Here is a 107,332-nt window from a genome sequence, read left to right as displayed (position 1 = left end):
TTGAGTTGACTTGTACCGCCTGCATTGGTGGTGACACTGGCAGAGTTGACGGCATTAAAGGTAGTTGTACCTGTACTATTGGCGGTGATATTTCCTAATGCTGTTGTAGTGCCGATCGCGCCTGTAAATGTAACGTTACCTGCACCTGCATTTATTAATAAACTTTCAGTGTTTGCTGTAGTGCCGTTGAGGGTTCTATTAAAGGCGACATTACCGCTGCTGGTGGTTCCTGATGTTGTTAAGGTAATACTTGATTGAGTGAGGATAACGGGTGATGGGAAAGTAATATTGCCACCGCTACCTGCTGTGGCTGAGGCATCAATATCGCCGCTAATTGTCGTATTGTTTGTACCAGGATTGAAGGTGATCTGGCCAGCAGTGCTGCTGCTAGAAGTTGAAGTGGTATTAGACTCAAGAAAGCCTGTTGTAATTCCTCCTGGCGCAGTTAAGGCGATCGCTCCTCCATTTCCTGAAGTGGAAGTGGCATCCACATTATTTCCAGGAGTAGTGTCGATCGCGCCTGTTCCTCCGGCAGTGAGGGTGATGTTACCTCCCGTACCTGCACCTGATGAAGAATTCATACGACCAGTAGTAATATTACCACCAGCAGTTGAAATGGCGATCGCTCCTCCATTTCCTGAAGTGGAAAAAGATCGCAGATCTCCAGCAGTGGTGTCAATCGCACTTGTTCCTCCGGCAGTGATGTTAATATTCCCTCCCGTACCTGCAGAAAAGGAATGGGAAGACAGACTACGAGTGGAAATGTTACCGCCAGAAGTTGAAAGTGCGATCGCTCCTGCATTTCCTGAAGCAAAAGTACCTAAATCTCCAGCAGTAGTGTTTATTGCGCCTGTTCCTCCGGCGACAGAAAGGGTGATATTCCCTCCTGTAACTGCACCTCCTAAAGGATTGACAGAATAAACATCGCTAGTGGAAATGTTACCACCGACGGTTGAAAGGTTGATATCTCCCCCTTTTCCTAAAATATTATAGGACGTGAGATATCCAGCGGTGGTGTTGATGGAACCTGTACCTCCGGTGACAGAGAGGGTAATATTTCCTCCATTAACTGCAACTGCACCACCCGAAACAGTGGAAATTAGATTACCAGTAGTAATGTTGCCACCAGAAGTGGAAAGAGCGATCGCTCCTCCATTTCCCGAAGTGGAACGGGAAGATAAATCTCCACCAGTGGTGTTGATCGCGCCGATTCCTCCGGTAGTGAGGGTGATGTTACCTCCCGTACCTGCACCTGATGAAAAAGAACTTAGGGAACCAGTAGTAATATTACCACCAGTAGTTGAGAAGGCGATCGCTCCTCCATTTCCTGAAGGCGAACTTGCATCTCCACCACCGTTGATCGAGCCTGTTCCTCCAGTTATAGAAATGGTAATGTTACCTCCCGTACCTGCACCAATAGAACTGGAATCAGGATAAGCAGTAATGTTTCCACCCGCAGTTGAGAGAGTGATATTACCTCCATTACCTCCAGTGGAAGCCAGAGTGCCAGCAGTAATGTTGCCACCAGCAGTGGAGAGGGCGATCGCTCCTGCATTCGTACCCGGAGCTATTATTGAAGCCGTCAATATGTATCCAGCACTGGTGTTTATATCATTGGTACTGGTGAGAGAAAGATTTCCGCCGCTAGTGTGCAGGAAGGCATTGACTGATATTGCATTACTAGCATTCAATGTGATCGCCCCATTTCCATCAGTGCCAATAAGATCATTGATAGTAATATTGTTATCGGCAGTCAGCGTCAGAGAGTTGTTACTATTATTCCAGACAACAGGAGCATTAACTGTAATGTCTCCTGCACTGGTAGAACCCGATGCAGTAGAAATCGTAACATTGCTTGCTGCCAGTTGCGTTTGCAGCGTTCCGTTATTAATCGTAGAAGTGGGGCCGGCGGGTGCAAATACTCCGAGTGTGAAAGTGCCACCGGCATCAGGGTTGCCATCGATAGTGATGTCTGTTGGATCTAGCAATAGCGTCCCTGCAATCCCAAAAGGCGATCGCAAATCAACTAATCCTTGAAAATCCAGCGATTGCTTTCCAGACACTTCCGCAAAGCCGCCATTACCAGAAAACAAGCCACCTCTCGCCGTAATATTGCCATTAAAACGAGTAGTTTCATCAGCCCAAACTATAACTCGCCCGCCATTCCCATTACTAACAGCATCAGCATTAATCGTCGAGTCGCTGCTGACAAAAGTCCGCAAAGCATTGGGCACAGTCCCCAAACCCTGATAATCTCCGCCAATCAGTACATTACCGCCGCCGTTAATCCCAGAAGCATCTATCTTGCCTGCAATAACTCCTACTTTGTCGCCTAAAATATTTACAGTACCGCCAGTGTTGCCAGAGACGTTGAGACTGCCGGATGCGATCGCAGTTCCCGCAGTTACCGGCACAGCAGCATTCCCTGTTAACACAACTTCCCCATTGGGATTTACCGTCAAACCCGTTGCCTGTGCCACACCTTTTCCAGTCAGCAACTCCGGCAAAGATAACACTGGTTGCGTCCAAGTGTTTGGCAGCGAACTTTGATTTGCTGTGGGCTGAATATCCAAGCTCAATAAATTTCCAGCTTGACTGATCCGCACCAAATTGTTACCCGGTACGGCGCTGATGAGAATATTGCCGCTAGGCGCATTTAGCTGACCAGTATTGACAACCGTACCTCCTACCAAACTTAAACTTTGACCTGGTGTCACCGTCAGATTGCCTGCATTAACAATGCTTCCCCCTGGCACATTTGTAAACGCAAAACTATTGGGCATCCCAATTAAAGTGGCCCAATTGTTATTGCCGATCGCACTAAACCACTGATTGTTTCCAAAACCAATCCCTGTCGCCGTAGTAGCATTAAAAGATCCAGGCACGTTCAGACTGGCATTCGGTCCGAAAATCATGCCGGCAGGATTCATCAAAAATAGATTGGAATTGCCCCCCGTAACTTGAATTAAGCCATTTATTAAAGAAGGATTACCCCCAGTAATCCTTCCCAAAATATTTTGAATATTGGGATTAGTCAGAAAGTTCGCCGTTTGACCTTCGCTGAGGCCAAACTGAGTAAAACTGTGAAAAAGATTAGCCTTATCTCCGCTGACAGAACCCCCGGAAATGTCGTAGCGGTTGCCGTTGGGAGTAACAACTGTGTTAGTGCCGTCTGGTGCCGGGGCGATGGGTTGCGCGTTGGCCGAACCCGCCGCTGCACTCACCCAGGCAACCATGAATAACCAGCCGAGCAAATGTAGTCTGTTGGGTGTCATTGTGTTTAAAACTTGTGCTTAAAGTGCGATCGTATTTATCTATCCTATTGTTACTCCTAAAAAATCTTCATGTCAATAGGCAGCCCTATTTTTGATTCCTGAATAATTAGGAGGGGAAGCTAAATGAAATGTATGTATTTATAAGTAGGTAATGGCACAAAACCATAGGATATTTTAGGGGAAAGCGTGAGGATTACGAGATATCAGCGAGTAAATAAATGTTCTCACCCGTCCTCCCCCATTTAATGTTTATTTGTAACCACCTACTTAGCGGTTTTGAGTTAAGTGAAGTACAGATATGGGGTAGGGACAGGGTAATGCTGTGTCCATCATGTATTCAGGTGCGGGGCGAGCGATGAAACTTGGTTTCTTGTTTCCACTTTCACTGCTTCCATGAAGCAATTACCTTAAAAAACCGGGTTAATGCGTCCGGAAGTGTTGGTGAAAATATGGCGCGGAATGCGAGGGTTAGGGGTTTAAAAAACTCGGAATGTTAGTCAAAATTACGTAGGTATCGATCGCCTATTCTCCCGCTTGCTTTTAGTGGCAAAAAACTCGCTCAAATCCCTAATCGCGACCGCTACCCTCTTCTGCACCGGGCGAGCAGCTTGCAGCCCGCTTTGAGTGCCAACTGGGCGAACTGCCTAACTTTTATCAGAAACTTTATAAGTTTTAGATTATCTTTACCAAAACTTCACAAAACCTGAGTAAAATTTTTATGTATTTTTGTTGAAAGCCAATATTTGCAAGCCTTGCACTCAGCCTTAGACAGTGACCGAAACGAAGTAAATGTAGTAGGTTGGAACTATAGACAGGGTGAAAATATTGCTGTTACAGATTAAACTGTGGCAATCTGGTGTCAGTGAAAACTCTGAGAAGAAGCACTCATTTACTCCCAAACACCCTTAAGTGAGATATGTATGTAGATTCACTGGTGTGGAGCCTCTTCTTTAGGTTTGACGATCGTCCTAAATATCGCAGGCTCGCGATCGTCGATTCGCGTCACGGCAACACGGCATTTTGCGCCTTACTACGTAACAATACTGGAGGAATCAGGGTTATGACTACTTTAATGCTAGTCAAAAAAACATCTTTTACAGTCGCCAGCTTGGCAACCACAATGTTGCTCAGCATCTGCACGCCCGTCAGAGCTTTCATGTTTGGCACTGCCGGCATCCAGTTCGATGAAGATACCAATATAAACTTTACCTTCGACCAATCTCACAGCCCTTACCAGTCCAGCTTGTGGGTGGCCCAAGCTCAGTCAGGAAACAATGGCTACACCAACATCACCAACCTGTTTAACGAGACTAAACCCTCAGATAACGGCTCGGCCAACAACTGGGAAGCAACGTTCGGCAACGCAGTCACCTCCGAAAACGGCTCCATCACCCAAACCTTCAGATTTTTGAAGGCTCAAACTTATGCCCTGCTGCTGTGGAGTGACACAGGTACCGGCAAGCCTTTGGAGCAATACGTATCGTCGAGTACCTTCATGAACAGCCCCCAATGGTGGGCCGCCGGCACCCAGTTCCGAAGAGATGAATGTCTGGTGGCGGGATGTCAGCTTGCTGTGTTTGGTAACTTTAGGCTCGACAACAACTCCAGCGACTCATTTGCAAACATCAATGGCGGTAAAGGCCCAGAGCAATTTTCATCCCTCACAATCGCCGAACTGGCTAAGGGCACAAAAATCTCCTTCGACGATGCCAAACCAAAAACCGGGCTTGACTTCAAAGACTTCACCGTGTCGGCTCAGTCAGTCCCCAAACCAGTCCCCGGACCAGTCCCCGGACCAGTCCCCGAACCAGTCCCCGAACCAGTCCCCCAACCAGTTCCCCAACCAGTCCCCGAACCAGTTCCCCAACCAGTTCCCCAACCAGTCCCCGAACCAGTCCCCGAACCAGTCCCCGAACCAGTCACAGTGTTCGGGACTATGATGGGGCTTGGGGCTTTGGCTGCAGCTCGCAGGAAAAAAAAGCGAGGGCAGCAACGATAAAAAAGACTCTTAACCAGCCCCATACAAATCTAAATAGTGCGTCTGTTCAGTGGTAATCTGAGGAATAGCATTTCTAAATGTTAAGACTTTTTCCATAACGGGAAAAATAGCATCCTAACAAAGGCACTATTCATGGTATCCACCGCAACAAAAACCAACGTAGGCTACATCACCCAAATCATTGGGCCGGTTGTAGACGTAAAATTCCCAGGCGGCAAACTGCCCCAAATCTATAACGCTCTCACGATTTCCGGCAAAAACGAAGCAGGTCAAGAGATTGCCGTTACCTGCGAAGTTCAGCAACTGCTCGGAGACAGCCAAGTGCGCGCCGTTTCCATGAGTACCACCGACGGCTTGGTGCGTGGCATGGAAGTAGTAGATACCGGGGAAGCGATCCAAGTTCCCGTCGGAATCCCAACTCTCGGCCGGATTTTTAACGTCATCGGTCAACCCGTAGACAACCTCGGCCCGGTCAATACTTCCGAAAGTATGCCCATCCACCGCAACCCGCCGGCTTTCACCGAACTGGAAACCAAGCCTTCGGTGTTTGAAACTGGGATCAAGGTGATTGACCTGCTGGCGCCCTACCGTCGCGGCGGCAAAATCGGTTTGTTCGGCGGCGCAGGCGTCGGCAAAACCGTGATTATGATGGAACTCGTGAACAACATCGCCAAGGCTCACGGCGGCGTGTCCGTGTTCGGTGGTGTGGGCGAGCGCACCCGCGAAGGTAATGACCTCTACAAAGAAATGATCGAGTCGGGGGTTATTAACGAAGAAGACCGCAGCAAGTCAAAAATTGCTCTGGTTTACGGTCAAATGAACGAGCCACCTGGTGCTCGGATGCGCGTGGGCCTGTCGGCTCTGGCGATGGCCGAATACTTCCGCGATGTCAGCAAGCAAGACGTGCTGCTGTTCATTGACAATATCTTCCGGTTTGTGCAAGCGGGTTCTGAGGTATCGGCTCTGTTGGGTCGGATGCCTTCTGCTGTGGGATATCAGCCGACTCTCGGTACAGACATGGGCGACTTGCAAGAACGGATTACTTCGACTACCGAAGGTTCGATTACTTCGGTTCAAGCTGTGTACGTACCTGCGGATGACTTGACTGACCCCGCACCTGCTACGACTTTTGCTCACTTGGACGCTACAACTGTGTTGTCTCGCGGTTTGGCTGCGAAGGGGATTTATCCTGCGGTTGACCCGCTGGATTCTACGTCTACGATGTTGCAAGTTAGCGTTGTCGGCGAAGAGCACTATGGTGTTGCTCGTCAGGTGCAGTCTACTCTGCAACGCTATAAGGAATTGCAAGACATTATTGCAATTTTGGGCTTGGACGAGCTGTCGGAAGATGACCGCTTGACCGTTTCTCGCGCTCGCAAAATTGAACGGTTCTTGTCTCAACCGTTCTTTGTGGCCGAAGTGTTCACCGGTTCCCCCGGCAAGTATGTCAAGCTGGCAGATACCATTAAGGGCTTCCAGATGATTCTCGCTGGTGAACTTGATGAGTTACCAGAACAAGCTTTCTATTTGGTGGGCGATATCAACGAGGCGATCGCCAAAGCTGAAAAAATGAAAGCTGACGCCAAGTAATTTTAGTCATTAGTTAGTAGTCAGTAGTCAGTAGTCAGTCGTTATTAGTTATTTGTTATTGGTAACAACTGACAACTGACAACTGATAACTGACAACTGATAACTGACAACTGACAACTGACAACCGACAACTGACAATTTATGACATTAACTGTGCGCGTAGTGGCCCCAGACAAAACTGTTTGGGATTCTAATGCTGAAGAAGTAATTCTGCCGAGCACCACAGGCCAACTGGGTATCTTGAGCGGTCACGCTCCAATGTTGACGGCTTTGGATACCGGAGTGATGCGCGTCCGTCCTGGCAAGGAATGGGTGTCTATTGCTCTGATGGGTGGCTTTGCAGAAATCCAAGAAAACAAAGTTACTATTCTTGTCAACGGCGCTGAAAAAGGCGAAACCATTGATAAAGAAGCTGCTCGTACTGCTTACACCGAAGCAGAAGCTCGTTTGGAAAAGGCTACTAGCGGCACTTTGCAAGAGCAAATTCAAGCTAAGCAAGCAATCAAACGCGCGAGAGCTCGTTTCCAAGCTGCCGGTGGCACGCTTTAGCTCTAATGCTAGGGACATAGTGCTTTTGTAGTAGGGACACAACAATGTTGTGTCCCTGCTGTTTTTCTCGGGTGGTGTCCCTAATGTTTTGCTAAACTCCGGCCTCGGACAATAGAGATTGCATTGTTTCCCAAGATAACCCCTGCTGAAGATAGCGGGGGTTATTTGGATTGTAGGGGCTCTCTACGCGATCGACACTGACAATTTTTGCTTCCTCCGGCAAAACAGGAACCTCTGGATCGAAAGCGGTCGAGCGCGTCAGGGAGCTAGAAAAGCCTTTAAAAATAGCAATTTCATCGAATTCGCCGTCAATTTGGGCCTTGACGATTAAAACTTCGTGCGATCGTTTTACCGTGTATTGTTCCAAGCGACGAGCAATAGAGTCAGCCATAGCAAATCTCACTTTCCTGAAATCTGCTACAATATAGCTTAATTTTGTGGCTAGTTTCAGCGACAGATAGCTAATTTTTTATTTTTAATTCGACCTTTCTTAAAAGCAGGAAGTAAGCGGACATAATATCAATCCTGTAAAAAACATTTGCAACATTTTCATCCGGCAAAACCTACTTTTTCGATATTTTATGAGCCACAGAAAGACTAGGTTTCAATTATCGTTGTCCCGTCAAATTTTTATTGAACGGCGTTTGGCTTGGGATATACGCTGCTATTTATGCTAGTTTTTTGCTTGAGAGTAGCTCTGGTAAGTTGCCACTCCCAGCTAATAAATAACTGTTGACGCGGCGGTAATTCTAGTTAGTGACTCAATTTTATAGCGTTTGGGCGATCGAGAAAAATATATGTGCCGATTTGTCGAGCGAGTCAGAGTAAAAGGCAAAAAATCTGCCGTGTCTGTGTTTAAAATTTATGGTGCAGAAACAGAACAAAGCATTGAACTAAAACAGGAAACTGCTACTGAATTTCAACGAAGTCGGGAGCTTTATTTTGAGCAAAGTTTTATTAAAGCGCCAAAAATCTTCAATAAAATTTGCGAAAGACATCCTCAAGAGAAGTTAGCAGCAATGTACTGCAAGCGCTCTCTGAAGAATCGAATGTATGGAGTGGCAGAAGGATGGTCGGGGATAGAAGCTTTGGATGAAAAGTAGTAAAAGTAGCATTAAGCTGAGGGCAGAAATTTTTATGTGTTTATCCAGTTTTTTGTACCTGACCTCAGTCATAATACATTCAGGCTGAAGCATTCGACCCCAAAATTGGGAGTTTTCCTGAAAGATACGCCGTCGAGTGAGCTGCTTTTGAGTTCAAACTCGAATATACTGCGGAAAGGTATGCGAGAAATAAACTCAGTTTCTCTGAAAAATCTCAGGTTGGACAGGGATTCACGAAGAAACCAAGAATTAGGCTTTCCTTGCGTAAGTTTTGTGTAAGTACAAAATGGTTGAGAATGCTTACCAGCGGTCAATCTTCGCTCCGAGTATTAACTGTGTCTTTCAAGCTAAATTAATGTTATGTCCACTCTTTCTCTCAAGCGCTTGGTGGCCAAACTTTTAGGAAAAGCGACGATCCAAACTGTACTCATAGTTCCGTTTGTATTGCAAGTATTTGCAGCGGTGGGTATTGTGGGATACTTATCATTTAGGAACTCTCAAAGAGCAGTGAATGACCTTGCCGATCAGTTGATGGGGGAGGTGAGCAATCGGATAGAGCAAAATTTGAGAACTTATCTGCAAACTCCGCACCAAATCAATCAAAGCAAGCTAGATGCAGTTAAACTGGGTTTTGTGAACATGAAAGACTTGTCAGCTTGGGAAAAGTATCTGTGGCGACAAGTGCAATTATATCCTTATATCAATTTTACGTCGATCGCCAATCAAGATGGAGAATATCGCACCGGCGAAAAGATGTCTAACGGCACTTTATTGATTAACGCATCGGGCCCATCTACAGGTTTTGATTTTTATTCTTACAATACTAATGATAGGGGCGATCGCACGACAGTAGTAGCGTCCTTCAAAAACTTCGACATCCGACAGCACCCTTCCTACACCTATGCGGCTCTAGAAGCCAAACCAACTTGGAGTTCAGTTTATATATCCTTACTAGAACCCACATTGATCATCAGCGCGCTGCAACCAGTTTACAACACCCAGAAACAGCTAGAAGGAGTATTAATTGCTGCTTTGCGTCTCGACAGTATCGGTCAATTTTTAAACAGCCTCAAAATAGGCAAATCCGGTCAAACTTTTATTATTGAAAGAAACGGCACCCTGCTGGCAACTTCCACACCCGAAAAACCTTTCCGCACCCAAAACGGTAAAAAAGAACTGTTTAAAGTGACAGAAAGCAGCGATCCAGTAACGCAAACTACAGCTAAATATTTAGAAATTCACTTTCACAACTTGCGCCAAATTACCAAAGCGCAGTCAATAAATTTTGAGATAAAAGGCCAGCAGCAATTTTTAAAAGTCCTGCCATTCCAAGACGGCAAAGGTTTAGATTTGCTAATTGTTGTCGTCGTTCCCGAAGCCGACTTTATGGAACAAATCCATGCCGGCAACCGAACTACAGTGTTACTATGTCTGGCAGCTTTAGGCATGGCAACTGTGCTAGGAATCCTCACTTCTGGCTGGATTATCAAACCTATTTTAAAATTAAAAGATGCAGCAATAGCTTTGTCTGAAGGACAATTTGACAAAACTGTAAAGCTCGATCGCTCCGACGAGTTGGGCGTACTTGCCGCTGCTTTTAACAGCATGGCAACACAACTGCAAACATCTTTTACTGCCTTAGAAACTAAAAATACCGAGTTGCAGCGACTAGACAAACTAAAAGACGAATTCTTAGCCAATACTTCCCACGAACTCCGCACTCCCCTCAATGGTATTATTGGGATTGCAGAATCTTTAATAGACGGTGCTACTGGACAACTGCCCGATTCAACAAATTTTAACTTAGCTTTGATTTCCTCATCGGGCAAAAGATTATCTTCTTTAATTAACGATCTTCTGGACTTTTCTCAGCTCAAACACAAAACTATAGAACTCCAAATTAAGTCCGTCGGTATTCGAGAAATAGTGTCGGTAATTCTCACTTTGTCTCAGCCATTAGTAGGCAAAAAAAACTTGCAATTGATTAACTCAGTCACTCTGGGATTGCCGTCAATAGCAGCCGACGAGAATCGCTTGCAGCAAATACTTTACAACTTAATCGGCAATGCGATTAAATTTACCGAAGGTGGCACAATTGAAATTTCAGCAGAATTGGTAATGGGCAATGCACAATCACCTCCTAACTCTCAATTAGCCATTACTGTATCTGACACTGGTATTGGCATCCCGGAAGATAAATTAGAGCGAGTTTTTGAATCCTTTGAACAAGCTGACGGTTCCACTGCTAGAGAATATGGGGGAACGGGTTTAGGGTTAACTGTTGCCAAGCAATTAGTGGAATTACACGGAGGTAAAATTTGGGTATCTTCAACTGTAGGCGTCGGTTCCCAATTCACCTTTACTTTGCCCGTATCTGAGAGTCAGCCGGAATTTAGCAGCAGACAGCCGGGTTTAACCGAAGAATCTTGCATTTTAATCACTCCTGAATTTCCCCCCAAATCATCTATAATAAATTCTCCGGTATTCGCTAATAGCGAGTCGCTAGAAAGTGAAAAAATAAAAATTTTAGTAGTTGATGATGAGCCGATTAATATTCATGTCATTATCAACAGTCTTTCTCTAGAAAACTACGAGATAACTCAAGCGAGCAACGGCTTGGAAGCTTTAAATTTAATTAAATCAGGATTTAAGCCCGACTTAATTTTACTCGACGTAATGATGCCGCAGATGACTGGTTATGAAGTGTGTCGAGAAGTTCGCAAAAAATACTCGCCTTTAGAAATGCCGATTCTGATGCTGACGGCTAAAAATCAAACTAATGACTTGGTAGAAGCTTTTAACTTAGAAGCAAATGATTATGTAACTAAACCTTTTATCAAAAAGGAATTGTTGGCGAGAATTAATACGCAAATTCGCCTAGCAAAACTGAATGCAGCCTACGGCAGGTTTGTGCCACACGATTTTCTAAACTTGCTGGAAAAGCCAAGTATTATTGAAGTAAAACTAGGCGAAAATCAGGAAAGAAATATGACGGTGCTGTTTGCGGATATTCGCTCGTTTACGGCGCTTTCGGAAAATATGACACCGCCTGAAAATTTCGCATTTATTAACACTTACTTGGGAAGGGTTAGCCCTGCAATTAGGAAAAATAACGGGTTTATTGACAAATACATTGGGGATGCAGTCATGGCACTGTTTCCTACATCTCCATCTGATGGCGTGCGAGCAGCAATTGATATGCAAAAAGAAGTGAATATTTATAACCAGCAGCGGGAAAAAAATGGTTTGTGTCCGATCGCGATCGGCGTCGGTTTGCACGCGGGCAATTTGATGTTGGGTACAATTGGCGAGCGAGAACGGATGGAAAGTACCGTGATTGCTGATGCGGTGAATCTCGCCTCTCGTTTGGAAGGATTGACTAAGGTTTACGGCTCGGGAATTCTAGTTAGCGGTGCAATTATTGATCGCCTAGACGATCCAGAAAAATATAAGTACAGATTTGTCGATCGAGTAACGGTGAAAGGAAAGACAAATGCTGTGTCGGTGTTTGAAATTTACGATACAGAAACAGAGCAGAGCATTGTACTCAAGCAGCAAACTGCGGAAATTTTTCAAGAAGCTCTCAATTTTTACTACGAGCAAAAATTTGTTGCCGCCCAAAAAGTATTTCAGAATATTTTACAAATCAATCCAGACGATAGGGTAGCCATGCTGTATTTCAAACGAGCTCGCAAGTATCGAATGTACGGAGCGCCCGATGGGTGGTGTGGGGTGGAAACTTCGACGGAGAAATAGGGCGCGCACTGCACGCCCTACTCTCTTTAAAAGATGGTTGCACAAACTTTAAAATATAGTTGTACAAACGCCCAATTTATTCCAAGTTTTAGAACCGACAATGCCATCAGCAACGATTTTTTGTTGCTTTTGAAAATTGATGACTGCTTGTTCGGTTTTCGGACCGAATCCTCCATCAGTATTTACGGAAAATCCGTTGGCGTGCAAGAGCCGCGGAAGGTAGCGAACGTCCTCATTTTGGGTGACGCCATCGTTGCGTTTGAGTAGGGGAAAATAACGACAGGAAGGTATTTCCATGTGAATTGCGTTTGTGGTTTGCATGGTTTGATTCTCCATTGGTTGTTTGCAAGTTGTTTAAAAGCAGGGCAGCACAGAAAAGATGTTAATTAATAGTCCTGAATGCACTTTGGACGGGCAGAAACGAGGTTTCGGCTTCGCTCTACCATCAGATTTTTTAGCGTTTCTGGGGGAGTAAAGGAAGTATTGCTGTGAAAAAACCCAGTTTCTTGCTACCCGTGTGCCTAGGATTAGTTAACTTGGATTTAACATCCGGGTTCACCTGTATAACAAGCGCCTAATAGACTCCAAGTTTGAGAACCGACAATGCCATCAACACCAATCTTATTGTCCTTTTGAAATTTGATGACTGCTTGTTCGGTTTTTGGGCCGAAGAATCCATCAGTTGCGACGGGATATCCCTTTTTAACTAAGGATTGTTGGAGATAGCGCACGTTTTGATTGGCAGTGGTACTATTATTTCGTTGCAGTGTGGGCAGTGAAGAGCAAAGAGGCAATTGAGCGTAAATTGAATTTGTGGTTTGCATGGTTTGATTGGGGATTAGTGGTTGGCAAGCCGTTTGAACTTGCTATTCCCCAGTTGTAACTGTGGGGGGAAGTGCTTTAACAGTCGCTTTTTATAGTGACGCTTTTCTGGGGTAACTCAGATGAGTGACAGCCCGCTATAAAATCCCTTGTGTACAAAGTAATTGTCAAAGGCAAACAGCAGCGAATTTCCATTTTTTATCAACTTTTAGCATCTTTGCCACCAGCCCCACACCATAAGTAAGTCGGCGCATAAAAACGACCCTATGTAAACGAGGGCCAAGTCTCCACAGGCTCTCTACTGGCGGACTTAAACCTGTTTACATAGTGTTACATTATGCGGTTAAATTCCGTCTACCTACTTACCTGTACGACTGTTGGTGTCGGGATGGATAGGCTGATTGACGTAGAGAAAGCGAGTCAATCAATCGTGTCACGGTGCAATCGCTCCACTCTTGTATAAGCTGAGTAATAGTTTTTTATTTAGAGGCGGTAAAATACTGTATTTAAAGCTAGTTAACCATTTGAGCGAAAAGGGCGATCGGGAAAATGGGTCAGGGGTTGGGACTTTAACTTAGAAGTGATATCGTAGTATCGGTAGATAGTAGATTTCCGGCTGTCAAACAACTTGAGAATTGAATCAATGACAATTTCTGTAACGCTCGGGTTAAAGTCGGAAATAAAGTCGTCAGCGTCGAGATTTTGTAGAAAAAATTCCTTAGCTCGATCGCACTGATAGCGCATTTCGTCAAAGCCAACAATTTTGACCACAAACGTTGTTAACGGCGAGTTCTCCAAATCGGTTTTAGAAGTGCTTTTAGCCCGCCCATTTTCTAATAAATTTAATACTTCCGCTTCTAAACCAATTTTAGGTTGATAAGGTTTTTCTAGCTGTGGGAAAAAGCTTTCCAGGCGTACGCAGTTAGGAGATTGATCCGGAATTCCTCCCATCATCATCGCCAGAGAAACATCGATTCCCAAACCCGAAGAAAGAGCTTCTAGCAGGGCTAGAGCAGGCAGTTTGCACCCCAAATAAAGCTTGGCAATTTCGAGATTGGACTTAGCAGTAGTTTCCCAGCGCTGATACGTGCGATCGTCTGGATATCCCTCAAACTGCCGGAAAATCATCTCTGGCTTGAGATAATTCAGAAAACCTTCCATCTTCACCACAGCAACTCGGTAGTCGCGAATCGTGTAAAAACCGCAGCAGATGAGATTGTGATTGGTTTCCGGCAGTAAATTCCAGGTATTTGCCAAAAAATGGGCTGAACTATGGTGAGCAAAACTCATCACATCCCGGTTAGAAATTCGCACAGCTTTTTTGACCGTTTCCCGTATTTCCTCATCAGTCAAACTGAGGTTAAATCGGCTATTTATTGCTTGCAAGCGGTCATAAAGGCGCTGGCTTACTGTTACTCCGGACTCGGGGGCGCGAAACGGAATTGTTGCTTCAATGCAGCCTGCTATTTGAAGCAATTGCTCGCGTTTGAGAAAGGGTTCTAAAGCTTTTGCTGCTACGACAGCGCTGAGAAATTCGTTTTGTCCGGCGAAAGGATTGAGGACTTCGCCCGGTACAAAATTGAATACCAGCATTACCATCTCGAAGGTAGCATCCGCAGACAGTTCAGATTTATCTCGAATTTGTAGTTGTTTGTTAACCTCTTTTGCAACAGGAGTGATGTAGTAGCTGACGTTAAAGTTAATGCTGCGATCGACTTGCACGTAGACGGTATCGTGAAATAAAGCTGCCAAAACCTCGATCGCGTCTTCATCTCCCCCCACCTCAAAAATATGTTCGGGAGTGTGAAAAAACCGCCATGGCCCCATCATCGGCTGAACAATCAGTTCGGCAATCCGAGCGACTTCACTTGGTTCGACTTTTGCTTCCAGGCGATCGAGGGCCCAAATTAGCCTTTCTAAGCACTGTAAGTAGGCTTGTTTGCTATCCATCACAGTCTTTCCCAGTAACATTGCTGTCAGTCGATTTTGGATTTTAGATTTTAGATTTTAGATTTACTCCACAGATGAATCTGGAAGCTTCTACTTTAGTCTAAAATTTTTAGATCCCTACGACTGGAGTCGGCGGCTTGTATCCGTTTTTGGGCAACTTCACGTCATCTACCCTGCTGTTAGCTTAATTTTTCCCTAGATGCGCCCCGGCTTTTTTTGTTGGGGATTTTTGAGTTTTTTGTTGAAGACATTCGCTGCCATTTAGGAGGGAAATACTAACTTAAACTAAACTTAATTTCCGGTAGCTGACCTCCCCTGTTTTCCTAGTCTAATTAGCACAAAATATGACAAGTAAATTACATAGATTGCTAAACCTATCAGACCCAACAATCCCAAAAATTGAGGGTTTGCCGCAGGGTGAAACATTTGTTTGTACAGCCAAGGTGGATCTAACCAAACGCGGCAAAAAGGTTCATCAATTACCTGAATTTGAGATTTAAAGGCACAGCTTAAGAAGGGAAGTTGAGCTAGTGCGCCCAAACCGCTGTAAACAGTAATCGCCCACCGCCAAGCTGTAAAAGCCAGTTTCAGGGGCGACTGCGGTCGATCGGCAATTTCTTCGTTTAAATCTTCCCAAAACCACAGACTAGCGGGAATTAAGGCCCTCCCAATCACCGACGATACAAAACTCACAGGCAGCGCAGCCATCATCAGGTAAAGTGTAATTGCCAGCAAACTCGCCACTCGCCAATAAATAATCGACAAACGGACGATCGCCTCAGCTTTTGCCACAACAGCCCAAATCAGCACTACCAGCGGGATCGAAATTGTTAATAACACAGACAACCGGTAATCCATCCAGACTAGCGGTTGAAACCAAGGCCCGGTGGCTGCCAATAAAAGACTCAACATCTTTGGGAAAATATACTCACTTATTTGTCACAAATTTTACTACAAAAATGCTAAAAAATAGCAGCAACCAGAACAGGGTCTTAATGTTTTAGTTGCTGCTATTTTTTCTAAGGTACTTGGTGCGCTTTGAAGGGTACTTGAGACACGATAGACGGCAATACGCTTGAGTTAAAACTGTTTATTCCTCGAATCTCGCCTTCCCATCCCCCGAACCAAGGCGCACCAGAGCAAATTATTGTCCCCCTTGGTTCGGGGAGTGGGGAGAAGCTGGCTGATTTTAACCGTATTGGGATAGAGGGCAAATCTCGCCATTATTTCAAGGCTCAACCCCAAAAATAAAATTCTCCCGCGCCAAAAGTTAGATTTCGGCGCGGGAGGGAAGGCATAGAGCTAAATGGCTCGTTTATTCCTCGTAGATGCGGCACTCAGCAGCGTCAGGATTGTCGTCGCAAAATTTTTCAAAAGAATTCTTAGGTTTGACTTGCTTTTGGTGGGAAGCTTCTGCTTGCAGTTCTTCAACTGCGTCCCACGCCGCCGCGCATTCCCCGGAAGTGGCGCCCTTGAGGTCACAGACGGTACGAGCGCTTTCTAGTTCTTCTTCAATTTGTTCTTGGATGTTGCTTGCGGGTGTTGTTGTCATAAAGCTTGTTGGTATGAATGTGTAGGAGAATATGGTTGTCCCCGACCTATTTCTAGGTAATGTTAGCACGCCCCTTTGTTTAGTGAGCTTGTTCGGCTAACGGCACGTCCTTAACCCAAATAAAGATGTTTAACCGTTAACGACAGACCAAGGGACTAGCTAAGCATCCGCTTGGTGTCATCACTCAAAAAACGTAGACCTCTAAAGTCTTAGGCTGGTCAACTGTGGTTTAAGTCTTAGGCTCGAAGCGAGCGTGTCTTTAGACCTGGGTCGTTGACCTTATTAAGTAAGAAAGGTTTTCTTTTTGGATGTTAGTTTGGGTTGGATGTGCTGTTTCGGTCTGGCGACCCCAGCTAATAATAGCTTGAGATGCGCTGCTGTTGGAGCAGGCCAGATAGAAACCATCCATAACTGCGATCACAGCCCCTCTCTACTTCCTGCTTTACCCTACCCCGTTGGCGGGGGAAGAGTCCAGAGGCATCAATGTAGGTCGGGCTGACCTTACTTTTGATGAAAACATTACACGAGGTTGGTGTGTCAAACTGTATTGAGCTTTATCTTTTAAGATTTAACTGAACACGGCATTTAACACTAAACAGATTAATGGGACAGTCATGTTAACTTATGTTAACACAAGAAGGGCAATCGAGGGGGAATCGATCGCCCAATAATACCGTCCCCCCAGTGGCCAGTTCCGGTTAGCCTAATGTATAGAGATAGTTTTATAGAGAAATTTGCCTTATGTACACCCAAAACCAAATGCAATGGGTCAGCGCTTTATCAACCCGTCCCTCATTGGAATCAGCGCTCAAAGAAGTTATAGAACAAGCCGATCGCGACCTAGAAGGCCCGGCTGATTTAGCGCTGATATTTATCTCGTCTGCCTTTGCCAGCGAGTATTCTCGGCTGATGCCCTTACTCCGAGAACTGCTGCCAGTGCCCGCGATTCTGGGCTGCGGTGGGGGAGGAGTCATCGGCACGAACCGGGGCGGCCTCACCGAAGAAGTCGAGGGATCTCCCGCAGTCAGCCTCAGTCTGGCGCGCTTGCCGGGAGTAAATGTCAGAACTTTTCACGTCGGTGCAGAAGAACTGCCGGACTTAGACAGTCCCCCGGATACTTGGGTGGATCTCTTGGGCGTGCCGGCCCAGGAAGAACCGCAGTTCATCATCTTGGCCGACCCCTTTTCCGCAAAAATTAACGATTTGCTCCAAGGGCTAGATTATGCCTATCCGGGCGCGGCAAAGGTAGGGGGACTCGCCGGGGGGGACGGTGCGGGCAGGGGCGCGGCGCTGTTTTGCGACTATCAGCTTTACCGAGAAGGGACGGTTGGCGTAGCTTTGAGTGGCAATATAGTTTTGGAAACGATCGTAGCTCAAGGCTGTAGGCCGATCGGGCATCCTTATCGGGTGACGGAAGGAGAGCGCAATATTTTGCTGAAACTCGAAGAACAAACCGACGATACCGGCAGCGGGGGCATCGAGCGATCGCCCTTAGAGGCTTTGCGAGAGTTAGTTCAAACTTTGAGCGAAGAAGACCGAGAATTAGCTCAGCACTCGTTATTTGTAGGCTTAGTCAGCGATGAATTCAAGCTGACATTAGAGCCTGGAGATTTTTTAATCCGCAATCTGTTGGGAGTAGATCCGAAAGTGGGGGCAATTGCGATCGGCGATCGAGTCCGTCCCGGACAGCGCATCCAATTTCACCTGCGGGACGCGCGCACCTCCGCAGAAGACCTAGAAATGCTGCTCGATCGCTATCAGCGGGCTGCCGAGTACAGCGGTACATCTAGTGCCGGCGCATTGATGTTCTCTTGTCTGGGGCGCGGTGAAGGGCTTTACGGCCAGTCGAACTTTGACTCCCGACTGTTTGGCCGATACCTCAAAAACATCCCCCTGAGCGGCTTTTTCTGCAACGGCGAAATCGGCCCCGTCGGCGGCAGCACGTTTCTGCACGGCTACACCTCGGTATTCGGGATTTGCCGCCAAAATTCATAATTTGTGAACTGTTGAGTGTTGAGTGTTGACTGATGACTGTTAACTGTTAACAATTGAAGATCTAAAATCTAAAATCTAAAATCTAAAATCTAAAATCGATCGACTGATGACCAATAAATAAAAGCGGCAGTCGCCTGCCGCTTTTACTTGTGAGTAGATATTTGGGAACCTTAGAAACTAAAGGTTGTACGCAGGAGTCCGACCCAGATATCGTCGTTTCTGTTGTTGTGTTCGGGATTCAAAATCACGTAAACGCCCGGTGTCACCGAAATAAAGTCATTGACTTGGAAGCGATAGAAACCCTCTAAGTGATAAGAGGTGTTGCGATTTCTGGCGACATCGCTCTCGGTAACTTTTGGCGGTACACCGAAGACAAAACCGAGGAGGTTGCCTTGCCGGCCAAAATCTGCCAGGGCCAAAGTGAGAGCACCATTCTGGATGGTAGCGTCATTGCCGCCCCCCCGCAGTTGCTCAGCCTTCGTATAACCGTACCAACCGCCAATCTGAAAGCGACTGCTGGGTTTGAAGTTAACTTGCACGCCATAGTTATCTGCTTGAGTGGGTGCTTGACCGAAGGGCCGGTTAGCCAAAGAACTGCCGGTGCCGCCCATGATGCCAACATCGCCTGCGCGATTGTATTTGTGGGTGTAAGTGAAGGCCAAATCAAACGGTTTGCTAAAAAAGCCGATCTGACCCAGAGCGCTGAAAGAACCGTCGGCAACGCCCCTGCCGTTTGCGGGGTTGGGAGCATCGCCGTCGCCGGCAAGATAGCCCCCAGTAGCTCGGAGGGGGCCCAAGTTGAAAGTCACACCTGCGCCAGCTCCCTGCGGCCCGCGGAATACGGCCGGGTTACGAACTCCAAATCTGGAAATTGCACCAGTACCCGTAGAGTTAAAGGGTGTTACCGTGTCTGCAATTTCATCCAGGTCAAGTCCTTTAGGACCGACAAAGACTGTAGCGGCACCGACCGGGAAACGATAGTACACCTCGTCTAGCGAGAATTGGCTGTTATCACCCCCATCAAAGGCTAGGCGAGCCATGTTAGTACCCGTAGCGGTTGCTGCTGAGTAGTTGGCGACGTTGTTTGCTTGCAAGCGGGTTCTGAGCAAGTCTCGACCGGTGAAGCTGGTCAATAAGTTCAAGCGCACCCGGTAGCCGAAGTTGGTGACAGTTTTGTCGTCCTCAAGGCTGAAACCATCTCCGCTGAAGGTGTCGCTAACGGCAAAAACGGCTTCTCCAGCCAATTTGGTGGTGGTGGAGAACTGGTTGGCTTCGAGTTCTGCGGTGCGAGCTTCTAGGCCGTCTACTCGTCCGCGTAGGGTAGCGAGTTCGGCTGCAAATTCTTCTTGCAGGCGTTGCACGATGGCTAAGTCATCTTTGGTAACCAAGTTACCTGTTGACCCAATGAGTTTGGTTATGTTGTCTAAGCAAGCGTTGACGCCGGCTGCAAATTCGTAGCGAGTCAGGGCGCGGTTGCCGCGGTAGGTGCCGTCGGGATAACCTACGATACAACTGTAGCGTTCGACTAGCGATTGCAGGGCTTGGAATGCCCAATCTGTCGGTCGCACGTCAGAGAGCTGAGAGACAGATGTCACCTGGGACATGGTTCCGGATGGTTGAGCCGGAAGCGCTTGGGGAGCCACAGGGACGATCGGGCCGCCCATTCCCGCGGGCGCTGTCTGAGCAATTTCTACCTTAGTAGCTGGGGTAGTTGCGGGGGTGCTGGCGACTGCTGGCGCTTCAATTTTCCCAGCAGCAACTTCTGTCTGGCTGCTTTGCACTGCCAAGTCTGATGCTTGGGGCGAGGGTGCGGCTGTGTCCGCAGCCGCCAGGGGTTCAGTGGCTGTCGCTGTGCTGGCGGGAGCGCTTGGGGCTGCTGACTCGATGTCGCTCCCTGTGGTTGGCTGTGCTGCTGCGCTGGTGTCTGGTTCAATTGATGCCAGTTTTTCAGCGTCTGCGGAGTTGGCGACCGGGGTTGGGGCCGCTTCGTCGCTGCTGTTTAAAGCCAGCTTTTCTGGTGCAGCAGGAGCTGCTGCAACTGGTTCTGCAACTATTTCTGCAATTTTTGACTCAGATGACTGAGTTGTAGCTAGCTGGTTGGCTTCAGCGGTTGCTGGAGCTTCTGCTGCGATCGCAGCGACACTGATGACTGATGGTAGCCCCAGAATTGCCGGGGATACTAGGAGTAAATTCCACAAAGTTCTATTCATTTTCCTCACACCTTCACACTCTATTCAACTCGAGCAGCAATTCCCAACTGCTAATTTTTGTGTTTGCTTGCCTGTTGACAATAACTGCCAAAATAGAACCTATCCATAACTGTTGATTCACAGTAGGCGTGTCTACTTCTGCTTGAACGTAGCGGGCTGGGCCCTTGTACCGCCCAGGCATCAATTCAGGTCAAGCCCACATTACCTTACGGTTGATTATACCATCACCTGCTAATTTCATCTCTCGATCGCCAGATTTGCTTGAGTTGCTCTGCAGGTGATCGACCACTGGTTCTACGGGTTCGACCACAATCTCCCTCTAACTGATAACTGCCCCGAGTCCTCGGGTACGCCCGACTTAACAGACAGTTATAGGTAGGATTGTGGCTGCTTGTCGCATCCCTTATACAGCTTTATATCCTATAATGTCAAGCTTTTTAACCTAACTTTAAACGTCGCGACCCGGCAGGGGCTATTTTCCCGCCAAGAGTGGGGAAGTGAGACTTAAAGGCTGGTTGATTGACCCGATCCAAACCAAAGTTCCGGCTTGACCAATTTTGGTTTTTTGATGCCCGCTGCCGTCTAGACTTGCCAGGACGATCGCCGTTTTTGAGACTAACCGTCGGCTGGTTTAATTTCCCGGTATTTTAACACAACTTTTTTGTTGTTAGAGTGCGACTGCAACTGGTGGTGCTGCACTCGCTGTTGGCCCAGGGAAAGCTCACTTGCTTGATAGACCAACTATGCTCAAGATTGCTAGCGGTTTTAACGATGTTTTTGCCTACGGACGATCGCTGGAGTTTAGTGCTAAGCTGGCGAAAATGCAGAACTCAAAAATAGAGCTGCGGTCAGAACAAAAAACCCAAAGGCTGTGGGTGGGCAAGTTAGTAAAATAGTGAGGGTTTATGGAAGATTTTGGTATTATTATTGCCTGCTGCGACCAGGATTATCTGTTTGCTAAGGGTTGCTGTGCTAGCATCCGATATTTCCTGGGAGATGTGCCGATTTGTCTGTTGATTGACGGTACGTTTTCTGTGAGTGCTTTGGAAAAGTCCTACGGAGTGCGAGTGATCGATCGCACAACCGTTTCTAAAGAGGTTCTCAGGAAAAGAAGTTTTGGTTGGGGAAAAACTAAAATGATTGCTTTCTGGGAAAGTCCTTGGTCAAATTTTATGGTTTTAGATGCCGATACGATCGTCTGGGGCGATGTTCTCAAGTTGGCTAACTTTCAAGAATTTGATTTAATTGTAGACAAGCCTTGTTACGATTACTCGGATGCGGATGTTTCGGAATTTTTCTTTGACATTCCGGGCGTTGAAAAGCATTTCCCGAATTTTCGGTGGTCGGAATCGCGATCAAACTATTTCTGCACGGGTACTTTCTTTGCTAAGCGCGGCGTTTTTAGCTTGGAAGAATACGTGGAAATTTTAGATTTTACGGAGGCAAATCCGAAGATATTTAAGTACGGAGAAATGGGGTTTTTGAACTTTATGATTTTCCGGGCGGCGCAAGAAAATCGGCTGCGGGTGCAGAATGTGGATATGCAGTTGTTGGTGCCGGATTTTGACCAGGATTTGCTGAGAAAGCGGTTTCCGGTGGAAGAAAGCGGGCCTGCAGGCGATCGCACTGAGGCGACGGTGATTCACTGGTGCGGGCCAAAGCCAAGTTTATCTAGTGGGAAAGTTTACTCGGAACCGATGAATTTTTGCCGCCGCAAGTGTCAGGAAGATGTGTGGAACCGCACGGGTTTGGCTGCCGAGATGTCGCTGCAAGTTGAGGATTTACAGCGATCGATCTACGTGTATAAGAATAAGTTTAAGAAGAAGTTTCGGCAATTGGCGGGGAAGTAAGTAGAAATTTTTAACCGCAGATGTCAGCGGATGAACGGGGATGCACGCGGATTTGGGCTTACCCTTCGAGGGGTAAAGTGGGCCCGGCTGGGGGTAAAACTTGGCGGTGAACGCTTACTTTGTGACTTTCCCGCTGAGTTTGCATTTCGACGGCGATCGCCTCAAATTCGACTTCCATGCAGCCGTAGGGAATCTCTAACTCGACACTTGCTCGAACATTTCCCAACCCGTTAGATTGAAATTCGGTAATCCAGCGCGGCCCGTCGAGAATCAGGTAGGTTTGTCGATCGTACACCCAAACTTTCACATAAATCCGGGGCATTAATTCCGGCAGTTGCACTTGCACTTTTACAGGCTGGCCCGCGAGGATTTCGGCACGCGGCAATTCCAAAATTGGCATCGGTACTAACTCGTCTTCTGGCAAAACGTAGGGAGTCGGGGGAGTTACTTCTGCTGCGACAGTTGTGGTTTTTTGACCAACTGGTTTCGGTTGGGCGGGCTCGTCAAAAACAACAAATTCTCTGGCTTCCGGGCTAGTGGATTTGAGGTCGGAATTTGTTTCGCTGGTTTCGGCTTGCTGTTGGGTGAAGCTGCTTTCTTCCACAACGGCAATTTCGTCGCTGCTATTGGCGGCGGCTTTTGGAGCTGGTGACAGGGTGGTTGCTTTGAGCCAGTCGGGCGATTCGCCGTTGCTGGCTAAGGAACTCAGTCGCGACCAAAATCGACTTTCGACGTTTAAAGTTTGAAATGCCTGTTTTGTTGGTGCAGGCTGGGTTTCTGGGGCGGTTGTTTCTGGTTGGGGGCTGTTTTCGGGTTTTTTGTCGATCGCCCCTATGTCCCCTGTTTTAGGGGAAGCTGGGATGTCTGAGGGTTGGGTTTGCGGGTCGATCGACTCTGCGACCGTTCGAGGCGAATTGGAGATTTCCGACAGCAATTGCGATCGGCTGCTGTCGGGCAGTTTGTTACCGAAGGCGGGCAGTTCTAGACCGCCTGCACTTGGGGTGTAACCCGAAGCCAGTAGAGGGGGTAGGGCTTCAGTGGTTGGGGCGGCGGCGGGGGAGGGAGGGTCTAAGGATTTTTCTACTAGCTTGAGGAAGGATATATTTTTGGCGCTTCCAGACGGTTTTGAGGCTGTTGGGGAGGGATCGGCTTGATGCTTTTCTTCGATGAAATTGTCTTTAATTTCCTGTAGAAGATGCTCTAAACGAGCTGTAATTGTGAATAGTTTGGTGGCTAGGGTGACGCCGCCGCTGCTAAGAATTGCTTCTCCTAAAATTAGGCGGCTTTTGCACTCGGTTGGAATGTAGGTGACGCAGGCAAAGATGCAGGGGGGAACTTGTTCTGGCATCGGCTGCTGGATTTCTGCGAGAATTTTTGAGGTTTGGGGGTCACGCAGGTAAATTTGTAGTTGTGCTGAACCTATGAGTTGTTTGAGTTCTAGTGCTTCGGATTCGCGGATGAGAGTTGCTGTTTTTCTAGTTTTTTGGGGGGGTTGGGGAATGTCGATTTTGCCGGAAATGATTAAGGGGCGACCGAGTTGGGTGACGAAGGTTTCTTGATCGAGGACGAGTTCGAGTTTGACGCCCGGTTTGGGTTCGGCGCTTTGGGGAATGGGGAATTGGTAGATTTTGGTCTGCTGCGGTGCTGAATCGGCTGCTGGGATTTGGGTTGGTGCGGGGCGATCGACCGGTGCTGCGATTTGTGGGGCTACGCGATCGACCGGTGCTGCGATTTGTGGGGCTGCGGGGGAAGTTGCCGGTTCGGTTTGGTCGATCGGCGGTAGGGGTTCGGATGTTTCCGATTCTGCGGGCAATACTTCCAACTGAACGCCGTACTGCCAAGGTTTTAGTGGTGTTGCTTGGGGATCTGGCAAGCAGGAGAGTTCCCACAGTCCGGGTTTGAGCCTGGTGTAGGGAATGATCACGACTAATCCTTCGGGGTTGGTGCGGGCCGATCGGCTTTGGACTTTCCGCTGCGCCCCTGGGTCGAAGGAAGTATGGGTAACGCGAATTTCGATGTCGGTGTTGGGGTGCTGAATGCGAGCAACGACACGGTATTTACCTTCTAGAATTTCCACGTCGGAGGTTTCTAAGGGCAACCAGGCGCGATCGCCTTCTTTTTGTAGCAAAAATTCTAGTTTTTTCATCTTTCTTTCCCCTTGAAGGCTCCCGCTTGATTCGTCACAGCTTGGCAGCGGGCTGTTGAGCGACAGCTACAGGCATTGAATTACTTTATGTTTTATAGCGTATCATCACTCTCAGTCAAGAGGCCCACTTACCAAGGACTGCCTATCATGCTGAATGCTGCCCAATAATACGGATGGGATAAATCTTTGCTGTCGAGTTTGGGGATGGACGGGGGCAAGGGAATGTCGCCTCGGGAACTTCGCAGTTGACCGCGTTCGATCGTCACTTTGCCTTCTATCTCCGCAATTTGTGCTTGCCTGAGAGCTTCCGCTTTAATGATTGGAGGGTTTTGTGGCCTGCTGATTTTTAACTGCTGGTAAAACTCTGTCATCAGGGCGAGAGTCCCCGCATCGCTGACGTACCACAGGCTGGCGAGGGCTGATTTTGCTCCCGATTGCAGTGCTAAACCGGCAAATCCGAGTTCTGCTTCTTTGTCTCCCAAGGCGGTTCTACAGGCGCTTAATACTAACAGTTCAAGAGGCGGATTGTTCCATTTTAATTCTCTCATTTGATCGAGGCGCAGTTGGGTGTCCCAAAATTGAATGTAGGAGTTATTTGGGGTTCCGGGGCGGAATTCGGCGTGGGTGGCAAGGTGGATGATTCCGTATCTTTGTTGCAGTCGCTGGGATTGCAAGTTTACTATGGTGAAATCTTCGTTGAGAAAGGATTGACCGGGCCACTGTCGGGCGATTGCCCCCAATTCTAACGGCACTGCTGGCAGCGGTTCTTTGTTGGCTGTTTCTGAAAAATTTGATGCTCCCATTGCTAGGACTTGCACGTTTCTGAGGTCGGTGTAATTGCTGTCTGTGAGTTTGAATGCGGGGATGCGAGCGAGGCTGTATTTTTGGATCAGAAATTGCTGTCCGTCGTGCATTGCTGCTAGGGGTAGGGTTCGCAAACCTGCGCCGACGCAGAACAGCAAGGTTTCAATTTTTGCTGTTTGCAAATCTGTTTCTAGGGGTGTAACTATCCATTTGTAGAGTTGTTGCGCTGGTTCTAGATAGGTGGTGGTGTTGAGTTTTACGGGGTTGGTGATTTCGCTGCTGAATTTTTGGACTACTGAGATGAGTTTCTCTTGTTTGGCTTCCGGGACGCTGCGGAGAATGGGCGGGCGATCGGGCAATATTAAGATTAATTCTAGTTGGTCGGTACGCGGGATAGCGTAAATTAAAGCGGGTTTTTTCTTGGTTTGAACTGCTAGGCGGGAGAGAGTTTTTGATATTGCTTCGGCGGTTTTGGCACGGGTCTCAAAGTCTTGTTCAAAGTATTTTTGATAGTCTTGTTCCCAGTTTTCTTCGATTCTGGTTACGGCTTCGGTGAGGTTGCCGCGATCGAGCAAATTTCTCATTTCTTGCCCGTTAAGCCCGCCCTGGCCTGTGTTTTGGGCAATTGTAGCGAGGTTCGCTGTACTCCAGCAGAAAAATATTGCTGTCAAACAGTAAAAAATAGCTTGTTTAATTTTTTTATGAGTCGTGTGTTTTTGGCGTTGCTGCGGGGATTTGTAGTGCATGGTTTTGGGGCGGTTGAGGGCGCCGTTGGCGGCAGCAGTTAGCAAAAGTTGGGATGTGGGTGGGAATTTTGACTGTGCTGGCGATCGCCGCACTATTATAGCATTCAAGGCAAACCGCAAATCTCTACCGTAGGGTGTGGACACCAGCACCAACAGAGTCCCCACACCAAGAAATTCGCGATTTATGTAAAAGTTTGTAAATTATGCAGGGGTTTTGCATAAACAGGGCTTACGCAAAAACCCGGTTTCTTCACCTAAGTCCTGTTTTATACATAGCAGGCAGGTACATTTAATCGGCATTACCTATACGGGCGTCTTGGATTTTTTGCGACACATCCCCATTGCTCAGTTTTCATAGGGCTTTGTCTTGGTATTAAGTGAGGAATATCTTGCATCTATTGCCGATATATTGAGTTACCTCAGTAAAGATACTCTCTGTATTTACTTATTGTAAAATAGTTGGTTTTTTTTCGCGCCAACTTAGTTAAATATCGACTGATTAATTGTTTGAAATCGGATATCTGACGGGTTATTTCGTACAATTCGCCGAGACTGCCTTTGGCCTAAGAATTGGCATGAAAGTCTCCTAGTTTTTTAGCATTATTGGCGGCGGTTGCCAAGAGTTGAGCAACATAAATAAAAACACTTTATTATTTAGAGGATTTTACGCTATGTGGTCGATCACTTTTTCGTTGTTTATTCTTGATTCTCTCCTAAATAACTAAAGCCATATTCCTTCCGCTATACATTGTGTGCGATCGAACTTGACACGGTGCGATCGCGCGCGATCGGACTGAGGAATGTGTCTTAGTATTTCTTCACATATCCTGATTTCGGTCTATGATATATGCCTTATGGCTTATTTGTGTTTAAAGCCCGTTACCGCGTACCGCTGATGAGTCAATCAACCAATTCACCGCTATCCCAACCAGTTTCTCGACGCACCGCCCTCAAATTCCTCGGAGTTGGTGCCGCCGGCGGGCTGCTGGGCTACTCTCGATTTTCCAAGCCAGAACCCACCATTTTTGTGCAAGATTCTCTTGACTTGCCACGAATGCTGAATAACCGCAAAACCGTTGCAGTTGTGGGGGCAGGCTTGGCCGGGCTCGCCTGTGCTTACGAACTCTCCCAGCGGGGTTTCGCCGTAACATTACTCGACAAATCGCCCCAACTCGGCGGCAAAATTGCTAGTTGGCCGATACAAGTCGGGAACGAAACTTTTATGATGGAACATGGTTTCCACGGTTTTTTCCCGCAATACTACAACCTCAAAAGTGTGGTTGAAGAACTAGAAATTACTGATAACTTTGTATCTTTAGAATCCTACGCCGTTCTGTTTCGAGACGGCAAATACAAACCCGAAGTTTTCCGTCCCAACCATTCAGCTTTTCCCTGGAATATAGTTGATTTGGGGATATCTTCTCCCAATCGGCTCAAGTGGGGAATCAATCTCACAAAACCCTCTCACTGGCAAGTGTTTCGAGAAATCGGCGGTTTTCAGACTAAAAAAACTTTCGATCGCCTCGACAATATATCAGTTGCCGACTGGGTAAAAGGTGAATTTCCGCGCGGGCTTTATGACTTGTATTTTCTGCCTTTTGCCAAGTCCAGCCTCAACGCTCCAGACGAATTGAGCGCGGGAGAATTAATGCAATTTTTCCACTTTTACTTTTTCGGAAATCCAGAGGGTTTGGCCTTCAACGGCACGCGGCAAGATATGGGAACGAGTTTGGTGCAGCCTATTGCCAGAGCCATTGAAAGTAAAGGCGGCAAAGTATTGACAGATGTCGCAGTCAGTGAGATTCGCTGGGAAAACGGCAAGATTGATTCTCTGAGTTACCAGTCTGGAGACGTGCAAAGTAAAATACCTTTTTGGGTGAAGCGAAACGCCCTGTTAACTGACAGCAACTCTACCGAATATTTCGGCGCTGGAGACAGCGTATTTGCCGCCGCACCATCCGGGAATGAGGCAATTTCTCTGAGCTGCACTCACCAAGGCTGCACAGTTCAGAAACAGAACGACGGTCAATTTCACTGTCCTTGTCACGGGGCAGTTTTTGATGCCGAAGGGCGAGTGGTGAGCGGGCCTGCTCAGCGGGATTTGCCTCGATTTAAGGTAGTCGATGAAAAAGTAGATGAAATACAGTTAGTAGCAGCGGTTAAGCAATCGCAGCCACCAAATTTGGGAGAAACATTGAAGGCTGATTACTATGTTTTTGCGGCTGATGTTCCGGGGATGCAGCATTTGTTTAGTTTGGTTAGCGGTGAGGTGAATCCGCAGGTGCAGAGTCGGATCGAGAGCTTGAAAATAGCCGATCCGTTTGCGGTGGGTCGTTTTTGGTTCGATCGCGAATTTCCATGGGAACACAGCAATTTCAGCTCGCTTTCCGGCTACAAACTGACTGACAGCATTACGCTTTACCACCGAATTCAGGATCAGTTCATCGAGTGGAATCAGAAAACTGGCGGTAGTGTAGTGGAACTGCACGCTTATTGTTACAAGGAAAAGGAATTTCCTAACCAGGAAGTTTTACTGGCTACTTTTGAGCAAGAATTGTACGAAATTGTACCGGAATTAAAAGAGGCAAATATGCTGCACCGGGAATTGGTAAATCAAAAGAATTTCTCTGGATATCCGCCCGGTAGTTATGCGGAACGCCCGGAGACTTGCTGCGCTGTTCCCAATCTTTTGTTTGCGGGAGATTGGGTAAAAATGCCGTTTCCTTGCGGTTTAATGGAAAGGGCAGTGAGCAGCGGTTTGTTGGCAGCTAATGCTATTTTATACCAGGAGGGTTTGCAGAGGCGATCGCTCTTGACGGTGAATCCCGAAGGCGTGTTAAAAATCTAAGGTTTGCAGCGGGGTGGGTTTTATAAATCGTCAATTATCGGCGGCTATTCTCGGTGAAACCCGCCCCCAGCCCTACTTTTTGAGATCTGAGATTCTAATAATTGTGAATGACTGATTTAATAAGGGTTTGGAGGTTTGCTACAGTTGCATTCTTTTTTTAAGAGAAGTTATGGTTTGTGGGTGTGGTTTCGGTGAAAAGAAAAAGCAGAGCTTGGAAAAAAAAAATATCTGCGTTGAGGGGGGTGGATATGCGGTTAAAATATTATTGAATGAGTATAAAGCAATAATAGATGCTGAATAGTAACTGCAAAATTCGCAATAAATCTGTAACGTTTGATGCTTTTGCAACAGAATACGATTTCGCGGCCACTTTGCAAAACCAGAACGATTTCTTTATTAACAACCTATCGGCCAGCAAAGGTGCAGCATTAGATATTGGCTGCGGTTCGGGAATTCTTGCTTTTGAATTAGCCCAGTATTACGATAATGTTATCGCCGTCGATTCGTCAGCAAAAATGCTCGCGATTGCCAGTCAAAAACGTTCAGCCCCCAATATCGAATATATCCAAATGGATGCCAATCAATTAGCGCTAGATCGCCAATTTGATTTAATAGTTAGTGCTGCTACTTTTCACCACCTGCCAAACCTCCCCGCCGCCCTTGATGCAATTAAAAAAATGTTAAAGCCGCACGGAAAAATCGTTTTTTTAGATAATATTTCGGAAGTAGAAACACCTGCTACAATACGCTACATATTAGGTGCAGCGAGAGATTTTAGACCCGACTGTTCCACCTACGGATTTCGCAAGGCTTTAAGATTATTAAAATTTCGATTGTCGCCGGGCTGGTTGAAGCATTTAGCTAGCGATAGGTATTTGTCAGAACGGAGATTTAGAAAAATTTACGGTCGTTGCTTTCCGGGCTGTTATTTTGTAAAATTGGGTTGTTTTATGGGCGTAATTTGGGAATATTTGTAATGCAAAACAACGCGATAAAATCGGGTTCTGTAAGGGGAGAAAAAACTCACATCCGCGAGTTGGGCATTAATCTCGATCGCTGGTATGCCATCGCCCGCAGCACCTCGGTGCAAACTCAGCCCGTCGCTGCGAAAATCTGGAATCGGGCGATCGTACTTTTCCGCGACAGTGCAGGCAAAATCAACGCTTTAGAAGATAGATGTCCGCACCGGCAAGTTAAACTCAGCCACGGCCAAGTTAAAGGCGATTTAATCGAATGTGCTTACCACGGATGGCGGTTAAATGCAAGGGGAGAATGCGCCGAAGTCGATTATTTAGCAGAAAATCAAAAGCTACCTAACTGCAAAATTCGCTCCTATCCAGTCAAGGAACAAAACGGTTTTATCTGGCTGTTTCCCGGCGACGAAACGCAAGCCGATAAAATAGATTTATTGGATTTGCCAGAGTGGGAACATCTCAATTATATTGCCACAGTTTCAGTCATCGACTGTCAGGCACACTATTCATTTTTAATTGAAAATTTGATGGATATGTACCACGGACACTTGCACGATGATTGGCAAGCTTGGGCAAATCCGGTGTTAGATACTTTAGAAGAAAACGAGCATCAAGTAACTGCTCGCTATCAGGCACAAAGTTATTACAAAATAGATAAAATTTGGTCAATTTCTCAGTTATTTTTTAAATCTCTGCGCCGACTGCACCCGGAACCCCTGGAGGTGAGTTATGTTTACCCGCACTGGGTTTCAACTTTGGGGAGCGACTTTAAGATTTACTGCTTGGTTTGTCCGGTCAGCGAGACAGCAACTCGCGCTTATTTAATTCATTTTACCTCATTAAATGCGTTTTGGCGGCTGCACAAATTGCCTGTTTGGTTTCGCAAGTTTATCAAAGATAGTTGTTTCGGTGCTGCTCAAAAGTTATTAGATGGTTTGGTGCGGCAGGATGTGTTAATGATTGAAGAAGAACAACAGGCTTTCTTGCAGAATTCAGAAAGAAAGAGTTATGAATTAAATCGGGCTTTAGCCAGCGTGCAAAAGTTGATGAGAAGTCAGGCAGAAAATGGATAATTCAGCGGCAGAGTGAAGCCTACAGCGGGACGAGTGAAACCAGCCTGCACAGGCTAAGTTGAGAGTTAGCCTTTCCAAGCTTGAGCATGGTATTCTAGCAACAGGAAAAATGGACTTTCGGGAAGCAATTATCAACCACACCTAACATAGGAACCAAGCATGAACCGTGTCAGCATCAAGGGTGAGGAACACCCCATTAGGAAAATCTTTAGCGATGACTTTATGTTCACCATTCCCCTCTACCAGCGTCCTTATGCTTGGACAAATGAGCAAGCTGGAGAACTGCTGGAAGACCTGCTAATATCATTGGGAGATGGTAACGACACAATTGATAAACTCAACCCGTACTTTCTAGGCAGCATTGTTTTGATCAAATCTGGGCCGCCAGATGCTGAAATTGTAGATGGTCAGCAACGTCTAACAACTCTCACCATACTACTAGCTGCTCTCAGGGCATCATTGCCAACAGAACACGCCAATGACTTGACCACTTATCTATACCAAAAAGGCAGCTTAATCGCGGGTATACATAATCGTTACCGTCTGACTTTGCGCGAGCGAGATGCAGAATTTTTCAAGGAATATATTCAACATGAAGGTGGTATTAACAAGCTCACAAAATTGAACAATGCTGAGCTAATGGATACTCAGAAGCTTATTAAAGAAAATGCACATTTATTCTTGCAACGTTTGCAGACTATCGCCGAATCCCACCGTATACGTCTTGCCCAGTTCCTCATTACCCAGTGCTTCTTGGTAGTGGTTTCTACGCCTGACTTTGACTCTGCCTATCGGATATTTTCTGTGTTGAACAACAGGGGATTGGATCTCTCCATAACTGATATCTTGAAAGCGGACATTATCGGAAAAATACCCGAAAGCCAACAAGAAAAATATACTAAAAAGTGGGAAGATACCGAGGAGAATCTGGGACGCGAGTTATTCAAAGACTTGTTTTCTCATATTCGGATGATTAAGGAAAAGAAAAAACTTAGCAAGAGTATCCTTAAAGAGTTTCAGGAAAACATCAATCCTGCGGCTGGGCCTCAGCAATTCATTGATGAAATTTTAGCTCCTTATGCTAAGGCTTTTTCGGAAATTCAGAACTCAACCTATGAAAGCGAGGCGCGTGCAGAGGAAATTAATCAACTATTTAAATGGTTAAACAAAATTAATAATTTTGACTGGATACCACCTGCCGTTCTCTACCTATCTCGCAACCGTAATAATTCCGATAATTTGGTGCGTTTCTTTATAGCTTTAGACCGCCTTGCCGCAGGTTTAATGATTGTCCGCGCTAATATCAATGAGCGCATTGAACGTTACAGCAGATTGCTTACTGCTATTGAGCAAGAGGAAGATTTATTCAATTCCTATTCACCGCTCCAGTTTACTCCTGAAGAGTCTAACAATATCCTTAGAGTTCTCGATAGTGACCTTTACCTAATTCAAAAAATTCGTAGTTATGTTTTGCTGCGCTTAGATGCTGCTCTGTCAGAAGGTGAAGCATCTTACAACTTCTCCAACATTACTGTCGAGCACGTACTTCCCCAGAATCCAGGTGCTAATAGTGAGTGGGTGAAGTGGTTTCCTAGTCAGGAAGAACGCGATCAATATGTGCATCGTCTTGGCAACTTAGTTTTACTATCTCGTGCGAAAAACAATCTGGCACAAAATTATGATTTTGATGTGAAAAAACAGAAGTATTTCACCACTAAAACAGGTGTTTCACCCTTTGCACTTACTACCCAAGTGCTGCGGGAACAGGAATGGACGCCAGAAGTAATCGCTCGACGGCAGAAAGAGCTAATTAATGTTCTCAAGAATCTTTGGCGCTTATAGGATAATTGAATTTGATATCCAATCGCTATTATCTGTCCATCAGCACAAAACCATCTGCGATTAAAAAAATCTATAGCCTTCCTTAAAAAGATGAGGTGCCCGAGATTCCCTGAATATCGGGACTTTCAAGCCTTATTACATACCTCATCTATCTGAGAAAGGCTATAAATTCCGCCAGCACCAATTTTACTTTTTAGGACGCTGCTGCTGGTAAACTTTGACAACTTTCTCCGCAAAAGTAGCAGTTGCGCCGCTTTTGCAAGCTGCGGAGTCCCCTGTCATCCACCAGCAAGCGGCACGGCGTACAGCCGTTAATTCATTGTTGCTGCTAGCTTTGTATTCGTCGCGCAGCAAATCGCCCACGATACAGGTAACAATTGATTTGGCTTTTGTCGCGTCGGCCTCAAATTGTTGGGGTGTTAAATCTTGTTTGGTACAGAATTTTGCCCAGCGGGAAATATTGTTGGGTAAAACTTGCCACTGACTGTACATTCCGTCATTTGCGGTTTGAGGCGGCGCGGCTTGTCGTAGTGCTTCTACGAGGGCGGAAACTTGCGCGTCGGTGACTGCTTGCGCTGCGGCTGGAAGTGTTTGCAATCCAAGGCTAATTATCAGGCTGCCGAATAGTAGATTGGTTTTTGCGATCGATTTAAAATTCATTCACAATGCCCTGTTAGATTTAAACTTTGTTTCCTCAAACAAGGTTTACTATTTTGTCGATCGAATACCTCTGTCTTAAGTATGATTTGCCCATTTAATGCACTGTCGATCGCCCTTACGAGAGAAATTGTTAATCAATGTACAACCCAGGGAAATTCGACGTTACACTACAGCAGAGGGTACAGCACCATTCACCGAGTGGGTTGATGCCCGCCGCGATCGGAATGTTAGAGCTAGAATCAAATCCTTGATAATGGTGGTCATCCCCATAGCTGGGGATAAAAGCACCCAAAAACAGAACATTCGACAAGCTATAGAATACTGGACAGATTATGAAAAACGTGAAAGCACTGACAAGTGATAGCTACCGCGAGTATCTAATTGAATCTCTCCACGAGCCGGAAGAAGCTGCTGGTTTTATCGGCGCTATCTTGGAAGAAAAAGACCCTGAACCAGCACTCCTGAGAAATGCCATCAGAAAGGTGATTGAGGCTAAAATCAGGATGAATGCTCTTTCGGAGTCAGCAAAACAGCATCACGAAAAACTCGACAAGATGCTGGCTGAAAGTGCAGGTTCGGAAATCTATAGTTTGGTAGAATTGCTCGAATCATTAGGATTTAAACTAGAAATTACTGTCGCAGATACTGAGTTGTCGGCTGACTCGGAATCAACGGAGATTGGGCAATCAGAATTATCGCCCGAACCAGTAGTAATTAATCCCAGTTAATGAGTAAATCGCGCCCTCACCCTTCCCTCACAAAATCTAACAATCGGTGAGCCATTTCTAGCTTGCTGCAAGAGGTTATTTCTACTTGCTTGCCGGCGGCATTAATTAATATTGCTTGATTGGTATTGCTGCCGAAACCGGCACCTATTTGATCGATCGGGTTGGCGGCAATTACATCCAGTTTCTTCGATCGCAATTTCTCCAAAGCAGGCTTGACAATATCCCCAGTTTGTGCTGCAAACCCGATTAATTTTTGATGCGGCTGTTTCAATTTTCCCAACTCTGCCACAATATCCGCTACCGGTGCCAAAGGCAAACAATTCGGGAGCGATCGCTTCGGCAATTTCTCACTACTGTACTCCGCAGGCTTAACATCCGCTACCGCCGCAGCCATCACCGTCAAATCCGCATCGTGAAAGCATTCCAGCATCGCCTGCCGCATTTCTTGAGCACTGGCAACTGCGATCGCCCGTACACCTGACAGCGGCAATTCCCCAGTTATACTGTGTACCAGCGTCACTGTCGCGCCGCGGTGCTGTGCAGCTTGCGCCAAAGCTATACCCATTTTGCCACTGGAAGGATTGCCGATAAACCGCACCGGATCGAGGTGTTCCCGCGTTCCTCCCGCACTGATCAACACCCGAAGCCCCGCTAAATCTCGATCGCCCTTCGCATACAACAGCGATTCAATATGAGGCAAAATCTCACCCGGTTCTGCCATGCGGCCGACACCCGCGCGATCGCACGCCAGCATTCCCGCCCCCGGATTCGCAGCATGATAGCGCCCATAAGTCAAAACTTCCCGCCAATTCCGCTGCACCGCCGGCTGTTCCCACATATCCGTATTCATCGCCGGTGCCAGCAAAATTGGGCAAGTAGAAGCTAAAACAGTATTAGTCAGCAAATTATCAGCAAAACCCCCCGCCAACTTAGCCAAAGTATTAGCTGTCAAAGGAGCAATCACAAAAACTTCCGCCCATTCTCCCAGTTGAATATGCAGGGGGCGGCCGTGGCTTGCTTGCCAAAAATCTTTGTCAGTAAAAGCAGGATGGCGGCACAGAGTAGCAAAAGTCAAAGGCGTTACAAACTCCCCAGCCGCATCAGTAAGAATAGCTTTAACTTCCGCTCCAGCTTTCGCTAAAGTTGAAACTACTTCGCAAACTTTGTAAGCCGCAATCCCGCCACTAACGCCGATTAAAATTCGTCTGCCCTTCATGTCATTTTTTCATAAAAAAGAATCAAGAAAGAAATTAAGATGAAAATAGACAAAAATCCATAACTCATCTCTTCAATTCACAACAAAATATGCTGCTAACTTCTTCCTCAATTCCGTCGAAATTTTTGAGCTAGATTTTTAAGCCTATGCTTCGTCGTAGGCTTCCATATCCAGAAGGTGGAGATAAGGTTCAACCAACTCCGGCCGCTGAAAGGCAAGCGATCGCAACAAATGCCAATCATTCAATCCCTCAAAAGGATCTGTATAATCGTCAACTTCCAAACGGACAGCCAATTCCGCCACGTCCTGAGAAGTAAGTACAGCAATATCGCGCGATGCTTTGGTTAAAGTTTTCATTTTTTTCCCCTGCCCGAGACTTCCGCCATACTATATACTAAACCTTTAATTCAATTTCGACACAGTTTCTACAACAAAACTTCGCATTACATCTATAACTTCCGGCAGAATCTCGTGTCCCATGTTAAATTCTTGATACTGCACCGCAGCTCCCCAAGCCGTCAAACTCTCGCGCGATCGCACAGCAGCACTAACGGGAACAATAGTATCTTGAGTACCATGCACGATTAAAACAGGTGGCAAAGCATTCCCAGCAACTGGCGAAATGGGGTGTAAATAACCGCTCAGACAAATTAAACCGGCTAGGGGCAAAGTCAATCCCACATCTAGAGTCATCGCTCCGCCTTGAGAAAAGCCACCTAAAATTGTGCGAGACAAAGGCACGCCCGTGCTGCTTTCCAAAGACAACAAAAATTCCCTCAGCAATTGCCGACTTTCTACCAATCCCTGAGCGTCTTTGCTTTGAAGGTTATACCACGCTTTGCCGCTCGTTACTTGCGGATGGGGAAAGGGGGCATCGGGAAACACAAACTGATAATCCGGCAAATTGAAAGCTGGTGCTAAGGGAGTCAAATCCCGAGCATTAGCACCCCATCCATGCAAAGCGACAATCAAAGCAACAGGTTTGCGATCGGTTGTGGGCGGAATGCTAATAGATTGTAAAGACATCGTAGTTAATAATTGGTAATCTGGCCTTGCTACAATTATAAATTGTCACGACGGGTAAAACCCCAAAAATTTGTCTTTGGCGATATTGGACTCGAAATTAGCACGCGCTTGCCAATAACTATAACCGTTAACAGTGGAAAGTAGACTGCGAAATCCGCACCTTTTCCAAGTTGAGTGCGGATAGTTCACTTTTTCTAAACAAGAATTAGGAAGCATCTCAAATTTGTAAAAACACTTCTTCTGGCTCCTGCCTTCTTCCTCCTTTCTTCTTCCTCTTTCCTCCTAGATCCTGCCTCCTGGCTCTTTTCTTCTTCCTCTTTCCTCTTTCCTCCTGTCTCCTGCCTCCAAGCTCCCATTTCTAGCTTGGCTGCTTTCATGAGATGCTCCCAGTAAGACTCAGCTAGAAGAGAGATTTCTCCCGCTAATTCCAACTGGCACCTACCGCAGATGAAACCTTAGAAATAGATTGCTCTAACTGTTGTCGCATCGGCACCTCAATCCAAAATTCAGTTCCCTCTCCCGGAGCCGATCGACACCTAAGCGAACCTTGATGTTTGTCCACTATTTGATAGCCGATCGACAATCCCAAGCCAGTACCTTTGCCTACAGGCTTGGTAGTAAAAAACGGCTCAAACAAACATTTTTTTTACATTCTCCATCATGCCCGCTCCATTGTCCGCAATTCGCACGCATACACAATTAGAACTTAAAAGTTCAGTGCGAATCCGAATAGTAGGTAAAAAAGCCGCCTCCTAGGAATTTTTACCATTGGGTAAAATGGGATTTTTTTTGTATAAAAAATCAATTGCATTCCTCAAAACCTTCATAAATACCTGATTCAATTGTCCCGCGCAGCACTCCACTAAAGGCAAATTTCCGTATTCTTTGATGACTTGAATACCCGGAAAACCAGGTTGGGGTTTCAGCCGACTATCCAAAATCATCAAGGTGCTATCGATGCCTTGGTGAATGTCAACCGACTTCATTTCTGCTTCATCCAAGCGCGAGAAATTCCGCAGAGAAAGGACGATTTGGCGGATGCGTTCAGCTCCCATATTCATAGATTTTAGGATTTTAGGCAAGTCTTCATTGATAAACTCCAAATCAATCTCTTGTAGTTTCGCTTGCACTTCGGGCGTTGGTTTCGGATATTGCTGCTGGTATATTTCCACAAGTTCCAGCAAGTCTCGGGTATATACGCCTTGCTTAAAATCTTGTCTGGTAACTTCAGTAGATGCGCTGTAGAAGCCTTCAAGTGAATACAGAACGTCTAAATTTTTGTTAATGCTTTGCTGTAATTGCTGTAATGCCAGATTTAGGCGATCGGCTTGCTGATGAAATTGAGCTTGCACTCGTTGATTTTCCCCATGCCAAACAACGGCCACGGGTGCCAATGACAAGCTTGTACCGGTGCAAAGAGTCAGCGCTGCTGGAATGTAGCGACGGTGCTACAGTAAAGTTTCCTTCAGGGAATTAAACCAATTGCTCGCAACATTCATCTTTCCACACCTTCTGCCACCGGAGTGCAATTGTTTAAAGACTTGTGAAATTCCTTGATAAGACGATCGACAGCGCAGAAACTAAATTGTTTAAAAACTTATGATCTCAGGAATAGGACTTACTCTGAGAAACCCACTTTCTACAAAAATATTGGTGTGGTAACGAGAAAGTTGGGAAGAAACTCGCTTTCTTACGAAGAATACATCCACGACTGAGGAATGGAAACCAATTGTAACTAACTCTAACAAAGCGAGTTCCTATTGGGGCGCTTCCCAACTTCCTTCCCCGGAAGAACCCGGGAACGAGAAAAAGCCTTTATCTGGTGGGGCGCGTACTCAATACCCGCCCCACAAAGCCAACTTAAATTTGGAACAGCTTACAAAACAGTCCCTATTTCCTTCAAATAAACCCGTGTAAACGGTTCATCATCCCCCAGAGTATACTGTTCGATCAACCCCTGGCGGCGAATAGAAATACTACTTCCTTCCCTCACCACCACAGTATCATCATCAGTGCTTTCTCTGACCAACATCATCTCAGTTTCCCCCGGATTGTCCAGCACCACCATATTGCTGCCCCGATAAAACATTCCCTCAGCTTCCAAAATATTTTCGGGATATTCAGCAATTAACAAATCGAGCTTGGGATTCCGCAGCAAACTTTGCACGTTAAGATTGTAACTCTTATTCAAAACTTTTTCAGAACGGTTGACAAAAAGTCCACCGCGACAAACAGCACCGATCGTCCAATCGGGATGCTGCAAGAGAATGTGGTCGATTATTTCTTGCAGCTCGTGCACCGAAATTCGGTTGAAAGTAATAATCGGAATTCGGGCGGTTTTTCCCGAGTCAAAGAAGGTTTCGATAATATGCGAAGGCACATCAACTCCTTCGCCTACAGCCGGGTTGAGGTGCATAAAAATCCCCGGCGCTGCATTGATTTCGAGAATCCCAAAATTGCCTGTTTTCCAAGATTTGGCGAGAGTTTCTGTTATCACATCAACCCCCAAACAAGTTAACCGAAAATGTAGGGCAATATCTTGAGCCAAAACAATGTTATCCGGGTGAATATTGCGGGTAGCGTCGATGCTGACGCCGCCTGCGGAAAGATTGGCGACTTTGCGTAGATACACAATGCGATCGCCATCTAGGACACTATCCAATGACAGCCCTTGTTCTGCCAGATACATTTCCATCGCTTCGTCAGACTGAATTTTGCTCAGGGCCGAAGTTGGCGTATCCAAACGTTGGGGTTTGCGGTTTTCACGACGGATCAATTCCCGCATTGTGGATTCGCCATCACCTGTTACCCAAGCGGGCCGGCGTTCAGTTGCAGAAACAAATTTGCCGTCAACGCACAGCAGCCTAAAATCCGATCCTTTGATGCTGTTTTCCACAATAACTCGCACCGGGTCTGTTTCGGGAATTGCCTTAACTGCTCTTTTAAAAGCGGCCTGTAAGTCCTCAGCATCTCGGACATCTGCTGTTACGCCAATCCCTTTATGACCGACTACTGGTTTGATAGCAACTGGGTAGCCAATTTCTCTAGCAACTGCCAGAGCTCCGTTTTCTGTGGAGACGATATCGCCTTTGGGAACAGGAAATCCTAATGTAGCGAGAAAAGCTTTACAATCGTCTTTGCGCGTGGTAAAATCTGAGTCTAAATGGCTGTCAGAATCAAAAGTAGTTGCAGATCCGCGCACAAGTTTTTTACCGTACCCATATTGCATTAGTCCTTCATCCCACAAATAAAATGCGGGGATGCCTTTTTGGGATGCCGATCGCATTAACGAATAAACTGTCGGGCCTCCGTAAACTGACTGCCGGAACATATTTTGCAGCGCGCCCATTTGTGCTTCCAAGGGAAAGTCTTGATTTTGATTGATGGCTTCAAACCAATCCCAAACTGCGTAAACTACGGCTCTGCCTGTGCGGGCGTGAAGTGCTTCTATGCTGATTCTGTTAAAGTGAGAAAATGGCTTGATGTTCCAGTGTTGGAAGTGCAAACCCATGTCGAGTTTTGCTACTTCTGAGGCGGTACGGCCGAACAGTTGGGCATGGTTCGAGAAAGTTTCGTGCAGCAGTTGGGGGTAGCGATCACCAATAATTTTCTGGTAATATGCGATCGGCAAAGGTTCGCTCGCGGCCGTTACCGCTAAATCAAAAACTAAAGCCGCGGTATCTAAATAAGGGTTGGGCCCCATGTAGTGTTTGAAATTGAAAACATCAAAAATATCGGTTTTTCGAGCATTAACGCGGGCTGTTTCGGTGCTTTTTTCTTGCAGCATTTTCTAACCTCCTTTGAGTTAAATTTTTACGGTAACTTTATAGTTGGTGCAGGGGATACTACCTGCGGGTATAGATATTATTGCACTGCTCAGTTGAGACAGATACTCCGGCCAATTCTCCCTTCAGCATTGCGGAAGAGGAGGAAAGTAAGAAAATATTTCTTCTTCCTTCAATATCTGACTAAAGGTTGATGACTAAGCACATATAACTAAGCAGATATAACTAAGCACTAATAACTAATGACTACTTTCTTCCCCCTTGAGAATAAAATCTATAACTTTAGAGAGGTACACGGCCCACTTATAATTGTTTATGACAGTTTATGACAGTGAAAGAAAATTTAAGAGGCAGCAAATTATGAAGATCGCACAAACTGCTCTCAGGGACAAAGTTCACCACTTAGCTGAGGAAGCATTTCACCGGAAGCTAATTTCTGGCTACGGCGATGGTCAAAACAGCAACGAATATCAGATTGTCTGGAACGGCAAACCCAGACACCTACCTTTAGAACGGGCGAGTACCATATTGAGCAATTTGATCGAGCGATCGCACTAACAGGCGATCGGACTAATTGAGGACTTACGCTCATCAATCCGATTTCTAGGAGAAACTAATAGGAGGAGTCGCGAAGAATCCCGTCAGAAACCGGATTGATTACCCCGCGCCGGTAAGTCTTGATAAATTCAACTCATTTTTTGACCCACCTCTATCCTGTTAGGGGAGGGTTAAGTTTTGTTTAACAAAAACATTGTTACAGCCCAAAGCCTGAGTAAAAAACAACCCGAATGCTTGAGCTGTTTGCGTCCTGGAGTGGTAGAAGTATGATATTTTTTTGTATTTATATATACCTTTTGGCAGTTTTCGGACAAAGGAATTTTGTGTTTTAGTGAAGTTTAATAAATTAAAAGTGGAGATAATATGGCGAGCCAGGAAACTCAGGGAAAGTTGCTAATTATTGGTGGCGCGGAAGACAAAGAAGGGGACTGCAAAATTCTGCGGGAATTCTTGCGGTGCGCCGGAGGCACTAAAGCGCACATTGTTGTCATGACTGCTGCAACAAGCTTGCCGGGAGAAGTAGGAGATAATTACATCCGAGTGTTTGAGCGACTGGGCGCTGAAGATGTGCGAGTTGTTGACACCCAGAGACCCGAAGATGCCAACAATCCAGATTATTTAGAAGCGATCGAACAAGCCACGGGCATATTCTTTACCGGCGGAGATCAAGCGCGGATTATTAGCTGCTTGAAAGACACAAAACTCGACGCAGCTATGCACAAACGCTACTCTGAAGGGATTATCATTGGTGGCACCAGTGCCGGCGCGGCGATGATGCCAGACATGATGATTATTGAAGGAGACTCCGAGACAAACCCCCGCGTTGATGTGGTAGCAATGGGCCCGGGAATGGGTTTCCTTCCCGATGTTGTCATCGACCAGCATTTCGCCCAACGAGGTCGTCTGGGACGCTTAGTTACGGCACTCTTGCTGCAACCGGCTGTGTTGGGATTTGGTATTGACGAAAATACAGCTATTTTAGTCCACGGTGACGAGTTGGAAGTCATTGGCGAAAGCGCTGTAACTGTCATCGACGAGTCGGAAAAACTCCACGACAATATTGAGGGACGCTTGAAGGATGAGGGTTTGGCGATTTGCGGGGCCAAGTTGCACATCCTCCCCCACGGATATCGGTTTAACTTGAAAACTCGCCAGCCGGTGTTTGATAGCGTAGCAACAACAGCAGAGAGACAAAGGGCGATCGCCTAATTTACTTGCAACTGGTAAACATCTCAAAAGTATGTAGCGTGTATAATGCACACCTTACCGCTGCAACCAAGTAGGATGGTTAAAAACCTAGTTGCTGCGTCCTGAACCAATAAAAGAAGAGGTAAAATCCTCTTCTTTTATTGCTGCGGTTTCCGATTTTTTAAGCACTTTTCTGTTCGCCAAAAATCGACTCCTGCCCTTCTGCAGTCGATATTAAATTCCACCCTTGAGTTCTCAGCTTCTGATAAGTTGCCCATCCCTTAGAACCGCCCGGTTCCCGGTAGTCGGATACAGCGAACTGCGGAAAAGCTGTATAAGGCCGCCACCCCTGACGGGCATCGGTGCGTAAGTGCAATATCTTTTCTCCATTGCGTCCCAATCGGGGCAACCAACACATTTGTTTTAGCATTTTTAACACTCCAGAGTTTTACAGTAACGGTAATTCGCCAACATCCCACATTAAACTTTTAGAGCCTTAGAGCCACTGCTCGGAATATCTAACGGGTAACAGGGACGGATGAGATTTTCACCAATTACCAATTACTGAGGTAGCAGCAGTCGTTAAAGCTGATTGTGGTTCTACAAAGTTTGCCGAGCAAAAACTATAAAACAAGTGCTGCCAAGACATAAGCAAAAACAATCATTGCTATTCTCGGCTCAAACTTGGCTTAAAGTCGCAGGAAAACCCAGTTGAATAAAGGATTCATGTTTCTGGTTTCCCTTGCCTTATAATTACACGCTCATCCTCGCTCTTTCCGCATAAAATGACATCTTTCTACGGTATTACCCCTGTCGGCTAAAAAATGTTTCTTTAGTTACAAATGTTAAATCTTCACCACGATTTATCTAGTTATCAAAAGTTAAATTACTTTTCATACAATACTTCCGACAGTTTTTGATAGCCCACCGTAGAATAAGGGTTTCAAGGATCCAAGGCAAGTTCGCTACCAACGGAAAATCTAGGGTTTCAGACTACGAACTAAAAACAGTCCCGACTATTTTTCATAAACAGCGCTTAATAATTTTTAGTTACTTTTACTACATTTTTGATTAAAATCAGGTTTCCGGGTGCCTAGGGGTGCACCTTACTCAATAGCTAGGGTTCGCACTACTCAATCGTCCGGGTGCGCCCCCAAGCACCTTACAACATAAGCGTTACAGGTTTAAATCTTAAGAACGATGGCGACAGATTTGCAAAATGGTAAAAATCAATACTAATCACACTTATAAGTTCTGCAAACAAAGTATTTATGCCCGCTGCAATTGAATTCAAACTCTTCGCTCCCAACAACAAAGCAGCTACACTGCTCGGCTCCTTTTCCCAATGGGCAGAAATTCCCTTAGAAAAAGATGACAAAGGTTATTCCCGCACTAACATTAAGTTAGAAGACGGTATTTATCAATACAAATTCCGAGTTCAGTCGCAAAGTCCCTGTTTTGAACCGGACGAAGGGGTAGAAGTCAATGACCCCTACGCTACTGAAATTGACCGCACTACTAATACAAGTACAATTCGCATCAAAGCAGGGGCGCGAATTATTGATACCTATGTTTGGCAGCACGACGACAAAGAACTCCCCAATAATGAAGAATTAGTCGTTTATGAACCGCACGTTGCTGATTTTTCCGGGTCGGATGGTTCCGACAGTCGCGGTAAATTCCAGCAGGTGAGGGAGAAATTAGATTATCTGTGCGATTTGGGGATAAATGCGATCGAACTAATGCCAGTTAATGAATATGCGGGCGATTATAGCTAGGGCTACAAAGTCCGCGATTTCTTTACCCTAGAGTCCAGCTACGGCGCAACCGCAGATTTCAAGCAATTGATTGACGAGTGCCACGGACGGGGCATTCGGGTGGTTCTGGACGGGATTTACAACCACTGCGATGAAGAAAGTCCTTTATTGCTAATCGATCGCAATTACTGCTACTACCGCGACAAACACTATCCCGAAGATCCCGCTAACTACTGGGCCCCGGAGTTTAACTACGAAAACTGCGGCCCAAAACTCGGCATTCGTCCCGTTGGGAAATTCATCGGCGATGTCGTTAATTTCTGGATTCCAGAATATCATATCGACGGCATTCGCCCCAGATGCAGTGCGGCAGTTGGATAATCAACATTTCCTACACTGGATAACTCGTGAAGCGAAAAAAAACCGCCCGTCACAAGCCATTTTACAACATAGCAGAACACATCCCCGAACTTCCCGAACTCGTCGCTGCGGTCGGGCCGATGGACGGGTGCTGGCACAAAAGTTTTCGCATTTTTACCATTGAAAATCTGGGGGCGAAGACTTTCGATATCGAAAAGCTCAAGCAAGTTCTAGAACCCAAACAACAAGGCTATCAAAACACAACTAATGTGATCAATTATTTAGCCAGTCACGACCGATCCCACTTGCTGGCGGAAGCAAGCTTTCGGGATATCGATCAAGAAGCGGCTTTTAAACGCGCTAAATTGGGAGCAGTTTTGTTGGTCACAGCAGTAGGAATACCGCTGCTGTGGATGGGCTAAGTGTTTGGACAATCCACTCGGCAAACTCCCAACCAGCCGAATAAACTGCAATGGTCTTTGTTGAAAAATCAGCCCAATCATGAGTTGTTGGAATACTACAAACAGGTGATTCTGCTGCGAGAACATTGGCCGGCACTTTATACCGAAAATATTGAATTTATCCACGAAAATCCCGAAGCCAAAGTCATCGCTTACTACCGTTGAAGCGATGAGGGAACGCGAGCAGTAGTTGTCGCTAATTTTTCGCATACTTATCTATCTGGTAACAGCATTCCTAAGTTTCCGGCTGCGGGAACTTGGCACGAGTGGATGTATAACAAAATAGTAGAAGTTGGGGAAGAAGGGTTTAAGTTTGATGTGCCGGAATGGTCAGCCCAAGTATTTGTTTGAGAGCGGCAGAATTATGTCTCCAGGCAGATGATAGAGGAAGTTGTACAACATTAAATGGTATCTAGGATGGGCGAACACAACTCAAGAAACTGGGTTTTCCTACCGGGGCAGAAGGCTGGAACGATACTTTTTTAGAGAAAAATCCGGTTTCTGCGTCCAACAGTGCGATCCTCATTCCTGGTATTGAGAATAAAAATTGCACGGCGACGTGCCAACTGTCAATTAACAAGTCAATTAACACAAACTTTGTCGGAGGACAAACTCTATGGGCTGGCTAAAAAGATTGTTTGGTTTAGAAAAACTTGAAAATCAAGAAACTGTTGACGCTCCTGCTTACCAAGCACCTGTAGCGGAAGCTCAAGCTCAAGCTCAACCTGCTGCGAGCAATCAGACAATCCCGCCGGAACGCATGGGATTGAATGGCGAATACGATCAAAGCGGTTTAGCTAAACGGGTGGCTCAGGCTTTCGATGCAAATCCAGAGGTTGCGGATATTGAGACTGTTTATGTGGCTCAACTGGGCACTACTGTGGTTCTCAAAGGTACAGTTCCCGATCAGGCAATTGTCAACAAGTTAGTGACAATTGCTAAAGGTGTTAAGGGTGCAACTGGCGTGGAAACTGATCAAGTTACTGTCGGGTAGCGCGACGGTTATTTCTAACAGTTAACCGTTAGCAGTTAACAGTTAACCAGTTAGTAGTTAACAGTTAACTGTTTTTTTGATTTATCTTTTTTTTAGTAAAAAATATGACAGGGGAAACCTTAGAACCTACTCGGGGGAAATTAGAACGCACTCTTTCGCAGGGAATTCAAGCTTTGTACCGCTCTCAACTCGGACACCAAACGAGTCAAGCGCTCTGCAATCTTTTGGATAACAAATTGATAATTGTTATCGAAAATGGGCTTACTCAACCAGAAAAACTGCTGGCTCAGAACGGTCAGCACGATTTGGCTTTGCAGGTGCGAGAACAACTACAATCAGTTCTGGAACTGTTAGTGAAAGATTTAATCAAAGAGGTTTTGGGCGTGGGAGTGACTGATTGGCTCAGCGATGCGACCTTGGAGACTGGCCGCACGGGAACGATCGCAATTTTGGACTCTGCACCTAAAGTTCGCGATTCTAGTTCTAAGTCTAAAACTCAATCAAAACCAGTTGAGAGTTGATGTGCTGGCGGATAATTCTTTCTAAATCCTGGATGTTAAAAGGTTTGGAAAGGTATTCCACGCAGCCGGCTTGGAGAATCCGATCGCGGTCTTCTGGTTTGGCTAGTGCTGTGATAGCAACAATCGGAATATGTCTCAGGTCGGGGTTTTGTTGAATGCGTTTTACTACTTCCATACCGTCTATATCCGGCAAGCAAATGTCGAGTACGATTAGGTCGGGAGGTCGATCGACTGCTGCTGAAAGAGCTGTGTACCCGTCAACGGCTCCTACGCACTCGCAGCCGAATAAATCGAGTATTTGTGTCAGCAGCTCTAAGTTGTCGGGATTGTCGTCTACAGCCAAAACTAAAGGACGCTTGTCTACCGTTGGTTGACCGTTATTTAAAAACGAGGATTCCAATTTCTTCTTCCAAGTAGGGTAGTTCATAAATGCCGATCGAAAAACGATCAAAAAATTTGTCCCCGAGGCATTCCTCAAGTGGCGCTCCGGCACTTGAAACAGATTGGCTCGTATTTGTAGCTCTCCAATGGCCCGTTTCTGGTATGACCCGATTGTACAATATCGATGCAAGCTGGGGGCAAGAGGGCCACAGTCGATCGAACCCATCGCATCTGCTTAATTCTACCTCTCCTAGCGCCAATTACCAACTTAGGCGCTCTTGGTGCGTTTGCCTTGGTAAAAACACGCCATAAATACCGAAAATCTTACCAATAAAGCATCCTCGCTTAATAGCCTTGAAGAGTGGCGACAGCTTTTCAGGGTACTAACCACATTAGACGTGGGTTCCCATAGATGGATCTACCTAAAGGAAGATTCTAACCGATACTTAATTTTAATAACTTCCACCTGGTGAGAGATACTTGTTACTCTACTTTATACTTCAATGTTTTTAAGTAGTAATTATTGCAAGTTTAGCAAGTAAAAAAATCTGTTTTTACTTTGGTTTAAACGCATATTAACCTAGGAGGTTTTGATGACAATTCCAATCAGAGACGACCTGACTTACATTTTGCTCAAAAAGATTGGCAGCGGAAACGGCAAGGGAGAGTCGGAAATTAGGAACGCAGCCGAAGAATATGTCGGTCACCAGGTGGCGGAAGCGGAATTGCTCGGTCATCTGGACTACCTAAACCAAAGAGAATTTATCAAAGCGGAGTTTAGTGGAGAACCTTACGGAGGAGCTGAGTTATTGCCACCTTTAGTGGCATTCCAACAAGCTCAGTTAACAGAAAAAGGCCGCAAACTGTTACACAAAATGGAGACGAATCCTCCGACCTCGCTCCACCAAGAAGGATCGGCAGTTCCTATCGCTTCAAAGGATATGCCGTTTTTGGAAAAAGTGATGGTAAACGGTCACTTGGAGGATATTTTTGATGCCAGGGACATTACCGAAGTAGTGTACCGGGTCATGCGCGATGTGATGACAAAAGATGCCATCGAGCACGTGGAATCTGAATTGCACAAAGAAGTTTTGCCTACGGATGACAAAACCCTGCAACAAGAAATAGCAGATCTCTGGAAAGATACCAATCCGCTGGTGGGATTGCTCAGCCGCATACGTCAGCCTTTGACCGGCCCGCCTGCACCTGCGGGAATCGATGGCAATTTGTTTGCACGGAGGGTGGAACTAGAAGGCGCACTTCCTTCGGGAGTAAAACCGGAAACTGCGATCGCGGCTGTATTCTCGGCAACGAAGGATGAGTTGTCCGCGGAGCGAATTCAGGAAATAGCTGGCTTTTTGCCGGACAGAATTCAGGAAATTTGGGAGTCGGCTTAACGGGATATTTCCGGGTATAAATACTTACCAGCCGGGTTGACGAACCAGTATTCTCCCTCCAGAGGGCACAATATTGCTTGGTCAACCCGGTTTCTCTATACCTTTTGTCTTGTAGCTCTGCAATTGCTTTTTAGTGAGGACTTGAGTCCTGATCCAACTCGATCGGACTTGAGTCCTCACTACTTGTCTGCTCGCTCATTCCTTGCCTTGTAACTGCTGTGAAAAAGCCGGTTTCTCACCAAAATTTGTCGAAAAACCAGAAAGAACTCCAGAAACGGGGTTTTTAAATCCCGGGTTGGGTAAGTCTTATAGACGCGAGGAAAATGTTGTATTCTATAATACAGGGCGAGTTAACACGGTGGCTCGCAAAAATGCTGTCAACAGCCCTGGAGATGAAAAGGGATGGCCCGCACCAAAGTTAGACAAATGTCACGATCGACCCTGGAACAAGAGATTTTACTCAATCGAATTACCAATCGCATCCGCAACTCTTTAGAACTGCAAGAGATTTTGACGACAACGGCGCGAGAAATCCGCAGTTTTTTAGCTAGCGATCGAGTAAAAGTTTATCGCTTTGAGGCCGACGGTAGCGGCGAGGTCATTGCTGAGTCCATCAACGGCGACAATTTGCCATCTATGCTGGGTTTGCGCTTTCCACCAGGCGACATTCCCCAGAGTGCTCGGGAAATGTTTCTTAAAGCGCGCCAGCGAGTGATTGTTGATGTGGAATTGAAGCATCAAACACTTAATCGGTTAGATTGTCCCGAAACCGGCAAAACTTTAGCAGTTGAAGATATTAGCTATCGTCCTGTAGACCCCTGTCATGCTGAATATCTGAAGGCTATGGGGGCACGTTCTTCTCTGACGGTGCCGATTTTGCATCAAAATCACCTTTGGGGACTGTTGGTGTCTCACCACAGCCAACCGAAACGGTTTAGCGCTCGAGAATTGAAAATGGTGCAGTTGCTTGTGGATCAACTTTCAATTGCGATCGCCCAATCTTTTCTGCTGAGTCAAGCTCGACAGCAAGCGCGCGACGAAGCCGTTGTCAACCAAATTACCAGTTTGCTGCATTCTCCTCTGGAACTAAACGAAATTCGCAAAGCAGTTCTCGAACAAACTGTCAAGCATTTGCATGGTTCGGGAGGACGACTGTACCTTGCAGCGGAGTTTGGCGATCGGCCAGCTTTGCTTTATACCTGTGGCCAGCAGCCCACGGACCTCGACCTTGAACTCAGCCCGTTTTGGCAGCAGATCATGGGGTTTGACCACCAAGGCGATCAAGCAAAAACTGCTAATCATCCCAGGCAATTAGGTATTTTTGAAAATATATATTCCCAGAATTACAGTTCAATTGACAGCAATGTTTCCAGTTTTCTTGTACCGCACTTGTACGCAATTTCCGATATTTCTAAAGAACCTCAACTTAAATCTGTATCTGCCAATTTAGTCGCAGCTTCCATTCGATCATTTTTGGCAGTACCGTTGCAATATCGGCAACAGTGCATCGGCTGTCTCACCGTTTTTCGCAGCCCTATACAAACCGAAATTTTGTGGGCGGGCCGTTGCAGTTCGGACGCCCGGCACGATCGTCCCCGACAGTCCTTTGCAGCTTGGAAAGAAATCAAAACCGGCGAAGCTCAAAAGTGGACCAGCGAGGAACAGAAGCTAGCACAATCTTTAGGAACTCACCTGTACATGGCTGCAATGCAGAGGCGCGTCGAGGCGATGATCCGACATCAAGCTTCTCACGACCCATTAACTGGTTTACCTAATAGATTACTGTTTAATGAAAGGCTGTCTTTAGCTTTAGCTAGCGCTCACCAAAATGGAGAAATGCTGGCAGTAATCTTTCTAGATTTGGATCGATTTAAAAATGTTAACGATACTCTCGGTCACCCAGTGGGCGATTTGTTGCTGCAAAGTGTATCTCGGCGTTTGAGTAAGTGTTTGCGCGTGGGGGATTCGATTGCTCGTTGGGGCGGAGATGAATTTACTGTGCTGCTGTACAATATCAATACCCCAGAGGAAGCAACTAAGATTTGCCAGCTAATTATCCAGAGTTTAAGCAGTCCTTTTGATTTTGAGGGTCTGGAACTTTATACTAAGGCTAGCTTGGGAATTGCCTTGGCTCCTTATGACGGAGAAGATGCAGAAACTTTGCTGAAAAATGCTGATGCTGCGATGTACAAAGCTAAACAGAAAGGTCGCAATAATTATCAGTTTTACACGCGGGCGATCGGCAGTAAAGTCTCCGAGGATCTTAACTTAGAAAATCATCTTTACAAAGCTATAAAAAAAACTGAGTTTGTCCTGCACTATCAACCACAAATAAACTTAAATACTGGCAAAATAGTCGGCATGGAAGCTCTGATTCGCTGGGATCATCCCGAACGCGGTTTGATTTCTCCCGATCGATTTATTCCCTTAGCTGAGGAAACAGGATTAATCTGCCAAATTGACGAATGGGTGATGCGGACTGCTTGCTTGCAAAATCGAGAGTGGCAGTTACGGGGATTGCCGCCGATGCGAATAGCGGTGAATTTATCAGCCCGCCAGTTTCTGCAACCTCACACAGTACAAATCATCGCTGAAATTTTATCAGAAACCAAGTTAAATCCCGAATATTTAGAAATAGAAATTACCGAGAGCATTGCTATGACAGATGTGAGCTTTACGCTGTCGGTATTGCAGCAGTTGAAGGACATGGGAATTCACATTTCTCTGGACGATTTTGGCACCGGTTATTCTTCACTGTGGTCTCTGAAAAGCTTTCCCCTCAATAATTTAAAAATAGACAAATCTTTCGTGGCCGATTTGGTGACCGGTAGCAGCGGTGCTACTATTGTGAAACTGGCGATCGGCTTGGGACAGGGCCTGAATTTACAGGTGATTGCCGAGGGTGTGGAAACAGCAGAACAGTTGGCATTTTTGCACTCGCATCAGTGCGATATAGGCCAGGGTTACTTCTTTAGCAAACCAATACCGGCGGCCGCTATAACCCAAGTGTGCCTAGAAAATCAACGTGGAAACAAACAAGAGCTTCTATTTTGAGTTGGGAATTAGATTTATTCTGAAAAGCGATATCTGTAGGACACGGCGAAAGCCTTTGTCCCTACGGCTGGCTTTTAATAATTGGTATAATATGGAGGACTGTAGTAAGACTTTTTTAAATTGGTATTACATTATGTCCGCTAGAACGACCACAATAAAATTGGTTTGTAGTAATACCAATTTAATGTGAAGTTGCACATATCTCGATCCCCCTAAATCCCCCTTAAGAAGGGGGACTTTGAGCGGAATCTTGTCCCCCCCTTATTAAGGGGGGCTAGGGGGGATCTGATTCTATGCAGCCTCATAAAAAATTGGTATAAGGGCTAAAGTCCTCACTACAAACAGGTTGATTAGGGGTAAGGGACTAGATTTGATATTACTGCCAAACAAACACTTTCGCTTCGTATTCCGGCAAGTCTATCATAATATTGTTATCGCCCGATTCCACATCATAATTGCCCGTCCATTCGTGCCACGTTCCGTTTGCCGGGAAGTGGGGAACGCTGTAACCAGCTAAATAATTTTCCGACATATTCGCTACTACTACAACTCTCGAACCTTCATCGTTCCAGCGAGTGTAAGCAAAAACTTTCGACTCGGGGTCTTCGTGGAAAAATTCAATGTTTTCTGTGTAAAGTGCTTGGTTATTTTTACGCAGGTGAATTAAGCCTTTGTAGTATTCCCACAAACCTTTATTCAGGTCATTTCCTAGCAGCGTCCAGTCAATCTTAGCTTGCTCAATTGTTTTGGCTTTGTATTCGCCAAATTCTTCGCCCATCCAAATTAGTGGCACGCCAACTGCTGTCATTAACAGCACGGTTCCTAATTTCGCCCGCTTGAAGGCTGCTTCATCCAAAATTCCGCGATCGCCCAATTCGGCAAAAACGCGATCGTGGTCGTGATTGCTCAGATAATTCACTACATTCGTAGCACCCAAGTAACCTTGCCGCTTGCAGTCGATTACCTCTTTGAGGCGTTCTAAATCAAAATTGTCGCCGCAGAGTTGTGGAATTATCGAGTGATAGAAACTGTCGTGCCAGCAGCCGTCCATCGGCCCGTCTAGATTCGTGATGCTGGGCTCGTCGGGAATGTATTCGGCAACGGTGTAAAACGGTTTGGGGCCGGCGACACTTTTGGCTTCTTGAACGACCCAGTGCATGAAATCGTAGTTAGCAATTTGTCGCGCCGCGTCGAAACGAATGCCGTCGAGATGATATTCTTGAATCCAGAAGCGGACTGTATCGCCAGCAAATCTGCGCGCCGGGAAAGTTCCTAAGTTTTCGTCGTAGAATTCGTAGTTAAATTCCGGGCCCCAATTGTTGTCTGCATCGCGGGGTTCGTGGTGATACCAATAATCGTGATCGATTTGAGTGAGGGGGCTCGACGCTTCCGAGTGGTTGTAAATCCCGTCCATGATGACGCGAATCCCGCGCCCGTGACACTCGTCTATCAGGTTTTTGAGTTCTTCTGTGGTTCCGTAGCTGGACTCGGCAGCCAAGAAGTAGCGGGGGTTGTAGCCCCAACTGTAGTCGCCCGGGTATTCTTTGAGGGGCATGAGTTCGATCGCGTTGATGCCGAGTTCGACTAGGTAATCGAGTTTTTCGACGACGTGCTTGTACTTGCCGCGGGCCAGGGGATCAGCTTCGCCGCCGGAAAAGTCAGCAACGTGCATTTCATAAATCACTAATTCCCGATCGGCCGGTAGCGGTTTGTCGTCGTGTTTCCAGACGTAGGTATCAACAATGCGCGACCCATCTTTGATCCGAACAAGGCCGTTTTGAGTAGGATCGTCGATGTCAGTCGCGTAGGGATCGACCACATCTACCCACTGATCTGCTTCCAGAAACCAGCTTTTCGACTGAACCCGAAATTTGTATTGATAAACGCCATCCTCCAACTCAACTCGCGTGCAGAAATAACCTTCTTCGTTCTTTTCCATCGGAATCTCTTCCCAATTAGAAAAAGAGCCAATCAAGGCAGCTCCTTTATTGTAGGGAGCAAATAACTTGAATTCAATTGGAGCAGCCATAATACCTCTTTCTAAAATATTTCAGTAGCAGTTGATACTTTTAATTTGGCAAATTTAAGCGGACTCAGCATCGCTCTGCGGATATAATTTCTTTAAGCCTTAACTATTTCTAAAAGTATGGTAATCTTGCCTCTGCCTGCGCCTTTTATGAAGTGATATCGCGCAATATGGGCAGTGTGAGCGAAATTTATCTAACTGGCGATCGCTCAACAATAAGTATTAGTAGTATGAGATTTTTTTAGCATCTATCTTAAGGTAGATTTACTTGTTAAAACATTAAAAAAATATCTGTACTGGGATAGATGCAACTTTAAAATTTACCCTTTTTCTAACAAGAAACAATTGCTCGGCTGGTGCACACTGCCTCCCCTAATTTTTTGGTAACAATTAGTCAGTCGGTGTACAGTGCACACCCTAAATCAGTGGCCGTAAGGTGCGCTAGGCGCACCCTACTTTTAACTTGATTTTGCCTGACGATAAGGCTTCATCCAACCAAGCCAGAACGCAGGGCGAGAACGGCAGCCTGAGTGCGGTCATCAGCACACAACTTGTTCAAAATATTGCGGACGTGAGTTTTGACTGTACCTACAGTAATGTAAAGCTTTTCGGCGATTGCAGCATTGCTGTAACCCTGCACGATCAGTTCCAAAACCTCTAATTCCCGCTCGGTTAAAGGGTAAGTCTCAATAATGTGGCTAAACTCGGGTTCGGCAGCCTTAATTGTGACTCTTTTGCCCTCCGCCTTCGGTTCTTCCGGTGTCGGTTCCTGAGTGCGAGCTTGTTTCAGGACGATACGGGCGATCGCCGGATCAATCCAAGAGTTACCTTCGTGAGTTACTTTAACTACGTCTAATAACTGATCGAAGCTAATATCTTTCATGCAGTAAGAGTCAGCTCCGGCGGCAAAAGCTGCCAGAACTTCTTCTTCATTGTCCTGAAAAGTCAGAATCAAAATTTTTGTATCGGGATCAGACTCCCCTACCGATTTTTTGAACTTTTGTGTAAGTTCAATGCCATCAAAATCCGGCAACCCAATATCTACAATTGCCACGTCAGGTTTTGAAGACTGAAGCAGTTTCAATCCATCTGTAGCGTTAGCTGCATCGCCGACAACTTCTATAGTGTCACGCTGTTGTAAAGCTGTGCGGATGCCGACTCTTGTTAGGTCATGGTCTTCTATCAAAGCAACGCGAATTTTACTCATCTTTCTTCCAACAGTCCCCTAGACTTTTAAAATATCGTCAACTGACTCAGCTAAACTGAGAAAATTTGAGAAGGTGTCCTGATTTATGGTTTGACAGGCCGCACATCATTTTCAAGCATACTCATGCAGCCGCCAAGAAAGCAAGTTAATTTTTAAGTTATGTGGCGGCGATGCCTGCACGAGCCTTCCTCGGGACAGGTAAGCTCTCAATGTTTCAATAGTTTAACTGAATTATCTCATTGTCCGCCCCTTGATAGAGGTAAAGATACCACTACCCGGATAAGTTTAAAGTATAAAAAATTTTGAGGCACTTGGGCCGTCAAAATAAATAAAGCTAGCAGTACGAGTCTTTAGCCGGTGTTAGGGCTCAAGTTCTATGGTTATTTATAAAACCTGTTATGACTCACTATCACGGCAAGAACTCTTTTCCCTCGGAGTTTTCCGACGCGGAAATATTACACAAAGTATCTGAAATAACATCCCCCCAACAGCAAGTTTGCGACCGCGAAACTCAGGAAGATCGCCTGTGGGAGGCAACTCCTCACATAATTTGGAAAGCATATGCCGATGGCTGGGTGACTTATTTAGGTCAGTGCTGGGAGGAATATACGGGGGTACCAGCAGCAGCAGCTTTGGGTTTCGGCTATCTGGCGCAGGTCCACCCAGAAGACCGTCCTCGTCTGTTGGCGAAGTCGCGCATTTGTGAGTTCCCGCCGCCAAGTTACGAAATTATATTTCGTCTGCGGACGCGAGAGGGCACTTACCGCTGGAATCTGGCCAGAGCAACGCCCGCTAATCCAGAGAGTCAGGAAGTTTTAGAATGGGTGGGAACGTACACAGATATGGACGCGCTGCAACAAACTCAAGTTGATCCCCAAGCAGGATCAGAATTTTTGCCCCATCAAGCGCGCTCGGAAGCCAACTTCAAAGCAGAAAAGTTGTGCGAAGCCGGGACGCTAAGGGACGGGGGCCAGGATTTGCACGCGATCGATCTGTTTACCAATCAGTTGAGCCAGCGCGCTAGTAACTTAGGTCAGTTGTTGCAAGCCATCGCGGACGCGACTGTAGAGGTGATCGCAGGAGCTGAATTTTGCCTAGTTGCTCTCCTGGAGTGCGATTGCAGCGGCCTCAAACTCACCGCTGTCGGGGGCACGGAAAACTTTGCTGGCCAAACCCCGCACGTGCAAAACAAGCTGCTGTGGAAAGCATTTGCGACGGGAGAGCCTGTACTGTGGCGGTCGGAGTGCGAGGACGGGCTGCCGGCGGCGGCCTGTGCAGCGGCGATCGAGTCGGGAGAAAACGGGCGTTTGGGTGTGTTGGCGATCGGCAACGGGAAAGACACTAAAGCGATTGACGGGCAAGCTCAGCAACTGCTGGCGGTGATGGGAAAACAAGCTGCGATGGCGATTAACAGCGCGCGGGCGATCGAAAAATTAAAAAAGCAGGAACAGCTTTTAGACTTACAAAACGAGCTGCTAATTCGCCAGCAGGAAGAACTGGAAAATCAGGGCCGACGCCTTCAACAGCAAAAATTGCAACTGCTAGAAGCAGCCAAGTTAAAATCGCAATTTTTGGGCATCATGTCCCACGAATTGCGAACTCCCATGAATTCGATTATCGGCTTTTCCCAATTGCTGCTGCGCCAGCACAAACAACTGCTCAGTGCCCAGCAAAAAGAGATGGTGGGGCGCATTTTACATAACGGCAAAAACCTGCTAGTGCTGATTAACGATATCCTCGACCTCTCCAAAATCGAGAGTGGTCACCTAAAATTACAAATTGAAGAATTTGATTTAGCGGATTTAGTAATGGATGTCGCCCTGGAATTCAGAAATCAAGCCACCGAAAAGGATGTGGTAATGTCCGTCAGCGTGTGCTTGCAAAATCAGTTGATACTTAATGACAAGTTGCGCCTGCGGCAACTTTTGGTCAATCTTGTTTCCAACGCGGTTAAATTCACGCATCGGGGCAGCATTTGCATTGAAGTGCGGGAATTAAATTGCGATCGGCTAATTATAACTGTTCAGGATACAGGAATCGGCATCTGTGAAACTGATCTTCCCCACATTTTTGACAAGTTCCGCCAAGCCGACCAAACCACAACCCGCCACTATCCAGGCACCGGTTTAGGACTAGCTATTTGTGCCTCTTTAGTCAAGATGATCCACGGCACAATTACTGCCGACAGTCAAGTAAAAAAAGGTTCGACATTTCGGATCGAATTTCCGCGAAAAATTCACCACAAAAAACTCATTTCCTGACTGCCAACATTTTTTACATATATAAGAAGAAGCGGCGGTTAAAACCGATCCTACCAAAACTTTTGTTACTCTATAAGACACTAAAAAATCAACAGGGCTAATATCAATTCCGGTTGAACCCGAATGATTGTTGACTGTTGACTGTGATCCAAAAAACTGAAAATTGTGCTTATATTTTTTGGCAGATTGAAGGAGAATTAGGCAAAAAAAGGGTTTGACCCCCGAATTATAGCAGTAAGGTGCACCGAAGAGCACCCTACATATACACGACTAAGGCAAAAAAAGGTTTGACCTGCGAATTATAGCGGTAAGGTACGCAATTTAGTCCGCAGAGACGGACTTCTTTTGACTCTATGCAGCGGTTTGAAGGGCCGAGTTTTCTTTAAAGACTAGAAGTTTTCCCTACTTCTGCCTGAGTAGCAATTGGTTTAACATCGGTGTAGCCCATATTATTAGCTACGTCACGCAGCACCGAAATTTGCTGTTCAAAATCAAGACCTTCAATTTGACCCAACACGCCATTGACAGCCTCAGTTGCCTCATATCCTTCGGGGATATCGACAATTTTTTCCCCCATACCAATAGCCCAAGCATACCAAACCACCAACTGATTGTTAGCAGTTAAAGCTCCGTAAGCGTGAGAATACGGCGTGTCGTCGCGGTTGACAATACCGCGCATTATATTCAGTTGTTGGTCATGGGAAAGCTTGTAAAAATCATCGAGCAGCATGGGAGCTAACTGTGGGTCAGCGGCGGCGGGAGCGGCTGGTGTAACTGAATCTCCCATTTTTTCATAAACAAAGTAGAGCAGCGCCAGTTTTTCATCTGTACCCAACCCGTTGATTGCCTGAACGATGTTTTGAGTGTCGTTGGAGAGTGAGTGAGGATTGGTCGCGGCGGGTGAGTTCATAAATAAAATTCCTTAAAAATGTTTCCAGAATATATAAGTATCAAGATTTGTAAGTGCAAGTCACCATCCCCGAGAGGTAATACGATTTTAGATTTTAAATTTTAGATTTTAGATTAAACAATGGGGAAGGGCTGAGTATGTATGGGTTGGGAGCTTGCCTAAAGCTGTATTCTTTTCGGAAAGTGGTGTAATGTTAAGGCACTACCCTAGAAGAAATCATTCTTAAGATAGAAGCCAACGATACATCTGCGGGTAGATGAAAAAGGCGGGGATTGAAAGTAATAATTGATACAGTGAATTGTTAAATAAAACTAGCAAGGAGTCGGCTATGTCTGAAATCAATACAGAAGTCAATAACACTGAAAACTTTGACGCTCAGCAGATCACTGAAAGCGCGGAAGCTGGAGAACAAAAGTTGCCGACCGTTGATGTATCAGCAGACTACGAAGCTTCAAAAGAATTCAGCGTTAGTGACATCGATCGCACGGGTGCCGGCGCTCAAGCTGCCGCCGCTGCAACTGCACCTAAATTTGATATTCCGGCTCCTAAAGACATCCCCCTGCCGGCAGATACAAGCGGCAATCCCAATGATTTTCGTTCGATGGCTCAGGAAATTACGCCTGCTGGTACACCGGGCAATGTTACCGACGATTTGATGCAGAAAGCGATCGATCTTGGGACTCCCGGCAGTTAATTTAAAAATTCTCCATCCTCGACGGACAACCTCTGTATTGTAGGGTGCTTATGGCCTGCCTTACCCCTATAATTCGCGCGTCAAATCACTTTTTGCATAAGTCCTGAATTGTCAAGTGAGCGCACGATAAGCTGCAATATAGCAATCCTAAATGAGTCGTAAATTTTTGACCTCACCCCAGCCCTCCCCTTATCAAGGGGAGGGAGTAAGAAATTCACAAATGATTTAGGATGGCTTGAGAGTAGGGACACAACATAGTTGTGTCCTTAAGCAGTTAATTTTTTGTGTCCCTAATCGCTTAATTTTAAGTCGATCGCCCGACAAATTTTGCCGACAGTGCGATCGCCCAAAACTTCAATTACTAAATCCACCCGATCGCCCTCCAGCATCGACTTAATAAATAACTCGGGATGTAGCGCTTTCCAGAAGTATTCAACAAACCGATTAATTTCAGCTTCTGACATTCCCGACTTCCCCACCGCTATCATTTCCCGTTCCGCCTGATTGCGCCAGACTTTAGAAATGCGATAATCTTGGGGATACAAAACCATCAACCGATCTAATCGGTTCCACAGCGGCAGATAGTCGTGCAGCTTCGCATTCATATCGCGCGCAAACTGACAGTCGCCCTCTGTGGAAATCGGAAACGGTGCAGCCGCCAAAAACTCGTTCAATTTCGCATCAGCCACCGGATTCACGCCGACAAACCAACCTTCAAAAAGTACAATATCCGCACCGGAAATAATTTCGGGTTGACTTCGCTCTCCTGCACCTCCGTAGGCAGATTTGTCAAACCTGGGAATTTCTATATTTTTAATTATATCGGGTTTGAGAGCATCAGATTTGGGATTGTCAACTGCTGCTAAATTGTGAGTTAGAGAACCGCGTAACTTGTCTAAAATTGCGATTCCCAAGTCAATATCGTGAGTGCCGGGGGGGCCGCGCCAAATTAAACGTGGGTCGGCTTTTTGAAGTTGTTGACGATCGGCATAAGTCTTGTAAATATCGTCTAAAGAAAGGCTGACAGTAGAATATCCCATTTTTCCCAGAATCAGCCTCAAAACTTGGCATAAAGTTGTTTTTCCGGTTCCTTGCCCTCCTAAAATTCCTTGAATTAAAGGACGGTTTAAACTTTGTTTTGCAGCCGATAATTGCATTGCCAGCGGCAGCCACAGATGCCACAAAGTTTCAAGAAAAACAGTTGACTTTAAGGGGAAAGTATGGAGTTCGTCAAGAAGAGAAAAGAATAAATCGGTTTTGCAGCGGACAACATCGGCTACAGTGTCGGGAGTAATGCCAAAAGCGCGCGTTAGCGAAGCCCTCGAAGAGGATCGCACATCATCCGCAAGTTCCCAAAAAGCCAGTTGATCGAAGTCTGGAGCGATCGGGCGATCGCCCGCTTGCCACCGGCGTAAAATTTCAACAGGGGTTACAGTCGATCGATCCATATTCTCCAAGCTCTTGATGCGGGGGGGGTTTTGTACAAATATTATCTGCAATTGACAAATATTTGACCCCACCCAAAACGGATACAAACCCCAACTCCTGTCGTGGAGAACTCCCACATTTCGACCTTAGTTCAAAATCCGAAATTCATCTGTGGAATACATCTCAAATCTAAAATCCTTCGACTGAGGGCTGAGGCCGAAGTCTAAAATCTCAAATCGACTGACACTCAACTCGGCACTACAGGTTCAAATTTTTTAAGAGCACGTTTATATAAATATTATCTAAAGCAAACAAATATTTCACCATTTTTTAAGAGCCGAGTTTGAAAGCCTCCACAAATAAATTGTAAGTCAGACCAATTTTCAGAGCATTGAGCATCTCCACCCACAAAGAACGGGCGGCAGACCGCCGACCACCGTAAACCAGCCAGTTCGCGAACTCCGTCAACAACACCAACAGCCCGGCTGCGATAATATCCCAATCTGCAGATTGTCCGGCGATCGTCGAAATAGCTGTTCCCAAAAAAGTGCCGAACAGCAGGCTAATTATCAGGAGCGAAATCCGCCGCCAAGGATTGCTAAGCCAGCCTCCGAAGCGATCGCCCAGAACATCAATCAATCTGTTAATTCGGGTATTCTGCATAAAAGTTATACCACTTGAGATGTGAGATGTGAGATTTGAGAGGCGGAATGACTGATGAATATTAGGGTTGGGAGTACGGGCTTATAGTGGCATTCTTTTTTTCAACTGGTATTAAAAGTTATACGGATGAGTAAACAAATGACTCTCGCAACCAACTCCAAATCCTTATCGGTGTCAGTATGTCACAATCTAAAATCTAAAATTTAACATCTAAAATGGTATTGAGCGATCGGCGCTTTATAGCCGAGAACGCTCAAGTAATTAAGTGTAACTGTATCTTGTGGCACAGCAGACCCTGGTTTTATATTAAAAATAGTTAAGACTCATTGCGGGTGCAGCCTATCCTTTAAGCCTAAAATTTATGAATCTTAAAATTTACCAGATCGTAATTGGAGTGTCGATCGTCCTAATTACAGGAATGTTTCTAGGACGTTTTGAAATCACTATCTCCAACGGTTCAAATCAGTCGAGCGATTGGCCATCACAAGCCACCGCATATCCCCCCACACCCCCCGTTTCCCCAGTCGCGACACCTTCTGCAGGCACCGCCAGCGAGCCCAAATCCGACTCAATACCAACCCCCCCAGATCCAGAAGAGGAATTGCTTTCCTCAATCCCTGCAAATACTAATGCCTCCGGCAGTCTGCGCGTTAGCAATCGCAGCGAACACCCAGTGCGAGTGGCCCTGCTGTCGAAACGGCAATCCAAGGAATCCTACGGCAAACCGGCCCACTGGGATTTTGCACCGGGGGAAGGCGGCGGCAAGGGACTGATGCTATCGCTGCCGGAGGGCAATTTAGAAGTCAAACGGGGAGACATTCTGGTGGTTTTTGCTCAGGATGGTTCTCGCCGCTACTGGGGGCCTTACGTCGCCGGGGAGACAGCCTCGCCCGCTTGGAACAGCACAGCCGGAGAATGGCAATTAATTTTGCAGCCGTGAACACTTAGCTGCAGGTGCCGAGATTTTGGTCGAGAAACCCGGTTGATACGGTTTTATTGAGAACGATGCGGCTATGTGAGTTTAACCTCACATAGCCGCACCATTATAAAGAACAGGCATCTTGCCTGTTCCACAAAGAGTGAATTTTCTTGTGGGGAGTACGGGTTGGGCAGGAGATCCCGCCCATGAAATGCTGGTTGAGAATGGTGCAACATCTCTGTTGAACTGGATTTGATCGACTTGGGAGTTTCGAGAATGCGAATCTTTCGGTAGACTCTCTATGCGAGCTAAAATTTTAAATCTAAAATCGCAGGAAGTTTGGGTGAAGGAAGTTATTAAAAGTTGGTCAGAGTTTAGAAATCGCCCGTTAGCGAAGCCCGCCCCTACGGGGGCTACGCCAACGAAGAGGATCCCACCAAAGCTGCTGTCGCTATTGTGGCTGTTCGCGATCGCCTGGGTAGGTTTCTTGTGGAATCTCGGCAACATCGGTTTAGTTGACGAAACCGAACCGTTGTTTGCCGAAGCCGCCCGTCAAATGACGGTGACAGGGGATTGGATCACTCCTTATTTCAACGGCGCAACCAGGTTTGACAAGCCGCCGTTGATTTACTGGCTGATGGCGGTGGCGTACCGCACTCTGGGCGTTAACGAATGGGCCGTGCGTCTTCCGTCGGCTTTGTGCGCGATCGGTCTGACTTGCCTCGGATTTTATACCCTATCGAAATCACAGGAAGAAGGAAGTTCGGCAACGGATTCTGTAACGGATTTAACGGATGTCAGGAAGCAGGAAGAAGTTGGATGGAAGCCGGAAGAAGAAACAGAGAATCAACACTCAAAACTCAAAACTCGCCGTCTTCCCCTCTTTTTTTCTACTCCTTGGATTGGTGCGGCCCTAATAGCTTTAAATCCCCACACTATTGCCTGGGGACGAACTGGCGTTTCAGATATGCTATTAGTCGGCTGTATGTGTTCGGCACTCCTCGCATTTTTCCTCGGTTACACTCTAGAAGAACAGAGAAAACAAGCAGAATTTTCCACTGTTTCCGCTTCCCGATTTCCCAATAAGTGGTATCTAACTTTTTACGTACTAATTGCCTTAGCAATTCTGACTAAGGGGCCTGTGGGAATTGTCGTGCCAGCGCTGATTATTGGCTGTTTTGGGCTTTATTTGGGAAATTTTCGGCAACTTTTGCGCGAAATGCGTCCGGTGTCGGGAATCTTAATTATTCTGGCGATCGCCCTGCCTTGGTACATTTTAGTTATTTTAGCCAATGGTCAAACTTATATTGACAGCTTTTTTGGCTATCACAATTTCCAGCGTTTTACTGGAGTAGTCAACAAGCACTCGGCGCCTTGGTATTTTTACTTTTTTGTAGTGCTAGTGGGTTTTGCACCTTGGTCGATTTATTTGCCTGTGGCGATCGCCCGTACTCGTTTTTGGCAGCGCAGTTACTGGCGTCGTCAACCGCGATCGGCTCAGTTGAGTTTATTTGCCTTATTTTGGTTCGGGTGCATCTTTGGCTTTTTCACGATCGCCGTGACCAAATTGCCAAGTTATGTATTGCCTTTAATCCCCGCCGCAGCGATTTTGGTAACGCTGCTGTGGAGCGATATCATTGCAGGTAACGAACCCGAAAACAGGCGGACAAAGTTAGAAAAAAAACCGAATTCTTTACCGCGAGGACTGTTAGTTACATACATTTTCAATGTCGTATTTTTATTAATTATAGCCGGAGCAACTTTCTACTGCTACCATTGGCTGGGAGACGACCCGGCAATGCCCAATTTTCCCCAAGCAATTCAGCAGTCGGGATTGCTGATTGTCGGCGGTACGATTTGGATAATTACAGCGGTGGCGATCGCACTTTTACTGTGGCAGCGCCAACAGCGCTGGATTTTAGTTGCTAACCTCATCGGGTTAGTAGCATTTATCATCTTTGGTCTTACTCCAGCCTACAAAGTGGTGGATATCAACCGCCAGTTACCTCTGAGACAGTTAGCACAGGTTGCCGTTCAACAAAAACTGCCAGGGGAAGAGTTTATTATGGTGGGTTTCTGGAAACCAAGTCTGGTTTTTTATACCCAAGAGCCGGTGACTTACTACCGATCTCTCACAAAGGGGCTCGACTATATTAAGGAATCTAAAAACCCAACTTCTCCCTCTATTTTGTTGCTGGGATATCCAGAAAAATTTGAGCAATTAGGATTGCAGCCAAATCAATATCAATTGTTGGACAGTCGGGGCGCCTACCAACTCGCCAGGGTTCCGAGAACAGCGTTTCGATAGTGTATTGTACTGCGGCTATGGTGATGCGAGTCGTTGGAGCGGACTTGCAGGGTTTCGTTCCAGCGCTTAAATTTGGGGTACTGCCACTCAATAGTGCCGTTTGGCTGCCGTTTGGCTAAGGGTTGTGGCGGTAATTTGAAGGTTCTCGGTTGGAGCATTAAATCTGGCAGATTGAATAAAAGCTATAATCTACTCACTATCTACAACCCGAAGCTCGGAGCCTACAATGGTTTCAATTCTCAACAAACCCTCCTCGTTAATCCATGAAATTTGCCTTGAAAAAGTCGATGGGTGGAAGTTGTTCAAATTTAGTGACTCGCTCCAACAGCGCATGGAACAATTGTTAGAGAAGAAAAAGGCAGATCAACTAATAGCAGAAGAGGCAGCGGAACTCGACGCCATTGGGGAATTAGATCGTATCTTTACCCATATCAATGCAATGATGGCGGCTCAAGATGTCAATCAGTGATCCGACGAGACAGAACGTTTGGGTTAGCCACGCCCTTCAATGTATCCCTTGACAAGTTGGGTAAAAGCTAATATCTCAAGCATTAAGTACGTGAATAAATTAGCTATTATAAATGATTTATTCACTTTGCGTTTTTCAATTATTTTTAGTCCCAAACTCCCTATTAATAATTCTAGGAAAACGGAAAAGAAAAACATAGGAATGAGTGTAATCATAATTTCCAACGGCAGAAATGGAAAAGAACCAGGCTGTACAGGCACGCTGGTGTGGAAGACGAACTCTCCAATAGACGCCCCAATACATACGATAATAAAACCTCCCCCAATCGTCGATATGATATTTGTTGTAAAAGCAATAAAACTTGCTTTTAGGATACTGAGATTGAGTAGGCTTTTGTGAATGTAAGCTTCTATTGCGATAATTGGGATTAGCAAAATAATTTGATAAAAAACACTCTGACTGAATAGTGGGATTCCTGAATTAGCGAGATATAGAGATGTATTTAAGTGCATGAAAAATCCCGTATAAAACATAGAAGTGGGTCTCCCGTAGTTAGTAATGATGATAATTAGCCTGCCATTTGTTCGCCCTACCCTCAACTTGCCTGAAACAATGGATAATGGATAGGATGCCATTTTAATTGTAAAAGTGTGGTAGCTATGACTGAGTTACTGGAACGTGCGTTAGCGGAGCCCTCGAAGAGGATCGCCAAGTTGAAAACATTGTCTGCCAGCGAGCAAGATGCCCTCGCTTCAATGATTCGGGAAGAACTTGAAGACGAGAGGCGCTGGGATCAAGCATTCTCCCGTTCCCCAGATGCTCTTGCTAAACTCGCAGCTTCAGCAATGGCTGAGTATCATGCAGGCAAAACCGAAGAACTTGATCCAGAAACATTGTGAATTTACGCACTACAACCGAGTTCCGTAGATTATTTGCTGATTTACCCGAACAAGTTCAACAGCAGATACGCGGGGCGTATCGCCAGTTCAAGGAAGACCCAAGTCATCCAAACCTGCGTTTCAAGAAGGTGCATCCAGACTTACCAATCTACTCAGCCCGAATTAGCAAAAACTATCGAGCAGTTGGTCAGTTGGACGGAGAACACTGTAATCTGGTTTTGGGTTGGTTCACACGCAGAGGAGGACAAGTTTCTGGGGCAGTTGTAGCAGTGTCTACAGCCAGCCAATATCAATTAGAAAAGTGTATTTAGACAAATGGAAAATTATGATCCCAATTAATGAAGCTCAACATCAGTTGCAGCAGTCGATCGTTCCCATGAGTCACTCGCATCAACCGATCGCGATCGCAGGACAGACTAGCAATACAGTATTATTATCTGAATCAGACTCTGCATATGTTCAGGAAACACTGTATCTTCTCTCAGTGCCGGGGATGCGGGAATCAATTCGGGAAGGAATGGCAACGCCGATCGAGGATTGCGATCGCTCTTTGGAGTGGTGAGGAGATCCCACTATACGTGCCATAATCAGCCATATTATCTGGTACGCGATCGCCTGAATCTATGGATGCGCTAATCGGCAAAACTTTACAGGGTGGAAAATACACCCTCGAACAAGAATTGGGAAGAGGCGGCTTTGGAATAACTTTCAGGGCAAATCACCGCTATTTAGGACAGCCTGTAGTCATTAAAACCCTCAACGAATCTCTGCGGCAGCAACCCAATTTTGCTGAGTTCGATCGCAAGTTTCAAGACGAAGCGAGGCGGTTGGCTTCCTGCGTCCATCCCAATATTGTGCGCGTCAGCGATTTTTTTGTCGAAGACGGGCAGCCTTACATGGTGATGGACTATATTGCCGGTCAGAATTTGGGCGATGTAGTCGGTTCAAATAATCCGCTGCCAGAAAATCTCGCAATTCTCTACATTACTCAAATTGGCGCTGCTGTGAAGGCAGTTCATCAAAAGGGTTTGCTGCACCGAGATATCAAGCCGCAAAACATTCTGCTACGCCAAAACACTCAAGAAGTTGTCCTGATCGATTTTGGCATTGCCCGCGAGTTTACTCTGGGTGCAACCCAAAGTCACACTAATATGGTGTCCGACGGCTACGCGCCGCCAGAACAGTATTTTGCCCAAGGAAAATATACGCCCGCAACAGATGTTTACGGTCTGGCGGCGACGCTTTACACTTTACTGACAGCACAGGTGCCGGTGGCTGCAATTTTGCGTACCAGCCAGCCGATGCCTTCACCCCGCGATTTGCAGCCTCAAGTGAGTCCGACAGTCAGCCAAGCGGTGATGCGGGGGATGACGGTAGAAGCTCAAAATCGCCCTGCTAGCGTCGATGAGTGGCTGTCGCTGCTGCAAGGGCAGGGGGGCGCAGCGTCGCCGAGCACCGGGCCGACGGTGGCGGTGATTCCGGGACACGGGCCTCAGTCGCCTGCGGGTTCCAGAACAGCGCCTGCTGTGGTGTCTTCTGGGGAAGGCAAGCGTAAGGTTTGGTGGATTTTGGGGTTGGTGGCGATCGCACTTATTGTTGCAGGTTTTGTCGGGATTGCTAGGGTTTTCCTCAACCGGCCGTCTTCAGACCCCGCACCGGTGGCCCAGGACGATCGCACTTCGGCCCCAGCAGATCCAGACGCGCGCTCAAGCCCCGCACCAATTCCCGCGCCGATACCAACGCCAGCGCAGACTCGCAGAGAAACTCCGCCGCCTGCTGCTGAAACTCCAACGCCTGCTGCTGAAACTCCAACGCCTGCTGCTGAAACTCCAACGCCTGCTGCTGAAACTCCAGCGCCTGCAGTTGAAACTCCAACACCGGCGCCAACTCCAACACCAGCGCCAACTCCCGAGGCTGCCGAACCCACACCAACAGAAAAACTTGTTGATAAAGAGTTGCCGCCAGATCGATCGCCCGCACCCAGCGAACAACCGACAACCAGTTATCAGAAGACTCCCACAATCCCTGGGTATGCGGTTGGTACGCCGGAAAGTCAGATTTTATCCGAATTGGGAGAACCGACTGACTCTCAAGCCCGGGGCTATTGGCCAAATACTCGCACTGCACTTTACGAAATATTGCCGAACCGGATTACTCTCGGCTACATTTACGATCGTGATTCGGGCCAGCTAGTACAAACAGAGGGCTCTTTTGCCCAGTCGGTGGACGATTTGGTAATGCGAACCGCCTTAAACGGGATGGTGGGCGGCGCCAATAGGGAGATTTTGCAAGGGTTCCGGGACGTGCAGCAGGGCCGGACTAATCAGTTTAAGTTTAAGAAGGGTTCGCTGGAAGGGATGATCGAACGCAATGAACGCGATCGGATTTACATCGGCGTCTGGGACGACAACTTGCATTAAATTTGGCATGGCTGACATTGTGCACCCTTGTCAATAAACCTTGAAAGGGCGGGTTCTCCGGCCCACCCCACAGGAAAACTCAACTCTTGTGGAACAGGCATCTTGCCTGTTCAAGAAAATGGTGCAAGATGTAAATATTCCCGACTCAGCTTTGTGCCAAAATCGAAAATCCAAAATCTAAAATCTAAAATCGCTTGACTTGACGCAACACGAAATATTGTCTATGATTAAAGAACACACGAGGGGCTGTAATGGTTTCGACAGGGTGGCGAAAGCTGCTCCGTGATGCAGGTCGAGAGGGAGTCTACTCTCGTTAATATCGGCTCAAACAAAAAAGTAAATGCGAACAACATCGTTCCTTTCGCTCGCAAAGCCGTAGCTGTAGCCTAAAAACTTCTTGAGCTTGGTTTAGAGTGTATGCCACCTAACTCCGTTAACGGTAGCATAACAACCCCCAACGGATGCCCTAGCTAAACGTTTCTAGTCGGCTAGCTAGGAAAGCAATCACTAGAAAATCCCCCCATTTGGGATAAAGATGGTTCCCGCCCTGAGGATTAGAAGGGATAAACCTGTGAACGATCGGAAGGTAAATACCCGCTTTGGACGGCAGTTCGATTCTGCCCAGTTCCATAAAAAAAGTGACGTAAAATCAATGGTTTAAACCATTTGAAAGGCACTTTAAAGCATTAAAAGGGCCCAGAGTTAACTCTGGGCCCTTTTGTTTGGCATTCAATGTTCATTCAATCTAAAATCTAAAATTGATCGAGCCGATCGAGCGGCCAAGTAAAAATACATAAATTACCAACCCATTAGCCAAGCTGCGGGGTCATATAATTATAACTTCACCCTGTCTGTGCGTTCTTGGAGCCTGTCGGGCGATATACTATTAGGCGGTAAAGCATTAAAAATCTTTACAAAGACCCCGATTTCTAAGCCTACTCCTACAAAGGACGGGTGAAAAATTATATGCTGATCGCTCAAAAGCTGGACAAATGAACCCAGGAATTGACTTACAAGGAAGTTTCGTAGAAGCCCTCATGAATTTGGGCTTACCGGCGGACATCGCCCAAGTGCTTTGGCTACCGCTGCCGATGTTGCTGATGATTGTCGCTGCCGTTTTCGGGGTACTAACTAGCGTCTGGCTGGAACGGAAAATTTCCGCCGCCGCTCAACAGCGGATAGGCCCGGAATTTATCGGCCCTCTGGGAGTGCTAGCACCCGTTGCTGACGGTCTGAAGTTGGTATTCAAAGAAGACATTGTACCCGCAAAAGCTGACGCGCTGCTATTTACTCTCGGCCCGGTAATTGTGGTGATTCCAGTTTTTCTGTCTTACTTAATCGTGCCCTTCGGAGAGCATATGCTGATCGCCGATATGGGGACAGCGATATTTCTGTGGATTGCCCTGTCTAGCATTCAGCCGATCGGCTTGCTGATGTCGGGCTATGCTTCAAACAACAAATATGCCCTCCTCGGAGGACTCAGAGCAGCCGCTCAATCCCTCAGCTACGAAATTCCCCTAGCTTTGGCAGTATTGGCAGTCGTGATGATGTCCAATAGCCTCAGTACGATCGACATCGTACACCAGCAAGCCGGCTACGGCATTGTCGGCTGGAACGTCTGGCGGCAACCAGCAGGTTTCCTGATTTTCTGGATTGCAGCACTCGCAGAATGCGAACGCTTGCCCTTTGACCTCCCGGAAGCAGAAGAAGAATTGGTAGCAGGATATCAGACTGAGTACACAGGCATGAAATTTGCTTTGTACTATATCGCTTCCTACGTTAACCTCGTCCTTTCTTGCCTGCTAGTAGCAGTTTTGTACCTCGGCGGCTGGGAATGTCCGATTCCTGTCGAAGTGCTGACAAATGCCCTGGGATTGAGCGAGACGACTCCTTGGTTGCAGGTAATTACCGGCTTGCTGGGCATTACGATGACCATGTTGAAAGCCTACTTTTTCCTGTTTCTGGCAGTTCTGCTCCGGTGGACTCTGCCGCGAGTGCGGATCGACCAATTGCTAGATTTGGGATGGAAGTTTTTACTTCCCGTTGCTCTAGTTAATTTGCTATTGACTGCAGCTTTGAAACTTGCCTTTCCCTTTGCTTTTGGCGGTTAATTAATAATAGGTAAAGGGCAATAGCTAAACAAAAATAGCTGTTAACCAATTACCTATTATCAATTAGCAATTACCAAAAACTCAAGTACAGAGAGAGAACACCATGCTAAAATTCCTCAATCAAGTAGGCGAATACGCCAAAGAGACTCTTCAAGCTGCTAAGTATATCGGTCAAGGGCTATCTGTTACTTTTGACCACATGAGACGCCGGCCGATTACGGTGCAGTATCCTTACGAGAAACTAATTCCTTCTGAACGTTTCCGGGGTAGAATTCACTTTGAATTTGACAAGTGCATCTCCTGCGAAGTCTGCGTTCGGGTGTGTCCGATCAACTTACCTGTAGTGGATTGGGAATTTAACAAAGAAACTAAGAAGAAACAACTCAAGCACTACAGTATCGATTTCGGAGTGTGTATCTTCTGCGGCAACTGCGTAGAATATTGTCCGACTAATTGTTTGTCCATGACAGAAGAATACGAGTTAGCCACCTACGAACGTCACGAACTGAATTTTGACAACGTAGCCCTCGGACGTTTACCTTACAAGGTTACAGATGACCCGATGGTGACACCGATGCGGGAATTCGCTTATTTGCCGAAAGGTGCGATCGACCCCCATGAAGTTTCCTACACCGATCGCCGCGCCGGTCTGCGTCCAGAGGAAATTATCGAAAAGTAAGTAATTAGTCATTAGTCAGTAGTCATCAGTCATTAGTGAAATAACCAATTATTAATGACTGCTAACTAATGAGTAAAAACGAACAATAGAAAACTAATAATTGAGGATAAAAAATTGTGAATCTAGCTGAAGGGGTTCAAATTGTTTCATTTGGCATACTGTCCGTAATGATGATTGCAGGAGCACTAGGAGTAGTGCTGTTCTCAAATATCGTTTACTCAGCATTTTTGCTGTGCGGCGTATTTACCAGCATTGCCGGCTTGTACCTGTTGCTGAATGCCGACTTTGTAGCAGCAGCGCAGGTATTGATTTATGTTGGCGCTGTTAACGTCTTGATTTTGTTTGCGATTATGTTGGTGAACAAGCGAGAAGATTTCCGCACTATTCCCAACGCTTGGGTGCGTCAAGTAGCAACAGCAGGAGTTTGCGTAGGCTTGTTTGCGCTTTTGGGTACGATGGTGGTGTCTACTCCTTGGACTATTGTGGCGACGACAGGAGCACCAGCCGAAAGTTCGATCGTGACTATCGCCAAACATTTTTTCACCGACTTTTTGCTGCCTTTCGAGTTAGCATCAGTGTTTTTGTTGATGGCAATGGTAGGGGCAATTGTCTTGGCGCGCCGCGATTTTTTCCCGGATGAACTGTCAAAGAAGCTATCCGAAACACCTGCTTTGAGTTTGCCGGAAAGACCTCGCGAATTAGTTTCTGCCGGAGATGTGTCTTCGCCAGAATCTAAGTAAAAGTAGTGAGTCTAAATGATTCGTACAATTAAGGTAGGAGCAATTTACCCGTGGTTGCCCCGCTCGGAGGCAGGTACGGAGCACTACCCCTAATGTATGAATGATTTAGACACGCTACAGTAGGGTGTTCACGGCACCTATCTCTCTGTCTTGTAGTAATGTTGATTGAGAAAAACTCAAAAAATTTATGCAACTGCAACTCCAGTATTTCCTGTTATTAGCCGCCGCACTTTTCTGTATTGGTATTTACGGTTTGATTACCAGCAGAAATGCAGTGCGCGTGTTGATGTCGATCGAGTTGATGCTGAATGCTGTCAATCTCAATTTGATGGGTTTCTCCAATTATCTCGACCCTGTACAAATTAAGGGCCAAGTTTTTACCGTGTTTGTAGTTACGGTAGCGGCGGCTGAGGCTGCGGTGGGTTTGGCAATTGTTTTGGCGATTTATCGCAACCGCAATACCGTAGACATGGAAGAATTTAATTTGCTGAAGTGGTAATCTTAAATCGGGTTAATTGCAAATTATATTTGTAAAACGCGGTACATTTTTAGGGACACGGCACTGCCGTGTCCCTACTTTTAATTACTGTCTTTCGTTCTAGTAATTTCTAGAGTAATTCTGCCACCGAAATCAGGGATGGGGGCAGCAGGTTTCGAGAGTTGTAGTTTAACTTTTTCCACTAACGGTAGTTGTAAAAGCGCTTGAGCAATAGTATCTGCTAGGCGTTCGATTAATAAAAATTTCGACTCTTGGACTAGCTTTTGAATCAGAGTAATTGCGCTGCGGTAATCAAGAGTATGTTGAATATCATCACTTTTTCCCGCTTGCGATAAATCCAGCCAGAGAGTAACATCCACTTCAAACCACTGCCCCAAAACTTGCTCTTCCGGCAGATAGCCCGTATATCCGTAACAGCGAATTCCTGTAAGTTGAATAGAATCCATTTTGCAATAAACTAAAAGTGCGTTGTCTATACCAGTTTGTATTAAACCAGATAAAGTTCTCTTTCTCTTCCCTCTCTTTTTTTGCCCTTTTCCTTCTCCCTCTGCGCTCTTTGCGCCCTCTGCGGTTTAATCACTCTTATTCTATCTTAAATTTCACAACTCTCCTCCTTTCTCCAACTTGTCCAATAAATCCTCAGCAACTTCATACCATTTCCGCCTAATTTCAGCATCTTCTGGTTTTTCTGTCAAGCTGTGTCCTTGTAATTCTGGATATTTATTGTAATATAATTCATCCACTTTTTGATAGAAGATATCTTGATTAATGTTGAGATTTTTGCGTCGTTTACCAATCTTTTCTTGACGAATTATTTCAGCTTCCTCTAAGGATGTATCGGCAGGTTGTTGGCGCGAAGAAAATTTAGGTAAATCCGGCAACTTGGGCAACGTGAAACCAGATTTGACTACACTAAAAGCTAAAATTCCGGGCACCAAAATCACACTTAAACTCCCTATGGTTTTCCAAGGAATTAACTTGAATGTGCTGTTGTTAACAATTTGAGGAGTTTGGTGAACAGGAGTATGATTACTGGTAGCAGTTTGAGTGGTGTTTTTGAAAGGGCGGCCGACAAAGTTCATTGTCACCATTTGGGAAATTATACTGCCAATTTGAGATAGTTTTGGATCTTTGAGTGCTTCGCGGACTGCTTTTGCAGATTGGTAGCGATCGCCCGGTTGTTCTGCTAGCATCTTATCTAAGACCGTAGCGAGATTTTGACTGACACTGACGTGCGATCGCCAATCCCAAGTTTTATGATTGATATCGTACAATTTTTGAGGCTTTTTGCCGCTTAGCAGTACCAAAGCCGTGACGGCTAAAGCGTACAAATCGCTAGCTGCAGAAACTTTACCCAGCCGCATTTGTTCGACTGGCGAATAACCCTGTTTGCCGATCGCCGTATCCGATTGTCCGTTAAACTGAAGTACGGCATTGGCTGCGATTTGTTTGACAGAACCAAAATCAATTAAAAATGGTAGTTGGTCAGCATCATGCTGAATAATATTATCCGGGGAAATATCGCGGTGAATTAAATTTTTCGAGTGGATGTATTCTAAAACTGGTAAAAGCTGAAATAGCAGTTGAGTAACTTCGGCTTCGGTAAAATTTTTACCTTGCTGCTGGCGCGATATCAATATTTCTTCGTAGGTTTGACCCTTGATATAATCTTGCACTAAAAATAAAGATGGATTTCCGCGCAAATCCGTTCGCAGGAGTTCTCGAAAACGGGGGATTTGTGGGTGTTGGAGGTTGTAAAGCATACTCGCTTCGCGATCGAACAATTCGGCAGCTTTCGGGCTGTGCACCACCGGAGAAAACTCTTTTAGCACGCAATGTTCGTTGTAGCGGTTGATATCTTCGGCGAGGTAAGTGCGGCCGAAGCCACCTCGGCCCAATTCGCGGAGGATTCGGTAGCGTTTTTCGAGAGTTGAACCTGGGGTGAGGAGGGAGGAGTTAGACATAAACCACGGCAAATTGTTCGAGTAGGGGAGTCGTGGAGCACAGTATAGCTCATTGTAGCTAAGTTTGTTTGAATGCGAGGGCGATCGCCGGATTTAGCCAAAGCTTCCTGCACAACTTCAGCTAATTAGGTCAATCTTATCTGATTGACACACTAGACTTTGTACCTTGATTCAGGAACGAATTGACCCGAAATTTAAGAAAGCTAACACTTTTTATTGAGGTAGTTGCACCTGGTCAACCTATCTGGTAATATTTGATAAATAAGTTATGCCACTAATTTTATTTCAGCAGATAATCAACATGAGTGATTCACAGCCAAAATGGAGTGCAGACGGAAGTAATATTCCAACAATAGATCCTCATACTAAATCCAAACATCAAATTATTGAAAAATATATTGAAAACCTCATATACACACTTTATGAAAAAACTCGTTTTGGAGAAACTACATTTACTTTTATAGATGGCTTTTGTGGGGGCGGTATGTATAAAGATGGTAGTGATGAATGGGAAGGTTCTCCTATTAAAATTATAAAAGCTGTAAGAAAAGCACATCAAAAATCCAAACGAATTTATTCACAACCATTAAATGTAAAATTTATTTTTATAGATAGTAAAAAATCGCACCTGAGTTGTCTCAAAAATTATTCAATGATTAAAGCGAATTTAGGAGAATTAGTTGACGAACAACCGCATACATTTAATGAGGGTTATGGGGATAGGATAGAGCAATGTGAATTTCTACAGGGAGAATTTGAAAATTTAGTAAAATCCTGTATTTTTACAGTTGAAACTCGTAGAGGTCATTCTTTCTTTTTGCTAGATCCCTTTGGTTGGACAGATGTTTCAATGGGAACTATTAGAGACTTAAATAATCTCAGGGGTTCGGAAATTTTATATACTTACATGATTTCTTATATCAAAAGGTTTCTTCTTGAAAGATACACAACACTGAAATCTGCTTTTGAACAAGTTCTTGAAGCAGATGGATATTATGAAAAAGCCAACTTAGAAGACACAAGCATGGGAGAACAGTGTTATTTGAGAGACCAAACTGTCAAACTCTTTATTGAAAGAGGTAAATCAGAATATGTTTTTACTTTTGCACTGATTCCTAAAGGAGAAAGTAATGTACTATACTATCTACTGCATCTTTCTAAGAACTTAACAGCATTGGAAGTTATCAAAGATTGCTTTGATTTAGAGAACAATCTAGATTATCAATACCATTATGAAATATATGGATATGGACTTAAAACTGCTGATTATTATAATCAGAATCAAATTTCCCTCCAATTGAATATCACCAAAGATAGCTATGAAGTTTGTATGGATAAGTTAGATCGAGATGTGGGAGGTTTAATCAGAAAAAATCCCGAAGGTATTTCTTTTGGAGAAATAAAGAAAAAAACAATGGTACTTAATCCAGCTAACCGAAGGCTCTATAATGAATATATCAACAGATATATTGAGGATAAAGAAATACAAGTTTGGAGAAAGGATAAGTTATTAAGCAGTAAGCGAGTTAAATTGCAAAAAAATGATATAATAAAACTACCCCAGAAATATCAAATTTCATTATTTTATAAGAGTAAGTTTTTTACATCTGATTCCTAAATAACTAAGCTCCCGAAACTTTCACAACCATAAACAGAGGCATATAATGTCTATCGTCAAAGGCACAGAAAAAATTGTCAATCCACTGCAAGAGAGTGCGCTTAATAAGAAGGGACTATGCGACTATGTAATTAACGTAGCCTCTGGTTGTCTGCACGGGTGTACCTTTTGTTATGTACCCTCAACGCCAGCAATTAGGACAAAGCAAGCACAACTACGGGAAAGGGGAGTAAGCAATCCTCAAATGGACTGGGGACAGTATCTCTTTGTTCGTGAAGATATACCCGAGTTACTAGAAAAAAACCTAAGTCGCAAAAAGTCTTGGCGCGAGACGCCAGAAGGAAAAGGAGTAGTTTTACTGTGTTCGGGTACTGACCCATATCAAAACCAGCAAACGGCAAATATAACTCGCAAGACCGTCGAGGTTCTATTAAAATATAACAAAAGAGTCAGAATTCTAACTCGTGGTTTATTGTGGGTAAACGATCTCGAAATTCTCAAAAATCCTAATGTGACAGTTGGAATGAGTTTGCCATACCTAGATGATGACGAGCTGATTCGCAAGATAGAACCTCAATCACCTCCACCTTCTAAACGCTATGAAGCTTTGCTAAAAGGTCATGAAGCTGGATGTAGATTGTATGTTGCAATGGCTCCCACTCCTCCTACCCTGACATTGGATGACTTTAAAAGATATCTAGAGAAAATCCTGACTGTGAATCCAGAGGTTATTTTTTGGGAACCCATTAATGCTCGCGGGAGTAATGGTAAGCGAATGACAGCAGCAGGTTTAGATTTTGCTCATTCAATTATGACTAGAAAATCATGGGCAGAATGCTTTAACAAACAATGGGAATATATTGAAGAAGCAGCAAAAGATGCCCAGTGTGAAGAGCGACTACATATTTGGCCCGATCCCGAACTAAGAGGGTATGTGGATGAAGCTAAACTAGAGCATTGGTTGTATAAACCGACAGTAGAAAAGTGGGATAGTCTCACAGCTTTACGGACTAAGGGAAAATCTAGTAGCACCAAGGACGAGAATTACTCAAATGCTTACAAATCCCGATGAGTAAAGTCCTTCGCATCCTTCCCTACATAACTCGCGGCAATATGGCCATCTCCAACAACTCGATACTTATATGTAATCAACCCCTCTAAACCAACAGGCCCGCGAGGTGGCATTTGCTGCGTGCTAATCCCCACTTCTGCACCGAAGCCGTAGCGGAAACCGTCGGCAAATCGAGTCGAACAATTGTGATAAACTCCGGCCGCATCGACTCCATTTAAAAAAGTTTCGGCGACTTCGCTATCTTCGGTGACAATGACATCTGTATGTCGGGAACCGTAAGTATTGATATGGTTTATTGCCTCTTCTACAGAATCTACTATTTTGATTGACAAAATCAAATCGCTGTATTCTGTAGACCAATCTGTTTCGGTCGCTTCGGCAATAGCCAATATGGCGCGAGTTTTTTCATCTCCCCGCAATTCCACTTTTTTCTGCTGCAAAGCTGTGGCAACAGCGGGCAGGAATTTGGGGGCGATCGCACTGTGAACTAACAAAGTTTCAATGGCATTGCAGGCGGCTGGATACTGAGTTTTTGCATCTACAGAAATCTCTACTGCTTTCTGAATATCCGCTGCTTTGTCTGCGTACAAATGACAAATTCCGTCGGCGTGTCCCAACACGGGAATTCGCGTATTTTCCTGCACGAACCGCACGAAGGAATTAGAACCTCTGGGAATAATCAAATCTACATATTCATCCATTTTGAGCAGTTCGATTGTTTCTTCCCGCGTGGTTAGCAACTGCACGACTTCTGGATTAACCGCAGTTTCTGCTAATGCTTGATGTATCACTTTTGTCAATATTTCGCAGGAGCGAACAGCCTCTTTGCCGCCTTTGAGAATGACGCCATTTCCTGATTTGATTGCCAAGGATACTATCTGAATTAACGCCTCTGGGCGCGCTTCAAAAATAATGCCTAAAACGCCCAAAGGACAGGTGATGCGCTTCAGAATTAATCCTGTATCCAATTCACGGTGGATTTGCACGGAACCTACGGGATCTGGGAGTTTCGCAACATCTCGCACGCCTGCGATCGCACTTTTCAACTTGCTCTCATCCAACTTGAGGCGATCGTACAGCGGTTTCGCAATTCCATCCGCCTGGGCCGCCTTGCAATCAGCCACATTCGCCGCCACAATATCCGGCGCAGCAGCTTCTAAAGCTTTCGCAATAGCTTCAATAGCTTGATTTTTGGCATTAGCGGACAAAACTGCCAATTTTCTAGCAGATACGCGCGTTTTTTGGGCAATTTCAATAATAGACATGGCAGTAAATTTTAAATAGTTTTGGGTTTGGGGTTTTGAGTTGTGAATTGAATCCCCACAAAAAAATTTAGGGGCGGTTTTCAGTTTTAACAATTCTCAAGGAAATTCTATATTTTTGTTGAGATCCCTTACAGGAATTCGTCTTTACAGGTTAAAACAGTGAAGTATAGATAAAATCCCACGATCATTTCCATTTGTCAATAACCTTTGGAGAGTATTATGTCATCTCACGCCCCTTTACGCAAGGCAGGGCGAGCCGCCAAAGCCGGCGTTAAACTGATACAGAAAACTGGCGGAAATCTCGTTTTAGCTTCCGGCGTCACTATCAGCCTGTTGTTTGGTATGGTGTTAGCCCTATCTTTAGCCTCTGTTTTGATTCTCAACAGTCCCGATCCAGTTACGGGATTGGCGATCGCACTTCCGATTACCCTGATTTTTAACATTGCTGCTTTTTTCTTATCGCCTTACTTGATGGACTTAAGCCAAAATTGGCTATACCATACTCGCTGGGTTTCCCTAGCAGAAATTGAAAGCCTAAGTCCCGAAACAGCGAAAGTTATTAAGAAAGTTTGCAAGCAGAAAAAACTCTCTTCTCCACGTTTAGGAATTATCGACGACCAAAACCCTACTGCTTTTACTTACGGTTCATTTCCCAACAGCGCTCGCTTAGTCGTCAGTCAAGGTCTTTTTACCTATTTAGACGACGAAGAAATTGCCACTGTTTACGCCCACGAGCTCGGTCACATCGTCCACTGGGACTTTGCAGTAATGACTTTAGCTTCGACTTTGGTGCAAATTACTTATTTAATTTACACTACAGCTCAAAGGATGGGTCGAAGTGGTGGCGACAAAGCTAAAGATGCGGCAGGTACTGTAGCGGCCGTTGCTTATTTGTTTTACATCGCCGGCACTTATTTATTGCTGTATTTGTCGCGGACGCGAGAATATTTTGCCGACCATTTTGCAGCCGAAACTACTGGCAACCCCAATGCTTTGTCTCGCGCTTTGGTAAAAATTGCTTACGGTATTTTGGAAGAAGGACAAAGAGCAACGGAACCCAGCATTTTGTTAGAAGGAACTCGCGCTTTAGGCATTTATGATGCTAAAGCTGCCACATCTACCGGCACGGCTTACAGGATTTCTTCGGAACCAGAAAAGATTGGGAGAGTATTTTTGTGGGATATGTTTAATCCGTGGGGTTGGTGGATGGAGTTGAACTCGACTCACCCGCTGACTGGTAAGCGAGTTCGCGCTTTGAGCACTTATGCAGAACAATTAGGCTTGGATATTGAGTTTGACATGGGCCGGATTGTCGGCGAAGGCAACGATTTGAGCAAGCGGAGATTGTACGGCAATTTTGTCTTCGATTTACTGCTGTACAGTGCAGAAACTCTGGGCTTAGCGGTGGGTTTTGCGATCGGCATTGCGCTGTATGCTGTAAACCCGATGATGATGGTTGCTTGTCCTTTAATCGCTTTGGGTGCAGGAATTTTGCTGAAGACTTTGGTGATGTTCCCCAATTACGAACAAGCAGAACACTTGGATGTTTTAACCTTAATGTCTGACCCTTACGCAAGTCCTTTGCGGGGTCAACCGGCGCAACTACAAGGGGAATTAATTGGTCGCGGGGATGCGGGTTATACCTTCGGTTCGGATTTGAAATTGCAAGACAGAACGGGAATGATTTATCTGCGCTATGCTTCTCGCTTTGGGCCAATTGGCAATTTTCTGTTTGGCATGAAACGGGTTAAAAGTTTGATTGGAATGGATGTTAGCGCTTTGGGTTGGTTCCGCCGGGGTGTTGCACCTTGGATGGATTTGATTCAGCTTGAAAGCGAGAGCGGTACGACGGTTAAGAGTTATCACCGCTTCTGGTCTGTTGTGATGGCTATAGGGGCGATCGCGATCGGTATTGCGGTGCTTTTTGTTTCATTTCCAGCTTAACAGTTGACAGGTAAAACGTTTTAACTTAAATATAATTAAGCTCGCATTTTCGAGCTTCTTTTTTTTGTTGCATACGGTACTATCGAACTTAATACCGCTCGCAATTATCTTTTTTTCGATTAGTTTACAAACCGCTTTAAATGTGTTAGCCAAGGGGCGTGCTAGCGCTCTTGTAGCAGCAAAAAAAGAAGAAAAAAAGAAGAAAAGAAGGAGATAGGTAATCTTATGGTTGGAAGGAAGTAATTCAGTTATGAGAAAACATGACTCTAAAAATCGCTACAATTAGTTTATTCTTGATAGTATTAACTTTAGCAGTCAGCAACCCCAACCAGAAAGTCAGGGGTAACTTAACAAAGTTGACCGCCCAAACGGAAAACCAGGACAAAAAAAACACCGTGCAAGATATTCTCGATGAAAGCGCAAAATTAGAAAAAATAGCTGGGGATTTCCAATTTATAGAAGGCCCGATTTGGCATCCAGACGGCTTTTTGCTGTTCAGTGATATTCCCGCCAATATTATCTATAAACTCGGCTCACATCAGAAAGTAGAGGTATTTCGTCGCCCTTCGGGAAAAGCCAACGGGAATACTTTAGACAAAGAAAACCGCTTACTTACTGCCGAACACGAAAATCGCCGCGTATCCCGCACAGAAAAAGACGGCCAAGTTATCACATTGGCGGATAGATATGAGGGAAAAAGGCTCAACAGTCCGAACGATTTGGTCGTTAAATCCGACGGCAGCATTTATTTTACCGATCCGTCCTACGGTGTTATTAAAGAGCAGGAAGAATTGGGTTTTTACGGTGTTTACAGGCTGGCATCCGACGGGAAATTAACTCTGCTGGTTAAGGATTTGGTGCTACCGAATGGGATCGCCTTTTCACCAGACGAGCAAAAGCTTTATGTCAACAATTCGGAAGCGGGATACATTGCTGTTTTCGATGTAAAACCGGACGGAACTGTTACAAATGAGAGGCTTTTTGCGGAGTTAAAAGATGCCGCCACTCAAGGCGGAGTTCCCGACGGTTTAAAAGTTGATTTAGAGGGGAATGTTTACAGCACCGGGCCGGGCGGAGTGTGGATTTTATCGCCGGATGGCAAGGTTTTGGGGAGGATTCCTGTGCCTGAGACGGCGACTAATTTGGCTTGGGGAGAAAGCGATCGCAAAACGCTTTATATTACGGCAAATACAAGTCTGTATCGGATTCGCCTTAAAATTGCGGGTGTGCGGCCGGGAAAATAATCTCAAATCGGGCGACGTTGAAAGTAAAGTGGTTTTTATTAGGGGTAATTAGCCGGGCATGATATAGTCGTAGGTTTGAGAATCAGTCCTTCCCGATTCTTTAATCTCACATCTACAATCTCAAATGGTATTAATAGCTCGGTTACACAAATTTCTAACTGCTACAGTCGATCGCACATCCCGATCGCAAACAATATTTTGGTTGACTCTGAGCTTGACATTTGCAGCCGTTTATGGTATTTTGGGACTCAAGCAAGTCTTTAGCGCCGAGTATATGGTGCAAGACGATGCGAGGCAGCACGTTTTCTGGATGATGCGGTTTGTCGATCCTGAATTATTCCCCAAAGATTTCATTGCTAATTACTTTCAATCAGTCGCCCCCGCAGGATACAGCACACTCTACAAATTAGCAGCAACAGTTGGCATTCACCCGCTATTTTTTCACAAAATATTGCCGCTATTTCTCGGCTTAATCTCCACTTATTACTGTTTTGGCCTGTGTCTAGAAATGTTGCCAGTCCCGATGACTGGATTTATTGCATCTTTGCTGCTAAATCAGCATATGTGGATGACAGACGATTTGGCTTCCACAACGCCAAGAGCTTTTATATATCCGATATTTCTGGCTTTTTTATATTATTTATCGCGCACTTCATTGCTGCCGTGTTTGGGAGCGATCGCACTTATCGGACTATTCTATCCTCCTTACGCCTTGGTTGCTGCCGGAATTTTAGTTCTGCGGCTGCTATGCTGGGAAAACGGCGGTTTGCGCTTGTCGGGCGATCGAACTAATTACCTATTTTGCACTACAGGTTTGGGAGTAATCTTTTTAGTAATGCTGCCCTATGCCTTAGATAACTCTGAATTTGGCCCAACTTACACCGCAGCAGAAGCGAAGCAAATGGGCGAATTTGTACCAGGAGGCAGAAATGCTTTTTTTCGTCCAAATCCGGTAGATTATTGGTTGACAGGGCGGGGCAGCGGGATGTTTCCCAAGTCGCTGTTTACGCCTGTAACTCACTGTGTCGGATTGCTATTTCCGCTGCTGCTGTTTTTGCGATCGGCTTTTCCCTTAGCCAATCAGATTCAAAGCAAAATCTGGCTTTTGCTTCAGCTATTCTTAGCATCCTCGGCGATGTTTTTCGCGGCTCACGCTACCATTTTTAAGTTGTATCAACCAGGTCGCTATACTGCCTACAGCTTGCGATTTATTGTGGTTTTTATAAGTGCGATAGTCCTAACTTTAATTATCGATAGAGTCGGTCATTGGGCATCAAAAACTGCAACAACATTTGATTTAAAAAATCTAGTTGCACTAATTACGACAGCAACCATAGCTATCGCTGTTGTCCTTTATCCCTGCTTTGTCGAAAAATTTCCCACAGCCGGGTATGTAGAAGGTGAAATGCCGGCTTTGTACAAATTCTTTGAACAACAACCTAAAGATATCCTGATTGCTTCAATCGCGGCAGAGACGGACGATTTGCCAACATTTAGTCAGCGATCGGTTTTGGTGGCAAAGGAGTATGCAGTACCTTATCAGAAAGGCTACTATAGCAAATTTAGGCAGCGAGTGAGTGATTTAATTCGCGCTCAATACACTCCCGATCGAGCTGTGTTGGAAAATTTCATTAATCAATATGGAGTTGATTTTTGGATGCTCGATAGCAAGGCGTTGACTCTTGATTATGTAGAGGAGTACGGGTGGCTAAATCAATTTGATTCTACACCGGAGGCGATGCTTTATTTCAAAAAAGGGAAAATTCCCGCTTTAGCTTCAGCAATGACAAGTTGTGCTGTTTTTCAGAATGAATTTGTAGTGGTTTTGGATGCGTCTTGTATTGTAAAATTGACCGGGAATTAAGAGGCAGCAGATCCAGAAATAAATCCGTTACTATCCTCTGACTGGGAACCAGAAAAAAATCTGGTTTCATGACTAAAAATCTCGGTTTTCCGGTTGAAGCGGAGGCAAAAAAAACGGTTTGCGACCCTAAAATTAGTAGTTTAGTGATTTGTAGGGACAATCCCGCAGCAGTGGCCACTGCTGATGAGTAAGGTGGCGGATATGGTGCAATTAAATAATCTCCTCAAAGGTGAATATAGATCCGGGGTCTGCTTGGTAGACAATGAAAATTCCACAAAAGCTCGATCGCAAATTATCTCTTGGGCAAAAACATGACAACACTTTACGTCAACCCAGCAACAGGCAGCGATTCCGCAGTCGGCAGCCAATCAGCCCCATTCAAAACTATAGCCCGCGCGATCGCCCGCGCTGCATCGGGAACTACGATTCAGTTAGCACCGGGAAGTTACAGCCCAGCTAGTGGCGAAAAATTCCCCTTGGAAATTCCCTCGGGAGTTAAAGTTATTGGTAATGAAGCTAACAAAGGTAGAGGCATTCTGATTCAAGGCAGCGGCAAATTTGTCAGTCCCACCGCTGGGGATCAAAATATCACGATACTGCTAGCAACTAATTCGGAATTGCGCGGAGTAACTGTCACCAATCTTGATAGTCGCGGCACGGGAGTCTGGATAGAGTCAACTTCTCCGACTGTGGCTAACTGCACTTTCACCCAATGCAAGCGCGAAGGCATTTTTGCCACGGGAACCGCTAATCCTGCGATTCTCGACAACATATTTATGGAAAACTCAGCGGCTGGGGTAATTACGGCGGGAACTGCTAAAGGAGCAATACGGCGCAATCTTTTTCAAAAGACGGGTTTTGGAATTTCTCTGCAAGCTCAGTCGGCTCCTTTGATTGCTGATAACCAAATTTTGGAAAATCGCTCCGGTATAGTTTTAGCAGGAGAATCTAAGCCGATTTTACGCAATAATCGCATTGAAAAAAATACCGAATACGGTTTGACTGCGGGGGGGAAGTCGCTGCCAGATATGGGTAATGCTCAAGATTTGGGCGGAAATATTTTTATGAATAACGGTGAATTAGACTTGGAAAATGCGACTGGGGTTAAGATTTCTGCCGTGGGGAATCAACTCAATTCTTCGCGGGTGAAAGGTTTATTTGATTTGGGCAATGTGACGCCAACTCCGACTCCTGGCGGGCTAAAGTTTAGCGACATCAGCACGCATTGGGCTCAGGATTTTATCGATCGCTTGGCAAAGATGAATATTGTTAGCGGGTTTCCCAACGGCACTTTTCAAGCTTACGAAATTGTAACTAGAGCTCAGTATGCGGCTATGTTGGCGAAGGCGTTTGAATTGGTGCCGCGCCGTGAGGCGACGGTTTTTAAGGATGTGGCGGCGGATTTTTGGGCGCAGGGAGCGATCGTCCAAGCTAATCGAGCTGGCTTTTTGGCTGGATATCCAGACAGCACGTTTCGCCCGGAGCAGAATTTGACTAGAGTTCAGGCGATCGTATCTTTGGTAAACGGGTTGCAGTTGGCGGGCGGCAACCCCAATTCTTTAAGCGTTTATGTCGATCGAGCTCAGATTCCCAGTTTTGCCACCGACGAGATAGCAACCGCCACAGAGCGCAAAATCGTGGTCAACTATCCCGCGCGCGAAAAGCTTTCCCCCGCCCACGACATCACCCGTGGCGAGATATCCGCCCTCATCTACCAAACTCTGGTAGCGACAAAGCGAGCCGAGGCCATTAACTCTCCTTACATCGTCTAAGGGAATTGGGAGACAAGGGAGAGGAGAACTTGGGGTACAAAGAACCAACCCATCTCCCCTCGCCCTTGTCTCCGATTCCCCCACTCTCCCCCACTCTCGCCCGCTCTCACCCACTCCCACTCTCCCAAGTCTTGATTTGCGAGTACCCGAATCGTTTTATGATTAAACATTAAGAAATTAAGCAATCCTTAAGGTTCGAGTGTCAGATTATGGCTAAAATTCAATTCTCTCGGGGTATAGACGAAGATGCTGTGCCCGAAGTGCGCCTAACCCGTTCTAAAACGGGAGCTCAAGGCACTGCCACGTTTATCTTTGAAAATCCCAAAGCTCTCAGCAGCACCAGTACCGAAGACATTACTGGAATGTACATGATCGACGAAGAAGGTGAAATCCTCACTCGTGAGGTTAAGGCTAAGTTCATCAACGGTCAGCCTGCGGGTTTGGAAGCTCTTTATCTAATGAAAAGTCCCGAAGAATGGGATCGATTTATGCGTTTTATGGAACGATACTCGGAAGCAAACGGCTTAGGATTTAGCAAGGCATAATTGATGGGGAATAGGGCATGGGGCATGGAGCATGGGGCATTGGTTATTGGTTATTGGTTATTGGTTATTAGTTATTTGATAATAACTAATAACCAATATATTACAACTAACTAATTGACTTCTTCCCTCTTCCCTTTTCCTGATTCCCTCTTCCTTTTTGCTTCTTTCTTTTTCCTTCAACATCTGTTATATGACGCAAATTCCTCACCCCGACTTATCTACAATAACCGTAAATTGCGCTATCATTACTGTTAGCGACACGCGCTCGGCTGAAACAGACAATAGTGGCTTGTTAACTAAGAAGCTGCTAAAAGATGCGGGTCACTCTGTGGTAGCTTACACTGTTGTTAAAGATGATGCGGCCAAAATTGTATTGCAAATGCAGGCGTTTTCCCAGCGTGAAGATGTGGATGCAATCATTTTTAACGGCGGCACGGGCATCGCTCCGCGAGATACGACTTATGATGTGATGGAGAGTTTGCTAGACAGGATTTTACCGGGATTTGGTGAGATATTTCGGTTTTTGAGCTATCAAGAAATTGGTTCAAGGGCGATCGCCTCTCGGGCCGTTGCAGGCGTGTATCAAGGCAAGTTAGTCTTTTCCCTTCCGGGCTCTAGCAATGGTGTAAAACTAGCTGTGGAAAAGCTAATTTTACCTGAATTAGTTCACTTGGTGACGCAGTTGCGCGGAGGGTGAGGGCCAAAGTTCGGTTAATTGATTGACCGAAAGAAATTTAGTTACAAGTCGCCCGAGGCATCCGTGGAGCAAGAAAAAAGCTTTGAAGCCTCATCGCAAGCCCCCAGGTTTAGCAAGGATGTCGCTTTCTTCAATCTAAAATCGACTGACTGCATTCACCGCAAGAAACGGGTGGCTTTGAGCCGACTCTATGGCTAAAGTAAGGAAACATGAAAATTCCCTTGATTTAGACTAGATGATTTCGATGCAGAATGCGAGTGTCTATGCTAGCGAAGATTATCACCGGATTGCTCGGGCGATCGCCTTTATGCGACAACACCACCTAAACCAGCCCAATCTGGCAACTGTGGCCCAACACATAGGACTGAGTGAATATCATTTTCAGCGGCTATTTACTCAATGGGCCGGCATTAGCCCCAAGCGGTTTTTGCAATATCTGACAGTTGAATATGCCAAGTCAAAAATCACTCAGACTAAAAGCCTTCTAGATCTAACATTGGACGTAAGACTATCGAGTCCCGGACGACTACACGATTTATTTGTCACCTTGGAAGCAATGTCACCAGGGGAGTTCAAAGCAGGCGGAGCAGGTTTACAAATTCGCTATGGTATTCATGATACCCCTTTTGGTAAATCACTAATTGCTACAACGGCCCGTGGTATTTGTAATCTTTATTTCTTGGAGACAACAGACGAACAAACCGCTGCACAAAGACTGCGATTGGCATGGAAAAACGCTGAAATTATCCGCGATGAGCAAGCCACTCTATCATTGCGTGACCGGATTTTCACTTCAGAAACTCTCAACGCTCAAAAACCACTAACGCTCTTGCTAAAAGGCACCAACTTTCAGATTCAAGTTTGGCGAGCACTTTTGAAATTGCCATTTGGCGCGATCGCCACCTATCAGACCATAGCTCAAATGGTAGCACGCCCAACTGCTGCTAGAGCTGTAGGAAATGCGATCGGTAAAAATCCGATCGGCTATCTAATTCCATGTCACCGAGTCATTCGAGAATCTGGAGAACTCGGTGGCTATGGCTGGGGAGTAGAGCGTAAAACAGTCATGTTAGGTTGGGAAGCTAGCCGTACAATCTGCGGAACCACCCTCGCCGGAATAGAGCGATCAAACGGTCTCAATCACCCGCCGCAAACTACCTCCGAACCCAACAAATAACCTCTGTGCGATCGGGTGCATAGGCGTTCTTGTGCTGCGTCGCCCAGCGAACTTTTAAGAACCTCCGACTTCAATCACTTCCCCCGAAGTAATGATCTTCAACACCTTACGATCATCTGTTATTAAGGAATGAAAAATCAATAACTTGATGAATTATCAAATATAATGAAGAACAAGGCTAGATCGCTTACTTTACCAAAACTGAGAGCAACTTGCAACAGTTTTTTTATTACAATACTCCGGACAGTTTTTGGAACGATACTACAAGCTTACGCGGGGCAAGGATCCTAAAAAAGTCGAATTAAATATAAGTCAGGGGTGGAGCTGACATTGATTTAATTATCCACAGGGGCTGCGAAGTCAAGCGAGGATAAGCCATTGGGTCATATAAACACTGTCCGGAGTATTGTTATTACAGTACCCTATTTTACCGCAAAACCAATGTTTTATTCTAGTTCAATTGAGTCATAAATGAAGAAATTTTATAACTCTTTATCAGAGAAAGATAAAAGAAGGTATGCAGGAATAGAGGCTCAAAAATTGGGATGAGGTGGAATTAGCTATATAATGAAACTTTGCGGATGCAGTCGAAATACTATTGTCCAGGGAATTAAAGATTTAGAAATAATGAATGAAACGACTATTAATAATTTAAGGGTCAGAAAAAAAGGAGGAGGAAGAAAAAGTATTTTAGCTACCAGGAGCGGTATTGATGAAGCCTTTTTAGAAGTCTTAAAATTCCAGACAGCGGGAGACCCAATGAATGAGCTAATTAAATGGACTAATTTGACGTATAAAGAAATAGCTGTCGGACTGAAAAACGCCGGATTTTGTGTGAGTCTTTCTCTAGTAGGACAACTCCTAAAGAAACATGGATATGTGAAGCGAAGAGCACAAAAGAAACAGACAACAGGAATTAATAAAAATGGTAATGCTCAATTTGAAAATATTGCTATACTCGATACAGAGTATAGAGAGGCGGCTAATCCCATCCAACCGTTTTGATACAAAAAAAAAGAAGTTTTAGGGAATTTATATCGTCCGGGAGCTCTCTATACAACCGAGCCTGTCACTACTTTCGATCATGATTTTTGGAGCTTAGGTCACGGAAAAGTAATTCCACATGGGATTTATGATGCTCAAGAAAATCGAGGATATAGCAATCCTAAGTGATTTTCTAGATCTGTAAAATCTGAAAGTCTTGCTATACAAGAAGTCTAGGAAGACAAGAGGGCGTTGTGTTGTGAGACTCAGATCGGATTGCTATATATAACATTAGGCAACAGTAAAGATACAAGTGGATTTGCTTGTGAATCTCTGAAAAATTGGTGGAATAATCATGGAAAATTTATCTACCCGAATGCCACTTCAATTGTAGCAAGGTGTGATGGTGGAGGTAGTAACAATGCTAATTATTATATCTTTAAAGAAAATTTACAAAAGTTAGTTAATGAAATCGGAATTGAGATAAGGATTGCCCATTACCCTCCTTATACATCTAAATATAATCCCATCGAACATCGACTCTTTACTCATGTTACGAGAGCTTGCCAAGGAGTAATTTTTACTAATATAGAATTAGTCAAATACCTGGTAGAAAAAACTCACACTAAAACCGGGCTCTCTGTAGTTGCAAATGTGCTTAATAAAGTCTATAAAATTGGTCAAAAGGTAGCTGATAACTTTAAAAAAACTATGCAAATTATTTTTGATGAATACTTGCCAAAAGGGAACTATAGAGCCGTACCTCAAACTTAATACTTCATCAAGTTATTTATTTTTCAGTCCTTAGAGGCTTCCTGAATTTGGCTGGCAATCGGCAGTTTGATCGTAGCAAGCAGAGAATGTATCGGATCGTACAGAAGCGCGATCGCTGCCCAGAAGAACTTCTTTGCTACCCTGAGCGATCGCACAAAAGGCAGGGATAGAGACACTATGAAGGCATTCAGAAGGCGAAGAGGTGCGGTTGAAGTGCAATCCTTTCAGTGGCTCAATCGTCCCATCATGACGAATTGCTTGGGTAATGCACTCCGTCAATTCCTCTCGGTTAGCTTGATCTCTATTTTGCTACCCTTACTCCTTTTGGGCAACCAGTTCTAGCCCTCAAATGGCTAAAATTGGGCTAACAGGTACTCACGATCGGAATTTGAATCACAAACTTGGTATCCTTACCTGGCGTTGAATAACACTCTAATTTGCCACTATGTTTCTCAGTGATGATTTGATAACTGATAGCTAGTCCCATCCCAGTTCCCTTGCCGATCGGCTTGGTGGTGAGGAAGGGATTAAAAATGTACGGTTGGACGTGGGTGGGAATGCCTTCACCATTATCCTCGATCACAATCTGTGCCCACTCTGCTGCAATGGCAGTGCTAATTGTAATCCGGTTCGGATTTGCCCGAATCGCCTCAGAGGAACGCTGAGCGTTGCCTTCTTCCAAAGCATCGATCGCATTCGTGAGGATATTCATAAATACCTGATTCAATTGCCCAGCGTAGCATTCCACCAGGGGAAGATCGCCGTAATCCTTCACTACCTCAATTGCAGGGCGATCAGTTTGTGCTTTGAGGCGGTGCTGCAAAATCATCAAGGTGCTATCGAGCCCCTCATGGATATTGACAGGTTTGAGCTCGGCTTCATCCATACGGGAGAAGTTACGTAGGGACAGCACAATCTGGCGAATGCGCTCGGTGCCGACGCGCATCGATGCTAGCGTTTTCGGCAGATCTTCCTGCACAAACTCCAGATCGATGTCCTCGGCTGCGATTTGAATTGCGGGTACTGGATTGGGATAGTGCTGCTGATAAAGCTGTACAAACTCTAATAGAGCCTGAGTATATTCCTGAGCATGGGTCAAATTGCCATGAATGAAATTCACTGGATTATTAATTTCATGGGCAACTCCGGCAACGAGTTGTCCCAAACTAGACATCTTCTCACTCTGAACCATTTGGGCTTGAGTGCGTTGCAATTCGTTCAGCGTGTTCTTCAGTTCAACAGTGCGAAGTTCTACCCGCTCTTCCAATTCTTCATTACTTTTCTCTAGTGCTTGAAAGGATTCGCGCAATTGATTTGCCATGTAGTTAAAGGAATGAGCCAGCGTATCAACTTCTTGAATGCTACTCACTTCTACCCTTTGGTCTAAGTTGCCAGATGCTATGGCTTTACTTGCCTGATTGAGCCGTTCAATGGGATTAGTAATCCAACGTGCTGTGAACACCCCCAGTACCGATGCTCCAATCAATGCTGCCAGTGAGAGCAAAAAGGTGAGACGGGTGTTGGCATCGATTTCTGCCATAAATACTCGTTCTGGCACACTCATCACGACTAACCAATCCAAACCATAGGTATCGCGCCAGGGAGACACCTGCACGTAATGAGTTTCTCCCTGCACGTCAAGCTTCAATTTTTGGGTTGCGTCGATGTGCTGAAAATGATTGAAGTGTTGTTGGAGAGATTTCGCGGTTTCCCGCACGAGCGAATTTGGACTGTCAATCGCCTTCAATCGCTGAATATCCTTATTCCGGCGGATATAAAATGGCTCTTTATCAGAGCTAGCAATCAATGTGCCATCCCGTTCCAGCAAAAACACCTGCCCCGCACGACTCACTTCTAAATTCCGTAAAAAATCACTCAGGGATAAGAGTGAAATATCAGTGCTGATCATCCCTAACAGTTGATTTTCTGAATCATACAGCGGACGAGCCGCTGCGATGGTAATGTAGACCGAGTTTGGATAATCGACCGTATAAATCTGCGACCACACAGGCTTATTCGCCTTGATTGGATTGTTATACCAAGGTTGCGCGAAATTGTCCCAATCCAACACTGCGAGAACTCGAGTGCGCTTCCCTTGGTCATCTAAGGCATAGCTATACCAATTTTTCGGTGGTCTCGGACCCCAATCATCCAGCGTGATGGTTTTACCGTCGTAGCGCCCAGTCCCAACGCCTTCCCCCGATTTCAAACCAATGCCCAGATAGCTGATGTTATTTGCATCAAATGCTTGCATTTGCCGCCAGAAATACTGACCCACTTTTTGGCGATCGCGCACATCTAGCAACCCCATCCGCACAGCATCTGCATTGAGCTGGCTGATCTTGTGTGGAATGGATAGATAGGCACTCAAGTGTTGGTTCACGGTGCTGCCAGTTCGTTCCATCAACTGATTGGCTAAATTATTGACTGCTTTCTGTCCATTCCGGAACGATAGATAGCCAACAAGACCTACCGCTCCAAAAACTTGCAGAACGAAGGGAACAATCAGAACCAGCCTTAAGGGAAGCGCCAGTCTCGGAGAAGAGCCATTTGTTGGGTTCATAATTACCAGGATAAGTGTTGAGGTACAGCTCCCTTTTAGAATTCCCACTCTATTGTGTCTTTTCGATGCAGATGGCTAAATCACCGGGGAGTAGAGAGTAGGCAATGGAAATTAGGGCAGGCGCGATCGCTGCCCAGAAGGACTTCTTTACTGCCCTGAGCAATGACACAAAAGGCAGGGATAGAGACACTATGAACGCATTCCGAAGGTAAGGAGGCGCGGTTGAAGTGCAATCCTTTCAGCGGCTCAATCGTCCCATCATGACGAATAGCCTGGGCAATCCGCTGGGTCAGTTCGTCTCTGTGGGCTTGCGCTCTGTCTGCCTCGCGCTTGGCCTGCTGGTCGTTCATTAACTCCATATCGGGCTTTTCACTAGGTTTGGCAGCGTTTATTTATAAGTTTGCAGGATTGTACAACAATCTTAGACGATCGTCCTATTGCTTCCCCTTGAAGCTTCCTAGAATGAAGCTAAAGCAATAAAAAATGATGCCGGCGAATTGCAAGCGTCGGGATTTTTGTTAAAGAGAAAACGCAGGTTTGATTGAGCAAGAGATTCGCCTACTGACAACCAAAAGGCATCAAGGCTAACCTTGCTTCTTAAAAAATCCATCCCTATTTATAGAGCTAGCCCTAAGTGCTCAATCTCTATGATTGGGGTAGCCAAAGGAATTAAGAAATGGACATCAAAAGAAGTGGCTCACAACCTTCCGTCAAAGGACCGGCTGAGTATTTTACCGGCACTGTTCGCATTGACCCCCTATTTGAGGCGACGGCATTGGTCGAGCTACTGCGCTGGCGTTTGCTCGTGAGGGCGCTAACGTCGTGGTCGCCGACGTTTCGGAACAAGGCAATCAAGAAACGGCACGCATGATCGAAGAACAGGGCGGACGAGCGATCGCCGTCAAGTGCAACGTAACGCAAGCCGAGGACGGGAAAGCGGCTCTGGACAAGACCATCGAGACCTTCGGGCGATTGGACTTTGCTTTTAATAACGCTGGTGTAGAGCAGAAAAATGCAGCAACAGCGGAAATCGAAGCGGAAGAGTGGGATCGGATCGTAGACATCAACCTGCGCGGCGTTTTTCTGTGCCTGAAGCACGAAATCCCGCTGATGCTCAAGCAAGGGGGTGGCGCGATCGTGAACACATCATCGGGTGCTGGTGTCATAGGCATCAAGGGCGGAGCCGCATACACCGCCGCAAAACACGGCGTGATCGGACTCACCAAGTCGGCGGCGCTCGACTATGCGTCGCAGAACATCCGCGTCAATGCCGTCTGTCCCGGCTACATCGACACCCCAATGATGGGTCGCTTCACCGGCGGCACGGACGAAGGGCGTGCGAAGGTGATCGCGGAGGAGCCGATCGGACGGATGGGCAAGCCCGAGGAGATCGCTGCAGCCGTCGTCTGGCTGTGCTCAGACACGGCTGCCTTCGTCGTTGGGCACGCCCTGGTCATGGACGGCGGTCAAACGGTGCAGTGATGTTCGTCGCCAACACGATCGAACCCTAAACGCACCCCAACAAAGCATTGTCGCGATCGCTACCTTCACCGCCAAGGGCGATGACTCATATCGCAGGTCAGCGACAGCAGTAGCAGACACCAAATGTAAACAACTAGGAGCATCAATTCATGTACAACGCCAAAGCTTATTCCGCAGCTAGCGCAACATCACAACTGGCATCTGACACGATCGCACGGCGCGATCTAACCGAACATGACGTTCAAATCGAAATCCTCTTTTGCGGCATCTGCCATTCCGATCTTCACATGGTGCGAAACGAGTGGGGCGGCGGCACGGTCTACCCGATCGTTCCCGGTCATGAGATGGTGGGACGTATCACCCAGGTTGGCTCGGCAGTGACGAAGTACAAGCCTGGTGATCTGGCAGGAGTCGGCTGCATGGTTGATTCGGATGGAACCTGTCCCCAGTGCAAAGCTAACCTTGAACAGTTCTGCCCTTCCCTGACCCTCACCTACAACTCCCCAGACAAGCACTTGGGAGGCGTCACTTATGGTGGTTACTCCGATAGCATCGTCGTCGATGAACGCTTCGTTCTGCGAGTTCCCACCAACCTCGATCTCGCCGGGGTTGCGCCGCTCCTCTGCGCCGGGATCACAACCTATTCGCCCCTGCGCCACTGGGGAGTCACCGAGGGCAAGAAAGTTGGCGTGGTCGGTCTGGGAGGATTGGGACACATGGGCGTGAAGTTCGCTCGTGCCTTCGGCGCTCATGTCGTCGTCTTCACCACTTCACCCGGTAAGACGGAAGATGCGCTCCGCCTCGGTGCCCACGAAGTGGTAGTCTCCCGCAATGCCGACGAGATGCAGCAGCACGCTGGCAGCTTCGATTTCATTCTCGATACCGTCTCCGCCAATCATGACATCAACGCCTATCTCAACCTGCTTCGCCTCGACGGCAACATCACCCTTGTCGGTGTACCTGAGAAGCCCCTGGAGGTCGCGGCATTCAGCCTGATCATGGGCCGCCGCAGTCTCTCCGGCTCTAACATCGGCGGCATCGCCGAAACCCAGGAGATGCTCGACTTCTGCGGCGAACATAACATCACCGCCGATGTCGAAGTCATTCCCATCCAGAAGGTCAACGAAGCCTACGAGCGACTGCTCAAGTCTGATGTGAAATATCGCTTCTGTATTGATATGGCATCTCTGAAATCTGCATAACCGAGGTGGAATCTCGAAGGACTAATCATGCAGAAGCGCAAACTTGGTAATCGTTACTCGCAGAGGAGGTGAGTGTGGAGACCACCCGTTTGGAGGCATTTAGCGACGGCGTATTCGCGATCGCCATCACCCTGCTCATACTCGAAATCAAAGTGCCTCCCCCCGGTACGGCGCTCGGCGCAGAACTCCTCGGACTCTGGCCGTCCTACCTCGCCTACGTAGTCAGCTTCCTGGTGATCGGCGCAATCTGGATCAACCACCACGCCATGTTTAAACACATCGTCCGCGTGGATGGAATGCTGTTGCTGCTTAACGTCCTCCACCTGATGCTGATCGCATTCCTGCCGTTCCCAACCGCCGTACTAGCCGAAGCGTTTCACCGAGGAACGGACGAGCCAATTGCCGCCGCTTTCTACGGTGGGATTCTGACCGTAATTGGTATCTTCGTCAACGCCATGTGGCGGTACGCGGCTCGTGGGAATCGGTTGATTAGTACCCACCTCACAGCAACAAAGATACGGAAAATCAATCGGCACTTTCTCATCGGTCCGAGCGTTTACGCGATCGCTACCGTAGTCGCGCTGGTCGTGCCCTGGCTGGCGCTGCTGATCTTCGTCCTCCTCAACGTCTTCTATCTCTGGCCTCGCTGGGGTCACGAGAGCGCCCCGTCCCGCATCGGCGACCCCACTGTGAGCAGCGATCGCAGCGAAAACGACTGACAACGACGAGAGCGATATCAATTCCACATTAATGGAGAAAAACAATGCAAACGCGCAAACTTGGAAACAGCAACTTAGAAGTCTCGGCGATCGGCCTGGGCTGCATGGGAATGAGCTTTTCCTATGGCCCGCCCAAAGACAAACAGGAGATGACTGCTCTTTTGGGGGCTGCGGTCGATCGCGGAATAACATTCTTTGACACTGCCGAAGTCTACGGCCCGTACTTAAACGAAGAGCTTGTGGGTGAAGCCCTCGCTCCCTTCCGCAACCAAGTGGTGATCGCCACCAAATTTGGGTTCGACATCAGTCCGAATTCCGATCCTCGCGGCATGAAAGGTTCACCTGGACTGAATAGTCGACCGGAGCATATCAAGGAAGCCGTGGAGGGGTCGCTCAAGCGGCTCAAGGTGGAAGCGATCGACTTGCTCTATCAGCACCGGGTTGATCCGAACGTGCCGATCGAAGACGTGGCCGGAGCAGTGAAGGAACTGATTCAGGAAGGTAAAGTGAAGCACTTTGGACTTTCTGAAGCAGGAGTGCAAACGATCCGTCGCGCCCATGCCGTTGTGCCAGTCACGGCTCTTCAGAGCGAATACTCGCTGTGGTGGACAAAGCCTGAAGCGGAAGTGATACCGACCCTTGAGGAACTTGGCATCGGACTTGTCCCGTACAGCCCGCTAGGCAAAGGCTTCCTCACGGGCAAGATCGACGAAAACGCGACCTTTGACAGCTCCGACTTTCGCAGCACCCTGCCTCGCTTCACACCAGAGGCACTCAAGGCGAATCAAGCCCTGATCGATCGGCTCGGCAGTATTGCAGAACGGAAGCAGGCAACACCAGCTCAGATCGCGCTTGCTTGGCTGCTGGCCCAGAAGCCGTGGATCGTACCCATTCCAGGTACGACAAAGCTGCATCGCTTGGACGAAAACATCGGGGCAGTTTCAGTCGAACTCACGCCCGCCGATCTGCGTGACATTGATGATGCCGCGGCCAAAATCACAGTACAAGGCGCTCGGTATCCCGAAAAGTTGGAGCAAATGACCGGTCGCTGAGGGGCGAATAATACGTTCTCTCGTTGACATTACGGTCACCGTAGCAGACTACATACGCGAGACCAACGACTGCTGTGGCAATATCGACGAGTAGATGGAAAAGGTCAGTGATGAACAAGACTTGATTAAGATCCGAATAAAAGGAAAATAGGCGTTGCTGATTTACGGTATGCAAGGCAAAATATGCAAGTCATAGAAACCATTTTCGACACAGTTTCTGGATTTTAAACTGATTTTTTCATACCCTGAGTAAGCAACGCCTCTGTGCGAATGTTTTGTGTGGTTTAATTGGCTATTGCCATCAACCTAAGAAGCACTCTCTTGGGTTAGATTGGGTTTTGCCTCCTTCTGCTTAACCAAAACAGACGTTAGTTAAAACGGAATTTCCTCATCTTCATCTTCCACAGTTTTAGCCGTCATTCGCCAACTCGTAATATACTCAATTTGCACATCAATTTTGTTAATCGCTTCCCCTAACCGCTTTTGGATGTATTGAGTCAGCGTCACCATCAAATCTAACTCAACTCCCACAGATACTGCAAGTTTTGCCAATCTAGCAAAATCTACCTTCAAAATCGAGGAACTGGATAACTTAAAATGGGGAGTATTTTCCGGATTTTGCACCAACATTGCTTTTTTAATGCGCTCTTTCAGATGCTCAAATTCTGAATCCAGCAACTTCCATTCAGGCAAAATTTCTTTGTACCTTTCCCCCAATGCTGTTAAATCCTCACTCTCCGGTTCCGGCGCAATTTTTTTAGTAGATTTTCGCCGCTGCTGTAAGTTGGAATTCAACCGCCAACTAGCAATCTCCTCAAGTTCCAAAGATGGATCAGCGATGAGTTGGCCTAACTGTTTTTGAATTTCTTTCGTCAGTGTCACCGGAAAATTCAACTCAATTCCCTGAGTTTGCGTCACTCTTGCCAGTGTCATGAAATCAACTTTCATCATTATTGAACTGGAAAGCTGAAAATAATAACTATCTTTGAGCTTTTGGGCCATCATCCCTGCTTTAAATCTTTCTTTAAGTTCAGCGATTTCTGAATCTAGCGGCTTCCACTTAGATTCTATTTCCTGATATTTTTCATCCAATGCTGTCAAGTTTTCCGTTGCGGGTTCAGGGTAACATTGGGCAAGGATTTCTAGCAGGCGGCGATGCACTTTAGCTAAATAAACCGCATCCATCTTGGCATATTCTAGCTGCTTCTGAGTCAGGGGACGTTTGGCCCAATCGCCGCTTTGTTCTGTTTTATCGACATAAACAATGCCGCAAAGTGTTTCTATTAAAGTTTTGAGTTGTCGATTAGGTAATGGCAGGATGTAAGTGGGAATCTTTCTCACCATTTTCAATGTGCAAGTGACATTTTGAGCGTCGTCATTGCCCAGAAATCTGATGTCATAGCTGGCGTTGTGTAAGACTTTTTCAATATTTGGATTGACCATGATTTGGTTGATGAAATTTTTTGCCAATTCAGATTGATCCAAGACATCTAGTAGAAAAGTGGCATCTCCACTCGAATCTGTGGAGTCAGCTAACACCTGAATCAGAGATAATCTGGGGTTGGATTTATAGTCAGCGATTTCTGTATCCACCCACAGGATTTTAGCTTGGGCAAATTTAGCGATGAGTGCTGTGATGTCATTTTGTGCTGTTAAATAAGGCATTTTTACAGACTTTGGCTATTAAATTTATGCTTATATTATGCTATGGCAATTATCGGATCGATTGTCAACGATCGCATTAAGGACACGGCAATGCCTTGTCCCTAGAGGTATTTTTTCATAATTAGTATTAAATATTGACCAGTCTTGGAGGCAGAAACCGGGAATAGACGATCGCACTTTGAACCTTCAACAGCAGTAAGGTGCACCGAAGCGCACCCTACAAACCATTAACTTTTACTCTTCTACGGCTTCCTCAGATGCCGATTCTTCGGCAGATTCCTCACCCGCAGCCGGCACCAAAGCCACAGCTACGATCGAATCATCCTCATCTAACCGCTGCACCCGCACACCCGTTGCTGTGCGCGATTGAGTAGAAATTGCACTCACAGCCTGACGGATAATAATACCTCGGTTGGTAATAATCATCAATTCGTCATCTTCGTTGACAATTCGCAGGGCAGCCACCTGATCCTTACCCTTTTTCGACTTGAATTTAGTAGCGGTCAATCCCTTACCAGCCCGTCTTTGTAGGCGGAATTGAGAAACTGGAACTCGCTTGCCATAGCCGTTGGTGGTGATTACCAACACCGAAGGAACTTCGCTGCTAACTGTAGGAATTTCTTCGGCATTTTCGCCTTCAATTTCCTCGGCTTGCAGTTCTAATTCTTCGTCTTCCAATTCCACATCTTCTGTTTCCAATTCAGCCATTTCTGCCCCTTCAAATTCCGCTTCGCCCGTTTCTGATTGAGCAATATTAGCTCCCTCAAATTCCGACTCTTCAGTTTCCAATTCAGCAATTTCGGCAACAATTGAACTGGGCAAAATGTCCATGCTAATCAACTCATCGCCCGATCGCAATTTCATTGATTTTACCCCCCGCGTCGCGCGGCCCACTGGGCGCAACTGTTCGTGATTGGTGCGGAAATGAATTGCCATGCCTTGGCGCGTACCGATGATGATGCTGTCACCCACTTTTGCTCTCCGCACCCAGCGCAGTTGGTCGCCTTCTTCTAGAGAAATCGCGATTAATCCATTAGTGCGGATGTTGCCAAAAGCTGAAAGTGCGGTTTTCTTAATGTAGCCGCTGCGAGTCAGCATCACCAAGTATTCTTCGCTGGTGAATTCTGTGACTGACACCATAGAAGTGATTTTTTCTTCTATAGGAATCGGCAGCAGTTGCACCACGGGAGTGCCGCGGGCAGTCCGGGAACAGATGGGAATTTGATAAGCTTTGACAGAGTAAACTACGCCCCTGTCGCTGAAGAACAAAACGCTGTCATGATCGCAGCAGGAAAGGAAATGTTCTACTCCGTCGTCTTCTTTCATTTTGGCGCCTGCTTTGCCGCGAGTAGCGCGACTTTGGGCCTCGAAAGTGCTGACCGGCATCCGCTTGATGTAGCCTTGCTCTGTGATCAGAATAATTGCTTGTTCGTTGGCAATTAAATCTCTTTCATCAATTTCTCCTTCGGCGTGTTCGATGACGCTGCGTCTAGGAGTGGCGATTTTGGTTTGGATTTCGACTGCTTCAAATTCGGCGATTTCTAAGATGCGTTCCCGGCGCGCTAAGATATCTTCCAAATCGGTGATTTTAGCTCGCAATTCTTCGTGTTCTTGCTGAATTTTTTGCGCTTCTAATGCTGTCAAACGCCGGAGCTGCATTTGCAGAATTGCGTCGGATTGCTGTTCCGAAAGACCGTAATTATCCATCAATTCCTGTTTGGCTGCTGCGGAGTCGGCAGCGGCGCGAATTAGGTGGATAATTGCATCTAAGTTGTCTAGGGCAATTAATAAGCCTTGCAGAAGGTGGTCGCGTTCTTCTGCTTTGCGGAGCTCATATTGAGTCCGGCGAGTAATTGTCTCAATGCGGAAATCCAGGAAGACATTGAGGAATTGGGAGAGCGTAAGTAGTTGGGGTTCCCCGTTTACTAGCGCTAACATATTAGCTCCAAAGTTGGATTGGAGCGGTGTTTGTTTGTAGAGGTTGTTGAGGACGACGCGGGGATAGGCGTCGCGCTTGAGTTCGATCACGATCCGCATTCCGTCTCTATCGCTTTCGTCGCGAATGTCGGAAATTCCATCTAATCTTTTGTCGTTGACAAGTTCGGCAATTTTCTCAATTAGGGCTGCCTTGTTTGTTTGGTAAGGCAATTCGGTGATAATAATTGCTTCTTTGTCGGGGCGGCCGGGATGTTCGATGGTTTCAATGCCGGCGACTCCGCGCATTGTAATCGAACCGCGACCGGTGGTGTAAGCATCGCGAATGCCGCCTCTGCCCAGAATTTGCCCTCCCGTGGGAAAGTCCGGGCCGGGGATGTACTGCATCAATTCCAGGTCAGTAATTGCTGGATTGTGAATTAGTGCTACTAAACCGTCAATTATTTCCCCTAAATTGTGCGGCGGAATGTTGGTTGCCATCCCTACAGCAATCCCGGAGGAACCGTTGAGCAAAATTTGGGGGATGCGTGCGGGGAGTACGAGGGGTTCTTGCTGGGAACCGTCGAAGTTGTCGCCGAAATCAACTGTTTCCGAGTCGATGTCGCGCAGCATGGAGTCGCTAGTCAAAGCTGTCAGGCGACATTCGGTGTACCGCATGGCAGCGGGCGGGTCGTTGTCAACGGAGCCAAAGTTGCCGTGGCCGTTGATCAGGCGTTCCCGCATGGAGAAATCCTGAGCCATCCGCACCAGGGCGTCGTAAACCGCTGTATCTCCGTGCGGGTGATACTTGCCCAGCACCTCCCCCACGACGCGGGCGCATTTGCGGAAAGGTCGATCGGGAGTCAAGCCCAATTCGTTCATGGCGTAGAGAATGCGTCGGTGAACGGGCTTGAGACCGTCCCTGGCATCTGGTAGCGCCCGACCGACAATTACGCTCATGGCGTATTCCAAGTACGATCGCGACATCTCATTACCCAGATCCGTCGGGATTATCCGCGACTCAGAGGTGCTCATAGGTTGAAAAACTCCGTTAAAAATTTAAATTTGACCGCTATAAATCTCAAAAATGCGATAAAATCGGTTTGGATTCAGTAGAGCTGCCAAATATTGCAAATTACTCCTGAAATTATATCACAATTTGCCTTGGACTTTATGGGAAAGTGGCCAGAAAAATTAAGGGACGAAACAAGGACAATTGATAATTTGTCAGTTGGTGATTTGGTCAGCGGTTGGCAAAAGCTAGAAAGGTTTTTTTATGCGGTCGGGTTTCATGCTTTGGTGAGTTTTTTTGAGGGCTATATAAAAAATTAAAATGGTTGCCCGATCGCAATTTTAATTTCACAAAACCGCAGGCCTTCTTAAAGCAAACTAAAAATCTAAAATCTAAAATCTAAAATCTAAAATTAGCCGATGCTACCCGTCATCTACTCCGAAGATTTCTTGCTGCACAAGACTGGAATGCTTCACCCAGAGCGACCAGAACGTTTAACAGCGATCGCCAACGCTCTGAAAGCTGCTCCTTGGGCGGCTCAAATTGAGTGGCAACTGCCCACCCCAGTGGCGCAGCGCGAACAAACACTGTTCTCGGCTATCAAAAAAGTTCACTCGCAAAGATACATCAAAGAAGTCCAACATTTGGCTCATCGGGGAGGCGGCTACCTCGACGGTGATACGCCGATTTCTGCGGAAAGTTACGACGTAGCGCTGCTAGCGGCGAGTGCTTGGCTCGATGGGGTCGATCGAGTGGTGGCTGCGGGGGAACCGGCTTTTGTGCTGGCCAGGCCGCCGGGACACCACGCCGAAAACGCCCGCGCGATGGGTTTTTGCTTGTTTTCCAATGCTGCGATCGCTGCTCACTACGCCCTGGAACAGCCAGGAATCAACCGCGTCGCCGTCCTCGACTGGGACGTACACCACGGCAACGGTACTCAATCTTTGGTGGAAAACTGCCGCCAAATTGCCTACTGTTCTCTGCACCAATCTCCGTGCTATCCGGGAACTGGAGATGCCGAGGAGCGCGGTCTCTACGAGAACGTGCTGAACATTCCCCTGTATCCGGGCGGCGGCATAGCTGAATACCTGAGCGCCTTTGAATCTCTTGTGATGCCTTTTTTGTCCAAATTTGAACCGGATTTGTTGATAGTCAGCGCCGGTTATGACGCTACTGCGTCCGATCCTCTGGCGAGTATGACTCTGATGCCGTCAGATTTTGGTACTTTCACCGGATACTGCCTGCAACTCACCCGTCGCATCGCCTTTGGTTTGGAGGGGGGTTACGCGCTGAAAGAGTTGGCCGAGTCGGTTGTGGCGACGATTGACCGATGCCTCAATTAGCTGGAAAATTGGGATAGGGAAAAATAAGGTTGAGAAGCTCTGAGGACGGCATGGAGAGTTGTTGAGGGCGATCGTGCTTGAAGGTCTTTTTCCCTCTGACTTCTGACTTTAGTGACAAGCATCACAAATTTAAGAGATCTAAGTCACTGGGCAGCACAGTCTTGGTCACAGATTTTTAACCAAAAAATCACACCGTGTCAATGTGTTCGATCGCCTTTGGAGTCACTCCCAGAGTGCATAATACAAATACAACAAGCCTGTTAAAATTTTATCTGTCTCAATCAAGTAGGAGGTTTATCATGTCAGTATCCCAAATGACACTCGAAGAGTTATTTGGTCAGGTCATGTTCTCCAGCGTCGTGACTCGCCACGACCGGAGACAGCTCAGATCTGCACTCTTAGAAAGAACACTGAATGAAGATGAGTATGCCATCATCAACCGACTGCTGTACAACGTTCGCCGCGGTTGGGTAAAAATTGTCGATTAAAGACATGGCAGCGGCTCCCTGTAGGGGAGTTAGTACCATTTTCGATTAAAGAATTGGTAATTACTGATAACTATCGGGGTTGAGATCACTGGCCTACAGTTACATTGTTTCGGGAACTGGTTAAAAGTAGAACTTGCCACTGCGGGAAGTTTTTTGTGTTTAATAGTTGGCTCGAAAGTGTAATGGGTTTGACCAGGGTGTTAATTATCAAAATCTCGCTCCAAATCAGCCTATAGGTAGAGATAATTATAAAATAACAGGTTTCGGGTGCATCTCTACTTGTTGAACAATTGTGAGTTTTGAGTTACTAACTGAGAAGTTATAATTAACTCAAAACTCATAATTTTTTGGAGGTAAGATTGGAGATTGGAGATTGGGAAAACTGATAAACATCAGGGTTGAGAACCGCTATAAAGTTAATATTTTTTAAACAGGCATGAAGAATCAAAACTAGAAGCAGTTTCCGGTTGAGGAGGAGTGTGCGATCGTACAAGCACACCGAGTCGCATTAGTCGATCGACCATTCCGGCAATTTGAGCCCGGAAGTGTCAAAATATTAACAACCAGTTCATCCCCAAAATATATGGCTCCCGCCGTTTTAATTGAAAATCTTCAGAAACGCTACGGCACTGTAGAAGCCGTTAAAGATGTTTCCTTCAAGGTAGAACCGGGGGAAATATTTGGTTTGCTAGGCCCCAACGGTGCAGGCAAAACCACAACCCTGCGGGTACTTTGTACTTTGAGTGCGCCCGATAGCGGACGCATTGAAGTGTCTGGCATTTCTGCTGTCAGTCAGCCGAGAATTGCCAGACAAAGACTAGGCTACGTCGCCCAAGAAGTGGCTCTTGATAAGGTGCTGACGGGGCGGGAACTCCTGCAACTGCAAGCAGCGCTTTACCATTTGCCGCGCAATACGATTAAAGGGCGGATTGACAAAATGGTGCAACTCCTCGGTTTGGAGGAGTGGGAAAATAAAAAGACCGGCACTTATTCCGGCGGTATCCGCAAACGCCTTGACTTGGCTGCTGGGTTGCTTCACCAGCCGGATGTTTTGGTGTTAGACGAACCGACTGTCGGGCTCGATATTGAAAGCCGGGTGGTTGTGTGGGATTTCCTGCGGCGCTTGCGGGAGGAAGGTACTACGGTTTTGATTACCAGCCATTATCTCGAAGAAGTTGACGCTTTGGCCGATCGCGTGGCGATTATTGACAAGGGTACGGTGATTGCACAGGGCACGCCGGAGGAGTTGAAAAATCGGGTTGGGGGCGATCGGGTGACTCTGCGGATTCGGGAGTTTTCGCCGATGGAAGAAGCCGAAAAAGCTAAAACTCTGATGCAATGTCTGCCTTTTGTGCAGGAAGTAATTGTCAATACCGCTCAAGGAAATTCTCTCAATTTAGTAGTAACACCGCAAAGCGATGCGCTGGTGACTATTCAGCAAGCTTTGAAAAATGCGGGATTGCCTACTTTTGGGATTGCTCAATCTCGGCCGAGTTTGGATGATGTGTATTTGGCTGCGACTGGTAAGACGCTGTTGGATGCTGAGTTGGCTGCTGCTAGCAACCGCGATTTGAAGGCGGAGCAAAAACAGGCGATGCGATCGTAATTTGAGGGAAGAGGGAAGTTCGGCAACGGATTTTGTAACGGATGTAACGGATATAAGGAAGAGGGAAGAAGGAAGAGAAAACCTTCTTCCTTCTGCTATATAATCTTAAGAGGAGAGTGAAAAAATACGCTCGTAATTTTGGGCGATATTAATAAATAAATCTTGTTTTAGAAGTTGAAGCGCCTCCTTTCCGAGAAGATGCAACAGGTGCTGTTCGGGTGGGAAACTCAAGAGTTTTGCTGGAGTTGGTGATTAGAGCTTTTCAGGATGGTGCGTCGCCGGAATCAATTGTGCAGCGTTATTCAACTGTGTCATTGTCGGATGTCTATAGTGCGATCGGCTATTATATCCCACACCAAGAATCAGTAGAAGCTTATCTCAATTATCGCGAGCAATTAGCAGATTCAGTCCGTCAGCGTTTGTCTAGCATTCAACCGGACATTATCCATTCTAGGTGAATTAGCGTTGCCTTGTCGATATAGAGCGATCGGTGTTTCTGCCATGTCTTGATCGAAGATTCCCAGCTATGTAGAATTTATCATAATGACTATATAACCTCATCTGCTGGCTTGTGACGATCGCCCGCCCAACACCACCAATACCTCCAGACTTGCTACTGTAAAGATAGTGAGATTTAATCAACAAGCAATTATGAGCGGTACTGTTACATCCCCCAACAACCTCAACCAGCAGCGGCCACTCTCCACAGCATCCGCTGACACTTCCAGTTCCCTGCTGGGCGACTTCATCCAAGAAACACTCGCCTTAACCAAGCGCCTGTTTATTCAATTGCAGCGCCGCCCCTCCACGCTAGTTGCAGGCATTATTCAGCCCCTGATGTGGTTGGTTTTGTTCGGAGCTCTGTTTGAAAATGCACCCGCCGGCTTGTTCGGCGAAAGCCAGAATTACGGACAATTTCTCGGCGCTGGTGTAATCGTTTTTACAGCCTTTGCCGGGGCGCTGAATGCTGGTTTGCCGATTATGTTCGATCGCGAGTTCGGATTTCTCAACCGCTTGTTAGTCGCGCCGTTGGCTTCGAGATTTTCGATCGTCCTAGCTTCGGCTATTTTTATAGTCACCCTCAGTTTTATCCAAACCGGCACAATCGTTACAGCGGGGGCGTTTTTGGGCGCGGGCTTCCCCGGAATTGCCGGACTAGGGGCGATCGCCCTAATTGTCCTACTGTTAGTTTTGGGCGTCACCGGCTTGAGTCTGGGTTTAGCCTTCGCTCTCCCCGGCCACGTAGAATTAATAGCGGTAATTTTTGTTACTAACTTGCCGCTGTTATTTGCCAGCACAGCCCTCGCGCCGCTGTCATTTATGCCAGAGTGGCTGCAAGTTGTGGTGACTCTCAATCCTCTGAGTTATGCGATCGAACCCATCCGCTACTTATACCTGCACAGCGATTGGTCGCTAGCAAGTGTCGTTATGCACGCTCCTTGGGGTACTGTCACCTTTGGAGGATCGCTGTTAGTATTGCTAGCCTTTGATGTCGTAGCGCTGCTGAGCATTCAACCGCTGCTGCGACGCCGATTTGCTTAGTTAGGGCGATCGTTTCACTAGCACCGTCAATTCTAGGACACGGCGCCGTGCCTTTGGTCGTGTCAACTTAACTTCAAACCTACTCAGAGACTGCTGTTTGGCGATTAGGCCCAGAGCCCCCGTCACCCCCCTTAAAAAGGGGGGGACAAGAGGCGGTCAAAGTCCCCCTTCTTAAGGGGGATTTAGGGGGATCTGGTCTCGGCTCAAAGCGAGATTTTTCAATGCTTCCAGGCTGGTTGTGGACAAGAGGAAGGGCAATGCCGTGTCGTTAGCCCCAGCGAAGTAATATAATATTTAGTCACAAGTCAGAATATTGTTTAGATAGAATTGTTTTTTTGAAAGTTCCACTAATAAATTATGAACACCAAAACTTTTAAATCGGGCAAATTGATCATTGGGATTGCTGCAAGCGCGATCGCATCCTGTGCTCTGTTCTCCCCTCAAGCAAGCTTTGCTCAAGCCAGCGGTTTAAATAATGCCCAACCGCTGCAAGACTTTCAAACTCAAGACAATACCGACCCATTTTCCGGCCGCAGCAGCGGCAGCGGAATATTTGATTTAATTCACCGCTCCAATTTGGGAGGCGGCCGCAGCATGGAAGAATTTAATAGCGAACAGCGCAAAAATTTGAACGATGCGGCCGCAGAATTTCGGAACAAACAGCGCCTTATGCTGCAAAAACCAGACCAAGCAGTGCCTTCACCGGCGATCGCACCAGCAGAAATTACCGCCCCCGTCCCTTAAATTTACAACTGCTGTTTGCTCATTTCTCAGTCCGCGTGAGCGAAGCCAGCGCTTAGGCGGACTTCGTTTGTCTAGCAGCGATTTCAAGATCCGAATCTTATCTAAAAACCATCGCCCTTAATCCCGTTCCAACCACGCCCGCATTTTACCCGGATTAAGCAAACCGTAAGGATCGACCAACTCTTTAAACTGCAACTGTTCCACATTTATACTTTTCATCCCTCCATCTTCCAATATATAAGTGTGAGGATTAGCAATCATTGCGCCTTGCTCTTCGTGATAGCGAATAATTTCATTGAGGCGTGATTCCGTAGTGTAGCGAACTATTTGCAAAGCCGCAGCGATCGCCCTGCCATTAATCCGCAAAAACTCCAAGTGCATCATCACCTCATCCCCATAATAATTGTACAGTTCCTCAATCAATTTCAAACCTTTATCTGGGGGAAAAATCGTCTGCAAATAAGTCAGAGAGGGGTCAGCGCTGCGAGCGTGCAGAGTTGTATGATTCCAAGTAAATTCAGCAATAGCTGCACCTTTGCTCGCTGCTTGCACGTCTTTTTGATAGCAAATTGTGCCACCATATTCGCGCACCAAATCTTGCAGCGGTTCCAGACAAGATTCAGCTACCATTAACAAAGCGCAGTGCTTACCTTCAGGAATCGCATCCCGGAAAGCAGCAAAATAAGCAGGAATCGGCCAAGCACAAACACAAATTAGTTTTTTGATAATCCCGTCAGCATCGCCCAAAGCTTGACCGAAGTTTGCCGATGTCATAAAATCGTCAAAAGCCACGATGATTTCCGCCCAAGGATAAGCAGGGGCGAGGGGAATTTCTAACTCAGTAATAATCCCATTTGTACCGTAAGCGTGATTGACTTTTTGCACTTCATCGCCGCGCAATTCGATGACGCGGGGCTCGTCTTCCATTGTAACGACTCGAACGGCATGAAGATTTCCTCGATCGCGCAATTGCCCGTAAGTTATCGAACCAATTCCCCCGCTACCGCCGCCGATAAATCCCCCAATCGTTGCGGTGCGATAGGTTGAGGGAACCATCCGCAATTCCCAACCAGTTTCTCGCGCTTGTTTGTCGAAAACCGACATTTTCACCCCTGGTTCTACGCAAGCTAAACCCGGTTTTATCCAGCGGATACTGTGCATTTTGGTGGTATCTAAAATGACGCCGCCCTTGAGGGGAATGCACTGCCCGTAATTGCCCGTTCCTGCGCCTCTGACAGTTAGCGGAATTTTGAATTTGACGCAGGCTGCCGCAATCCGCAAAACTTCGGCTTCGCTGGCGGGACGAACTACTAAATCTCCTGTTTTATCACTTAAGAGAGGTTGTAAAATTGGACTGAAGTGATAATAGTCTTGAGATAGCTTGACAACTTGCGCGCGATCGCTAATTATTTCAATTCCCGAGAGTTCCGACGAGAAAGCATCCCAGTCAATACTTTGAATCGCAGTTGCAGTCATTTGTTTCCTCAATCCTGACAGGATTATATATTTTTTAAAGCATAACTTAGTAACCTAAAATACTAACTGCAATCTTTCTTTACGCAGTAAGGTGCTTATTCGCGCACCCTACACATAGAAGTTCGGGAGCATCCCGGTTTTGCAAAAGCCTCAAATGGCCAAGAGATCGTTGAGGTAAGCACAACGAAGTTTTAGCATTTG

Annotated in this window: 90 protein-coding genes, 1 other RNA gene and 3 pseudogenes; 60 read left to right on the top strand and 34 right to left on the bottom strand. The window is 46.2% G+C overall.

The features are described from left to right. Positions 1–3,275, bottom strand: a 3,275-nt coding sequence (locus QT996_RS07850; RefSeq protein WP_333045640.1) for a two-partner secretion domain-containing protein, incomplete at its 3' end; no start/stop codon positions are given. A gap of 916 nt (positions 3,276–4,191) precedes the next feature. On the opposite strand from QT996_RS07850, the gene QT996_RS07845 reads away from it, so the two are divergent. From QT996_RS07845 to atpC, 3 genes are all read left to right on the top strand, one after another. Beyond that, positions 4,192–5,274: a PEP-CTERM sorting domain-containing protein gene (locus tag QT996_RS07845; RefSeq protein WP_333045639.1), complete on the top strand. Its 1,083-nt coding sequence runs from the start codon at positions 4,192–4,194 to the stop codon at positions 5,272–5,274. 132 nt (positions 5,275–5,406) lie between these two features. Further along, positions 5,407–6,864 carry a F0F1 ATP synthase subunit beta gene (gene atpD / locus QT996_RS07840; protein ID WP_333045638.1) on the top strand — a complete coding sequence of 486 codons (1,458 nt, stop codon included), beginning with the start codon at positions 5,407–5,409 and terminating at the stop codon, positions 6,862–6,864. 141 nt (positions 6,865–7,005) lie between these two features. After that, complete coding sequence (gene atpC / locus QT996_RS07835; protein WP_006635885.1) at positions 7,006–7,413, top strand: ATP synthase F1 subunit epsilon; 408 nt, start codon at positions 7,006–7,008, stop codon at positions 7,411–7,413. Between the two features lie 91 nt (positions 7,414–7,504). Here atpC and QT996_RS07830 read toward each other — a convergent pair whose 3' ends face one another. Next, a complete protein-coding gene (locus QT996_RS07830) occupies positions 7,505–7,804 on the bottom strand; it encodes a DUF7734 family protein (protein ID WP_006635886.1) in 300 nt (99 codons plus the stop codon). 406 nt (positions 7,805–8,210) lie between these two features. Here QT996_RS07830 and QT996_RS07825 point away from each other — a divergent pair, with 406 nt between their 5' ends. Together QT996_RS07825 and QT996_RS07820 are read left to right on the top strand one after the other, a co-directional pair. After that, entirely contained in the window at positions 8,211–8,516 is a 306-nt protein-coding gene (locus QT996_RS07825) for a hypothetical protein (RefSeq protein ID WP_333045637.1), read from the top strand. A gap of 360 nt (positions 8,517–8,876) precedes the next feature. Continuing rightward, positions 8,877–12,272: an ATP-binding protein gene (locus QT996_RS07820; RefSeq protein WP_333045636.1), complete on the top strand. Its 3,396-nt coding sequence runs from the start codon at positions 8,877–8,879 to the stop codon at positions 12,270–12,272. Positions 12,273–12,320: 48 nt separating this feature from the next. On the opposite strand, the gene QT996_RS07815 is transcribed toward QT996_RS07820, so the two are convergent. The 5 genes from QT996_RS07815 to QT996_RS07795 all read right to left on the bottom strand — a co-directional run bounded on the left by QT996_RS07815 (position 12,321) and on the right by QT996_RS07795 (position 16,596). Beyond that, a complete protein-coding gene (locus QT996_RS07815; protein WP_333045635.1) occupies positions 12,321–12,593 on the bottom strand; it encodes a peptidoglycan-binding domain-containing protein in 273 nt (90 codons plus the stop codon). 221 nt (positions 12,594–12,814) lie between these two features. Then, positions 12,815–13,096: a peptidoglycan-binding domain-containing protein gene (locus QT996_RS07810; protein ID WP_333045634.1), complete on the bottom strand. Its 282-nt coding sequence runs from the start codon at positions 13,094–13,096 to the stop codon at positions 12,815–12,817. 514 nt (positions 13,097–13,610) lie between these two features. Beyond that, on the bottom strand, positions 13,611–15,065 hold the full coding sequence (locus tag QT996_RS07805; protein ID WP_445304550.1) for a hypothetical protein: 1,455 nt from the start codon (positions 15,063–15,065) through the stop codon (positions 13,611–13,613). A 270-nt stretch (positions 15,066–15,335) separates the two neighbouring features. After that, positions 15,336–15,956, bottom strand: a complete 621-nt coding sequence (locus tag QT996_RS07800; RefSeq protein WP_333045632.1) for a DUF3177 family protein — start codon at positions 15,954–15,956, stop codon at positions 15,336–15,338. Positions 15,957–16,359: 403 nt separating this feature from the next. Then, complete coding sequence (locus QT996_RS07795; protein ID WP_333045631.1) at positions 16,360–16,596, bottom strand: Calvin cycle protein CP12; 237 nt, start codon at positions 16,594–16,596, stop codon at positions 16,360–16,362. A gap of 741 nt (positions 16,597–17,337) precedes the next feature. Here QT996_RS07795 and QT996_RS07790 point away from each other — a divergent pair. Further along, positions 17,338–18,591 (top strand): FIST N-terminal domain-containing protein, encoded by a 1,254-nt coding sequence (locus QT996_RS07790; protein ID WP_333045630.1) that lies wholly within the window; start codon positions 17,338–17,340, stop codon positions 18,589–18,591. 170 nt (positions 18,592–18,761) lie between these two features. On the opposite strand, the gene QT996_RS07785 is transcribed toward QT996_RS07790, so the two are convergent. Continuing rightward, positions 18,762–20,801, bottom strand: a complete 2,040-nt coding sequence (locus QT996_RS07785) for an iron uptake porin (protein WP_333045629.1) — start codon at positions 20,799–20,801, stop codon at positions 18,762–18,764. 725 nt (positions 20,802–21,526) lie between these two features. On the opposite strand from QT996_RS07785, the gene QT996_RS07780 reads away from it, so the two are divergent. Beyond that, the gene (locus tag QT996_RS07780; RefSeq protein WP_333045628.1) at positions 21,527–21,697 is read left to right on the top strand and encodes a hypothetical protein; all 171 of its coding nucleotides are present in this window, start codon (positions 21,527–21,529) and stop codon (positions 21,695–21,697) included. A 9-nt stretch (positions 21,698–21,706) separates the two neighbouring features. Continuing rightward, the gene (locus tag QT996_RS07775; RefSeq protein ID WP_333045626.1) at positions 21,707–22,651 is read left to right on the top strand and encodes a hypothetical protein; all 945 of its coding nucleotides are present in this window, start codon (positions 21,707–21,709) and stop codon (positions 22,649–22,651) included. A 58-nt stretch (positions 22,652–22,709) separates the two neighbouring features. Here the strand turns inward: QT996_RS07775 and QT996_RS07770 are convergent, their stop codons facing one another. Together QT996_RS07770 and QT996_RS07765 are read right to left on the bottom strand one after the other, a co-directional pair. Then, the gene (locus QT996_RS07770) at positions 22,710–24,797 is read right to left on the bottom strand and encodes a hypothetical protein (protein WP_333045625.1); all 2,088 of its coding nucleotides are present in this window, start codon (positions 24,795–24,797) and stop codon (positions 22,710–22,712) included. Positions 24,798–24,925: 128 nt separating this feature from the next. Then, positions 24,926–26,497 carry a CHAT domain-containing protein gene (locus tag QT996_RS07765; protein ID WP_445304551.1) on the bottom strand — a complete coding sequence of 524 codons (1,572 nt, stop codon included), beginning with the start codon at positions 26,495–26,497 and terminating at the stop codon, positions 24,926–24,928. A 697-nt stretch (positions 26,498–27,194) separates the two neighbouring features. Between QT996_RS07765 and QT996_RS07760 the strand changes: the two genes are divergently transcribed. The 4 genes from QT996_RS07760 to QT996_RS07745 all read left to right on the top strand — a co-directional run bounded on the left by QT996_RS07760 (position 27,195) and on the right by QT996_RS07745 (position 33,084). Next, positions 27,195–29,195 (top strand): FAD-dependent oxidoreductase, encoded by a 2,001-nt coding sequence (locus QT996_RS07760; protein ID WP_445304549.1) that lies wholly within the window; start codon positions 27,195–27,197, stop codon positions 29,193–29,195. 290 nt (positions 29,196–29,485) lie between these two features. Continuing rightward, complete coding sequence (locus QT996_RS07755) at positions 29,486–30,172, top strand: methyltransferase domain-containing protein (protein ID WP_333045623.1); 687 nt, start codon at positions 29,486–29,488, stop codon at positions 30,170–30,172. Next, positions 30,172–31,242, top strand: coding sequence for an aromatic ring-hydroxylating dioxygenase subunit alpha (locus QT996_RS07750; protein WP_333045622.1), 1,071 nt, complete (start codon positions 30,172–30,174; stop codon positions 31,240–31,242). The genes QT996_RS07755 and QT996_RS07750 overlap by 1 nt, the downstream gene beginning before the upstream one ends. 159 nt (positions 31,243–31,401) lie before the next feature. After that, entirely contained in the window at positions 31,402–33,084 is a 1,683-nt protein-coding gene (locus QT996_RS07745; RefSeq protein WP_333045620.1) for a DUF262 domain-containing HNH endonuclease family protein, read from the top strand. A gap of 186 nt (positions 33,085–33,270) precedes the next feature. Here the strand turns inward: QT996_RS07745 and QT996_RS07740 are convergent, their stop codons facing one another. Further along, positions 33,271–33,744: a hypothetical protein gene (locus tag QT996_RS07740; RefSeq protein WP_333045619.1), complete on the bottom strand. Its 474-nt coding sequence runs from the start codon at positions 33,742–33,744 to the stop codon at positions 33,271–33,273. A gap of 127 nt (positions 33,745–33,871) precedes the next feature. Between QT996_RS07740 and QT996_RS07735 the strand changes: the two genes are divergently transcribed. Together QT996_RS07735 and QT996_RS07730 are read left to right on the top strand one after the other, a co-directional pair. Next, complete coding sequence (locus QT996_RS07735; RefSeq protein ID WP_333045618.1) at positions 33,872–34,105, top strand: hypothetical protein; 234 nt, start codon at positions 33,872–33,874, stop codon at positions 34,103–34,105. Continuing rightward, entirely contained in the window at positions 34,077–34,472 is a 396-nt protein-coding gene (locus QT996_RS07730; protein WP_333045617.1) for a transcriptional regulator, read from the top strand. The genes QT996_RS07735 and QT996_RS07730 overlap by 29 nt, the downstream gene beginning before the upstream one ends. Before the next feature lie 16 nt (positions 34,473–34,488). Here the strand turns inward: QT996_RS07730 and coaBC are convergent, their stop codons facing one another. From coaBC to QT996_RS07700, 6 genes and pseudogenes are all read right to left on the bottom strand, one after another. Then, complete coding sequence (gene coaBC, locus QT996_RS07725; RefSeq protein WP_333045615.1) at positions 34,489–35,688, bottom strand: bifunctional phosphopantothenoylcysteine decarboxylase/phosphopantothenate--cysteine ligase CoaBC; 1,200 nt, start codon at positions 35,686–35,688, stop codon at positions 34,489–34,491. Between the two features lie 144 nt (positions 35,689–35,832). Then, the gene (gene isiD / locus QT996_RS07720; protein ID WP_006632739.1) at positions 35,833–36,045 is read right to left on the bottom strand and encodes a protein IsiD; all 213 of its coding nucleotides are present in this window, start codon (positions 36,043–36,045) and stop codon (positions 35,833–35,835) included. Positions 36,046–36,090: 45 nt separating this feature from the next. Further along, a complete protein-coding gene (locus tag QT996_RS07715) occupies positions 36,091–36,714 on the bottom strand; it encodes an alpha/beta hydrolase (RefSeq protein ID WP_333045614.1) in 624 nt (207 codons plus the stop codon). Positions 36,715–36,908: 194 nt separating this feature from the next. Next, a complete protein-coding gene (locus tag QT996_RS07710) occupies positions 36,909–37,091 on the bottom strand; it encodes a hypothetical protein (protein WP_333045613.1) in 183 nt (60 codons plus the stop codon). A gap of 44 nt (positions 37,092–37,135) precedes the next feature. Beyond that, a pseudogene (locus tag QT996_RS07705) lies at positions 37,136–37,910 on the bottom strand (sensor histidine kinase); the annotation flags it as partial. A gap of 680 nt (positions 37,911–38,590) precedes the next feature. Continuing rightward, complete coding sequence (locus QT996_RS07700; protein ID WP_333045612.1) at positions 38,591–40,501, bottom strand: ATP-binding protein; 1,911 nt, start codon at positions 40,499–40,501, stop codon at positions 38,591–38,593. 358 nt (positions 40,502–40,859) lie between these two features. Between QT996_RS07700 and QT996_RS07695 the strand changes: the two genes are divergently transcribed. Next, complete coding sequence (locus QT996_RS07695) at positions 40,860–41,057, top strand: hypothetical protein (protein WP_006632734.1); 198 nt, start codon at positions 40,860–40,862, stop codon at positions 41,055–41,057. A 363-nt stretch (positions 41,058–41,420) separates the two neighbouring features. After that, positions 41,421–42,266 carry a cyanophycinase gene (locus QT996_RS07690; protein WP_333045611.1) on the top strand — a complete coding sequence of 282 codons (846 nt, stop codon included), beginning with the start codon at positions 41,421–41,423 and terminating at the stop codon, positions 42,264–42,266. Positions 42,267–42,426: 160 nt separating this feature from the next. Here QT996_RS07690 and QT996_RS07685 read toward each other — a convergent pair whose 3' ends face one another. Then, the gene (locus QT996_RS07685; RefSeq protein WP_333045610.1) at positions 42,427–42,675 is read right to left on the bottom strand and encodes a hypothetical protein; all 249 of its coding nucleotides are present in this window, start codon (positions 42,673–42,675) and stop codon (positions 42,427–42,429) included. An 841-nt stretch (positions 42,676–43,516) separates the two neighbouring features. Here QT996_RS07685 and QT996_RS07680 point away from each other — a divergent pair. The 6 genes and pseudogenes from QT996_RS07680 (at position 43,517) to QT996_RS07655 (ending at position 46,338) form a co-directional block, all read left to right on the top strand. Continuing rightward, positions 43,517–44,023, top strand: coding sequence for a hypothetical protein (locus QT996_RS07680; RefSeq protein WP_333045609.1), 507 nt, complete (start codon positions 43,517–43,519; stop codon positions 44,021–44,023). A 60-nt stretch (positions 44,024–44,083) separates the two neighbouring features. Next, positions 44,084–44,383: pseudogene (locus tag QT996_RS07675) on the top strand (alpha-amylase family glycosyl hydrolase); the annotation flags it as partial. Positions 44,384–44,409: 26 nt separating this feature from the next. Further along, positions 44,410–44,784 carry a hypothetical protein gene (locus QT996_RS07670; protein ID WP_333045607.1) on the top strand — a complete coding sequence of 125 codons (375 nt, stop codon included), beginning with the start codon at positions 44,410–44,412 and terminating at the stop codon, positions 44,782–44,784. Beyond that, positions 44,785–44,988, top strand: a complete 204-nt coding sequence (locus QT996_RS07665; RefSeq protein ID WP_333045606.1) for a hypothetical protein — start codon at positions 44,785–44,787, stop codon at positions 44,986–44,988. A 451-nt stretch (positions 44,989–45,439) separates the two neighbouring features. After that, positions 45,440–45,817 carry a BON domain-containing protein gene (locus QT996_RS07660; protein WP_333045605.1) on the top strand — a complete coding sequence of 126 codons (378 nt, stop codon included), beginning with the start codon at positions 45,440–45,442 and terminating at the stop codon, positions 45,815–45,817. A 104-nt stretch (positions 45,818–45,921) separates the two neighbouring features. Beyond that, positions 45,922–46,338, top strand: a complete 417-nt coding sequence (locus QT996_RS07655) for a DUF2294 domain-containing protein (RefSeq protein ID WP_333045604.1) — start codon at positions 45,922–45,924, stop codon at positions 46,336–46,338. Here the strand turns inward: QT996_RS07655 and QT996_RS07650 are convergent. Beyond that, complete coding sequence (locus QT996_RS07650; protein WP_333045603.1) at positions 46,307–46,765, bottom strand: response regulator; 459 nt, start codon at positions 46,763–46,765, stop codon at positions 46,307–46,309. The two genes, QT996_RS07655 and QT996_RS07650, sit on opposite strands and share 32 nt — an antisense overlap. A 547-nt stretch (positions 46,766–47,312) precedes the next feature. On the opposite strand from QT996_RS07650, the gene QT996_RS07645 reads away from it, so the two are divergent. Together QT996_RS07645 and QT996_RS07640 are read left to right on the top strand one after the other, a co-directional pair. Next, on the top strand, positions 47,313–48,116 hold the full coding sequence (locus QT996_RS07645; RefSeq protein ID WP_333045602.1) for a DUF2267 domain-containing protein: 804 nt from the start codon (positions 47,313–47,315) through the stop codon (positions 48,114–48,116). A 402-nt stretch (positions 48,117–48,518) separates the two neighbouring features. After that, a complete protein-coding gene (locus tag QT996_RS07640) occupies positions 48,519–51,170 on the top strand; it encodes an EAL domain-containing protein (RefSeq protein ID WP_445304548.1) in 2,652 nt (883 codons plus the stop codon). 376 nt (positions 51,171–51,546) lie between these two features. On the opposite strand, the gene QT996_RS07635 is transcribed toward QT996_RS07640, so the two are convergent. Beyond that, the gene (locus QT996_RS07635; protein ID WP_333045599.1) at positions 51,547–53,199 is read right to left on the bottom strand and encodes an alpha-amylase family glycosyl hydrolase; all 1,653 of its coding nucleotides are present in this window, start codon (positions 53,197–53,199) and stop codon (positions 51,547–51,549) included. A 484-nt stretch (positions 53,200–53,683) separates the two neighbouring features. Beyond that, complete coding sequence (locus tag QT996_RS07630) at positions 53,684–54,403, bottom strand: response regulator transcription factor (RefSeq protein ID WP_333045598.1); 720 nt, start codon at positions 54,401–54,403, stop codon at positions 53,684–53,686. Positions 54,404–54,801: 398 nt separating this feature from the next. Here QT996_RS07630 and QT996_RS07625 point away from each other — a divergent pair, with 398 nt between their 5' ends. Then, positions 54,802–56,664 carry a PAS domain-containing sensor histidine kinase gene (locus QT996_RS07625; protein ID WP_333045596.1) on the top strand — a complete coding sequence of 621 codons (1,863 nt, stop codon included), beginning with the start codon at positions 54,802–54,804 and terminating at the stop codon, positions 56,662–56,664. Between the two features lie 382 nt (positions 56,665–57,046). Here the strand turns inward: QT996_RS07625 and QT996_RS07620 are convergent, their stop codons facing one another. Further along, on the bottom strand, positions 57,047–57,574 hold the full coding sequence (locus tag QT996_RS07620; RefSeq protein WP_333045595.1) for an orange carotenoid protein N-terminal domain-containing protein: 528 nt from the start codon (positions 57,572–57,574) through the stop codon (positions 57,047–57,049). Positions 57,575–57,902: 328 nt separating this feature from the next. Here QT996_RS07620 and QT996_RS07615 point away from each other — a divergent pair, with 328 nt between their 5' ends. Then, positions 57,903–58,268, top strand: a complete 366-nt coding sequence (locus QT996_RS07615; RefSeq protein WP_333045594.1) for a hypothetical protein — start codon at positions 57,903–57,905, stop codon at positions 58,266–58,268. A gap of 290 nt (positions 58,269–58,558) precedes the next feature. Here the strand turns inward: QT996_RS07615 and QT996_RS07610 are convergent, their stop codons facing one another. Further along, complete coding sequence (locus tag QT996_RS07610) at positions 58,559–59,716, bottom strand: glycerate kinase (protein ID WP_333045592.1); 1,158 nt, start codon at positions 59,714–59,716, stop codon at positions 58,559–58,561. A gap of 310 nt (positions 59,717–60,026) precedes the next feature. Next, positions 60,027–60,359, bottom strand: a complete 333-nt coding sequence (locus QT996_RS07605) for a DUF565 domain-containing protein (protein WP_333045591.1) — start codon at positions 60,357–60,359, stop codon at positions 60,027–60,029. Between the two features lie 361 nt (positions 60,360–60,720). On the opposite strand from QT996_RS07605, the gene QT996_RS07600 reads away from it, so the two are divergent. The 3 genes from QT996_RS07600 to QT996_RS07590 all read left to right on the top strand — a co-directional run bounded on the left by QT996_RS07600 (position 60,721) and on the right by QT996_RS07590 (position 64,055). Further along, a complete protein-coding gene (locus QT996_RS07600; protein WP_333045590.1) occupies positions 60,721–61,299 on the top strand; it encodes a hypothetical protein in 579 nt (192 codons plus the stop codon). Between the two features lie 280 nt (positions 61,300–61,579). Next, entirely contained in the window at positions 61,580–63,586 is a 2,007-nt protein-coding gene (locus QT996_RS07595; RefSeq protein WP_333045589.1) for a glycosyltransferase family 39 protein, read from the top strand. A 226-nt stretch (positions 63,587–63,812) separates the two neighbouring features. After that, entirely contained in the window at positions 63,813–64,055 is a 243-nt protein-coding gene (locus QT996_RS07590) for a hypothetical protein (protein ID WP_333045588.1), read from the top strand. 23 nt (positions 64,056–64,078) lie between these two features. Here the strand turns inward: QT996_RS07590 and QT996_RS07585 are convergent, their stop codons facing one another. Further along, a complete protein-coding gene (locus QT996_RS07585; protein ID WP_333045587.1) occupies positions 64,079–64,690 on the bottom strand; it encodes a hypothetical protein in 612 nt (203 codons plus the stop codon). 78 nt (positions 64,691–64,768) lie between these two features. On the opposite strand from QT996_RS07585, the gene QT996_RS07580 reads away from it, so the two are divergent. The 9 genes from QT996_RS07580 (at position 64,769) to nuoK (ending at position 71,403) form a co-directional block, all read left to right on the top strand. Continuing rightward, positions 64,769–64,954 (top strand): hypothetical protein, encoded by a 186-nt coding sequence (locus QT996_RS07580; RefSeq protein ID WP_333045586.1) that lies wholly within the window; start codon positions 64,769–64,771, stop codon positions 64,952–64,954. Next, positions 64,951–65,265, top strand: a complete 315-nt coding sequence (locus QT996_RS07575; protein WP_333045585.1) for a ParE family toxin-like protein — start codon at positions 64,951–64,953, stop codon at positions 65,263–65,265. Before QT996_RS07580 ends, QT996_RS07575 begins: the two co-directional genes overlap by 4 nt. Positions 65,266–65,279: 14 nt before the next feature. Then, positions 65,280–65,516: a type II toxin-antitoxin system prevent-host-death family antitoxin gene (locus tag QT996_RS07570; RefSeq protein ID WP_333045584.1), complete on the top strand. Its 237-nt coding sequence runs from the start codon at positions 65,280–65,282 to the stop codon at positions 65,514–65,516. A gap of 61 nt (positions 65,517–65,577) precedes the next feature. After that, complete coding sequence (locus QT996_RS07565; protein ID WP_333045583.1) at positions 65,578–67,374, top strand: serine/threonine-protein kinase; 1,797 nt, start codon at positions 65,578–65,580, stop codon at positions 67,372–67,374. Positions 67,375–67,616: 242 nt separating this feature from the next. After that, positions 67,617–68,007, top strand: a transfer-messenger RNA (tmRNA) gene (gene ssrA, locus QT996_RS07560). A gap of 359 nt (positions 68,008–68,366) precedes the next feature. Continuing rightward, positions 68,367–69,485, top strand: a complete 1,119-nt coding sequence (gene nuoH, locus QT996_RS07555; protein WP_333045582.1) for an NADH-quinone oxidoreductase subunit NuoH — start codon at positions 68,367–68,369, stop codon at positions 69,483–69,485. Positions 69,486–69,588: 103 nt separating this feature from the next. Next, positions 69,589–70,164: an NAD(P)H-quinone oxidoreductase subunit I gene (gene ndhI, locus QT996_RS07550; protein ID WP_333042046.1), complete on the top strand. Its 576-nt coding sequence runs from the start codon at positions 69,589–69,591 to the stop codon at positions 70,162–70,164. 116 nt (positions 70,165–70,280) lie between these two features. Beyond that, on the top strand, positions 70,281–70,904 hold the full coding sequence (locus QT996_RS07545) for an NADH-quinone oxidoreductase subunit J (protein ID WP_333045580.1): 624 nt from the start codon (positions 70,281–70,283) through the stop codon (positions 70,902–70,904). A gap of 193 nt (positions 70,905–71,097) precedes the next feature. Continuing rightward, complete coding sequence (nuoK, locus tag QT996_RS07540; protein ID WP_228042566.1) at positions 71,098–71,403, top strand: NADH-quinone oxidoreductase subunit NuoK; 306 nt, start codon at positions 71,098–71,100, stop codon at positions 71,401–71,403. Between the two features lie 80 nt (positions 71,404–71,483). Here the strand turns inward: nuoK and folB are convergent, their stop codons facing one another. Together folB and QT996_RS07530 are read right to left on the bottom strand one after the other, a co-directional pair. Next, positions 71,484–71,849, bottom strand: coding sequence for a dihydroneopterin aldolase (gene folB, locus QT996_RS07535; RefSeq protein WP_333045579.1), 366 nt, complete (start codon positions 71,847–71,849; stop codon positions 71,484–71,486). Positions 71,850–72,002: 153 nt separating this feature from the next. Next, positions 72,003–73,367 carry a serine/threonine-protein kinase gene (locus QT996_RS07530; RefSeq protein ID WP_333045577.1) on the bottom strand — a complete coding sequence of 455 codons (1,365 nt, stop codon included), beginning with the start codon at positions 73,365–73,367 and terminating at the stop codon, positions 72,003–72,005. A gap of 301 nt (positions 73,368–73,668) precedes the next feature. On the opposite strand from QT996_RS07530, the gene tcmP reads away from it, so the two are divergent. Beyond that, positions 73,669–74,985 (top strand): three-Cys-motif partner protein TcmP, encoded by a 1,317-nt coding sequence (gene tcmP, locus QT996_RS07525; protein WP_333045576.1) that lies wholly within the window; start codon positions 73,669–73,671, stop codon positions 74,983–74,985. 46 nt (positions 74,986–75,031) lie between these two features. Next, positions 75,032–76,057, top strand: coding sequence for a radical SAM protein (locus QT996_RS07520; protein ID WP_333045574.1), 1,026 nt, complete (start codon positions 75,032–75,034; stop codon positions 76,055–76,057). On the opposite strand, the gene QT996_RS07515 is transcribed toward QT996_RS07520, so the two are convergent. Beyond that, entirely contained in the window at positions 76,042–77,322 is a 1,281-nt protein-coding gene (locus tag QT996_RS07515) for a glutamate-5-semialdehyde dehydrogenase (RefSeq protein ID WP_333045573.1), read from the bottom strand. The two genes, QT996_RS07520 and QT996_RS07515, sit on opposite strands and share 16 nt — an antisense overlap. A gap of 219 nt (positions 77,323–77,541) precedes the next feature. Between QT996_RS07515 and QT996_RS07510 the strand changes: the two genes are divergently transcribed. The 9 genes and pseudogenes from QT996_RS07510 to QT996_RS28605 all read left to right on the top strand — a co-directional run bounded on the left by QT996_RS07510 (position 77,542) and on the right by QT996_RS28605 (position 88,323). After that, positions 77,542–79,266: a zinc metalloprotease HtpX gene (locus tag QT996_RS07510; RefSeq protein ID WP_333045572.1), complete on the top strand. Its 1,725-nt coding sequence runs from the start codon at positions 77,542–77,544 to the stop codon at positions 79,264–79,266. Between the two features lie 260 nt (positions 79,267–79,526). Beyond that, positions 79,527–80,510 carry an SMP-30/gluconolactonase/LRE family protein gene (locus QT996_RS07505; RefSeq protein WP_333045571.1) on the top strand — a complete coding sequence of 328 codons (984 nt, stop codon included), beginning with the start codon at positions 79,527–79,529 and terminating at the stop codon, positions 80,508–80,510. A gap of 124 nt (positions 80,511–80,634) precedes the next feature. Further along, positions 80,635–82,374: a hypothetical protein gene (locus QT996_RS07500; protein WP_333045570.1), complete on the top strand. Its 1,740-nt coding sequence runs from the start codon at positions 80,635–80,637 to the stop codon at positions 82,372–82,374. 68 nt (positions 82,375–82,442) lie between these two features. Continuing rightward, complete coding sequence (locus QT996_RS07495; protein ID WP_333045569.1) at positions 82,443–82,565, top strand: hypothetical protein; 123 nt, start codon at positions 82,443–82,445, stop codon at positions 82,563–82,565. 120 nt (positions 82,566–82,685) lie between these two features. Beyond that, the gene (locus QT996_RS07490; protein ID WP_333045568.1) at positions 82,686–84,146 is read left to right on the top strand and encodes a DUF1565 domain-containing protein; all 1,461 of its coding nucleotides are present in this window, start codon (positions 82,686–82,688) and stop codon (positions 84,144–84,146) included. 209 nt (positions 84,147–84,355) lie between these two features. Continuing rightward, the gene (gene psb28, locus QT996_RS07485; protein ID WP_333045566.1) at positions 84,356–84,691 is read left to right on the top strand and encodes a photosystem II reaction center protein Psb28; all 336 of its coding nucleotides are present in this window, start codon (positions 84,356–84,358) and stop codon (positions 84,689–84,691) included. Positions 84,692–84,881: 190 nt separating this feature from the next. Next, positions 84,882–85,388, top strand: a complete 507-nt coding sequence (locus QT996_RS07480) for a MogA/MoaB family molybdenum cofactor biosynthesis protein (protein WP_333045565.1) — start codon at positions 84,882–84,884, stop codon at positions 85,386–85,388. Between the two features lie 244 nt (positions 85,389–85,632). Continuing rightward, complete coding sequence (locus QT996_RS07475) at positions 85,633–86,565, top strand: methylated-DNA--[protein]-cysteine S-methyltransferase (RefSeq protein ID WP_333045564.1); 933 nt, start codon at positions 85,633–85,635, stop codon at positions 86,563–86,565. A 567-nt stretch (positions 86,566–87,132) separates the two neighbouring features. Then, positions 87,133–88,323, top strand: a pseudogene (locus QT996_RS28605) (ISAzo13 family transposase). 30 nt (positions 88,324–88,353) lie between these two features. Here QT996_RS28605 and QT996_RS07460 read toward each other — a convergent pair. The 3 genes from QT996_RS07460 to QT996_RS07450 all read right to left on the bottom strand — a co-directional run bounded on the left by QT996_RS07460 (position 88,354) and on the right by QT996_RS07450 (position 91,236). Continuing rightward, positions 88,354–88,602: an AraC family transcriptional regulator N-terminal domain-containing protein gene (locus QT996_RS07460; RefSeq protein ID WP_333045560.1), complete on the bottom strand. Its 249-nt coding sequence runs from the start codon at positions 88,600–88,602 to the stop codon at positions 88,354–88,356. 85 nt (positions 88,603–88,687) lie between these two features. After that, the gene (locus QT996_RS07455) at positions 88,688–90,886 is read right to left on the bottom strand and encodes an ATP-binding protein (protein WP_333045559.1); all 2,199 of its coding nucleotides are present in this window, start codon (positions 90,884–90,886) and stop codon (positions 88,688–88,690) included. Positions 90,887–90,966: 80 nt separating this feature from the next. Further along, entirely contained in the window at positions 90,967–91,236 is a 270-nt protein-coding gene (locus tag QT996_RS07450; protein ID WP_333045643.1) for an AraC family transcriptional regulator N-terminal domain-containing protein, read from the bottom strand. 424 nt (positions 91,237–91,660) lie between these two features. On the opposite strand from QT996_RS07450, the gene QT996_RS07445 reads away from it, so the two are divergent. The 4 genes from QT996_RS07445 (at position 91,661) to QT996_RS07430 (ending at position 95,341) form a co-directional block, all read left to right on the top strand. After that, on the top strand, positions 91,661–92,368 hold the full coding sequence (locus tag QT996_RS07445) for an SDR family oxidoreductase (RefSeq protein WP_333045642.1): 708 nt from the start codon (positions 91,661–91,663) through the stop codon (positions 92,366–92,368). Between the two features lie 149 nt (positions 92,369–92,517). Next, a complete protein-coding gene (locus QT996_RS07440) occupies positions 92,518–93,570 on the top strand; it encodes an NAD(P)-dependent alcohol dehydrogenase (protein WP_333045558.1) in 1,053 nt (350 codons plus the stop codon). Positions 93,571–93,644: 74 nt separating this feature from the next. Further along, on the top strand, positions 93,645–94,289 hold the full coding sequence (locus QT996_RS07435) for a TMEM175 family protein (RefSeq protein WP_333045557.1): 645 nt from the start codon (positions 93,645–93,647) through the stop codon (positions 94,287–94,289). Positions 94,290–94,333: 44 nt separating this feature from the next. After that, positions 94,334–95,341 carry an aldo/keto reductase gene (locus tag QT996_RS07430; protein WP_333045556.1) on the top strand — a complete coding sequence of 336 codons (1,008 nt, stop codon included), beginning with the start codon at positions 94,334–94,336 and terminating at the stop codon, positions 95,339–95,341. A 372-nt stretch (positions 95,342–95,713) separates the two neighbouring features. Here QT996_RS07430 and QT996_RS07425 read toward each other — a convergent pair whose 3' ends face one another. Together QT996_RS07425 and gyrA are read right to left on the bottom strand one after the other, a co-directional pair. Then, positions 95,714–97,006 carry a ribonuclease D gene (locus tag QT996_RS07425; RefSeq protein WP_333045555.1) on the bottom strand — a complete coding sequence of 431 codons (1,293 nt, stop codon included), beginning with the start codon at positions 97,004–97,006 and terminating at the stop codon, positions 95,714–95,716. Between the two features lie 234 nt (positions 97,007–97,240). Beyond that, positions 97,241–99,955 carry a DNA gyrase subunit A gene (gene gyrA / locus QT996_RS07420; protein WP_333045554.1) on the bottom strand — a complete coding sequence of 905 codons (2,715 nt, stop codon included), beginning with the start codon at positions 99,953–99,955 and terminating at the stop codon, positions 97,241–97,243. Positions 99,956–100,048: 93 nt separating this feature from the next. Between gyrA and QT996_RS07415 the strand changes: the two genes are divergently transcribed. The 7 genes from QT996_RS07415 to QT996_RS07385 all read left to right on the top strand — a co-directional run bounded on the left by QT996_RS07415 (position 100,049) and on the right by QT996_RS07385 (position 105,655). After that, positions 100,049–100,252 carry a hypothetical protein gene (locus QT996_RS07415; protein WP_333045552.1) on the top strand — a complete coding sequence of 68 codons (204 nt, stop codon included), beginning with the start codon at positions 100,049–100,051 and terminating at the stop codon, positions 100,250–100,252. A gap of 99 nt (positions 100,253–100,351) precedes the next feature. After that, complete coding sequence (locus QT996_RS07410; protein WP_333045551.1) at positions 100,352–101,275, top strand: histone deacetylase; 924 nt, start codon at positions 100,352–100,354, stop codon at positions 101,273–101,275. A gap of 299 nt (positions 101,276–101,574) precedes the next feature. Further along, entirely contained in the window at positions 101,575–101,763 is a 189-nt protein-coding gene (locus QT996_RS07405) for a hypothetical protein (protein ID WP_015175516.1), read from the top strand. A gap of 583 nt (positions 101,764–102,346) precedes the next feature. Further along, positions 102,347–103,369: an ATP-binding cassette domain-containing protein gene (locus QT996_RS07400; RefSeq protein ID WP_333045550.1), complete on the top strand. Its 1,023-nt coding sequence runs from the start codon at positions 102,347–102,349 to the stop codon at positions 103,367–103,369. A 218-nt stretch (positions 103,370–103,587) separates the two neighbouring features. Then, positions 103,588–103,827, top strand: coding sequence for a DUF433 domain-containing protein (locus QT996_RS07395; protein WP_333045549.1), 240 nt, complete (start codon positions 103,588–103,590; stop codon positions 103,825–103,827). 193 nt (positions 103,828–104,020) lie between these two features. Next, complete coding sequence (locus QT996_RS07390) at positions 104,021–104,911, top strand: ABC transporter permease (RefSeq protein ID WP_333045641.1); 891 nt, start codon at positions 104,021–104,023, stop codon at positions 104,909–104,911. A 357-nt stretch (positions 104,912–105,268) separates the two neighbouring features. Next, positions 105,269–105,655, top strand: coding sequence for a hypothetical protein (locus QT996_RS07385; RefSeq protein WP_333045548.1), 387 nt, complete (start codon positions 105,269–105,271; stop codon positions 105,653–105,655). A 117-nt stretch (positions 105,656–105,772) separates the two neighbouring features. On the opposite strand, the gene QT996_RS07380 is transcribed toward QT996_RS07385, so the two are convergent. Then, complete coding sequence (locus tag QT996_RS07380) at positions 105,773–107,131, bottom strand: FAD-binding oxidoreductase (protein ID WP_333045547.1); 1,359 nt, start codon at positions 107,129–107,131, stop codon at positions 105,773–105,775. Between the last annotated feature and the right edge of the window lie 201 nt (positions 107,132–107,332).

This window comes from Microcoleus sp. S13C4, assembly GCF_036700865.1.
Lineage (GTDB): Bacteria > Cyanobacteriota > Cyanobacteriia > Cyanobacteriales > Microcoleaceae > Microcoleus.
The sequence above is the reverse complement of the archived record's forward strand: the minus strand, read 5'-3'. Positions and strand labels throughout refer to the sequence as shown.

Excerpts from the sequence above, each read along its gene's own strand:
- QT996_RS07845 (WP_333045639.1), top strand. The coding sequence starts at position 4,192 with ATGTATGTAGATTCACTGGTGTGGAGCCTCTTCTTTAGGTTTGACGAT.
- atpD (WP_333045638.1), top strand. The coding sequence starts at position 5,407 with ATGGTATCCACCGCAACAAAAACCAACGTAGGCTACATCACCCAAATC.
- atpC (WP_006635885.1), top strand. The coding sequence starts at position 7,006 with ATGACATTAACTGTGCGCGTAGTGGCCCCAGACAAAACTGTTTGGGAT.
- QT996_RS07830 (WP_006635886.1), bottom strand. The coding sequence starts at position 7,804 with ATGGCTGACTCTATTGCTCGTCGCTTGGAACAATACACGGTAAAACGA.
- QT996_RS07825 (WP_333045637.1), top strand. The coding sequence starts at position 8,211 with ATGTGCCGATTTGTCGAGCGAGTCAGAGTAAAAGGCAAAAAATCTGCC.
- QT996_RS07820 (WP_333045636.1), top strand. The coding sequence starts at position 8,877 with ATGTCCACTCTTTCTCTCAAGCGCTTGGTGGCCAAACTTTTAGGAAAA.
- QT996_RS07815 (WP_333045635.1), bottom strand. The coding sequence starts at position 12,593 with ATGCAAACCACAAACGCAATTCACATGGAAATACCTTCCTGTCGTTAT.
- QT996_RS07810 (WP_333045634.1), bottom strand. The coding sequence starts at position 13,096 with ATGCAAACCACAAATTCAATTTACGCTCAATTGCCTCTTTGCTCTTCA.
- QT996_RS07805 (WP_445304550.1), bottom strand. The coding sequence starts at position 15,065 with ATGTTACTGGGAAAGACTGTGATGGATAGCAAACAAGCCTACTTACAG.
- QT996_RS07800 (WP_333045632.1), bottom strand. The coding sequence starts at position 15,956 with ATGTTGAGTCTTTTATTGGCAGCCACCGGGCCTTGGTTTCAACCGCTA.
- QT996_RS07795 (WP_333045631.1), bottom strand. The coding sequence starts at position 16,596 with ATGACAACAACACCCGCAAGCAACATCCAAGAACAAATTGAAGAAGAA.
- QT996_RS07790 (WP_333045630.1), top strand. The coding sequence starts at position 17,338 with ATGTACACCCAAAACCAAATGCAATGGGTCAGCGCTTTATCAACCCGT.
- QT996_RS07785 (WP_333045629.1), bottom strand. The coding sequence starts at position 20,801 with ATGAATAGAACTTTGTGGAATTTACTCCTAGTATCCCCGGCAATTCTG.
- QT996_RS07775 (WP_333045626.1), top strand. The coding sequence starts at position 21,707 with ATGGAAGATTTTGGTATTATTATTGCCTGCTGCGACCAGGATTATCTG.
- QT996_RS07770 (WP_333045625.1), bottom strand. The coding sequence starts at position 24,797 with ATGAAAAAACTAGAATTTTTGCTACAAAAAGAAGGCGATCGCGCCTGG.
- QT996_RS07760 (WP_445304549.1), top strand. The coding sequence starts at position 27,195 with ATGCCTTATGGCTTATTTGTGTTTAAAGCCCGTTACCGCGTACCGCTG.
- QT996_RS07755 (WP_333045623.1), top strand. The coding sequence starts at position 29,486 with ATGCTGAATAGTAACTGCAAAATTCGCAATAAATCTGTAACGTTTGAT.
- QT996_RS07750 (WP_333045622.1), top strand. The coding sequence starts at position 30,172 with ATGCAAAACAACGCGATAAAATCGGGTTCTGTAAGGGGAGAAAAAACT.
- QT996_RS07745 (WP_333045620.1), top strand. The coding sequence starts at position 31,402 with ATGAACCGTGTCAGCATCAAGGGTGAGGAACACCCCATTAGGAAAATC.
- QT996_RS07740 (WP_333045619.1), bottom strand. The coding sequence starts at position 33,744 with ATGAATTTTAAATCGATCGCAAAAACCAATCTACTATTCGGCAGCCTG.
- QT996_RS07730 (WP_333045617.1), top strand. The coding sequence starts at position 34,077 with ATGAAAAACGTGAAAGCACTGACAAGTGATAGCTACCGCGAGTATCTA.
- coaBC (WP_333045615.1), bottom strand. The coding sequence starts at position 35,688 with ATGAAGGGCAGACGAATTTTAATCGGCGTTAGTGGCGGGATTGCGGCT.
- isiD (WP_006632739.1), bottom strand. The coding sequence starts at position 36,045 with ATGAAAACTTTAACCAAAGCATCGCGCGATATTGCTGTACTTACTTCT.
- QT996_RS07715 (WP_333045614.1), bottom strand. The coding sequence starts at position 36,714 with ATGTCTTTACAATCTATTAGCATTCCGCCCACAACCGATCGCAAACCT.
- QT996_RS07710 (WP_333045613.1), bottom strand. The coding sequence starts at position 37,091 with ATGAAAGCAGCCAAGCTAGAAATGGGAGCTTGGAGGCAGGAGACAGGA.
- QT996_RS07700 (WP_333045612.1), bottom strand. The coding sequence starts at position 40,501 with ATGCTGCAAGAAAAAAGCACCGAAACAGCCCGCGTTAATGCTCGAAAA.
- QT996_RS07695 (WP_006632734.1), top strand. The coding sequence starts at position 40,860 with ATGAAGATCGCACAAACTGCTCTCAGGGACAAAGTTCACCACTTAGCT.
- QT996_RS07690 (WP_333045611.1), top strand. The coding sequence starts at position 41,421 with ATGGCGAGCCAGGAAACTCAGGGAAAGTTGCTAATTATTGGTGGCGCG.
- QT996_RS07685 (WP_333045610.1), bottom strand. The coding sequence starts at position 42,675 with ATGCTAAAACAAATGTGTTGGTTGCCCCGATTGGGACGCAATGGAGAA.
- QT996_RS07680 (WP_333045609.1), top strand. The coding sequence starts at position 43,517 with ATGCCCGCTGCAATTGAATTCAAACTCTTCGCTCCCAACAACAAAGCA.
- QT996_RS07660 (WP_333045605.1), top strand. The coding sequence starts at position 45,440 with ATGGGCTGGCTAAAAAGATTGTTTGGTTTAGAAAAACTTGAAAATCAA.
- QT996_RS07655 (WP_333045604.1), top strand. The coding sequence starts at position 45,922 with ATGACAGGGGAAACCTTAGAACCTACTCGGGGGAAATTAGAACGCACT.
- QT996_RS07650 (WP_333045603.1), bottom strand. The coding sequence starts at position 46,765 with ATGAACTACCCTACTTGGAAGAAGAAATTGGAATCCTCGTTTTTAAAT.
- QT996_RS07645 (WP_333045602.1), top strand. The coding sequence starts at position 47,313 with ATGACAATTCCAATCAGAGACGACCTGACTTACATTTTGCTCAAAAAG.
- QT996_RS07640 (WP_445304548.1), top strand. The coding sequence starts at position 48,519 with ATGGCCCGCACCAAAGTTAGACAAATGTCACGATCGACCCTGGAACAA.
- QT996_RS07635 (WP_333045599.1), bottom strand. The coding sequence starts at position 53,199 with ATGGCTGCTCCAATTGAATTCAAGTTATTTGCTCCCTACAATAAAGGA.
- QT996_RS07630 (WP_333045598.1), bottom strand. The coding sequence starts at position 54,403 with ATGAGTAAAATTCGCGTTGCTTTGATAGAAGACCATGACCTAACAAGA.
- QT996_RS07625 (WP_333045596.1), top strand. The coding sequence starts at position 54,802 with ATGACTCACTATCACGGCAAGAACTCTTTTCCCTCGGAGTTTTCCGAC.
- QT996_RS07620 (WP_333045595.1), bottom strand. The coding sequence starts at position 57,574 with ATGAACTCACCCGCCGCGACCAATCCTCACTCACTCTCCAACGACACT.
- QT996_RS07615 (WP_333045594.1), top strand. The coding sequence starts at position 57,903 with ATGTCTGAAATCAATACAGAAGTCAATAACACTGAAAACTTTGACGCT.
- QT996_RS07610 (WP_333045592.1), bottom strand. The coding sequence starts at position 59,716 with ATGGATCGATCGACTGTAACCCCTGTTGAAATTTTACGCCGGTGGCAA.
- QT996_RS07605 (WP_333045591.1), bottom strand. The coding sequence starts at position 60,359 with ATGCAGAATACCCGAATTAACAGATTGATTGATGTTCTGGGCGATCGC.
- QT996_RS07600 (WP_333045590.1), top strand. The coding sequence starts at position 60,721 with ATGAATCTTAAAATTTACCAGATCGTAATTGGAGTGTCGATCGTCCTA.
- QT996_RS07595 (WP_333045589.1), top strand. The coding sequence starts at position 61,580 with ATGCGAGCTAAAATTTTAAATCTAAAATCGCAGGAAGTTTGGGTGAAG.
- QT996_RS07590 (WP_333045588.1), top strand. The coding sequence starts at position 63,813 with ATGGTTTCAATTCTCAACAAACCCTCCTCGTTAATCCATGAAATTTGC.
- QT996_RS07585 (WP_333045587.1), bottom strand. The coding sequence starts at position 64,690 with ATGGCATCCTATCCATTATCCATTGTTTCAGGCAAGTTGAGGGTAGGG.
- QT996_RS07570 (WP_333045584.1), top strand. The coding sequence starts at position 65,280 with ATGATCCCAATTAATGAAGCTCAACATCAGTTGCAGCAGTCGATCGTT.
- QT996_RS07565 (WP_333045583.1), top strand. The coding sequence starts at position 65,578 with ATGGATGCGCTAATCGGCAAAACTTTACAGGGTGGAAAATACACCCTC.
- nuoH (WP_333045582.1), top strand. The coding sequence starts at position 68,367 with ATGAACCCAGGAATTGACTTACAAGGAAGTTTCGTAGAAGCCCTCATG.
- ndhI (WP_333042046.1), top strand. The coding sequence starts at position 69,589 with ATGCTAAAATTCCTCAATCAAGTAGGCGAATACGCCAAAGAGACTCTT.
- folB (WP_333045579.1), bottom strand. The coding sequence starts at position 71,849 with ATGGATTCTATTCAACTTACAGGAATTCGCTGTTACGGATATACGGGC.
- QT996_RS07530 (WP_333045577.1), bottom strand. The coding sequence starts at position 73,367 with ATGTCTAACTCCTCCCTCCTCACCCCAGGTTCAACTCTCGAAAAACGC.
- tcmP (WP_333045576.1), top strand. The coding sequence starts at position 73,669 with ATGAGTGATTCACAGCCAAAATGGAGTGCAGACGGAAGTAATATTCCA.
- QT996_RS07520 (WP_333045574.1), top strand. The coding sequence starts at position 75,032 with ATGTCTATCGTCAAAGGCACAGAAAAAATTGTCAATCCACTGCAAGAG.
- QT996_RS07515 (WP_333045573.1), bottom strand. The coding sequence starts at position 77,322 with ATGTCTATTATTGAAATTGCCCAAAAAACGCGCGTATCTGCTAGAAAA.
- QT996_RS07510 (WP_333045572.1), top strand. The coding sequence starts at position 77,542 with ATGTCATCTCACGCCCCTTTACGCAAGGCAGGGCGAGCCGCCAAAGCC.
- QT996_RS07505 (WP_333045571.1), top strand. The coding sequence starts at position 79,527 with ATGACTCTAAAAATCGCTACAATTAGTTTATTCTTGATAGTATTAACT.
- QT996_RS07500 (WP_333045570.1), top strand. The coding sequence starts at position 80,635 with ATGGTATTAATAGCTCGGTTACACAAATTTCTAACTGCTACAGTCGAT.
- QT996_RS07495 (WP_333045569.1), top strand. The coding sequence starts at position 82,443 with ATGACTAAAAATCTCGGTTTTCCGGTTGAAGCGGAGGCAAAAAAAACG.
- QT996_RS07490 (WP_333045568.1), top strand. The coding sequence starts at position 82,686 with ATGACAACACTTTACGTCAACCCAGCAACAGGCAGCGATTCCGCAGTC.
- psb28 (WP_333045566.1), top strand. The coding sequence starts at position 84,356 with ATGGCTAAAATTCAATTCTCTCGGGGTATAGACGAAGATGCTGTGCCC.
- QT996_RS07480 (WP_333045565.1), top strand. The coding sequence starts at position 84,882 with ATGACGCAAATTCCTCACCCCGACTTATCTACAATAACCGTAAATTGC.
- QT996_RS07475 (WP_333045564.1), top strand. The coding sequence starts at position 85,633 with ATGCAGAATGCGAGTGTCTATGCTAGCGAAGATTATCACCGGATTGCT.
- QT996_RS07455 (WP_333045559.1), bottom strand. The coding sequence starts at position 90,886 with ATGAACCCAACAAATGGCTCTTCTCCGAGACTGGCGCTTCCCTTAAGG.
- QT996_RS07450 (WP_333045643.1), bottom strand. The coding sequence starts at position 91,236 with ATGAACGACCAGCAGGCCAAGCGCGAGGCAGACAGAGCGCAAGCCCAC.
- QT996_RS07440 (WP_333045558.1), top strand. The coding sequence starts at position 92,518 with ATGTACAACGCCAAAGCTTATTCCGCAGCTAGCGCAACATCACAACTG.
- QT996_RS07430 (WP_333045556.1), top strand. The coding sequence starts at position 94,334 with ATGCAAACGCGCAAACTTGGAAACAGCAACTTAGAAGTCTCGGCGATC.
- QT996_RS07425 (WP_333045555.1), bottom strand. The coding sequence starts at position 97,006 with ATGCCTTATTTAACAGCACAAAATGACATCACAGCACTCATCGCTAAA.
- gyrA (WP_333045554.1), bottom strand. The coding sequence starts at position 99,955 with ATGAGCACCTCTGAGTCGCGGATAATCCCGACGGATCTGGGTAATGAG.
- QT996_RS07410 (WP_333045551.1), top strand. The coding sequence starts at position 100,352 with ATGCTACCCGTCATCTACTCCGAAGATTTCTTGCTGCACAAGACTGGA.
- QT996_RS07405 (WP_015175516.1), top strand. The coding sequence starts at position 101,575 with ATGTCAGTATCCCAAATGACACTCGAAGAGTTATTTGGTCAGGTCATG.
- QT996_RS07400 (WP_333045550.1), top strand. The coding sequence starts at position 102,347 with ATGGCTCCCGCCGTTTTAATTGAAAATCTTCAGAAACGCTACGGCACT.
- QT996_RS07390 (WP_333045641.1), top strand. The coding sequence starts at position 104,021 with ATGAGCGGTACTGTTACATCCCCCAACAACCTCAACCAGCAGCGGCCA.
- QT996_RS07385 (WP_333045548.1), top strand. The coding sequence starts at position 105,269 with ATGAACACCAAAACTTTTAAATCGGGCAAATTGATCATTGGGATTGCT.
- QT996_RS07380 (WP_333045547.1), bottom strand. The coding sequence starts at position 107,131 with ATGACTGCAACTGCGATTCAAAGTATTGACTGGGATGCTTTCTCGTCG.